The sequence below is a fragment of the Stutzerimonas xanthomarina DSM 18231 genome (genome assembly GCF_900129835.1).
Taxonomy (GTDB): Bacteria; Pseudomonadota; Gammaproteobacteria; order Pseudomonadales; family Pseudomonadaceae; genus Stutzerimonas; species Stutzerimonas xanthomarina.
The window spans coordinates 112,500-227,842 of sequence record NZ_FQXA01000007.1 but is presented as its reverse complement, the minus strand read 5'-3'; the positions used below and the strand labels follow the sequence as shown (position 1 = coordinate 227,842).

General features: G+C 61.2%; 102 protein-coding genes and 2 pseudogenes (2 of these 104 cut by a window edge). 48 read left to right on the top strand and 56 right to left on the bottom strand.

Annotation, left to right across the window (positions count from 1 at the left end; genetic code table 11):
- The 14 genes from BUE09_RS17955 to BUE09_RS17890 form a co-directional block, all read left to right on the top strand.
- A protein-coding gene (locus BUE09_RS17955) for a glycosyltransferase family 2 protein (protein WP_417781072.1) crosses the window boundary here: on the top strand, nt 1–725 show its 3' portion. The gene continues 100 nt to the left of window position 1, outside the view; 725 of the gene's 825 nt are visible here — the last part of the coding sequence; the start codon falls outside the window, past its left edge; its stop codon occupies nt 723–725.
- Complete coding sequence (locus BUE09_RS17950; protein ID WP_073303106.1) at nt 722–1,663, top strand: LpxL/LpxP family acyltransferase; 942 nt, start codon at nt 722–724, stop codon at nt 1,661–1,663. The genes BUE09_RS17955 and BUE09_RS17950 overlap by 4 nt, the downstream gene beginning before the upstream one ends.
- Nucleotides 1,650–3,188 (top strand): HAL/PAL/TAL family ammonia-lyase, encoded by a 1,539-nt coding sequence (locus BUE09_RS17945; protein WP_073303103.1) that lies wholly within the window; start codon nt 1,650–1,652, stop codon nt 3,186–3,188. The genes BUE09_RS17950 and BUE09_RS17945 overlap by 14 nt, the downstream gene beginning before the upstream one ends.
- Nucleotides 3,181–3,606, top strand: coding sequence for an acyl-CoA thioesterase (locus tag BUE09_RS17940; RefSeq protein ID WP_073303101.1), 426 nt, complete (start codon nt 3,181–3,183; stop codon nt 3,604–3,606). The genes BUE09_RS17945 and BUE09_RS17940 overlap by 8 nt, the downstream gene beginning before the upstream one ends.
- On the top strand, nt 3,606–4,223 hold the full coding sequence (locus tag BUE09_RS17935) for an outer membrane lipoprotein carrier protein LolA (protein ID WP_073303099.1): 618 nt from the start codon (nt 3,606–3,608) through the stop codon (nt 4,221–4,223). Before BUE09_RS17940 ends, BUE09_RS17935 begins: the two co-directional genes overlap by 1 nt.
- A complete protein-coding gene (locus BUE09_RS17930) occupies nt 4,207–6,546 on the top strand; it encodes an MMPL family transporter (RefSeq protein ID WP_073303096.1) in 2,340 nt (779 codons plus the stop codon). Before BUE09_RS17935 ends, BUE09_RS17930 begins: the two co-directional genes overlap by 17 nt.
- Nucleotides 6,547–6,693: 147 nt before the next feature.
- Nucleotides 6,694–7,947: an NAD(P)/FAD-dependent oxidoreductase gene (locus BUE09_RS17925; protein ID WP_073303094.1), complete on the top strand. Its 1,254-nt coding sequence runs from the start codon at nt 6,694–6,696 to the stop codon at nt 7,945–7,947.
- A complete protein-coding gene (locus tag BUE09_RS17920; protein ID WP_073303092.1) occupies nt 7,944–8,471 on the top strand; it encodes a hypothetical protein in 528 nt (175 codons plus the stop codon). Before BUE09_RS17925 ends, BUE09_RS17920 begins: the two co-directional genes overlap by 4 nt.
- On the top strand, nt 8,468–9,658 hold the full coding sequence (locus BUE09_RS17915) for a beta-ketoacyl-[acyl-carrier-protein] synthase family protein (RefSeq protein WP_073303090.1): 1,191 nt from the start codon (nt 8,468–8,470) through the stop codon (nt 9,656–9,658). The genes BUE09_RS17920 and BUE09_RS17915 overlap by 4 nt, the downstream gene beginning before the upstream one ends.
- On the top strand, nt 9,655–10,107 hold the full coding sequence (locus BUE09_RS17910) for a hotdog family protein (RefSeq protein WP_073303088.1): 453 nt from the start codon (nt 9,655–9,657) through the stop codon (nt 10,105–10,107). Before BUE09_RS17915 ends, BUE09_RS17910 begins: the two co-directional genes overlap by 4 nt.
- On the top strand, nt 10,104–10,832 hold the full coding sequence (gene fabG / locus BUE09_RS17905; protein WP_073303086.1) for a 3-oxoacyl-ACP reductase FabG: 729 nt from the start codon (nt 10,104–10,106) through the stop codon (nt 10,830–10,832). The genes BUE09_RS17910 and fabG overlap by 4 nt, the downstream gene beginning before the upstream one ends.
- The gene (locus tag BUE09_RS17900) at nt 10,832–12,058 is read left to right on the top strand and encodes a beta-ketoacyl-ACP synthase (protein ID WP_073303083.1); all 1,227 of its coding nucleotides are present in this window, start codon (nt 10,832–10,834) and stop codon (nt 12,056–12,058) included. The genes fabG and BUE09_RS17900 overlap by 1 nt, the downstream gene beginning before the upstream one ends.
- A gap of 34 nt (nt 12,059–12,092) precedes the next feature.
- Nucleotides 12,093–12,533 carry an excinuclease gene (locus BUE09_RS17895; RefSeq protein WP_073303081.1) on the top strand — a complete coding sequence of 147 codons (441 nt, stop codon included), beginning with the start codon at nt 12,093–12,095 and terminating at the stop codon, nt 12,531–12,533.
- A gap of 155 nt (nt 12,534–12,688) precedes the next feature.
- Entirely contained in the window at nt 12,689–12,982 is a 294-nt protein-coding gene (locus BUE09_RS17890; protein WP_073303079.1) for a hypothetical protein, read from the top strand.
- Between the two features lie 47 nt (nt 12,983–13,029).
- Here the strand turns inward: BUE09_RS17890 and hemE are convergent, their stop codons facing one another.
- From hemE to BUE09_RS17835, 11 genes are all read right to left on the bottom strand, one after another.
- Nucleotides 13,030–14,094, bottom strand: coding sequence for a uroporphyrinogen decarboxylase (hemE, locus tag BUE09_RS17885; RefSeq protein ID WP_073303077.1), 1,065 nt, complete (start codon nt 14,092–14,094; stop codon nt 13,030–13,032).
- 163 nt (nt 14,095–14,257) lie between these two features.
- On the bottom strand, nt 14,258–15,676 hold the full coding sequence (locus tag BUE09_RS17880; RefSeq protein WP_073303161.1) for an FAD-dependent oxidoreductase: 1,419 nt from the start codon (nt 15,674–15,676) through the stop codon (nt 14,258–14,260).
- A gap of 110 nt (nt 15,677–15,786) precedes the next feature.
- A complete protein-coding gene (gltB, locus tag BUE09_RS17875; protein WP_073303075.1) occupies nt 15,787–20,235 on the bottom strand; it encodes a glutamate synthase large subunit in 4,449 nt (1,482 codons plus the stop codon).
- A gap of 173 nt (nt 20,236–20,408) precedes the next feature.
- On the bottom strand, nt 20,409–21,896 hold the full coding sequence (locus BUE09_RS17870; protein WP_073303073.1) for an SPOR domain-containing protein: 1,488 nt from the start codon (nt 21,894–21,896) through the stop codon (nt 20,409–20,411).
- 20 nt (nt 21,897–21,916) lie between these two features.
- On the bottom strand, nt 21,917–23,008 hold the full coding sequence (aroB, locus tag BUE09_RS17865) for a 3-dehydroquinate synthase (RefSeq protein ID WP_073303071.1): 1,092 nt from the start codon (nt 23,006–23,008) through the stop codon (nt 21,917–21,919).
- A gap of 23 nt (nt 23,009–23,031) precedes the next feature.
- Entirely contained in the window at nt 23,032–23,577 is a 546-nt protein-coding gene (gene aroK, locus BUE09_RS17860; RefSeq protein ID WP_073303069.1) for a shikimate kinase AroK, read from the bottom strand.
- Between the two features lie 7 nt (nt 23,578–23,584).
- Nucleotides 23,585–25,690 (bottom strand): type IV pilus secretin PilQ, encoded by a 2,106-nt coding sequence (locus BUE09_RS17855; RefSeq protein ID WP_073303067.1) that lies wholly within the window; start codon nt 25,688–25,690, stop codon nt 23,585–23,587.
- Between the two features lie 51 nt (nt 25,691–25,741).
- Nucleotides 25,742–26,269 (bottom strand): type 4a pilus biogenesis lipoprotein PilP, encoded by a 528-nt coding sequence (gene pilP / locus BUE09_RS17850; protein ID WP_073303065.1) that lies wholly within the window; start codon nt 26,267–26,269, stop codon nt 25,742–25,744.
- Entirely contained in the window at nt 26,266–26,889 is a 624-nt protein-coding gene (gene pilO / locus BUE09_RS17845) for a type 4a pilus biogenesis protein PilO (RefSeq protein ID WP_073303063.1), read from the bottom strand. The genes pilP and pilO overlap by 4 nt, the downstream gene beginning before the upstream one ends.
- Nucleotides 26,886–27,458: a type 4a pilus biogenesis protein PilN gene (gene pilN, locus BUE09_RS17840; protein WP_073303061.1), complete on the bottom strand. Its 573-nt coding sequence runs from the start codon at nt 27,456–27,458 to the stop codon at nt 26,886–26,888. The genes pilO and pilN overlap by 4 nt, the downstream gene beginning before the upstream one ends.
- Nucleotides 27,458–28,522: a pilus assembly protein PilM gene (locus BUE09_RS17835; protein WP_073303059.1), complete on the bottom strand. Its 1,065-nt coding sequence runs from the start codon at nt 28,520–28,522 to the stop codon at nt 27,458–27,460. The genes pilN and BUE09_RS17835 overlap by 1 nt, the downstream gene beginning before the upstream one ends.
- Before the next feature lie 184 nt (nt 28,523–28,706).
- On the opposite strand from BUE09_RS17835, the gene BUE09_RS17830 reads away from it, so the two are divergent.
- Nucleotides 28,707–31,157, top strand: a complete 2,451-nt coding sequence (locus BUE09_RS17830; protein ID WP_073303057.1) for a penicillin-binding protein 1A — start codon at nt 28,707–28,709, stop codon at nt 31,155–31,157.
- A 127-nt stretch (nt 31,158–31,284) separates the two neighbouring features.
- Here BUE09_RS17830 and BUE09_RS17825 read toward each other — a convergent pair whose 3' ends face one another.
- The 3 genes from BUE09_RS17825 to rpmE all read right to left on the bottom strand — a co-directional run bounded on the left by BUE09_RS17825 (nt 31,285) and on the right by rpmE (nt 33,743).
- Nucleotides 31,285–32,553: a malic enzyme-like NAD(P)-binding protein gene (locus tag BUE09_RS17825; RefSeq protein WP_073303055.1), complete on the bottom strand. Its 1,269-nt coding sequence runs from the start codon at nt 32,551–32,553 to the stop codon at nt 31,285–31,287.
- 159 nt (nt 32,554–32,712) lie between these two features.
- On the bottom strand, nt 32,713–33,504 hold the full coding sequence (locus tag BUE09_RS17820) for a thermonuclease family protein (RefSeq protein WP_073303053.1): 792 nt from the start codon (nt 33,502–33,504) through the stop codon (nt 32,713–32,715).
- Nucleotides 33,505–33,530: 26 nt separating this feature from the next.
- The gene (gene rpmE, locus BUE09_RS17815) at nt 33,531–33,743 is read right to left on the bottom strand and encodes a 50S ribosomal protein L31 (protein ID WP_019341291.1); all 213 of its coding nucleotides are present in this window, start codon (nt 33,741–33,743) and stop codon (nt 33,531–33,533) included.
- A 216-nt stretch (nt 33,744–33,959) separates the two neighbouring features.
- Here rpmE and BUE09_RS17810 point away from each other — a divergent pair, with 216 nt between their 5' ends.
- The 3 genes from BUE09_RS17810 (at nt 33,960) to BUE09_RS17800 (ending at nt 38,708) form a co-directional block, all read left to right on the top strand.
- Nucleotides 33,960–36,182 carry a primosomal protein N' gene (locus BUE09_RS17810; RefSeq protein ID WP_073303051.1) on the top strand — a complete coding sequence of 741 codons (2,223 nt, stop codon included), beginning with the start codon at nt 33,960–33,962 and terminating at the stop codon, nt 36,180–36,182.
- 117 nt (nt 36,183–36,299) lie between these two features.
- Nucleotides 36,300–38,042, top strand: a complete 1,743-nt coding sequence (gene argS, locus BUE09_RS17805; RefSeq protein WP_073303048.1) for an arginine--tRNA ligase — start codon at nt 36,300–36,302, stop codon at nt 38,040–38,042.
- On the top strand, nt 38,043–38,708 hold the full coding sequence (locus BUE09_RS17800) for an SPOR domain-containing protein (RefSeq protein WP_073303046.1): 666 nt from the start codon (nt 38,043–38,045) through the stop codon (nt 38,706–38,708). It abuts the gene before it with no gap.
- Between the two features lie 85 nt (nt 38,709–38,793).
- On the opposite strand, the gene BUE09_RS17795 is transcribed toward BUE09_RS17800, so the two are convergent.
- The 4 genes from BUE09_RS17795 to trxA form a co-directional block, all read right to left on the bottom strand.
- Nucleotides 38,794–39,765, bottom strand: coding sequence for a CDP-6-deoxy-delta-3,4-glucoseen reductase (locus BUE09_RS17795; protein WP_073303044.1), 972 nt, complete (start codon nt 39,763–39,765; stop codon nt 38,794–38,796).
- Nucleotides 39,766–39,799: 34 nt separating this feature from the next.
- Nucleotides 39,800–41,266, bottom strand: a complete 1,467-nt coding sequence (gene ubiD, locus BUE09_RS17790; RefSeq protein WP_073303035.1) for a 4-hydroxy-3-polyprenylbenzoate decarboxylase — start codon at nt 41,264–41,266, stop codon at nt 39,800–39,802.
- A gap of 123 nt (nt 41,267–41,389) precedes the next feature.
- Nucleotides 41,390–42,649 (bottom strand): transcription termination factor Rho, encoded by a 1,260-nt coding sequence (gene rho / locus BUE09_RS17785; protein WP_073303033.1) that lies wholly within the window; start codon nt 42,647–42,649, stop codon nt 41,390–41,392.
- Nucleotides 42,650–42,878: 229 nt separating this feature from the next.
- Complete coding sequence (gene trxA, locus BUE09_RS17780; protein WP_019341284.1) at nt 42,879–43,205, bottom strand: thioredoxin TrxA; 327 nt, start codon at nt 43,203–43,205, stop codon at nt 42,879–42,881.
- A gap of 200 nt (nt 43,206–43,405) precedes the next feature.
- Between trxA and ppx the strand changes: the two genes are divergently transcribed.
- Entirely contained in the window at nt 43,406–44,908 is a 1,503-nt protein-coding gene (gene ppx, locus BUE09_RS17775) for an exopolyphosphatase (RefSeq protein ID WP_073303031.1), read from the top strand.
- Nucleotides 44,909–44,962: 54 nt separating this feature from the next.
- Here the strand turns inward: ppx and ppk1 are convergent, their stop codons facing one another.
- On the bottom strand, nt 44,963–47,167 hold the full coding sequence (gene ppk1 / locus BUE09_RS17770; protein WP_073303029.1) for a polyphosphate kinase 1: 2,205 nt from the start codon (nt 47,165–47,167) through the stop codon (nt 44,963–44,965).
- A gap of 19 nt (nt 47,168–47,186) precedes the next feature.
- A complete protein-coding gene (gene hemB / locus BUE09_RS17765) occupies nt 47,187–48,200 on the bottom strand; it encodes a porphobilinogen synthase (protein ID WP_073303026.1) in 1,014 nt (337 codons plus the stop codon).
- Nucleotides 48,201–48,515: 315 nt separating this feature from the next.
- On the opposite strand from hemB, the gene elbB reads away from it, so the two are divergent.
- Nucleotides 48,516–49,178, top strand: a complete 663-nt coding sequence (elbB, locus tag BUE09_RS17760; RefSeq protein WP_073303024.1) for an isoprenoid biosynthesis glyoxalase ElbB — start codon at nt 48,516–48,518, stop codon at nt 49,176–49,178.
- A gap of 152 nt (nt 49,179–49,330) precedes the next feature.
- Entirely contained in the window at nt 49,331–49,798 is a 468-nt protein-coding gene (locus tag BUE09_RS17755; RefSeq protein WP_073303022.1) for a thioesterase family protein, read from the top strand.
- Nucleotides 49,799–49,848: 50 nt separating this feature from the next.
- Here the strand turns inward: BUE09_RS17755 and BUE09_RS17750 are convergent, their stop codons facing one another.
- The 5 genes from BUE09_RS17750 to BUE09_RS17730 are packed head-to-tail and all read right to left on the bottom strand — an operon-like array spanning nt 49,849 to nt 54,259.
- The gene (locus tag BUE09_RS17750) at nt 49,849–50,310 is read right to left on the bottom strand and encodes a YaiI/YqxD family protein (RefSeq protein WP_073303159.1); all 462 of its coding nucleotides are present in this window, start codon (nt 50,308–50,310) and stop codon (nt 49,849–49,851) included.
- A 14-nt stretch (nt 50,311–50,324) separates the two neighbouring features.
- Nucleotides 50,325–50,957: a LysE family transporter gene (locus BUE09_RS17745; protein WP_073303020.1), complete on the bottom strand. Its 633-nt coding sequence runs from the start codon at nt 50,955–50,957 to the stop codon at nt 50,325–50,327.
- A 46-nt stretch (nt 50,958–51,003) separates the two neighbouring features.
- Nucleotides 51,004–51,765: a TerC family protein gene (locus tag BUE09_RS17740; protein WP_073303018.1), complete on the bottom strand. Its 762-nt coding sequence runs from the start codon at nt 51,763–51,765 to the stop codon at nt 51,004–51,006.
- Between the two features lie 5 nt (nt 51,766–51,770).
- Entirely contained in the window at nt 51,771–52,352 is a 582-nt protein-coding gene (locus BUE09_RS17735; protein WP_073303016.1) for a mechanosensitive ion channel family protein, read from the bottom strand.
- Nucleotides 52,349–54,259 carry an ATP-binding cassette domain-containing protein gene (locus BUE09_RS17730; protein WP_073303014.1) on the bottom strand — a complete coding sequence of 637 codons (1,911 nt, stop codon included), beginning with the start codon at nt 54,257–54,259 and terminating at the stop codon, nt 52,349–52,351. Before BUE09_RS17730 ends, BUE09_RS17735 begins: the two co-directional genes overlap by 4 nt.
- 68 nt (nt 54,260–54,327) lie before the next feature.
- Here BUE09_RS17730 and BUE09_RS17725 point away from each other — a divergent pair, with 68 nt between their 5' ends.
- On the top strand, nt 54,328–54,807 hold the full coding sequence (locus BUE09_RS17725) for a TIGR02444 family protein (protein ID WP_073303012.1): 480 nt from the start codon (nt 54,328–54,330) through the stop codon (nt 54,805–54,807).
- Here BUE09_RS17725 and BUE09_RS20525 read toward each other — a convergent pair.
- From BUE09_RS20525 to BUE09_RS17680, 9 genes are all read right to left on the bottom strand, one after another.
- The gene (locus BUE09_RS20525) at nt 54,780–55,589 is read right to left on the bottom strand and encodes an AlgP family protein (protein WP_073303010.1); all 810 of its coding nucleotides are present in this window, start codon (nt 55,587–55,589) and stop codon (nt 54,780–54,782) included. The two genes, BUE09_RS17725 and BUE09_RS20525, sit on opposite strands and share 28 nt — an antisense overlap.
- Before the next feature lie 115 nt (nt 55,590–55,704).
- Nucleotides 55,705–56,169 (bottom strand): Rsd/AlgQ family anti-sigma factor, encoded by a 465-nt coding sequence (locus BUE09_RS17715; protein ID WP_073303008.1) that lies wholly within the window; start codon nt 56,167–56,169, stop codon nt 55,705–55,707.
- Nucleotides 56,170–56,418: 249 nt separating this feature from the next.
- The gene (locus tag BUE09_RS17710; protein WP_073303006.1) at nt 56,419–56,910 is read right to left on the bottom strand and encodes a disulfide bond formation protein B; all 492 of its coding nucleotides are present in this window, start codon (nt 56,908–56,910) and stop codon (nt 56,419–56,421) included.
- Between the two features lie 122 nt (nt 56,911–57,032).
- Nucleotides 57,033–58,271 (bottom strand): heme biosynthesis HemY N-terminal domain-containing protein, encoded by a 1,239-nt coding sequence (locus BUE09_RS17705; protein WP_073303004.1) that lies wholly within the window; start codon nt 58,269–58,271, stop codon nt 57,033–57,035.
- A complete protein-coding gene (locus BUE09_RS17700) occupies nt 58,268–59,551 on the bottom strand; it encodes a uroporphyrinogen-III C-methyltransferase (RefSeq protein ID WP_073303002.1) in 1,284 nt (427 codons plus the stop codon). Before BUE09_RS17700 ends, BUE09_RS17705 begins: the two co-directional genes overlap by 4 nt.
- A 16-nt stretch (nt 59,552–59,567) precedes the next feature.
- The gene (locus tag BUE09_RS17695; RefSeq protein ID WP_073303000.1) at nt 59,568–60,338 is read right to left on the bottom strand and encodes a uroporphyrinogen-III synthase; all 771 of its coding nucleotides are present in this window, start codon (nt 60,336–60,338) and stop codon (nt 59,568–59,570) included.
- Nucleotides 60,335–61,273, bottom strand: coding sequence for a hydroxymethylbilane synthase (gene hemC, locus BUE09_RS17690; protein ID WP_073302998.1), 939 nt, complete (start codon nt 61,271–61,273; stop codon nt 60,335–60,337). Before hemC ends, BUE09_RS17695 begins: the two co-directional genes overlap by 4 nt.
- 137 nt (nt 61,274–61,410) lie before the next feature.
- Nucleotides 61,411–62,157, bottom strand: a complete 747-nt coding sequence (locus BUE09_RS17685; RefSeq protein ID WP_019341265.1) for a LytR/AlgR family response regulator transcription factor — start codon at nt 62,155–62,157, stop codon at nt 61,411–61,413.
- A complete protein-coding gene (locus BUE09_RS17680) occupies nt 62,154–63,236 on the bottom strand; it encodes a sensor histidine kinase (protein ID WP_073302996.1) in 1,083 nt (360 codons plus the stop codon). Before BUE09_RS17680 ends, BUE09_RS17685 begins: the two co-directional genes overlap by 4 nt.
- Before the next feature lie 267 nt (nt 63,237–63,503).
- Between BUE09_RS17680 and BUE09_RS17675 the strand changes: the two genes are divergently transcribed.
- The 4 genes from BUE09_RS17675 to BUE09_RS17660 all read left to right on the top strand — a co-directional run bounded on the left by BUE09_RS17675 (nt 63,504) and on the right by BUE09_RS17660 (nt 68,729).
- Complete coding sequence (locus tag BUE09_RS17675) at nt 63,504–65,435, top strand: methyl-accepting chemotaxis protein (RefSeq protein WP_073302994.1); 1,932 nt, start codon at nt 63,504–63,506, stop codon at nt 65,433–65,435.
- Between the two features lie 98 nt (nt 65,436–65,533).
- Entirely contained in the window at nt 65,534–66,928 is a 1,395-nt protein-coding gene (argH, locus tag BUE09_RS17670) for an argininosuccinate lyase (RefSeq protein ID WP_073302993.1), read from the top strand.
- Between the two features lie 53 nt (nt 66,929–66,981).
- A complete protein-coding gene (locus BUE09_RS17665) occupies nt 66,982–68,121 on the top strand; it encodes an NnrS family protein (protein WP_073302990.1) in 1,140 nt (379 codons plus the stop codon).
- A gap of 80 nt (nt 68,122–68,201) precedes the next feature.
- The gene (locus BUE09_RS17660) at nt 68,202–68,729 is read left to right on the top strand and encodes a hypothetical protein (RefSeq protein WP_073302988.1); all 528 of its coding nucleotides are present in this window, start codon (nt 68,202–68,204) and stop codon (nt 68,727–68,729) included.
- Here BUE09_RS17660 and BUE09_RS17655 read toward each other — a convergent pair whose 3' ends face one another.
- Nucleotides 68,730–69,695: a magnesium transporter CorA family protein gene (locus BUE09_RS17655; protein WP_073302986.1), complete on the bottom strand. Its 966-nt coding sequence runs from the start codon at nt 69,693–69,695 to the stop codon at nt 68,730–68,732.
- A 155-nt stretch (nt 69,696–69,850) separates the two neighbouring features.
- Here BUE09_RS17655 and BUE09_RS17650 point away from each other — a divergent pair.
- The 3 genes and pseudogenes from BUE09_RS17650 to BUE09_RS17640 all read left to right on the top strand — a co-directional run.
- A pseudogene (locus BUE09_RS17650) lies at nt 69,851–70,108 on the top strand (hypothetical protein); the annotation flags it as partial.
- Nucleotides 70,109–70,182: 74 nt separating this feature from the next.
- Entirely contained in the window at nt 70,183–70,428 is a 246-nt protein-coding gene (locus BUE09_RS17645) for a TIGR02647 family protein (RefSeq protein ID WP_073302982.1), read from the top strand.
- Nucleotides 70,429–70,598: 170 nt separating this feature from the next.
- The gene (locus tag BUE09_RS17640; RefSeq protein ID WP_073302980.1) at nt 70,599–73,430 is read left to right on the top strand and encodes a class I adenylate cyclase; all 2,832 of its coding nucleotides are present in this window, start codon (nt 70,599–70,601) and stop codon (nt 73,428–73,430) included.
- A gap of 34 nt (nt 73,431–73,464) precedes the next feature.
- On the opposite strand, the gene rnk is transcribed toward BUE09_RS17640, so the two are convergent.
- Nucleotides 73,465–73,872 (bottom strand): nucleoside diphosphate kinase regulator, encoded by a 408-nt coding sequence (rnk, locus tag BUE09_RS17635; RefSeq protein WP_073302978.1) that lies wholly within the window; start codon nt 73,870–73,872, stop codon nt 73,465–73,467.
- A 151-nt stretch (nt 73,873–74,023) separates the two neighbouring features.
- The gene (gene cyaY, locus BUE09_RS17630; protein WP_073302976.1) at nt 74,024–74,356 is read right to left on the bottom strand and encodes an iron donor protein CyaY; all 333 of its coding nucleotides are present in this window, start codon (nt 74,354–74,356) and stop codon (nt 74,024–74,026) included.
- A gap of 200 nt (nt 74,357–74,556) precedes the next feature.
- Here cyaY and lptM point away from each other — a divergent pair, with 200 nt between their 5' ends.
- The 6 genes from lptM to BUE09_RS17600 all read left to right on the top strand — a co-directional run bounded on the left by lptM (nt 74,557) and on the right by BUE09_RS17600 (nt 79,248).
- Complete coding sequence (lptM, locus tag BUE09_RS17625; protein ID WP_019341253.1) at nt 74,557–74,697, top strand: LPS translocon maturation chaperone LptM; 141 nt, start codon at nt 74,557–74,559, stop codon at nt 74,695–74,697.
- A gap of 10 nt (nt 74,698–74,707) precedes the next feature.
- Nucleotides 74,708–75,955, top strand: a complete 1,248-nt coding sequence (lysA, locus tag BUE09_RS17620; protein WP_073302974.1) for a diaminopimelate decarboxylase — start codon at nt 74,708–74,710, stop codon at nt 75,953–75,955.
- Nucleotides 75,956–75,965: 10 nt separating this feature from the next.
- A complete protein-coding gene (gene dapF / locus BUE09_RS17615) occupies nt 75,966–76,796 on the top strand; it encodes a diaminopimelate epimerase (RefSeq protein WP_073302972.1) in 831 nt (276 codons plus the stop codon).
- A complete protein-coding gene (locus BUE09_RS17610) occupies nt 76,793–77,488 on the top strand; it encodes a DUF484 family protein (RefSeq protein ID WP_073302970.1) in 696 nt (231 codons plus the stop codon). The genes dapF and BUE09_RS17610 overlap by 4 nt, the downstream gene beginning before the upstream one ends.
- 168 nt (nt 77,489–77,656) lie before the next feature.
- Nucleotides 77,657–78,556 (top strand): tyrosine recombinase XerC, encoded by a 900-nt coding sequence (gene xerC, locus BUE09_RS17605; protein WP_073302968.1) that lies wholly within the window; start codon nt 77,657–77,659, stop codon nt 78,554–78,556.
- On the top strand, nt 78,553–79,248 hold the full coding sequence (locus BUE09_RS17600) for an HAD family hydrolase (RefSeq protein ID WP_073302966.1): 696 nt from the start codon (nt 78,553–78,555) through the stop codon (nt 79,246–79,248). Before xerC ends, BUE09_RS17600 begins: the two co-directional genes overlap by 4 nt.
- Nucleotides 79,249–79,352: 104 nt before the next feature.
- On the opposite strand, the gene sutA is transcribed toward BUE09_RS17600, so the two are convergent.
- From sutA to glnK, 5 genes are all read right to left on the bottom strand, one after another.
- Nucleotides 79,353–79,688 (bottom strand): transcriptional regulator SutA, encoded by a 336-nt coding sequence (sutA, locus tag BUE09_RS17595; RefSeq protein WP_019341247.1) that lies wholly within the window; start codon nt 79,686–79,688, stop codon nt 79,353–79,355.
- Nucleotides 79,689–80,028: 340 nt separating this feature from the next.
- Complete coding sequence (locus tag BUE09_RS17590) at nt 80,029–80,454, bottom strand: secondary thiamine-phosphate synthase enzyme YjbQ (protein WP_073302964.1); 426 nt, start codon at nt 80,452–80,454, stop codon at nt 80,029–80,031.
- Nucleotides 80,455–80,550: 96 nt separating this feature from the next.
- The gene (locus BUE09_RS17585; RefSeq protein WP_073302962.1) at nt 80,551–81,804 is read right to left on the bottom strand and encodes an ammonium transporter; all 1,254 of its coding nucleotides are present in this window, start codon (nt 81,802–81,804) and stop codon (nt 80,551–80,553) included.
- Between the two features lie 80 nt (nt 81,805–81,884).
- Nucleotides 81,885–83,201 carry an ammonium transporter gene (locus BUE09_RS17580; RefSeq protein WP_073302960.1) on the bottom strand — a complete coding sequence of 439 codons (1,317 nt, stop codon included), beginning with the start codon at nt 83,199–83,201 and terminating at the stop codon, nt 81,885–81,887.
- A gap of 124 nt (nt 83,202–83,325) precedes the next feature.
- Nucleotides 83,326–83,664 carry a P-II family nitrogen regulator gene (gene glnK / locus BUE09_RS17575; RefSeq protein WP_003096476.1) on the bottom strand — a complete coding sequence of 113 codons (339 nt, stop codon included), beginning with the start codon at nt 83,662–83,664 and terminating at the stop codon, nt 83,326–83,328.
- Nucleotides 83,665–84,059: 395 nt separating this feature from the next.
- Here glnK and BUE09_RS17570 point away from each other — a divergent pair, with 395 nt between their 5' ends.
- The 3 genes and pseudogenes from BUE09_RS17570 to BUE09_RS17560 all read left to right on the top strand — a co-directional run bounded on the left by BUE09_RS17570 (nt 84,060) and on the right by BUE09_RS17560 (nt 88,051).
- On the top strand, nt 84,060–84,323 hold the full coding sequence (locus tag BUE09_RS17570) for an accessory factor UbiK family protein (RefSeq protein WP_073303157.1): 264 nt from the start codon (nt 84,060–84,062) through the stop codon (nt 84,321–84,323).
- Nucleotides 84,324–84,353: 30 nt separating this feature from the next.
- Nucleotides 84,354–85,856, top strand: a pseudogene (locus BUE09_RS17565) (YifB family Mg chelatase-like AAA ATPase); the annotation flags it as partial.
- 224 nt (nt 85,857–86,080) lie between these two features.
- Nucleotides 86,081–88,051, top strand: a complete 1,971-nt coding sequence (locus tag BUE09_RS17560; RefSeq protein WP_073302956.1) for a BCCT family transporter — start codon at nt 86,081–86,083, stop codon at nt 88,049–88,051.
- A gap of 68 nt (nt 88,052–88,119) precedes the next feature.
- On the opposite strand, the gene BUE09_RS17555 is transcribed toward BUE09_RS17560, so the two are convergent.
- Nucleotides 88,120–89,763, bottom strand: coding sequence for a putative bifunctional diguanylate cyclase/phosphodiesterase (locus BUE09_RS17555; protein ID WP_073302954.1), 1,644 nt, complete (start codon nt 89,761–89,763; stop codon nt 88,120–88,122).
- Nucleotides 89,764–90,028: 265 nt separating this feature from the next.
- Here BUE09_RS17555 and rep point away from each other — a divergent pair, with 265 nt between their 5' ends.
- Nucleotides 90,029–92,038: a DNA helicase Rep gene (rep, locus tag BUE09_RS17550; RefSeq protein WP_073302952.1), complete on the top strand. Its 2,010-nt coding sequence runs from the start codon at nt 90,029–90,031 to the stop codon at nt 92,036–92,038.
- A 571-nt stretch (nt 92,039–92,609) separates the two neighbouring features.
- Here rep and BUE09_RS17545 read toward each other — a convergent pair.
- The 5 genes from BUE09_RS17545 to gap all read right to left on the bottom strand — a co-directional run bounded on the left by BUE09_RS17545 (nt 92,610) and on the right by gap (nt 98,355).
- Nucleotides 92,610–93,374, bottom strand: a complete 765-nt coding sequence (locus BUE09_RS17545; RefSeq protein WP_073302950.1) for an IclR family transcriptional regulator — start codon at nt 93,372–93,374, stop codon at nt 92,610–92,612.
- A gap of 266 nt (nt 93,375–93,640) precedes the next feature.
- Nucleotides 93,641–95,143 (bottom strand): CoA-acylating methylmalonate-semialdehyde dehydrogenase, encoded by a 1,503-nt coding sequence (locus BUE09_RS17540; RefSeq protein ID WP_073302948.1) that lies wholly within the window; start codon nt 95,141–95,143, stop codon nt 93,641–93,643.
- 4 nt (nt 95,144–95,147) lie between these two features.
- Nucleotides 95,148–96,314 (bottom strand): iron-containing alcohol dehydrogenase, encoded by a 1,167-nt coding sequence (locus BUE09_RS17535; RefSeq protein ID WP_073302946.1) that lies wholly within the window; start codon nt 96,312–96,314, stop codon nt 95,148–95,150.
- Between the two features lie 417 nt (nt 96,315–96,731).
- Nucleotides 96,732–97,322, bottom strand: a complete 591-nt coding sequence (locus BUE09_RS17530) for a cyclodeaminase/cyclohydrolase family protein (RefSeq protein ID WP_073302944.1) — start codon at nt 97,320–97,322, stop codon at nt 96,732–96,734.
- A gap of 13 nt (nt 97,323–97,335) precedes the next feature.
- Complete coding sequence (gene gap, locus BUE09_RS17525; protein ID WP_073302942.1) at nt 97,336–98,355, bottom strand: type I glyceraldehyde-3-phosphate dehydrogenase; 1,020 nt, start codon at nt 98,353–98,355, stop codon at nt 97,336–97,338.
- Nucleotides 98,356–98,532: 177 nt separating this feature from the next.
- Between gap and BUE09_RS17520 the strand changes: the two genes are divergently transcribed.
- From BUE09_RS17520 to xpt, 4 genes are all read left to right on the top strand, one after another.
- Complete coding sequence (locus BUE09_RS17520; protein WP_073302940.1) at nt 98,533–100,068, top strand: alpha-amylase family glycosyl hydrolase; 1,536 nt, start codon at nt 98,533–98,535, stop codon at nt 100,066–100,068.
- A gap of 2 nt (nt 100,069–100,070) precedes the next feature.
- Nucleotides 100,071–101,690, top strand: a complete 1,620-nt coding sequence (locus tag BUE09_RS17515) for an alpha-amylase family protein (RefSeq protein WP_073302938.1) — start codon at nt 100,071–100,073, stop codon at nt 101,688–101,690.
- Nucleotides 101,691–101,697: 7 nt separating this feature from the next.
- The gene (locus tag BUE09_RS17510) at nt 101,698–102,288 is read left to right on the top strand and encodes a 3-keto-disaccharide hydrolase (protein WP_073302936.1); all 591 of its coding nucleotides are present in this window, start codon (nt 101,698–101,700) and stop codon (nt 102,286–102,288) included.
- Nucleotides 102,289–102,479: 191 nt separating this feature from the next.
- Complete coding sequence (xpt, locus tag BUE09_RS17505) at nt 102,480–103,052, top strand: xanthine phosphoribosyltransferase (protein ID WP_073302934.1); 573 nt, start codon at nt 102,480–102,482, stop codon at nt 103,050–103,052.
- Nucleotides 103,053–103,067: 15 nt separating this feature from the next.
- On the opposite strand, the gene BUE09_RS17500 is transcribed toward xpt, so the two are convergent.
- From BUE09_RS17500 to dadA, 5 genes are all read right to left on the bottom strand, one after another.
- Nucleotides 103,068–103,586, bottom strand: a complete 519-nt coding sequence (locus BUE09_RS17500) for a cupin domain-containing protein (RefSeq protein WP_073302932.1) — start codon at nt 103,584–103,586, stop codon at nt 103,068–103,070.
- A 136-nt stretch (nt 103,587–103,722) separates the two neighbouring features.
- A complete protein-coding gene (locus BUE09_RS17495) occupies nt 103,723–104,145 on the bottom strand; it encodes a c-type cytochrome (RefSeq protein ID WP_073302930.1) in 423 nt (140 codons plus the stop codon).
- A gap of 164 nt (nt 104,146–104,309) precedes the next feature.
- Entirely contained in the window at nt 104,310–104,858 is a 549-nt protein-coding gene (locus BUE09_RS17490; RefSeq protein WP_073302928.1) for a cupin domain-containing protein, read from the bottom strand.
- A gap of 110 nt (nt 104,859–104,968) precedes the next feature.
- The gene (locus BUE09_RS17485; protein WP_073302926.1) at nt 104,969–105,325 is read right to left on the bottom strand and encodes a RidA family protein; all 357 of its coding nucleotides are present in this window, start codon (nt 105,323–105,325) and stop codon (nt 104,969–104,971) included.
- Nucleotides 105,300–106,598, bottom strand: coding sequence for a D-amino acid dehydrogenase (dadA, locus tag BUE09_RS17480; protein ID WP_073302924.1), 1,299 nt, complete (start codon nt 106,596–106,598; stop codon nt 105,300–105,302). The genes BUE09_RS17485 and dadA overlap by 26 nt, the downstream gene beginning before the upstream one ends.
- A gap of 147 nt (nt 106,599–106,745) precedes the next feature.
- On the opposite strand from dadA, the gene BUE09_RS17475 reads away from it, so the two are divergent.
- The 4 genes from BUE09_RS17475 (at nt 106,746) to BUE09_RS17460 (ending at nt 111,169) form a co-directional block, all read left to right on the top strand.
- Nucleotides 106,746–107,234, top strand: a complete 489-nt coding sequence (locus BUE09_RS17475) for an AsnC family transcriptional regulator (protein WP_073302922.1) — start codon at nt 106,746–106,748, stop codon at nt 107,232–107,234.
- Nucleotides 107,235–107,311: 77 nt separating this feature from the next.
- Nucleotides 107,312–108,622, top strand: a complete 1,311-nt coding sequence (locus BUE09_RS17470; protein WP_073302920.1) for an NAD(P)/FAD-dependent oxidoreductase — start codon at nt 107,312–107,314, stop codon at nt 108,620–108,622.
- A 61-nt stretch (nt 108,623–108,683) separates the two neighbouring features.
- The gene (locus tag BUE09_RS17465) at nt 108,684–110,234 is read left to right on the top strand and encodes a phospholipase D family protein (protein ID WP_073302918.1); all 1,551 of its coding nucleotides are present in this window, start codon (nt 108,684–108,686) and stop codon (nt 110,232–110,234) included.
- Nucleotides 110,235–110,419: 185 nt separating this feature from the next.
- Nucleotides 110,420–111,169 (top strand): hypothetical protein, encoded by a 750-nt coding sequence (locus BUE09_RS17460; protein ID WP_073302916.1) that lies wholly within the window; start codon nt 110,420–110,422, stop codon nt 111,167–111,169.
- A gap of 11 nt (nt 111,170–111,180) precedes the next feature.
- Here BUE09_RS17460 and BUE09_RS17455 read toward each other — a convergent pair whose 3' ends face one another.
- From BUE09_RS17455 to BUE09_RS17445, 3 genes are all read right to left on the bottom strand, one after another.
- On the bottom strand, nt 111,181–111,705 hold the full coding sequence (locus BUE09_RS17455) for an Mpo1 family 2-hydroxy fatty acid dioxygenase (RefSeq protein WP_073302914.1): 525 nt from the start codon (nt 111,703–111,705) through the stop codon (nt 111,181–111,183).
- Between the two features lie 117 nt (nt 111,706–111,822).
- Nucleotides 111,823–113,391: a methyl-accepting chemotaxis protein gene (locus BUE09_RS17450; protein WP_073302912.1), complete on the bottom strand. Its 1,569-nt coding sequence runs from the start codon at nt 113,389–113,391 to the stop codon at nt 111,823–111,825.
- A 209-nt stretch (nt 113,392–113,600) separates the two neighbouring features.
- Entirely contained in the window at nt 113,601–115,118 is a 1,518-nt protein-coding gene (locus BUE09_RS17445; protein ID WP_073302910.1) for a 3-hydroxyacyl-CoA dehydrogenase, read from the bottom strand.
- A gap of 144 nt (nt 115,119–115,262) precedes the next feature.
- Here BUE09_RS17445 and BUE09_RS17440 point away from each other — a divergent pair, with 144 nt between their 5' ends.
- A protein-coding gene (locus BUE09_RS17440; RefSeq protein WP_073302908.1) for a PaaI family thioesterase crosses the window boundary here: on the top strand, nt 115,263–115,343 show its beginning. Its footprint extends 366 nt past the window's final position; only the first 81 of its 447 coding nucleotides appear in the window; its start codon is at nt 115,263–115,265; its stop codon lies beyond the right edge, outside the window.

Sequence of the window (115,343 nt, the reverse complement as noted above, 5' to 3'; positions counted from 1 at the left end):
CGTGCGCGGTGGTGCCGGTGTACAACCACGAAGCCAGCCTGCCCGGCGTCGTTCGTGCATTGCTCGCCGAAGACTTGCAGTGCGTGCTGGTTGATGATGGCTCCAGCCCGGCAGCGGCGGCGGTTATCGATGAGTTGGCAGAACAACCCTCAGTCCACCTGCTCCGCCACCGCCGCAATCAAGGCAAAGGCGCAGCGGTCGCATCCGGCCTGCGCGAGGCGTCGCGTCTGGGTTTCAGCCACGCGTTGCAAGTCGATGCCGACGGCCAACACGACCTGAGCGGCGTGCCGCTGTTCCTCGACCGCGCCAGCCAGGCGCCGGATGCGCTGATCTGTGGCTACCCGCAATACGATTCGAGTGTGCCCAAAGGGCGCCTCTATGCCCGCTACCTGACCCATGTCTGGGTCTGGATCAATACGCTGTCATTGTCTATCCGCGACTCCATGTGCGGCTTTCGTGTCTATCCGCTGCAGCCGGCTCTGGCCCTGCTCGACTCGACGAAGGTGGGTCAGCGCATGGACTTCGACACCGAAATCCTGGTGCGCCTGCACTGGCGACAGCAGCCGATGGTCTGGCTGCCGACGCGGGTGCACTACCCGGCCGATGGGGTTTCGCACTTCCGTCTGTGGCGCGACAACCTGCTGATCTCGTCGATGCACGCACGACTGTTCGGCGGCATGCTCATGCGGGCGCCAGCGCTGCTCTGGCGGAGGTGGAGGGGATGAGCGAACAGGCCGCAGCCGGTTCGCATTGGGCCGCGCACCGCGAGCGGGGCAGCTTTGCCTTGATGAAGCTAACGGCCTGGGCCGTGCGCCTGCTCGGCCGACGTGCCATGGCACCGCTGCTGTACCTGATCGTGCTGTATTTCTACCTGTTCAACCGCAGCGCGCGGCAGAGCGCCTGGCGGTACCAACAGAACCTCGCTGCGTACAGCGGCCGCGCCGATCTGGCGCCCAACTGGCACTCGGTCTATCGCCAGTTCATGGCCTTCGCCGATGCCTTGCTGGACAAGCTCGATGTCTGGGGTGGACGTCTGAGGCTAGATCGACTGGTGCTGCATGACAGCGCCAACCTGCACGCTGACCTCAAGGCGCCACGCGGCCAGCTGCTGGTCGGATCGCACCTGGGCAATCTGGAGATCTGCCGGGCCCTGGCGGAAATGGGCCGTAAGGTAAAGATGAACGTCCTGGTGCACACCCGTCACGCCGAACAGTTCAACCGGCTACTGGATGAATCCGGCGCGAACAACTTGCGGCTGATTCAGGTCAGCGAACTCGACCCGGCGATCATGATGGAGTTGTCCCATCGGCTGGATCAGGGCGAATGGCTCGCCATCGCCGGTGATCGGGTGCCGCTGCAGGGCGGGCGCATCGCCACGGCCGATTTTCTTGGCCAGCCGGCCGCGTTTCCGCAGGGGCCGTGGCTGCTGGCCGGCTTGCTGCAGTGCCCGGCGAATCTGCTGTTCTGCCTGAAACATGCGGGGCAATTCCATGTCCATCTGGAGCCCTTCGCTGATCGCGTCGAGTGGCGGCGTGGCCAGCGCGATGCCGTGGTGCAGGCCTGGGTTCAGCGCTACGCGGATCGACTGGCGGCACGCTGCCTGGAGGCACCCTTGCAATGGTTCAACTTCTACCCTTTCTGGAACACCCATGAACAACGCTGAGCCCGTGATCTTTGGTGAAAACCATCTGCGTATCGAAGACCTGCTGGCCGTCGCCCAGGGCCATGCGCCCGCCCGGCTGCAGTCCGACGCGGCGTTCCGCGAACGGATCGCCCGCGGCGCGCAGTTTCTCGACACCCTGCTCGACCGCGAAGGCGTGATCTACGGCGTGACCACCGGCTATGGCGATTCCTGCGTGGTGGCGGTGCCGCTGCATCAGGTCGAGGCATTGCCACAGCACCTGTTCACCTTCCACGGCTGCGGCCTGGGCAAGCTGCTCGACGCGGAAGCCACCCGAGCAGTGCTGGGCGCCCGCCTGCGTTCGCTGACGCACGGCATGTCTGGCGTACGCATCGAGTTGCTCGAGCGCATGCAGGCGTTCCTCGAGCATGACGTGCTGCCATTGATCCCCGAAGAAGGCTCGGTCGGTGCGAGCGGTGACCTCACGCCGCTGTCCTATGTCGCGGCGACCCTGGCTGGCGAGCGAGAGGTGATGTATCGGGGCGAACGCCGCAGCGCCGCCGAGGTACACCGCCAGCTTGGCTGGACGCCGCTGACTCTCCGTCCCAAAGAAGCCCTTGCGTTGATGAACGGCACCGCAGTGATGACCGGCCTGGCCTGCCTCGCCTACGCCCGCGCCGATTACCTGCTGAAACTGGCGACCCGAATCACCGCACTCAACGTGATCGCGCTGGAAGGCAACCCCGAGCATTTCGACGAACGCCTGTTCGCGGCCAAGCCGCACCCGGGGCAGACACAGGTGGCCGCCTGGATTCGTCAGGACCTTGCCATCGAGGCACCGACCGCGCCGCTGCATCGCTTGCAGGACCGTTACTCGCTGCGCTGCGCACCGCACGTACTCGGCGTACTGGCTGACAGCCTGGGCCTGCTGCGGCAGTTCATCGAAACCGAACTGAACAGCGCCAATGACAACCCGATCATCGACGCGGAAAACGAGCGGGTGCTGCATGGTGGGCATTTCTACGGCGGGCATATCGCCTTTGCCATGGACAGCCTGAAGAATCTTGTCGCCAACGTCGCCGACCTGCTCGACCGGCAGCTCGCGTTGCTGGTCGACACCCGCTACAACCACGGCTTGCCGAGCAACCTGTCCGGCGCCCCCAAAGCCACGGCGATGATCAACCATGGTTTCAAGGCCGTGCAGATCGGAGCCAGCGCCTGGACCGCCGAAGCCCTGAAAAACAGCATGCCCGCCAGCGTTTTTTCGCGCTCGACCGAGTGCCACAACCAGGACAAGGTCAGCATGGGCACTATTGCCGCGCGCGATGCATTGCGTAGTCTGGAGCTGACCGAACAGGTCGCCGCCGCCACTCTGATCGCCGCGAACCAGGGCGTCTGGCTGCGCCAGCGTCAGCCGGCGGCACGGGCGCTACCGGCCCCCCTCGCAGTGATGCACGAAGCGCTTGCCGAAGACTTCCCACCGCTGATCGAAGACCGTGCGCTGGAAAGCGAACTGCGCCTTTGCCTCGAGCGCATTCGTGCGCAGCACTGGGGACTGTATGCGTAAGGGCGGCGTACTGCAGGCAGAAGTCGAAGTGCTGGTGCCCTTCTTCGACGTCGATTCCATGGACATCGTCTGGCACGGCCATTACGTCAAGTATTTCGAGATGGCGCGCTGCGCCCTGCTCGACCGCATCGATCACAACTATATGCAGATGAGGGATGCCGGCTACGCCTGGCCGATCATCGACGTGCAGCTGCGCTACATCCGCGGCGCCCGTTTCAACCAACGCATCGTCGTGCGCGCCGATCTGGTCGAGTGGGAGAACCGCCTGAAGATCAACTACCTGATCAGCGACGCCGAGACCGGCGAGCGTATGACCCGAGGCAGCACCGTTCAGGTCGCTGTGGAGATCGCCAGCCGTGAAATGCTGCTGGCCTCGCCGAAGGTGCTGGTCGACGCCGTGGAGCGCGCGCTGCTGTGATGCGTCTATTCAATAGCCTCTTTTGCCGCACGCTGATTACGCTGGGCCTGTTGCTGGCGGTGACCGCCCGCGCCAACGCATTCGATCTGCTGCAGCTCAGCTTGCAATTGGGCGAACCGGCGGTTGTTCGCGGCACCTTCACCCAGGAGAAATACCTGCGCGCCCTGCCCCAGCCTCTGGTCAGCGTGGGCACCTTCGTCCTGGCGCGCGACAGCGGTCTGCTCTGGTTCCTGCAGGACCCGGTGCAACAGGATTACCGCATCAGCGCCGCCGGGATCGCCCGACGCACGCCCAGCGGCTGGCAGCAGACCCGTCAGCAAGGGCCCGCGGCGCGGCAGAACGAACTGTTTCTAGCCGTACTGCAGGGCGACACCGAAGCCTTGCAGCGCGATTTTGAATTGCAGCTGACTGGCACTGCGCAGGCATGGGCGTTGACACTAACCCCGCGCTCCCGGCTGCTCGCACAGATCTTCTCCAGCATTCTGATCCAGGGAGGGGCCACCGCCGAGCGTATCGAGCTGAGTGAAGCCCAGGGTGACAGCACACTGTTGCTGCTGACCGACGTCCAGATCGATGATCAGTTGAGCCCTAGCGAACGCCATGACCTCGCCGACTGATCACGCGCTCAGGCTGCCGGCCTGGCTCTCCTCACTGTTTTTTCTGGCCCTGCTTGGGCTGGTCGCGTTGACCGCATGGCAATGGCGCGATGGCGCGCCGGTCAGCGCTAATTTGCTGCAATTGTTGCCCAGCGGTGCGCCTGGGGAACTCGAGCAACTCGCCGAGCAGCGCGTGCAGGAACCGCTGAATCGCGATCTGATGCTGCTGGTTGGGCATGCCGACGAAGACACCGCAGTCGCGCTGGCTAAGGAGGTCGCCGGCAATCTCAAGGCCAGCGGCCTGTTTGCGCAGATTCGTCGCTCCGTGCAGGCCGATTTGCCGGCCGTACGCCAGCAATTACTGGATCAACGTCTGGTATTGCTCGACGGGGCCAGCCGCGAAGCCTTGATCGCCTCACCCGAAGCGTTCATTCAACAACGCCTGCAGCGCCTGTTCAGCCCGTTTGAAAGCACCAGCCTGGTGCCGGTTGAAGAAGACTGGTTCGGCCTGGCCGATCTGGCGCAGCGGCGACTGCCACAATCGGGCAATATCCACCCGCGCCTCGATGGCGCGCTGCTGGCCGAACATGACGGCCAGCGCTGGGCGGTTATCCATGCACAGATCGACGGCGATGCCTTCGATGACAAGCTGCCGCTGCAGGTTGACGATCAGGTTCGTGCCGCTCGCCGCTGGGTCGAATCCCAGCACGGCGAGTTGCTCGCGGCGGGCGGCGTGCTGCATGCCGCATATGGGCAGCGTCAGGCGCGTGAGGAAGCAGGCCTGATCGGTAGCGTCTCGCTCGTCGCCACCCTGGCTCTGCTGCATCTGCTGTTCCGTACGCCGCGCGTGCTGCTGGTCGCCCTGCCAGTGCTGGTCGGCGCGCTCAGTGGCGCCGCGGCCTGCGTTGCGCTGTTCGGTCAGATCCACGTACTGACGCTGGTGCTGGGAGCCAGCTTAGTCGGTGTCAGCATCGATTTTCCGCTGCACTACCTGTCCAAGAGCTGGACATTGCAGCCATGGCAGGCCTTTCGAGCCTTGCGCCTGACACTGCCCGGCCTTGCTCTGGCGCTGGCGACCAATGTCATCGGCTATCTGGCCATGGCGTTCACACCGTTTCCAGCATTGAGCCAGGTCGCGGTGTTTTCTGCGGCCGGACTGCTCGGGGCCTTCGCCTGCGCTACCTGCCTGCTGCCGGCGCTGGTGAACGTTCCGTTACAACCATGGGCCGCCCCGCTGAACTGGGCTGAACACGCCTTGATCCTGCGTCGGCGTCTGCTCGAACATCTTTCCTCGCGCTGGCTACTGGCCGGCTTCGTAGTGTTCTGCCTGGCCGGTATCAGCCAAGTGTCGTTCAAGGATGACCTGCGCCAGTGGGTCAGCCGCGCGCCGGCGCTGCAGCAGCAGGCCGAGCGCATTGGCCAGATCACCGGCTTCGAGCCGACCAGCCAGTATTTCCTGGTTCGCGCACAGACACCCGACGAGTTGCTGGAGCGTCAGGAAGCGCTTGGCACTCGCCTCGATGAGCTGGTCGCAGAGCAGAAGCTGCACGGCTATCTTGCCCTGAGCCAATTGGCTGCCCCAGCCGTTGCCCAGGAGAGCCTGCATCTCACGTTGCCGCGCCTGCTGCAATACAGCCAGCCGCTGCTGGCACTTGGCATCACCACAGAGGTGCTCGAAAAAGAACTCGCTGACCTCAAGGCGCTATCAGTCACCGGCCTCGATCAGGTGTTGGCCGGGCCGCTTGCCGAACCTTGGCGCCCGCTCTGGCTGGGTAGCCGACGCGACGGCACAGTTGCTGGCTTGATCAGCCTGCAGGGGCTTCGCGACAGTTCGGCGCTGCACGGCCTGGCCGACGGTATCGGCGGGGTCAGCCTCATCGACCGGCCCGCCGAGCTGAATCGTCTGTTTGCCGAGACCCAGCGCCAGGCAGCGCTGCTCAAACTGCTGGCCGCTGTCGTCATTCTGGCGCTGCTGTGCCTGCCATTCGGCTGGCGCGGTGCCCTGCGCTGTTTGGCTGTTCCGCTGCTGGCGGCGCTTGGCAGCCTTGCCTGCCTCGGCTGGCTGGGCCAGCCATTGACCCTGTTCGGCCTGTTCGGCCTGCTGTTGGTCACGGCGATCGGTGTGGATTACGCAATTCTCATGCGTGAGCAAATCGGTGGTGCCGCAGTGAGCCTGGTCGGCACCCTTCTCGCGGCCGTCACCACCTGGCTGTCGTTCGGCCTGCTAGCCTTGTCGAGCACGCCGGCTGTGAGCAACTTTGGCCTGGCGGTGGGCATCGGCCTGGTATTCGCATTTCTGCTCGCGCCCTGGGCTGCAGAAACCACCGGAAACCCAGCATCTTGACCCTCCAGCGTGGCGCCGTGTTATGGCCTCAGCGGGCCTTGGCTGAGTTTCGGGCGCGACCGGAATACGGTGCTCGCCTGAAAAACGACCTGTCTTACCCAACCCGCCGGCAGCGACCGGCTTCCGCCACCTTACCGAGTCGAACACATGAAGGCTTCATCGCATCCTGAAAACCGTAGCGTTGTCGTTATCGGCGCGGGGCCCTCCGGGGCTATCGCTGCTGCCCTGCTCAAGCGCCAGGGCCACGACGTGCTGGTCATCGAACGACAGCGGTTTCCACGCTTTTCGATTGGTGAAAGCCTGCTCTCCCATTGCCTGGATTTCATCGAGGAAGCGGGCATGCTCGAGGCGGTACAGGCCGCTGGCTTTCAGACCAAGCATGGCGCGGCCTTTGGCTGCGGTAAACGCTACACCGAGTTCGATTTTCGCGACAAATTCACCGAAGGCCACGGCAGCACCTATCAGGTTCAGCGGGCGGATTTCGACAAGCTGCTGGCCGATCAGGCCGCGCTGCAAGGCGTAGAGATTCGCTACGAAGAGGAGATTACTGCCGCAGATTTCGACGGCTCGCGCCCGAGTTTGCAGGTGCGCCGCCTCGACGGTAGCGAATATGCGCTCCAGGCCGACTTCGTCCTCGACGCCAGCGGCTACGGCCGAGTGCTGCCGCGCTTGCTCGATCTGGAAGCGCCGTCGAGCTTTCCACTGCGCCGTGCGGTGTTCACCCATATCAGGGACAACATTGACGACCCGCACTTTGACCGCGACAAGATTCTCATCACTACCCACCCGGAACTGCGCGACGTCTGGTTCTGGACCATCCCGTTCAGCGATGGCCGCTGCTCGCTGGGCGTGGTGGCCAGCGCCGAGCGCTACGAGGGCCGCCCGGTGGATCTGGACGCCTGCCTCAAGGAATTCGTCATGGAGGCCCCCAACCTCAAGCGCATCCTCAAGCATGCGGAATGGGACATCCCCGCACGCCCGATCAACGGCTATTCGGCAAGCGTCAAAGCACTGCACGGCCGCGGTTTTGCACTTCTAGGTAATGCCGCCGAGTTTCTCGACCCGGTGTTCTCATCCGGCGTCACCATCGCGATGCGCTCGGCGAGCATGGCGGCCGCCGTATTGCACCGACAGCTGAACGGCGAGGCAGTGGACTGGGAAAGCGAATTCGCAGCGCCGCTTAAGCGGGGCGTGGATACCTTCCGCACCTATGTCGAGGGCTGGTACGACGGCAGCTTCCAGGACGTCATTTACTACGAACGGGCCCAGCCGGAGATTCGCCGGATGATCTGCTCAATCCTCGCTGGTTACGCCTGGGACGACCGCAACCCCTACGTCGCCGAGCCCCAACGCCGCTTGCGCGTATTGGCCGAGCTCTGTGCCACTCCAACGCCCGCATGATCACGTTGAAACACTGCCTGTCACGCCTGACCTGGCTGCCGCTGCTGCTGTTGCTCGGTGCCTGCGCCCAGCAACAGCCTTTGCCGAGTCAAACGCCATTGCTGTCGTTGCCGATGCAGTTGCATGTCCAACGTCATGAGCACGGCACCACGGACGATTGGCTACTGGTGATTCAGCAAGAAGGGGCTGCCTTGCGCTGGTCGCTGTTCAACCCGCTGGGCGTACCGCTGGCGCGCCAGCTGCTGCTTGATGGGCATTGGCAAGTCGATGGGCTGCTGCCGCCCAATGCCGAAGCGCGTGCGCTGTTTGCCGCGCTGCTATTCGCACTCAGCCCCGCCGAGCAGCTAGGCGAACTCTATGCGGGCAAGCCCTGGACGCTGCACGGGAGCAGCCGCTCTCTGGCAGACGGCAGCTCGGCCTGGCACGTTCGCTATCAGGATAATGGCGGCTTCGAACTCGACGTCGGGCCGACGCTGACCTATGGTGTCGCGCCTATCGCGCCAGCCGGAGCCCGCCAACCATGACCGCCTACCTCAATGCACTCGGGCTGATTTGCGCCCTGGGGCGCGGCAAGGCTGAAGTTGCCCAGCGACTGCTGGCCGGCGACGGCTCAGGCATGCAGCCGCATCCCCAGAGGATTGCCGGGCGCAGCCTGCCGGTCGGCGCCGTCACCGGCAAGCTACCCTCGCTTGCCGATGCGCCGCTGCAGCACGCCACCCGCAACAACCAGCTGCTGTTGGCTGCCCTGGACGAAATCGAATGCGAAGTGCATGAAGCGATCTCGCGCTTCGGCCCAAGCCGTGTCGGCGTGGTCATGGGAACCAGCACCTCCGGCATTCAGGAGGCAACCCAGGGAATAGCCCGTCTGGTACGTGACGGCCAATTGCCGTCCAGCTATCACTACAGCCATCAAGAGCTTTGTGCGCCGGCCAGCTTCATCAGCGAGCGGCTGCAGCTCAGCGGCCCGAGCTACGCGATATCCACGGCCTGTACGTCCAGCGCGCGAGCACTGCTGAGCGCCAAACGGTTGCTGGATGCGGGCATTTGCGATGCAGTGATCTGTGGCGGCGTGGATACCCTGTGCGATCTGACACTGCGCGGCTTCAGCGCCCTCGAGGCGACCAGCATTCGCGTCTGCAATCCGTTCTCGGTCAACCGCGACGGCATCAATATCGGCGAAGCGGCAGCGGTCTTCCTGATGACGCGTGAGCGCGCGCCGATTGCCCTGCTCGGTGGCGGCGCCAGTTCCGATGCCCACCACATCTCCGCTCCTGACCCGCAGGGCCTGGGCGCGATAGCGTCGATGGGCAACGCAATGAGCAGCGCCGGAATCCTGCCCGAACAGATCGGTTATCTGAACCTGCACGGCACCGCCACTCGGCACAACGATGCGATGGAAAGCCTAGCTGTGGCCAGGGTATTTCCGGCTGGCGTGCCTTGCTCATCCACCAAGCCGCTCACCGGCCACACCCTCGGTGCCGCCGGCGCCTTGGAAACGGCGTTCTGCTGGCTGCTGTTGTCGGAACACAACCCCACACAGCTGCTACCGCCGCATCGATGGGACGGCGAGCAAGACGCCGAATTGCCGCGCCTTGACCTCGTCGTAGCCGGCACCGTGGCGGCTGCGACTGCCGCACCGCGACGCATGATGAGCAACTCCTTCGCCTTTGGCGGTAACAACATCAGCCTGATCCTGGGGGATGCACCATGATCGATTGGCCAGTCGCCGAACTGCTGCCTCATGCGGGAGACATGATCCTGCTCGATGCGGTCGAGTCATTCGACGCCGAAAGCATCACCGCCCAGCTGCAGGTCAAAAGCGCCGGCTTGCTCAACTTGCCCGACGGCAGCCTGCCAGCCTGGGCCGGCATCGAAATCATGGCGCAGACGGTCGCCGCCTTTGCCGGCTGTCAGGCGCGGCTGATCGGGCAGCCGGTGGAACTGGGCTTTCTGCTGGGAACGCGCAGCTTCCAATGCAACGTCGAGCACTTCCCAGCCGGCAGCCTGTTACGTATCCATGCGCTGCGTTCGCTGCAGGATGACAACGGCATGGGCGTGTTCGAATGCCATCTCGACGGGCCCGGCATCCATGCCGAGGCGCGCCTCAACGTGTTTCGCCCGCCCGAAGTGGCGAATTATCTGCAAGAGCCTTCACCATGAGTAAAAGCATCCTCGTCACCGGTTCCAGCCGTGGCATCGGCCGCGCCATTGCCTTGCGCCTGGCAAAAAGTGGCCACGACATCGTTCTGCATTGCCGCGCACGGCGAGACGAGGCGGAGACCGTCCAGGCGCAGATTCAGAAGATGGGCCGCACGGCGCGGATCCTGCAGTTCGATGTAGCGGATCGCGCGCAATGTCGTGAACAGCTGGAAGCGGATGTCGAAACCCAGGGCGCCTACTACGGGGTTGTCTGCAATGCCGGACTAACCCGCGACGGCGCTTTTCCGGCCTTGACCGAGGACGACTGGGATCTGGTCATGCGCACCAACCTGGACGGCTTCTACAATGTGTTGCAGCCGTTGACCATGCCGATGATCCGGCGTCGGCAGCCGGGGCGAATCGTTTGCATCACCTCGGTTTCGGGATTGATCGGCAACCGCGGCCAGGTCAACTACAGCGCCTCCAAAGCCGGCGTGATCGGTGCGGCCAAGGCCTTGGCTGTCGAACTTGGTAAACGGCGGATCACCGTCAACTGCGTAGCACCCGGACTGATCGACACCGACATGCTCGACGACAACCTGCCCATCGAGGAAATGCTCAAGATGATCCCGGCACAGCGCATGGGCACGCCGGAGGAAGTCGCCGGCGCGGTCAATTTCCTGATGTCGGAGGAAGCGAGCTACATCACCCGGCAGGTCCTCGCTGTCAATGGTGGGTTGTGCTGATGAAGCGTGTCGTCGTCACCGGCATGGCCGGCATTACCTCGCTGGGCAGCGACTGGGCCAGCATCGAGACTTACTTCAGCAGCAACCGCAGCGGCATTCGCTACATGCCGGAGTGGGACCGGTTCACCGAACTCAACACCCGTCTGGCGGGACCGGTGGATGACTTCGCTGTCCCCAAGCACTGGACGCGCAAGCAACTGCGAAGCATGGGCCGGGTATCACGGTTGTCGGTAAAGGCAGCAGAACAGGCCCTCGATCACGCGGGCCTGCTCGATGATCCGTCAATCCGCGACGGTCGCATGGGCGTCGCCTGCGGCTCGTCCACCGGCAGCACCGAGGAAATCAAAGCCTTCGGCAACATGCTGCTCAACTCGGTAGCTGATGGGCTGAACGCCAACTCCTACATCCGCATGATGCCGCACACCACGGCGGCCAATATCAGCATCTTCTTCGGCCTGACTGGCCGGGTCATTCCCACGTCAAGCGCCTGTACCAGCGGCAGTCAGGGCATTGGTTATGCGTATGAGGCGATCAAGTTCGGCCGCCTACCGATGATGCTCGCGGGCGGCGCCGAGGAACTCTGCGCCACCGAAGCCATGGTCTTCGATGCCCTGTACGCCACCAGCCTGAAGAATGACGCCCCGCAGACATCCCCACGACCCTACGACGCTGGCCGCGATGGCCTGGTGATTGGCGAAGGTGCCGGCATGCTGGTGCTCGAAGAGCTGGAGCATGCTCTGGCCCGTGGCGCCACCATCCACGCCGAACTGACCGGCTTTGGCAGCAATGCCGACGGCCAGCACGCCACCAAACCGGAACAGCTGACCATGCGCCGCGCCATGGAACTGGCGCTGGAAGACGCCGGCCTGCAAGCCGGCGCCATTGGCTACGTGAACGGACATGGCACTGCCACCGAGCAAGGCGATATCGCCGAAACCCAGGCGACCCAAGCGCTGTTTGGCAGCGGTATGCCGATCAGCTCGCAGAAGAGCTTCCTTGGCCACACGCTGGGCGCCTGCGGCGCGCTGGAGTCCTGGTTCAGCATCGAGATGATGAACCGCGACCGCTACATCCACACACTCAATCTGGACCGCATTGATCCGCGCTGTGGCGAACTGGACTACCTCGCCGGCGCGCCGCGCGCCATGCAGCACGAATATGTAATGAACAACAATTTTGCCTTTGGCGGCATCAACACGTCGCTGATCTTCCGCCGCTGGGCTTGACCCTTTCAACCAAAACACCGCAAGGAAAAAAGCAATGAAGAAAAACACATGGATCGGCGCAGCACTGGTGCTCTGCGCATTACCCGGAGTCAGCCAGGCCCGCGACACCACTCACTACCTGCCATTCAATCAGGTCGTGGCCGAGGCAACGGCCTCAGGCAAACTCGACGGCAGCGTCAAGTTCTACCTCGCGGGCACGACCCCCAAAGGCGCGCAGATCATTCGCAGCGGCGTAACCACCAGCAAGAAAACCAACGCCTTCAACAAGACCGACGAGGGCGCCTGCAGCTGGGCGTTGCAATCGGCGCTGATCGGCCTGCAGCAGGCCGCCAAGGCGGCCGGCGCCAACGCCGTGGTGGACATCGCCAGCAACTACAAGCACGTCGAATACAAAGACAGCCAGAAGTATGAGTGCCATGCCGGCGCGATCATGGCCGGGGTTGCGCTCAAGGGCAACCTGGCGAAGGTCAAGTAAATACGCGAGCGCCCGCATTCGTTAGGTTGGTTGTGGGCGCATCGTTTCGGCGCCGTGGCGCGCCCAATTGTCGCCTCGGCACCGAGCACTGCCGAACGAATAACTGGACCGGCGAGTCAACAGAAGCAGACCCTTCCACTTCAAGGAGCTGCCCCATGTTCGGCAAGTCAATGCACAAGTTCGAAGTCAACTACCTCTTCCAGAACGAACCCCGTAACCATCTCATCGATTCGCAAGAAGAGCGTATGTCGAAAGCCAGTGCCGCTCGGCATCTGATCGAGCTGCACAATGGCGATGCCGAAAACAGCCTGGTGATGCCAGAGGCAGGGGCTGACGAGGGCAAGATCCTGGAGCAGGCCGAGGTCATCGGTATCACCGATATCCGTGTAACCAAGCTGGTCCACGAACATAAACCGGGCACCACACCTGGGCATTATCAGCAGCCATAAACCAAAAGAGCCGCGTTAAGCGGCTCTTTCATTCCCGGCGGCTGATCTCAGCCGTGATACTTCGCCGAGAGTTCGTGCACCGACTCGATGAAGGCGCCAGCGTGAGCCGGATCGACTTCTGGCGTGACGCCGTGACCCAGGTTGAAGACGTGACCTTCGCCCTGACCGAAACTCGCGAGAATACGACCAACCTCGGCTCTGATCGCCTCAGGTTTGGCGAACAATACGCTTGGGTCCATGTTGCCCTGCAACGCTACCTTGTCACCGACCCGCGACCTTGCCACGCCAATGTCGCAGGTCCAGTCCAGCCCCAGCGCTTCGGCACCAGTCGCTGCCATCGACTCCAGCCACAGCCCGCCACCCTTGGTGAACAGGATCACCGGCACGCGACGCCCGTCATGCTCGCGAATCAGCCCATCGACGATCTTCTGCATGTAGGCCAGGGAGAACTCCTGATAGGCCGCGGCGGAAAGGCTGCCGCCCCAGGAATCGAAAATCTGTACGGCTTGCGCACCTGCCAGAATTTGCCCGTTGAGGTAGCTGGTCACCGACTGCGCCAGCTTGTCGAGCAGCGCATGCATGGCCTGCGGGTTTTCATAGAGCATCGCCTTGGATTTGCGGAAGTCCTTCGAAGAGCCGCCTTCGACCATATAGGTCGCCAAGGTCCAAGGGCTGCCAGAAAAGCCGATCAGCGGAACGCGGCCATTGAGCTCGCGGCGAATGGTGCGCACGGCATTCATCACGTAGCCAAGGTCTTTCTCGGGATCCGGGATCGGCAGCGCCTCGATATCGGCCATGTTGCTGACGACTTTCTTGAAACGCGGCCCTTCGCCAGTCTCGAAGTAGAGGCCAAGACCCATGGCGTCAGGCACGGTGAGAATGTCCGAGAACAGGATCGCGGCATCCAGCGGATAACGCTCCAGTGGCTGCAGCGTAACCTCGCAGGCCAGTTCAGGGTTCATGCACAGGCTCATGAAATCGCCCGCCTTGCTGCGGCTAGCCCGGTATTCCGGCAGGTAGCGGCCGGCCTGACGCATCATCCACACAGGGGTGACGTCGACAGGTTGCTTGAGCAGGGCGCGGAGAAAGCGATCGTTCTTCAAGGCAGTCATGTCTGGGTTCCAGCAAAAGAGTGGCGGCATTGTCGCAAAGCGGAAAACAAAAGGCACGGCGAGTGCCGTGCCTTTTATCTCTGGGCTTGATTCTGGTCAGACTTTCGCCGCGCCAGCGGCGAGCCCAATCGGTGAGTTGGGGAAACCTCACCTATCCCCGAAATCAGATCTCCAGGTAGTCCAGGATGCCTTCGGCGGCCTGACGACCTTCGAAGATCGCCGTCACGACCAGATCCGAACCACGCACCATGTCGCCACCTGCGAAAATCTTCGGGTTGCTGGTCTGGTGCTTGAACTGACCCATTTCCGGCGCCACGACGCGGCCCTGGTTGTCGGTCTGGATAGTCTGCCCTTCAAACCAGTCGGCTGGGCTCGGACGGAAACCGAACGCGATAATCACGGCATCGGCTGGCAGTACTTCTTCGGAACCGGGAATCGGCTCGGGGCTGCGACGGCCGCGGGCATCCGGTGCGCCAAGACGCGTCTCGACTACCTTGACGCCTTCGACTTTGCCTTCGCCGACGATCGCAATGGGCTGGCGGTTGAAGAGGAATTTGACGCCCTCTTCCTTGGCGTTCTTCACTTCCTTGCGCGAACCGGGCATGTTTGCCGCGTCACGCCGATAGGCGCAGCTCACGCTCTTGGCGCCCTGACGGATGGAGGTGCGATTGCAGTCCATCGCGGTGTCACCACCACCAAGCACCACGACCTTCTTGCCCTTCAAGTCGACGAAATCTTCGGCCGACTTCTCGAAACCGAGATTGCGGTTGACGTTGGCAATCAGGAAATCCAGTGCGTCGTGCACGCCCGGCAGATCTTCACCAGGAAAACCGCCTTTCATGTAAGTGTAGGTGCCCATGCCCATAAATACCGCGTCGTAATCGGCGAGCAGCTGGTCGATGGTCACGTCCTTGCCCACTTCGGTATTCAGGCGGAACTCGATGCCCATACCGGTGAAGACTTCGCGACGACGGCTGAGTACGCTTTTCTCCAGCTTGAACTCAGGAATACCGAAGGTCAGCAGTCCACCGATCTCGGGGTTCTTGTCGAAGACCACCGGCGCCACGCCGCTGCGCACCAACACGTCGGCGCAGCCGAGACCCGCTGGGCCGGCACCAATGATGGCGACCTTCTTGCCAGTCGGCTTGACCTTGGACATGTCAGGGCGCCAACCCATGGCGAAGGCGGTGTCCGCAATGTACTTCTCCACCGAACCGATGGTAACTGCGCCGAAGCCATCATTCAGGGTGCAGGCACCCTCGCACAGACGATCCTGTGGGCAAACACGTCCACAGACCTCTGGCAGGGTGTTGGTTTGGTGCGCCAGCTCGGCGGCAGCGAGAATATTGCCCTCGGACACCAGCTTGAGCCAGTTGGGAATGTAGTTATGAACCGGACACTTCCACTCGCAGTAAGGGTTGCCACAGCCCAGACAGCGGTGGGCCTGCTCACATGCCTGCTGTGGCTTGAAGGGTTCATAGATTTCGACGAACTCTTTCTTACGCTGGCGCAGCAGCTTTTTCTTCGGATCCTTGCGCCCGACTTCGATGAACTGGAAGTCGTTATTCAGACGTTCAGTCATTTCAAAACCTCTTAGCGGCAGCTGCACGCCCACGGCTGCAAGCTGCATGACAATCACGGAGCGGGGCGAGACTCGGCATCATGGCCGAAACTCACCGCTGAACCTGCTTTTTATTGGGGGTTGGCCCGAGTGGTCGACAGCAACGTTGCCAGGTTGGCCGCCTTTGGCTTGACCAGCCAGAAGCGACGCAGGTAGTCATCGAGGTTCTCAAAGAGGTTCTCGCCCCATGCGCTGCCGGTTTCGGCGACGTACTCACGCAACACGTCCTGTAGATGGCTACGGTGTGCTTCCATCGCCTCACCCGTGATGCGCTGCAGATTGACCAGCTCGTTATTCACCCGATCGATGAAGCTGTTGTCCATGTCGAGCACATAGGCGAAACCGCCGGTCATGCCGGAACCGAAGTTGTAGCCTGTCTTGCCAAGGACGCAGACAAAACCGCCCGTCATGTATTCGCAGCAATGATCGCCCGTGCCTTCCACGACCGCATGCGCGCCGGAGTTACGCACAGCGAATCGCTCACCCGCGGTACCACTGGCGAACAACTTTCCGCCGGTCGCGCCATACAAGCAGGTGTTGCCGACGATAGCCGAGTCCTGCGATTCGAAAACACTGCCTTTGGGTTGGGTGACAACCAGCTTGCCGCCAGTCATGCCTTTACCGACGTAGTCGTTGGCATCCCCTTCGAGATACAGATGGAGCCCACCGGCATTCCAGACGCCGAAGCTCTGCCCAGCGGTCCCCTTGAAGCGGAAGGTAACGGGGGCGTCCTTCATGCCCTGGTTGCCGTGCACTTGAGCGATTTCGCCGGATACGCGCGCCCCGATGGAGCGGTCGCAGTTGCAGATGTCCAGCTCGAATTCGCCGCCGCTCTTTGAGTCGATAGCCGAGCGTGCCAGCTTGACCATTTCTTCGGCCAGCAGGCCCTGATCGAAAGGCGGGTTCTTCTCGACTTCACAGAACTGCGGCTTGTCTGCCGGAATATGATCGCTGCCGAGTAGCGGCGACAGGTCGAGATGGTTCTGCTTGGCAGTCTCCCCCGGCAGCAACTCGAGCAGATCGGTACGACCGATCAGCTCTTGCAGGCTGCGTACACCCAGGCGAGCCAGCCACTCACGCGTTTCTTCGGCAATGAAGGTAAAGAAGTTCACCACCATGTCGACGGTGCCAATGAAATGGTCTTTACGCAGTTGATCGTTCTGCGTGGCGATACCAGTGGCGCAGTTGTTCAGGTGGCAGATGCGCAGGTATTTGCAGCCCAGCGCAATCATCGGTGCAGTGCCAAAGCCGAAGCTTTCGGCACCAAGGATGGCCGCCTTCACGACATCTAGGCCGGTTTTCAAGCCGCCATCGGTCTGCACACGGACTTTGCCCCGGAGATCGTTGCCACGCAGCGTCTGATGAGTTTCGGCCAGGCCAAGCTCCCATGGCGAGCCAGCGTAGCGAATCGAGCTAAGTGGCGACGCGCCGGTGCCGCCATCGTAGCCGGAAATGGTGATCAGATCCGCATAGGCCTTTGCTACGCCAGCCGCAATGGTGCCAACACCAGGCTCAGCCACCAGCTTGACCGACACCAGCGCCTTGGGATTGACCTGCTTGAGGTCAAAGATCAGCTGGGCCAGATCTTCGATTGAGTAGATGTCATGGTGCGGTGGCGGTGAAATCAGGGTGACGCCCGGCACTGCATAGCGCAGTTTGGCGATCAATCCATTGACCTTGCCGCCAGGCAACTGACCACCTTCGCCAGGCTTGGCGCCTTGGGCGACCTTGATCTGTAGCACTTCAGCGTTGACCAGGTACTCAGGCGTGACGCCGAAACGTCCGGTGGCCACCTGCTTGATCTTCGAGCTGCGCTCGGTGCGGTAGCGCGCCGGATCTTCACCGCCTTCACCGGAGTTGGAGCGCGCGCCGATACGGTTCATCGCCGCGGCGATAGCCTCATGTGCTTCCGGCGACAGCGCGCCGAGCGAAATGCCGGCCGAGTCAAAGCGCTTGAGAATCTTGTCCAGCGGCTCGACTTCTTCGAGCTCCAGTGGTTGTTCCGCCACCTTGAGTTTCAGCAGATCCCGTAGCATCGCCGCCGGGCGCTGGTCGACCAGTGCGGTGTATTCCTTGAAGCGCTGATAGTCGCCCTGCTGTACAGCAACCTGCAGCGCCGCCACCACATCGGGGTTATAGGCGTGGTATTCCCCACCGTAAACGAACTTCAACAGCCCACCCTGCTGGATCGGCTTGCGCGCGGTCCAGGCCTCTGCAGCAAGGGCCTTCTGTTCGGCTTCCAGATCAACGAACCGAGCGCCCTTGATGCGGCTGGCGACCCCGCGGAAACTGAAGTCGACAACCTCGTCAGCCAGACCCACGGCTTCGAACAGCTGCGCACCGCGGTACGACGTGATCGTCGAGATGCCCATCTTCGAGATGATTTTGAGCAAGCCTTTAGAGATGCCCTTCCGGTAGTGCTTGAACACTTCGTACAGGTCACCCAGCACCTCACCGGTACGAATCAGGTCACCGAGCACTTCGAAGGCGAGGAATGGGTATACCGCGGTAGCCCCGAAACCGATCAACACGGCGAAGTGGTGCGGATCGCGGGCGGTAGCGGTTTCTACGAGAATATTGCAATCGCAGCGCAGCCCAGTTTCGATCAGGCGGTGATGCACCGCACCTACGGCCAGGGAAGCGTGCACCGGCAGCTTGCCCGGCTGGATGTTGCGGTCGCTGAGGATCAGCATGACCTTGCCGCCGCGGACGGCTTCCTCTGCCTGGTCGGCAATGTTGCGTACCGCCGCTTCGAGGCCGATGGATTCGTCGTAGTTGAGGTCGATCAGCTGGCGATCGAAGCCTGGCCGATCGAGCTCCATAATGGTGCGCCACTTGGCCGGGGAGATAACCGGTGTGGTCAGAATCGCCCGGTTGGCATGATCGGCGGTTTCCTCGAAGACATTGCGCTCGGCACCCAGGCAGGTTTCCAGCGACATCACGATCGACTCACGCAGCGGATCGATCGGCGGGTTGGTTACCTGCGCGAATTGCTGGCGGAAATAGTCGAATGGAGAACGCACCCGCCGCGACAGCACGGCCATTGGCGTATCGTCGCCCATGGAGCCCACGGCCTCCTGCCCTTGCTCCGCGAGCGGCCGCAGGACCTGGTCACGCTCCTCGAAAGTGACCTGGAACATCTTCATGTATTGCTTGAGCTGGTCGGCATCGTAGAACGCCGAGCCATGGTCGTTATCGTTCAGGGTCGACTGGATGCGCAGCGCGTTCTGGCGCAACCATTTCTTGTAGGGGTGCTGGGACTTCAGACGGTTGTCGATGTCATCGGTATGCAGCACCTGTCCTGTCTCGGTATCCACGGCCAGGATCTGCCCCGGCCCCACGCGGCCCTTGGCGATGACGTCCTCGGGCTTGTAATCCCACACGCCAACTTCAGATGCCAGGGTGATGTAACCATTCGTGGTGGTCACCCAGCGCGCCGGACGCAGGCCGTTGCGGTCAAGCAGGCAGATCGCGTGGCGACCGTCGGTAAGCACCACTCCGGCAGGACCGTCCCACGGCTCCATATGCATGGAGTTGAACTCGTAGAAGGCCCGCAGATCGGGATCCATGGTCTCGACGTTCTGCCAGGCCGGCGGCATGATCATGCGCAAGCCACGGAACAAATCCATGCCGCCGGTGACGAGCAGCTCCAGCATATTGTCCATGCTTGAGGAGTCAGAACCCGTGCGGTTGACCAGCGGATCCAGACTTTCCAGATCGGGTAGCCGTTCGTTGGCAAACTTCAGGCGGCGCGCCTGTGCCCAGTTACGGTTGCCGGTGATGGTATTGATCTCGCCATTGTGGGCGAGAAAACGGAACGGCTGAGCAAGCGGCCATTGCGGCATGGTGTTGGTGGAGAAGCGCTGGTGAAATACGCAAATGGCAGTGGCCAGACGCTCGTCGCCGAGGTCGGGATAGAACTGCGCCAAATCCGCCGGCATCATCAGGCCTTTATAGATGATGTCCTTGTCGGAGAAACTGCAGACATAGAATTCTTTGTCCGAAGCCAGCGCGACTTCGGCGCGGCGGCGGGCGAAGAACAGCTTGATACCGAAATCCCGTTCGGAGAGGCATTCCGCCGAGACGAACACCTGTTCGATGCGCGGCAGGCGCTCCAAGGCGAGACGTCCCAGCACAGTGGTATCGACCGGAACCTCGCGCCAGCCGACCAGAGTTAGCCCCTGGGCCGCAATCTGCTCATTGAGGCTAGCGCGCGCCGCCTCAGCTTTGGACTCGTCCTGGCTGAGAAAGATCATGCCAACGGCATATAGCGCCGGTAGATCAGCGTTGAAGTGCTGTTTGGCCATGGCGCGCAGAAACCCATCGGGCTTCTGCATCAACAGCCCGCAACCATCGCCGGTTTTACCGTCGGCGTTGATCCCGCCTCGGTGAGTCATGCAGGTGAGGGATTGAATAGCGGTCTGAAGCAGGTGATGGCTTGCCTCGCCCTGCATGTGGGCGATCAGACCGAAGCCGCAGTTATCCTTGAACTCTTCAGGACGAAACAGACCTGCTCTCATAGGCACTCCACCAGCTAAATACGTTGTAAATCAACCCCTTATTGACGGCGCACGGAACCGCCCCGTCATACACGTGGGCAAAAGGGGGAGCAGTTTACAAAGCCAGGTAGAACGACACAATTTATTTTTGCAAGCCCCAAAACGGTGCGTATCGCACCTTTTTAGGGCAATTTTTAGCGCGCCTGAACAATTTCCTGCTGGACGCTAGCAAATGTACGCGGCCAAGGCTTGCCTGCCCGCAGCGACGCCGGCAGCTTCTGGATGGCTTCCAGTGCCGCATTACGGGTGGAAAAGCTGCCGTATGTCACGACATATAAGGGCTTGCCCTCATGTTGCTTGACGAAATAACGGAAATCTCCACCTTGCGCTTTCACCAGTGCCTCTGCGTTCGCCTGGGTCCGCGTACCCAGCACCTGCACCAGATAGTGGGTTTTCGGCTGGCCGGCGTACCAACTCGCTGGGGACGCAGGCGAATCTGCGACTCCTTGTCGCACCGGCTCACGCGGCACCTCGGCTACGCGATTGGGCTGAGCGGCCGGCGGTTGCACTACAACCGGGGCGGCGACCCCTTCAGGCGCTTGAATACTTTCGTCAGGCAATTCCTCAACAGACGCTTGCGCCTCGATAGCCTGCGTCGACGAACCATCCGATTCGGCACTTCCAGCAGCAGCAAGCGGCTCGCGGATAACCGGCTGAGCAGGCTGGACCGAGACGACCTCAGGCGCAGAATCGCCTTCGGCGGCCAGCGCCTCGGCCACGGGCTGCTCGCCCAGCGGCAAAGCGGTGGTGACAGGCGTCGTTGAGGAGTCGTCCGAGTCGCGCATAAGCAAGGTGATCAGGACAATGAACACGACGACAACCAGAGCCAACAAATGCTTCATCGGCAGTGGCAAATTCCATCCAGCCGATTTCCGACGCCCCTTGGACTGTTGCATCGTTTCAAGAAGCTCGTCTCTGGCCACCTGGTTTATGGCACCCGGCCAGCCGCCGGAATCGTCATGGATTCGCGCGACCTGCTCATCTTTTAAACAGTCAAGTCCAGACCCGGCACCTTCAAGACGCTGTGCCAGATACTCCCGGGTTTCATCTTGCTCGTAAGGTTGAAGCGCAATCACATGGAAGCGTTCTTCACCGTCTACCAACGCCTCCAGACGCGCGACCAGCGCATGCTCGCCGAAGAGAAAGACGTGCGGCCGCCCTTCAGGACTGCCCTGAGCCAATCGCAGCAACGTTTCGACGGCCGCCCCTGTAAGTCGCTCGGCATCGTCAACCAGCAGATACACTTCCTGACCGGTCAACGCTAGTTGAATGATCTGCGCCATGATCGACTCGAAGTCGGCGCGCTGGCAGCCGATCGATTGTGCGATCTGTTGCAAAAGAATATTCGAATCGAGCGTTTCTGATGGCGAGATGACCACGCTCTGAACAGCCTGCTTGTTGCTGCTGGCAACTAGTGCCTGACGCACCAGCGTTTTGCCGCTGCCTTCCGGCCCCGTCACCACCAGCAGTAACTGGCTGTAACGAGCAAGGTGATGCAACTGCCCAAGCACTGGCTTGCGCTGAGCCGGAAAGAACTTGAAGCCGGGTACGCGTGCAGCAAAGGGATCATGACTGAACCCATAATGGTTCAGGTACGAATCGTCGGCAGACAAACTGGACATGGAAATCTCTTAGGTTCTGACTATTGCGTAAGCGCGTCGTAATTGACGTTCAATGTGGCCTCAAGCACTTCCTGAGGGAAGTCACTGGTCACCACGGCCTCACCCAGGCGTTGGAGCAGCACCAATCGCAACTGGCCGTTCAGTACTTTTTTGTCGACTGCCATGTGTTTGAGAAAATCCTCGGCACGCATGTCGGCCGGCGGCACAACCGGTAGACCGGCACGCGACAGCAAGCGTACCGCGCGGCCTCGATCCGCGGTGCTGATCCAGCCGAGCTGGCTCGACATCTCTAGCGCCATGACAGTGCCCGCCGACACCGCCTCACCATGCAGCCACACCCCATAGCCCTGATGGGTCTCGATCGCGTGGCCGAACGTGTGACCGAGATTCAGCGTCGCGCGAATACCTGACTCGCGCTCATCCGCCCCTACCACCTTAGCCTTAGCCTCACAGGAGCGGTGTATCGCTTCGGTAAGCGCGGCCTGATCCAACGCACGAAGCCTGTCGATGTTGTCTTCGAGCCAGCCGAGGAACGGCTCGTCACAGATCAGGCCGTATTTGATGACTTCCGCCAGGCCTGCGGACAACTCGCGCGCCGGGAGCGTCGCCAACGTCGCTGTGTCGATCAGCACCGCCTGCGGCTGGTAGAACGCACCGATCATGTTCTTGCCGAGCGGGTGGTTGATACCCGTCTTGCCGCCAACGGAGGAATCGACCTGGGACAAGAGCGTTGTCGGAACCTGAATGAAATCGACGCCGCGCTGATAGCTCGCAGCTGCGAAACCAGCCATATCACCAATCACACCGCCACCCAGCGCAATGATAGTGGTATTGCGGTCATGCCTAGCCGCGAGCAACGCATCGAATATCAACTGCAGGGTCTGCCAGTTCTTGTGTGCTTCTCCATCGGGAAGCACGATCGGAGTTATCCTAAATTCGCTGAGGCTTTGCAACAGGCGCTCAAGGTAGAGTGGCGCGACGGTGTCATTGGTGACAATCGCAACCTGCTTACCGCGAACATGGCAGGCCAACAGCTCACCGCGATCGATGAGCTGCTCGCCAATGAGGATCGGATAGCTACGCTCACCGAGATCGACCTGTAGAGTCTGCATAGGGCCCCCACGATTAAAGGGAGCTAGGATAACGCAGATCGACCCAAGCTTTCACGGGGCCCAGAAGACTGAAGCTGACCGAGAATTTCCTGCACCACGAGGCGCGGCGGGCGCTCGTCCGTCTGGATGATGATGTGAGCAATTTCGCGATACAACGGATCGCGCACGGCCATCAAACCGGTCAGCACCTCACGGGGATTAGGCGCTTGCAGCAACGGCCGATTGCGATCACGAGAGGTACGGTCAAGCTGCTGATCGACCGAAGTGCACAGATAAATCACCTGCCCCCCTGTGCGCAACACCTCGCGATTGTCCTCCCTGAGCACCGCGCCACCGCCCGTTGCCAGCACGACGCCGCGCATTTGGCATAAATCCCGAATAGCGACGTGCTCCCTCTCGCGAAAACCCTGCTCGCCTTCGACATCGAATATCAGCGGAATGCTGGCACCGGTGCGCTGCTCGATCTCCTTATCAGAATCTCGAAAGGGGAGACGAAGCTCCTTGGCAAGCAGGCGTCCGATGGTGCTTTTACCAGCGCCCATCGGACCCACGAGAATGATGTTCGGCATCAACTATTTAACGGCTGGCTTGAATCGCCTGATTATTCATGATCCGCGGAGTTATGAATACCAGTAGCTCGGACTTTCTGTCCTGTACGAGATCACGACGAAACACCCGACCTACGAAAGGCAGATCCCCAAGAAACGGAACCTTATCAACCGACTTACTCTGAGTATTAGAGAATACACCGCCGATGACGATCGTCTCTCCGTCAGTAACCAATACCTTAGCATTGACCTCATTCTTGCGGATGGATGGAATACCGCCGGTGCTAGCGGCTTGAGAGAAATCCGGCTCGTCCTTGGTGACCTTGACTTCCATAATTATGCGGTTGTCAGGGGTAATCTGCGGCGTGACCTCCAAGGACAGCGCTGCTTCTTTGAATGAGGTGCTGGTGGCACCGCTGGAACTTGCTTCCTGATACGGAACCTCAGAACCCTTTAAGATTTTGGCAGTTTCCTTATCCGCGGTGACTACCTTCGGCTGGGAAACCACTTCACCGTTGCCGGTCTTTTCCATGGCAGAGAGCTGCAGGTCGAGGATGGCATTGTTCGTGACAAAGCCTAAACCAATCCCGGAGGTAGCACCGATTGCGCCCATATCAACGAACGGAGAGTTGAGCGGCGTTTCGCGTATGCCGGGGAAACGACCAACCTGCCCTTCGTCTCCATCTTCAACGCCTAAGTTGCCGCCTTTACCCCATGCGTTCCATTTGTCACCCGCCCAAAGATTCCCACCCCAACGAACACCGAGACTCTTGTCATAATCGACATTCGCTTCGACGATCCGAGCTTCGATCATCACTTGGCGGACCGGAATATCAAGCTGAGCAACAATACGGCGCAGTTCGTCAAGACGCTCCTGAGTTTGGTAGGCGATGATGTTGTTGGTACGGTCATCAACAGCAATCGAGCCACGATCCTCGCTCTCGCCACCTTTATCGGTGACAGACTGGAATAAACGCGCGATATCCGCTGCCTTAGCGTAGTTAACCTGTACAACCTCGCGACGAAGAGGCGCTAGCTCTGCGATCTGGCGCTGGGATTCCAGCTCCTGACGCTCGCGCGCCGCAATCTCGTCTGCTGGAGCCACCAGCAGGACATTCCCTACCTGGCGCTTGTCGAGGCCCTTGGTCTTCAGCACTAGATCCAGCGCCTGGTCCCAAGGCACGTTCTGCAAACGCAACGTGATGTTGCCCTGAACGGTGTCGCTGGCCACCAAGTTGAGGTCGGTAAAATCGGCAATAAGTTGCAGAACCGAGCGAACATCAATGTCTTGAAAGTTAAGCGACAGCTTTTCGCCGGAATAGGTGAAATGCTCAGCCTTGCGCTGCTCGGCATCCGCCTCGCTAAGTGGCTTGACGCTAATGGTCAGCTTGTCGTCGGTCTGGTACGCCAAGTAGTCGTATCGACCGCTCGGCTCGATCGCAATACTGGCACCATCGGCCTTGCTGCTCGAATCGACGAATTTGACTGGTGTGGCAAAATCCTGGACGTCCAGACGAACACGCAGAGATTCAGGCAATTGAGTTTTGGCAAAAGAGATACGGATTTTACCGCCTTGCTCTTCGATACTCGGGCTGATCGAAGGATCAGACAAGGTGATCACTACGTTGCCAGCCCCGTCTTCCCCGCGGCGAAAATCGATATTGCTGATCGACTTGTTAGCGGCCTTGGATATCTCTGGTGCGGCCGGTTTCTTCGAAGCCACGGGAGAGACTGATACAACACCTGAACCCGCAGCGCTCTCGCCGAGCACAACGAATAGGTTGTTACCGTCAACACGTGTCGAGTAAGGAACCAAGGACGTGAGGTTCACGATAAGCCGCGTGCGCCCTTGAGCCTCGACCACCGTAACACTTCGCGCATTACCGACACCGAGCTCATGGTTTTTCGATCCTAGCTTGCTGGACACGCCAGGCAGATCTAGAGCAATACGAGCTGGTTGATCAAGCGTGTAGCCACGCGGGGTCGGAACCGGCTCGTCGAAAGCCAGCTTCAGCTCAACGCGGTCGCCGGGCAACGATGCGACATCAAGCGAGTTCAGATTTGCCGCCAACAATGCTGGCGAGATGAATGCTGCCAGCAACGACAAACCGAGACGAGTGAGAGTGGTATTCATAAAAGGCTTCCGTTGTGCAGACCGGTATAGGTTTTCCATTTTTGCCATGACTCATGAACGCTCTTTCAAGGTCAGGCTACGCGGGCGCTCAAGCCACCCACCCTCTCCGTCCGGAACGATTTCGAGCACATCCACCTCGGCTTCGCTGATCTCAACGATACGGCCATGGTTGCGCCCCAGATAGTCACCGACCTTGACTCGGTGAACCCCATCACCACCTTTGATCAAGGCGTAGTTACCTTCACCGTTAGCCAGCGTCCCGACCATGACGAAGTTTTCAATGTTGAATTCCTCAAGGAACTGTCTGACGCGGGTTTCGTCGGGCCGTATGTCCTTGGTTCCTTTCTGCCGCTGAGTCAGATCGATCTTCATTGGCGGCTGGAAAGGATGGCGCAGCGACGCCGCGCTATAGGTAAAAGCCTCGTACGGCAGGAAGGCTGGAAGCGGCTCGATCGAACCTTTCGGCTTAGCTCGCACTTCATCCATGTAACTGCGCAGATCATCGAAATCTCCGCTAACACCGCACCCAGCCAACAGCACCATGCCCAGGCCCATTGCTATAACTCGGGCTCCTTTCATTTCTGCAGCCCCTTGTCGTTGTAGCGATAGGTCTTTGCCAGGATGCTCATGTGCAACTTGGAAGACGAATCCTTACTGTTCGGCTTGATCTCGAAATCGTGCAGGGTAACGATGCGTGGCAAGCTCGATACGCCACTGACGAAGGTCGCGAGGTCGTGATAACCGCCGACAACCTTGATCTGTATCGGCAACTCGATATAGAACTGCTGGGTCACTTCCGGCTGCAGCTTGATCTCTTCGAATTCGAGGCCACTGCCCAGGCCGGTACGGGTGATATCTTCAAGCAAACCCGGCACCTCGGTATCGCTGGGCAACTGCCGCAGCAAAGCACCGAAGGACGCCTCCATCTCGATCATCTGCGCCTTGTACGCGTCAAGATTCGCCGCCTGAAATGCCTTAGTCGAGAATTGCTGCTTGAGACTTTCTTCCTCTGCCACCTGTTGATCAAGGCTGGCCTGTAAGTCGCTGAGGTAAAAGTAGTACCCCCCTCCGAGCATCAAGGCCATCAGCAATATTGCAGCGATGACTTTGACCGCTGCGGGCCAGGACCCCAGGTTGTTCATGTCCAGATCAGACAGATCGACGCTACGGAGACTCTCCATCGAGCTAGCCAGACTCATGGCTTATCTCCTTCGACAGCGGCGGCCGGTTGTGTCTGTTGCACCGTTAGCTGAAACACGTTCTCCTGATCGACCGCCCCTGCGGTAACAGCCTTCACTTCGTTCAGGTTCGGTGCATCCAGCCAATCAGAACCATCCAAATTACGCATCAGGTTAGAGACCCGGTTGTTTGATTCAGCAGCGCCAACAATGGCGATGTTTTTCCCGGTCATCTTCAGCTCGGTGAAGTAAACACCGTCGGGAAGTGTGCGAACGAGCTGGTCGAATACTCGACCGATGATCGGCCGATTACCCTGCAGGTCCTGGATGATCTTCATCCGCTCAAGCAACTGTTGCCGGCGCTCTCGCAGCTCCTTGATTTCTGCGATTCGAGTATCCAGCGCGGCAATTTCCTTGCGGATGAAGTCATTCCGTGCGTTCTGTCGCTCGATGGCATGGGTGAAGTACTGGTCTGCAAGAAACAACAACCCCACGGCCACTACGGCAACTCCGGCGAGCGAGACCAGGAAGCGCTGTTTACGCTCTTCGCGTAGCTGTTCGCGCCAAGGTAGAAGGTTAATCCGGGCCATCAGTCGAAACTCCTCAAGGCCAACCCACAGGCGATCATCAGGGACGGCGCATCACTGGCGAGGGCGCCAGCGTTGACCTTGCTGCTCAAGGCCATATCGGCGAACGGGTTGGCGACTAGAGTTTGAGTTCCGATCTTCTGCTGGATCAGCCGATCCAAGCCCGGGATCGATGCCGTACCACCAGCCAGCAGAATGTAATCCACATCGTGGAACTGTCCGGCAGCAAAGAAGAACTGCAAAGAGCGCGACACCTGCTGTACGACCGCTTCTTTGAATGGCTGCAACACTTCGCTATCGAAGTCATCTGGCAGACCTCCCTGCTTCTTGGCCAGACCAGCCTCTTCCATTGACAGGCCATAACGTCGCTGAATCTCTTCTGTGAGCTGACGACCACCGAACAGTTGCTCACGCGTATAGATAGTACGGCCGTTGTGCAACACGCTGAGCGTGGTCATGGTCGCACCGATGTCAACGAGCGCGACGGTCAGCTCATCATGTCCAGCGCCCAACTGGGGTGCCAGCAAGCCATAAGAGCGCTCCAGCGCATAGGCTTCGACATCGACAACTTTCGCCGTCAGCCCTGCCAGGGCGAGCGCCGCTTCACGTATTTCCACGTTTTCCTTGCGACACGCCGCGAGCAACACCTCAACCCGGCCGGGTGAACGAGGCGCAGGGCCTTGCACCTCAAAGTCGATCGCGACCTCTTCGAGAGGGTAAGGAATGTACTGGTCCGCTTCAATTTTCAGCTGATTTTCCAGCTCGTCATCGCTGAGCCCCGCTTCCATCTCGATGCTCTTGGTGATGACAGCCGAACCGGATACCGCTACCGCAGCAGACTTGACGCCTGTTTTTGCCTTTGCCAGCAATCGGGAAAGCGCCTGCCCAACGCCCTCCAATTCAGCGATATTCTTTTCAACCACAGCGTTTGGCGGAAGTGGCTCGACCGCATAAGACTCAACCCGGTACCGGGAACCTGAGCGGCTTAATTCCAACAGCTTGACTGACGTCGAACTGATGTCGATCCCGAGCAGCGTATTCGCTTTCTTAGTGAAGAGCCCTAGCACGGCCGATTTCCTATCTTTATCCGCTACTTACGGATTAATTATGTTTGTCAGCATTAGATAACAGCCTTGACAGAAGCGCAAATGGCTCCCCTACAGAAAAACCGCTTATAATGTGAACGGTTTTTCCTTTCAGCACCGTCTGCGGCATACACCTCATTCCCCATCCTGGATTCAACGAACCCCGATGCGTTTTCTGAAGTTTTTCCTATGGTCGTGCTTGGCTGTTTTCTGTGGACTTTTGCTCAGTCTCAGCGGCGCATTTCTCTACCTCAGCCCCAACCTGCCGTCAGTCGACTCGCTACGCAGCATACAGCTCCAGATACCGCTGCGTGTTTATAGCCGCGACGACAAGCTGATCGCCGAATATGGCGAAATGCGTCGCTCCCCTATCAGCTTCGATCAGATTCCTAAGGATTTCATCGCCGCGTTGCTGTCTGCAGAAGACGATAACTTCGCGAATCATTATGGCGTCGATGTTTCCAGCTTGATGCGCGCTGCCACGCAATTATTGAAGACCGGCCATATTCAGACCGGTGGCAGCACCATCACCATGCAGGTTGCGAAGAATTACTTCCTGAGCAGCGAGCGCAGCTTTTCACGCAAGATCAACGAGATTCTCCTCGCTCTTCAGATTGAGCGAGAGCTCAGCAAGGATGAAATTCTCGAGCTATACGTCAACAAGATCTATCTGGGTAACCGCTCCTACGGGATAGAAGCGGCAGCGCAGGTTTACTATGGCAAACCCATCAACGAACTAAGCCTGGCGCAACTGGCCATGATCGCGGGTCTGCCCAAGGCGCCTTCAGCGTTTAATCCGCTCGCCAATAAGGAGCGCGCCAAGGAACGACGGGATTGGATCCTCGGCCGGATGTACCGACTCGGGAAGATAGACGAGACCCGTTATCAGCAAGCATTGGCTGAAGTTGTCGATGCGTCCTATCACGGCTCCTCGCCCGAGCTTAACGCACCCTATATCGCCGAAATGGCCCGTGCCGAAATGGTCGGCCGCTTCGGCAGCACTGCCTACACCGATGGTTTCCGCGTCTATACCACCACGAGCAGCGAGCGTCAGATCGCTGCCAACCAGGCCCTTGTTCAAGGACTGATTGAATATGACCAGCGCCACGGCTACCGGGGTCCGGAAGCCCATCTAACCGGCACGGATCCAGCAGACTGGCTACAACAGCTCGGCGACTATCATAGCCAGTCCGGGCTGCAGCCAGCGGTCGTCAGTCGCGTGTCAAAGGACTCCGCCCAAGCCCTACTACGGGATGGCAGTCAACACAGCATCAGCTGGGAAAGCATGAAGTGGGCCCGCCTATACATCAATACCAACAGTCTTGGACCCAAACCCAAGGCACCTTCCGACGTGGTCAAACTGGGAGATGTCATTCGGATTCGCTTTTCCGAAGATGAAGCGCTGTTCAGCCAGATACCCCAGGCGCAGGGCGCATTGGTATCGCTCGATCCGCTTGACGGATCCATTGAAGCACTGACCGGAGGTTTTTCCTTTGGCCAAAGCAATTACAACCGCGCCATCCAGGCCAAACGCCAACCCGGCTCAAGCTTCAAACCCTTTGTCTATAGCGCTGCGCTGGATGCAGGGTTTACTCCTGCCACGCTTGTCAACGACTCGCCCATCGTTTTTGTCGAGGAAGGTCTGGATCGCGTTTGGCGACCCAAGAACGATAACAACACCTTCCTCGGCCCAATCCGCCTGCGTGAAGCGCTTTACAAATCCCGGAACCTGGTGTCGATTCGCCTGCTGCAAACCCTGGGTATTCCGCAAACTATTAATTACATCGAGCGCTTTGGTTTCAAGCCCGAAGACCTGCCAGCGAACCTGTCGCTTGCGCTTGGTACGGCAACGCTGACTCCGATGGAAATCGCTACCGGCTGGACGGCATTCGCCAATGGCGGCTACAAGATAGAGCCCTATCTGATAGAACGAATTGAAGATCGAGACGGTAAGGTCATATTCAGCGCCGACCCGGTGCGCGTGCCGAAGCGCGACATTGCGCACCCGTCTCCTGCCGAAAATAACGAGGCGACAGCAATCTCTTACGCGCAGAACAGCTCTTTCATTGACGAGAATAGCTCTGAGCCAATCCAACCGCCCAAGCATGCCGAGCAGATCATTGATGAGCGGACTGCTTACATCATGACCAGCATGCTGCAGGATGTGATCAAGCGAGGCACGGGCAGACGAGCCCTGGCAATGGGCCGCGCCGATATCGCGGGAAAAACCGGAACCACCAACGAGTCGAAAGACAGCTGGTTCTCCGGCTATAACGCCGATATCGTCACCACCGTCTGGGCCGGATTCGATCAACCGCAGAGCCTAGGCCGCCGCGAGTACGGTGGCACTGTGGCCCTCCCCATCTGGATGAAATACATGAGCACGGTGCTGGACGGCGAACCAGAACATGCCCCGGCCGAACCCGAAGGTATTCTGACTTTACGCATCGATCCAGACAGTGGTCGCGCAGCGGCCCCTGGAACGCCAGATGCTTATTTCGAAATATTCCGCATCGAAGATTCACCACCAGACATGGACGACGAACTGATTCCAGGCACGACCATTCCCGGCAGTCCGCTACCGGCCAGCGAAACAGCACCCTTGGATCTGTTCTGAAGGTCGGTTGTTAATTGGAAAGAGGCAGCCAAGCTCCGCCAGGTTTTGCATTGCTCAATAAAAAACCGACCAGTGGCCGGTTTTTTTGACTGCGTTCCCCGCCAAGACGGGGCCACGCATATCCTAATCAGGCACCAAATACGTCGCTGACCGAGGTTAGCGGGTAGTGCGACGGATATGGCAGGGTCGCCACACCGCTTTCAATGGCAGCCTTGGCAACCGCGTCGGAAACCAGCGTAATCAGGCGCGGGTCCATGGGCTTCGGAATGATGTACTCACGACCGAACTCCAGGCTGTCAACGCCATAGGCAGCCGCCACTTCGGCCGGCACCGGTAGCTTGGCAAGCTCACGCAACGCAAGTGCGGCCGCTATCTTCATTTCCTCATTGATGCGCTTGGCCCGAACGTCTAGCGCGCCGCGGAAGATGAATGGGAAGCCCAGCACGTTGTTGACCTGATTCGGGTAGTCCGAACGACCAGTCGCCATGATCACATCGGAGCGGGTCGCGTGCGCGAGCTCGGGGCTGATCTCTGGGTCAGGGTTGGAGCAGGCAAATACTACCGGGTTGGCCGCCATACGCTTGAGGCCTTCGGCACTCAGCAAATTGGCACCCGACAGACCTACGAAGACGTCGGCGCCATCTAGCGCATCTTCCAGGGTGCGCTTGTCCGTCTCATGTGCAAAAACCGCCTTGTACTGATTCAGATCGTCACGACCCGCATGGATAACGCCCTTGCGATCGATCATGAAGATGTTCTCGATTTTCGCACCCATGCTAACCAGCAACTTCATGCAAGACGTTGCTGCGGCACCGGCACCGAGGCAGACGATCTTGGCCTGCTCCAACGTCTTGCCGGCGATTTCCAATGCATTGAGCATACCGGCTGCAGTGACGATGGCCGTGCCATGCTGGTCATCGTGAAACACCGGGATGTCGCATTGCTCGATCAAGGTCCGCTCGATTTCGAAGCACTCAGGGGCTTTGATATCTTCCAGATTGATCCCACCAAAGGTGATGGAGATACGCTTGACGGTATCAATAAAGGCCTGAGGACTCTCCGCATCGACTTCGATATCGAATACATCGATCCCGGCGAATCGCTTGAACAGCACGCCCTTGCCTTCCATGACCGGCTTGGATGCAAGTGGCCCAAGGTTTCCAAGACCAAGAATGGCGGTACCGTCGGAAATCACTGCGACCAGATTGCCTTTGCCGGTGTATCGATAGGCCAGTTCAGGATCTCGGGCGATCTCCCGGACCGGCTCCGCCACGCCAGGACTGTAGGCCAGCGAGAGATCGCGAGCAGTGGACGTGGGCTTGGTCAGCTCGACGCTCAGTTTTCCCGGACGAGGCTGGGAATGGTAGTCGAGAGCGGCAGTTTTCAGGTCAGTCATGGGGCATTTCCGCTTATTTTTACTGGGGACAGACAGGTGGTCGAGCATACGCCAAGACCGAGCGTCGTCACAAGGGAACGGAAAATCTGACTGTCAAGGCCTGGCCGTACGACTTTCAGCGCAGATAAGTTGATACGCTAGGCCGGCGCGGCTACGGCTTCAGAGCAGCGGTGCGAGCATCGATGGGTGACTTATTTTCAGCAACCAACGAGCCCGCCGCGACAAATCGCCCCGCCCCTTGCGGTCGATGATCCACCCGCGCACCTCGATATGCTTACCCGCCAGACCGACCAGCGCACCATCGAACGCTGCAACCGCCTCACGTGGGATTTGCACGGCAAGCGAGCCGCCCAGTTCCAACCAGACACCACCTCGGTTGGTGTCCACACGCTCGACACGCGCTCGGACAATCGCAAACCCACCGCGACGCACGCGCTCCGCAGCAATTATGGGAGGCCGCCGCCAAACACCTCTGCCAACCGAACGCGCCTGCCGTTCTGCAGCCCGCTGGCACTCCGCCAGGGAAAGGTTCGGCGCGATAGCGACAAAGAAGCCCAAGCCCTCGGCAAGCATTAGCGCTTCCAGGTTCTCGCCATGGTCGTCGAAGGCATGAGCAAGCACACGGCCGTAATGGTCTTTGGACTGCTGCCCTGGGCGTATAGCAACATAACCATCATTGACGCTCACCAATGACTGCAGCCGGTTCCTCGCAGCCTCGGCGAACGGCTCGGCGCTACGCCCATTGCGCCCCATCTCGGTCGCGTTCAGGCCAATGAGCCGCACGCTGCGCCCATCGACCAACCGCAACGTATCGCCGTCGATGACCGCAGCCACCTTGACGCGGGAAAGCGGTTCGCTCACCGAGCAAAGCGCTGCAGCCTGCAAACTGAAAAATACAGAAACGAAAAAGGCGCCCACCAGGGACGCCTTTTTCAGCTCGGAGAATCTCATCGGACTCCCGTAGCGGCGACAGCTTATTACTTGGCGCCAAACACACCGAAGCGCTGCTTGAAGCGGTCGATACGGCCGCCGGTATCCAGCACTTTCTGCTTGCCGGTGTAGAACGGGTGGCACTCAGAGCAAACGTCAATGCTCAGGTTCTTGGCCAGCGTGGAGCGAGTCTTGATGACGTTGCCGCAGCTGCAAGTGGCATCGATTTCTACGTAATTAGGATGGATATCGGCTTTCATGGAAAAATCCTCTAGGACTTGTGCCGCCACCCGACCCTATGTCGAGTACCGCACGGAAGGGCGCGAATGATACCAGAGCAAGGAGCTGATGCAAGGGCAGCTGATCGGACTAATACGCAGCTCTGGTCGCACGCAACCAGACAGCCCGAGACTACAGACGAGCCTGCCGCTCCGCCGGATCGTTTAAGATCGGAATTCGCCGCCAAGGACTTTCGCGTGCCGCTATACATACTCCGCCTCGCGCTGCCCTCACCATTGCGCAGACTCTTCGATTACCTCCCGCCAGCTGGCATTCCGCACGCCGGGCTGCAGCCTGGAATGCGCCTGCGCGTGCCCTTTGGCCGACGCGAGGTCATCGGGATACTGGTGGAAGTCGTCAGCCACAGCGAAGTTCCCGAGGCGAAGCTCAAACCGGCTTTGGAGCTGCTCGATGCGCGACCTCCTCTGCCGTCACCGCTGCTCAAGCTATGCCTATGGACCGCCCAGTATTACCAACACAGCCTTGGCGATACCTTCAGCTGGGCGCTGCCAGTCCTGCTGCGTCAGGGCGAACCCGCCGAGGCGAGGCAGAAGCGGTTCTGGCATGCCGCCAACGGCGCACGACCGGACGACCCTCGACTGAGCCGGGCCCCTCGCCAACGCGAAGCCCTCAAGACCATCGCTCAGCATCCACATGGTGTGGCGCATGCCTTGCTTTCCCAACTTCAGTTAAGCAAGGACAGCCTTGACCTACTGCTGCAGAAAGGTTTGCTGCGAGTCGAAACCCGGCGCAGCCACCCGAGTCAGCGACACCAGGGCAGCTGGCTGCTGCAACCGGAGCTACCGCTGAATCAGCAGCAACGAGCTGCCTTCGAAGCCATTCGCGCCGGCCTGGATGGCTTCCAGGCATACCTGCTCGCCGGTGTCACCGGAAGCGGCAAGACCGAAGTTTACCTGCAGTTGATCCATCAGGTGCTGGAGACAGGCAAGCAGGCGCTGGTATTGATCCCCGAGATTAACCTCGGGCCACAAACCCTGGCCCGCTTCGAGAAGCGCTTCAATGCCCGCATCGCTCTGCTCCATTCCAACATCAACGATCGCGAGCGGCTGGATGCCTGGCTCGCGGCACGAGACGGTGAGGCAGACATCATCATCGGCACCCGCTCTGCACTGTTCACCCCGATGAAAAACCCTGGACTGATCATTCTCGACGAAGAGCATGACGCCTCCTATAAGCAACAGGAAGGCCTGCGCTACCACGCGCGCGACCTGGCCGTAGTCAGGGCGCGCGAGGAAAACGTACCGATCCTGTTGGGGTCTGCAACGCCGTCGCTGGAAAGCCTGCATAACGCGCATAGCGGTCGCTACGGACTGCTGAGGCTGACCGAGCGTGCCGGCGGTGCACAGCCGCCACGCTTCCTCCGCCTGGACGTCAAGAGCCGCCCGCTCGATTCCGGCATTTCCGGCCCGTTGCAGCAGGCCATCGCGCAAACGCTTGCTGCCAGCCAGCAGGTACTGGTCTTCCTCAATCGGCGCGGCTTCGCGCCCTCGCTGCTGTGTCACGACTGCGGCTGGATCGGTCAGTGTCCTCGCTGCGACGCCAGAATGACCTTGCATCAACGCCATAATGAGCTGCGCTGCCACCACTGCGGCCATACAGAACGCCGACCGCACAGCTGCCCGGACTGCAATAAGCTAGACCTGAGACCCGTCGGTGCGGGCACCGAGCGCGCCGAAGAGCGCCTAATAACGCTCTTTCCTGACTATCCGGTGCTGCGCATCGATCGTGACAGCACTTCTCGAAAGGGTTCGATGGAGCAACTGCTGAGCACTATCAACCGCGGCGAGCCGTGCGTGCTGGTGGGCACCCAGATGCTTGCGAAGGGCCACCACTTCCCCCGTGTAACCCTGGTGGCCATCCTTGATGCCGACGGCGGATTGTTCTCGGCAGACTTCCGCGCCAGCGAACGCATGGCTCAACTGATTGTCCAGGTAGCCGGCCGCGCCGGGCGGGCCGAAGCGCCCGGCAAGGTGATCATCCAGACCCATTTGGCTGATCACCCGCTGCTGGTCCAACTGACGGAGCAGGGCTATTTTGCCTTCGCTGAACAGGCGCTAAGCGAGCGTCGCGCTGCCGGCTTGCCGCCTTTCAGCCATCTTGCGTTGCTGCGGGCCGAGGCGGCGAAACCCGGCCAAGCCGAAGACTTTCTCGACGAGGCCTGCAGCCAGGCCGAACAGCTGATGATGCAACTCGGCCTGACAGGGGTCGAATTGCTCGGGCCGGTGCCCGCTCCGATGGAACGACGTGCCGGACGCTTTCGCGCGCAGCTGCTGTTACAAGCCAACGCCCGCGCGCCTCTACATAATCTTATGAACACCTGGCTGCCGCGGGTGGAGACGCTGCCCGGCAGCCGCAGCGTCCGCTGGTCACTGGATGTTGACCCGATCGACCTGTTCTGACGTCGAGCTATCACACAGGCTCCCGCGCAACTAAGCACCTTAAGCCTTGAAGGTTCGCCCTCGGGGCACTGATAATGTCCAGTTTTCGACCAGAGCCCACGGCCGACCGAGCAAATAATGAAAGACAGCATCCGCCATCTGATCCAGCAAGCCCTGGCCCGTCTCACCGCTGAAGGCGTGCTGCCGGAGGGGGCGAACCCGACTATTCAGGTGGAGAACACCCGCGACAAGACCCACGGCGACTTTGCCAGCAACGTCGCGATGATGCTGGCCAAGCCCGCCGGGATGAAGCCGCGCGATCTGGCACAAAAGCTCATCGAAGCATTGCCAGCAGACCCCGGCGTCAGCAAAGTGGAAATTGCCGGCCCGGGCTTTCTCAATTTCTTCCAGAACAGCGCTGCGTTGGCGCAGCGGTTGGACGCCGCCCTTGCCGACACTCATCTCAGCGTCAGCAAAACGGGCTCTAAGCAACGCGTTGTGGTCGACCTCTCCTCACCGAACCTGGCGAAGGAAATGCACGTCGGCCACCTGCGCTCGACAATCATTGGCGATGCCGTCGCGCGCGTTCTTGAGTTCCTCGGTGACGAGGTAATCCGGCAGAACCACGTGGGCGATTGGGGCACCCAGTTCGGCATGCTGCTGGCTTACGTGAAGGAACAACCTAAGGGTTTCGACTCTCCCGAGCTGGCCGATCTGGAAGGCTTCTACCGAGCGGCAAAGCAACGGTTTGACGAATCGCCCGAGTTTGCCGAGCGCGCACGCCAGCTCGTCGTCGAGCTTCAGGCCGGCGACGCCGAATGCCTGCGGCTATGGAAGCAGTTCAACGAACTCTCACTCAGCCATGCGCAGCAAGTCTATGACCGCCTCAACGTCCGGCTTACCCCGGACGACGTCAAGGGCGAAAGCGCCTACAACGCCGAACTGGCCGACATAGTCGCATCGCTCAAGGCCAAAGGGCTGTTGAGCGAAAGCAACGGCGCCCAATGCGTCTTTCTCGATGAATTCAAGAACGCCGAAGGCAACCCGCTTCCAGTGATTGTGCAGAAAGCGGGCGGCGGCTATCTGTATGCGACCACCGACCTGGCCTCCATGCGCTACCGCAGCCAGCAGTTGAAGGCGGATCGCGCGCTGTACTTCGTCGATCAGCGCCAGGCGCTGCATTTCCAGATGACTTTCGAGGTGGCAAGACGCGCCGGCTTCGTCGGCAGCGACATGCAACTCGAACACATGGGTTTCGGCACCATGAACGGTGCGGACGGTCGGCCCTTCAAGACCCGTGATGGCGGCACCGTGAAGCTGGTCGACCTGCTCGACGAAGCCGAGCAACGTGCCTATAGCCTGGTCAAAGGCAAAAACCCGGATCTGGAAGAAGGGGAGCTGCGGCAGATCGCCCGAGCTGTCGGTATCGGCGCAGTGAAATATGCAGACCTGTCCAAGCACCGCACCAGCGATTACAGCTTCAACTTCGAGCACATGCTCAGCTTTGAAGGCAACACAGCGCCCTACCTGCTCTATGCCTATACCCGAGTAGCCAGCGTGTTTCGCAAGCTGGGTACCGGCATGGACGGACTCAATGGCGAGATCAATATGGAAGCCGAACAAGAGCAAGCGCTTGGCGCGAAGCTGGCTCAGTTCGCCGAAGTGCTTAACGGTGTGGCGGAAAAGGGCGTACCCCACCTGCTGTGCAGCTATCTATATGACCTGGCGGGGCTGTTCTCCAGCTTCTACGAGCACTGTCCGATACTCGGCGCCGAGAGCGAGACTGTAAAACAGAGCCGTCTGCGTCTGGCTGCCCTGACCGGCAAGACGCTGAAACAGGGCCTCTCCCTGCTTGGCCTGGAAACGCTGGAGCGGATGTAAGTGGCAGCCAGGAAAAAACCCGCCCCGAAACGTGGCGCGAGCCGCTACCAGGCACCCGCCAAGAAGCCCGTTCCCGGCTGGGTCTGGCTGGTTTGCGGCCTGGTTATCGGTGGCTTCATCGTGTTCCTGATGAACCTCGAACCTGGCGGCGATGAGATCAAGCGCGCCAAGGACACAGCCAAGCCCAAGGAGATGCCAAAGCGTTCGCCCTCCACTACGGGCCAGCCAGCGAAACCGAAGTACGACTTCTATACACTGCTGCCTGAGTCTGAGGTGATCCTGCCGCCTGAAGCGCCAAAGCCAGAGCCAGAGCCGGCCAAGCCGGTTACACCGGAGGACGCCGCCAAGATCGACGCAGCGCGCGCCGAAGCCGCTCTCAACGGCCAGGTCCCACCGCCTCCACCGACAGTGGCCAAGGCACCAGTGACTCAGTTCTTCCTGCAGGCCGGCTCGTTTCGCAAAAAGCCCGAAGCGGAAAAAGTCAGAGCGCAGATCATTCTGCTCGGCCAGGATGTACGGGTTGAGAACGTGACCGTGCGTGACGAGGAGTGGTATCGGGTGCTGGTCGGGCCATTTGCCGACCGGGCAAGACTCGATCAGGCCCAGAAGGCACTATCAGCGAGTGGCTACAAGAACCTGCTGCTACAGCAGCGCCAGAGTCGCTGAGCCGAGGCTTTAGCTAAGCCCGGAAGCAGCGCTGTAGTCAGCGCTGCTTCTCGACCGGTGCTCAGGACCTGCCCAGCGCCTGGCTCTACAGATCCCGTGGCGCATAGGCAAACACATCTGCACGCATCTGTTTCGCATCCATCCCCGCCTCCACCAAAGCATCCAGCGTGCCGTAGACCATGGCCGGAGAGCCACTGGCATAGACATGGACCGGTTCGAGATCGGTGAAGTCCTCACAGACCGCTTCGTGCAGCATGCCGCACCGCCCCGTCCACTCACAAATGTCGCTGACAACCTGATGCAGAAACAGATTGGGCATCTGCTGCCATTCCTGCCAATGCGGCAATTGATAGAAATCTTCAGGTCGACGCACGCCCCAGTACAGATGTACCGGATAGTCGAAGCCCTCGGCCCGGCAATGTTCGATCAGGCTGTGCATCTGGGCCATACCGGTACCTGCGGCGATCAGCACCAGCGGCCCTTTCGGCAGCTCGGCGAGATGGGTATCGCCGAACGGCATCTGCACGCGTGCTGTCCCGGTGCGCCTGATCAACTGCAACAGGTCGATGGCTGACGATTCGCGTGCCAGCACATGAAGTTCGAGCTCACGCCCGCGCCCTGGCGCGGACGCTAGCGAAAAGGCGCTGTATTCTCCATCCTCACGCTCGAGCAGCAAGTACTGCCCCGCGTGATAGCGCGGCGGTTTTCCGGCCGGCGCGCGGAGCAGCAGACGAAACACGTCGCCGCCCACCTCTTCACAGCTGACGAGCTGGCAACTGAGCGTACGCACCGGGAGCTCGCCCGGTGCGAGCACCCCATCCCACAGCAGGACGCAGTCTTCTTCGGGCTCAGCCAGGCAGGCGAAGACCTCGCCATGATCATGGCTTTCACCGCGCTGACGCACCCGGCCGTTCACCAACAGGGCGGCGCAGATCAGGCAGTTACCGTTGCGGCATGCCTGCGGGCAGTCGTAGCCCAACCGGCGCGCGGCGTCGAGGATCAACTCACCACGTTCGACGTCGAGCACTGCTCCGGAAGGTTGCAGGGTTACTTTCATCAATTCAAAACCTGAGTAAATGCGCGACTGGTCATCAGTCGATGCCCAGGTCGGCCCAGAGTTCGTCGACTCTCCGCTTGACGGCCTCATCCTGGACGATGACGCGCCCCCATTCACGGCTGGTCTCACCCGGCCACTTGTGGGTCGCATCGAGCCCCATCTTGCTGCCAAGACCGGATACCGGCGAGGCGAAGTCGAGATAATCGATCGGCGTATTCTCAATCAGCACCGTATCGCGCTTGGGATCCATACGTGTAGTGATCGCCCAGATAACGTCATTCCAGTCCCGAGCATTGATATCGTCGTCAGTAACGATGACGAACTTGGTGTACATGAACTGCCGCAAAAAGCTCCATACGCCCAGCATCACGCGCTTGGCGTGGCCAGGGTACTGCTTCTTCATGGTTACTACCGCCATGCGGTAGGAACAGCCTTCCGGTGGTAGATAGAAATCGGTGATTTCCGGGAACTGCTTCTGCAGGATCGGGACGAACACCTCATTGAGCGCAACGCCGAGAATTGCCGGCTCGTCCGGTGGCCTTCCGGTATAGGTGCTGTGATAAATCGCATCGCGGCGCTTGGTGATGCGCTCGACAGTGAATACCGGGAAGCGGTCGACTTCGTTGTAGTAGCCGGTGTGATCACCGTATGGCCCTTCATCGGCCATCTCGCCAGGCTGAATGTACCCTTCGAGAACGATTTCAGCCCCAGCTGGCACCTGCAAGTCGCTGCCCCGGCATTTGACCAGCTCGGTACGGCTGCCGCGCAGCAGGCCAGCAAACGCATATTCGGACAGCGAATCTGGAACAGGCGTGACGGCGCCGAGAATCGTGGCCGGATCGGCGCCGAGCGCCACCGCCACCGGATAGGGTCGGTCGGGATACTTCTCACACCATTCACGAAAGTCCAGCGCGCCGCCCCGATGACTGAGCCAACGCATGATCACTTTATTGCGGCCGATCACCTGTTGACGATAGATACCAAGGTTCTGCCGCTCCTTGTTAGGGCCCTTGGTAATCGTAAGCCCCCAAGTGATCAGTGGCCCAGCATCGCCTGGCCAGCAGGTCTGCACCGGTAACCGGGACAGATCGACATCATCACCTTCGATGACCACTTCCTGGCAGGGCGCGTCCTTGAGCACCTTGGGCGCCATGCTGATGACCTTCTTGTAGATCGGCAGCTTGTTCCAGGCGTCCTTCAGCCCTTTTGGCGGTTCCGGCTCTTTGAGAAAGGCCAAGAGTTTGCCGATCTCGCGCAGCTCGGACACCTCGTCAGCACCCATACCCAGGGCAACACGCTTGGGCGTGCCGAAGAGGTTTCCGAGTACCGGCATATCGAAGCCGGTCGGATTCTCGAACAGCAGCGCCGGGCCCTGCTTGCGCAGGGTTCGGTCGCAGATCTCGGTCATTTCCAGAACGGGCGATACGGCGGTTGAAACGCGCCTGAGTTCACCGCGCTGTTCCAGACCTCGAATAAAGTCGCGCAGATCGCGATACTGCATGCTTGAGCCTCGCAGGGGCCGGCAGGTGTCGGGGCGACGAGTTTAGCCTTGGCGCGGGCCGATTCAAAACCTGCAGACAGACAGAGGCCGGGTTTCCCCGGCCTCGGTGACATGACCAGACGCTTACTTGCGCTTCATTGACATGAAGAATTCTTCGTTGGTCTTGGTGTCCTTGAGCTTGTCGAGCAGGAACTCGATGGCTGCGCTTTCATCCATTGGATGCAGCAATTTGCGCAGAATCCAGATGCGCTGCAGCTCTTCCTCGCTGGTCAGCAACTCTTCGCGGCGGGTGCCGGACTTGTTGATGTTGATGGCAGGGAACACGCGCTTCTCGGCGATACGGCGATCAAGCTGCAACTCAAGGTTACCGGTGCCCTTGAATTCCTCGTAAATCACCTCGTCCATCTTCGAACCGGTTTCCACCAGCGCGGTGGCGAGAATGGTCAGACTGCCGCCTTCCTCGATATTCCGCGCAGCACCGAAGAAACGCTTGGGCTTCTCCAGAGCGTGAGCGTCAACACCACCGGTCAACACCTTCCCCGAGCTCGGAATCACGGTGTTATAGGCACGGGCCAGACGGGTGATGGAGTCCAGCAGGATCACCACGTCCTTCTTGTGTTCGACCAGCCGCTTGGCCTTCTCGATCACCATCTCGGCGACCTGCACGTGGCGGGTCGGCGGCTCGTCGAAGGTGGAGGCGACCACTTCGCCGCGCACAGTGCGCTGCATTTCGGTCACTTCTTCCGGGCGCTCGTCGATCAGCAGGACGATCAGGTGGCACTCAGGGTTGTTACGGGTGATGTTGCTGGCAATGTTCTGCAGCATGATGGTCTTGCCCGCTTTCGGCGGGGCGACGATCAGGCCACGCTGGCCCTTGCCGATTGGCGCACAGAGATCGATCACCCGGCCGGTCAGGTCTTCGGTGGAGCCATTACCGGCTTCCATCGTCAGTCGCTTGTTGGCGAAAAGCGGCGTCAGGTTTTCGAACAGAATCTTGTTCTTGGCGTTCTCTGGACGATCGAAGTTGATCGTGTCGACCTTGAGCAACGCGAAGTAACGCTCGCCTTCTTTCGGCGGGCGAATTTTGCCGACGATGGTGTCGCCGGTGCGTAGGTTAAAGCGGCGAATCTGGCTCGGCGAGACATAAATGTCGTCAGGCCCGGCGAGATAGGAAGAATCCGCGGAGCGCAGGAAGCCGAAGCCATCCTGGAGAATCTCCAGCACGCCATCACCGGAAATTTCCTCACCGCTTTTCGCGTGCTTTTTCAGCAGAGAGAAAATCACGTCCTGCTTGCGCGAACGGGCCATGTTGTCGATGCCCATCTGTTCGGCCATTTCCAGCAGTTCGGTGATGGGCTTTTGCTTAAGTTCGGTCAGATTCATAGAAAGAGTCAGAAGGGGTGAAGAAAGCGATTAGCTTGAGAAGCCGCGCAGCAAGAGACGAACAGGTTCGTTGTGCTTTATGAGGCTGAAGTGCGTCGGCGACGGCATGCAGAGGGCGACGGAGAAGCGTCGCAGGGCCGAATTTAGCACCGTGCAGGCGAAGCGTCCACCCTGCAGTTATAAAAAAGCCCCCGCGTTTGCGAGGGCTTTTGAAAGCAGCAACCGTGAATCAGATATTGCTATCCAGAAACGCTGCCAGCTGCGACTTCGACAGCGCACCTACCTTGGTCGCCTCGACGTTGCCGTTCTTGAACAGCATCAGGGTCGGAATACCGCGTACGCCATACTTTGGCGGGGTTTCCTGGTTCTCGTCGATGTTCAATTTGCAGACTTTGAGCTTGCCTTCGTATTCCTTGGCGATCTCATCGAGTACCGGAGCAATCATCTTGCACGGGCCACACCACTCGGCCCAGTAATCGACCAGAACAGGGCCATCGGCCTGGAGCACGTCCTGCTCGAAGCTGCTGTCGCTGACGTTGTTGATGTATTCGCTCATGGAGTTTCTCCAGGGTCAAAATCAGAAGTGACGCCATCATAGCCCGGCTTGGTGCGGATCGAAAGTCGCAGCCTGTCGCTTGGGCAATAGACCATGGAAGGCACAATGGATCGATCACGGAGCGCTATGGCGCAGCGCTGCGCGTTGGCGGATGACGGCGATCATGTCAGGATGTCGGGGTTTTGCACAGAGACTGCCCCATGCGCCCAACAGCCGCCGAACCCTTTCCGATGATCGCCGCCCTTGATCTCGGCTCGAACAGCTTCCACATGGTGCTGGCCCGCACCAGCAACGGCGAGATGCGCATCCTCGAGCGGCTCGGCGAAAAGGTCCAGCTGGCCGCCGGCATTGATGAGAACAGACAGCTCGACGATGCTGCCATGCAGCGTGGCCTGGACTGCCTTCGCCGCTTCGCTCAGCTGGTCAATCATCTCCCCCAGGGGGCGGTGCGGGTGGTCGGCACCAACGCCCTGCGCGAAGCGCGCAACCGCGCGCAATTCATTCGACAGGCTGAGACGATCATCCAGCATCAGGTCGAGGTGATTTCCGGCCGAGAAGAAGCACGGCTCATCTACCTGGGCGTTTCGCATACTTTTCCTGCCTCTAGCGGCAAGCGCCTGGTTGTCGACATTGGCGGCGGCAGCACCGAATTCATCATCGGCGAGGGTTTCGATTCGCTGTTGCGTGAGAGCCTGCAGATGGGCTGCGTGAGCTTCACGCAGCGGTTTTTTCAGGACGGCAAGATTACGCCGGCCCGCTACGCGCAGGCCTATACCGCCGCGAGGCTGGAGCTAATGAGCGTCGAGCACGGCCTGCACCGGCTCGGCTGGCAGGATGCGGTGGGTGCGTCCGGCACCATTCGCGCCGTCGGTCTCGCGATCAAGAGCGCCGGGCTTGGCAATGGTGAAGTCACGGCTGATGGCATCGGCTGGCTCAAGCGCAAACTGTTCAAGCTGGGCGAAGTGGAAAAGCTCGATCTGGACGGCATCAAACCGGACCGCAAAGGCATCTTCCCCGCAGGCCTGGCCATTCTCGAAGCGATCTTCGACGCCCTGGCACTGACCAGCATGGCGCACTCTGAAGGCGCATTGCGCGAAGGCGTGCTCTACGACCTGATCGGCCGGCATCATCAGGAAGATATCCGCGACCGTACGCTGAGCTTCCTGATGGAGCGCTACCACGTCGATACCGAGCAGGCCGCACGGGTTGAAAGCAAGGCGCTGGAGGCGTTCGATCAGGTGTCATCGGCCTGGGGGCTGGATGAGGAATGGCTGCGGGAACTGCTCGGCTGGGCCGCCCGCGTGCATGAGGTCGGCCTGGATATCGCCCACTACCACTACCACAAACATGGTGCTTACCTGATCGAGCACTCCGACTTGCCCGGCTTCTCGCGTCAGGATCAGCAGATGCTGGCGCTGCTGGTTCGCGGCCATCGGCGCAACATACCCAGGCAGAAATTCGAAGAAATGAGCGAAGACGGCGTGAAGCTGACTAGGCTCTGTGTGCTGCTGCGCTTCGCGATCCTTTTTCACCACATCCGCGGCCCGCAACAAGCGCCAGCGTTTCAGCTCAACGCTGGCGACAACAGCCTGGACGTAGCCTTTCCTGATGGCTGGCTAGCCAACAATCCGCTGACGCAGGCGGATTTCGCGCTGGAAGCGGACTGGCTCAAGCGAATCGATTTCACCCTCAGCGTACGCTGAATCCAGCGGGCGGCGGGCCAACTCGCCAGTCACCACCCTTGAGAAGCCGGCTGCTTATCGCGCAGTCGGGCTACCCAGACGTTCCAGCAAAGCGTTCTGTACGTTTCGCGGATTCTGGTTACCACTCGGGCTGTTACGCAGGTAACTGCCGTCCGGCTGCAGCACCCAACTCTGGGTGTTGTCGGTCAGGAAGCCCTCGAGCTCCTTCTTCACCCGCGTCACCAGCTTCTTGCCTTCGACCGGGAAGCAGGTCTCGACCCGGCGATCCAGGTTGCGCTCCATCCAATCGGCGCTGGACAGGTACAGCTTCTCATCGCCCCCGTTGAGGAAATAGAACACGCGGCTGTGCTCGAGGAAGCGCCCGATGATCGAGCGCACCTGGATATTGTGCGAGACCCCGAGAATCCCCGGGCGCAGACAGCACATGCCGCGCACGATCAGATCGATGCGCACGCCGGTCTGACTGGCTTTGTACAACGCTCGGATCATCTTCGCGTCGGTCAGCGAATTGATCTTGAGGATGATATGCGCCGGCTTACCTTCGCTGGCATGCTGCGTCTCCTGAGCGATCATGTCGAGCAGCGCTTTCTTCAGGGTGAACGGCGCATGCAGCAGTTTCTTCATGCGCATGGTCTTGCCCATGCCGATCAACTGACTGAACAGCTTGGACACGTCTTCGCAGAGCGCGTCATCCGAGGTCAGCAGGCTGTAGTCGGTGTACAGCCGCGCGTTACCGGCGTGGTAGTTACCCGTCCCGAGATGGGCGTAGCGCCGCAGCTCACCATTCTCCCGGCGCAGTATCAGCATCATCTTGGCGTGAGTCTTGTAGCCCACCACGCCGTAGATCACCACGGCCCCGGCCTGCTGCAACCGACTGGCCAATTGCAGGTTGGATTCCTCATCGAAGCGCGCACGCAGTTCGATGACCGCAGTGACTTCCTTGCCATTGCGCGCGGCTTCAACCAGCGCGTCGACGATTTCGGAATTGGCACCGGAGCGATAAAGCGTCTGCTTGACCGCCAGGACGCAAGGGTCCTTCGCCGCCTCGCGCAGCAGGTCGACCACCGGCGTAAAGGATTCGTAGGGGTGCAGCAACAGAATGTCCTGCTTGCCGACCACGCTGAATATGTTTTCGCTGTTCTGCAACAGCTTCGGGATCGCCGGCGTGAAAGGCATGTACTGCAATTCCGGGTGGCTATCCAGTCCGGTGATACCGAACAGCCGAGTCAAATTGACCGGGCCGTTGACCCGATACAGTTCGCTCTCGCTCAGGCTGAACTGCTTGAGCAGGAAATCCGCGAGGTGCTTCGGACAGGTATCCGCCACTTCCAGCCGCACTGCGTCGCCATAGCGCCGGGAAATCAGCTCTCCGCGCAATGCTCTCGCCAGGTCCTCGACGTCTTCGGTATCGACCGACAGGTCGGCATTGCGTGTCAGGCGGAACTGGTAGCAGCCATTGACCTTCATGCCATGGAACAGGTCGTCGGCATGGGCGTGAATCATCGAAGAGAGGAACACGTAGTTGGCACCCGGCCCACCTACGTCCTCCGGCACCCGGATAACCCGCGGCAACAACCGCGGGGCAGGAATGATCGCCAGCCCGGAATCGCGGCCGAAGGCATCGATACCTTCAAGCTCGACAATGAAATTCAGACTCTTATTGACCAGCAACGGGAACGGGTGGGTGGGGTCCAGACCGATGGGCGTGATGATCGGCGCGATCTCGTCGCGGAAAAAGCGGCGTACCCAGGCCTTGATCTTGGTTGTCCAGTTGCGCCGCCGGATGAAGCGCACCTGATGCTTGGCCAGCTCTGGTAGCAGGACCTCGTTGAGAATCGAATACTGGCGGTTGACCTGCTCATGGACCAGTTCGGAAATACGCGCCAGCGCCTGGTGCGGCTGCAGACCGTCGGCACCGGCCTGCTCACGCGCGAAGGTGACTTGCTTCTTCAGCCCGGCGACACGAATCTCGAAAAACTCATCCAGATTGCTGGAAAAGATCAGCAAGAACTTGAGCCGCTCCAGCAGCGGATAGGACTCGTCCAGCGCCTGTTCCAGCACGCGGATATTGAATTGCAGCTGTGACAGCTCACGGTGGATATAGAGGCTGTTGTCATCCAGATTCGGCGGCGGCGCCGGTGGCGCTGGTACCTCCTCTGTTTTCTCCACCTCAGGCGCTGGCGGCGCCAACTCCTCGAGGGGCTGCGCCTCGACGGCAGCAGCCTGCAATTCGCGTTCGCTGAGTCCCTGGTTCGTCATCGCTTTGCCTCGGCAGGGCTCATTGCCCCTGTTTTAATTGTTGTGCCGCCTGTTTGGCGAAATAGGTGAGGATGCCATCAGCACCTGCGCGCTTGAAGGCGGTCAGCGACTCGAGGATGACCGCCTCGCTCAGCCAGCCATTCTGAATCGCCGCCATGTGCATCGCATACTCGCCGCTGACCTGATAGACGAAGGTCGGCACACGAAAGGCATCTTTAACTCGCCAAAGAATGTCCAGATAAGGCATGCCCGGCTTGACCATGACCATATCGGCGCCTTCGGAAAGGTCCGCGCCGACTTCGTGCAGCGCCTCATCACCGTTGGCAGGGTCCATCTGATAGGTATTCTTGCTGCCTTTGCCCAGATTCGCCGCCGAACCCACCGCATCGCGGAACGGCCCGTAGTAGGCACTGGCATATTTGGCCGAATAGGCCATGATCCGCACGTTGTGCTGATCGGCCACTTCCAGCGCTTCGCGAATGGCCTGGATGCGCCCGTCCATCATGTCCGATGGCGCGACCACCTGTGCGCCCGCTTCTGCGTGGGACAGGGCCTGGCGGACCAGTGCGTCGACCGTGACGTCGTTTTGCACGTAGCCCTGCTCGTCAAGAATGCCGTCTTGCCCGTGCGTGGTGAAGGGGTCCAGCGCAACGTCGGTGATAATGCCGAGTTCCGGGAAGCGCTCACGCAACGCACGGGTGGCACGCTGGGCGATACCGTCGGGATTCCAGGCCTCTGCCGCATCGAGCGATTTCTTCTCCAGCGGGGTTACCGGGAACAGCGCCAGTGCCGGAATGCCCAGCGCGACCAGCTCTGCGGCCTCTTCCAGCAACAGATCGATGGAAAGACGCTCTACGCCAGGCATCGACGGCACCTGCTCGCGACGATTTTCACCATCGAGCACAAACACGGGAAGGATCAGGTCATCCACGCTCAGCCGGTTCTCGCGCACCAGGCGGCGCGAAAAATCATCACGACGATTACGACGCAGCCGGGTAGCGGGGAACAAGCGATTGGCGGGAACGAAACTCACGGTGAACTCCTGGCCCGCAGGGCGGGCGAATATGACGTTTATAAGCCGACAGCGTGACAGATTGATGACAGGCCATCAGCTCGACCGACGATTGCCCTCATTGTCGCCACCATGGGCAGGCTCTGCCAGTGCTTTGAACAGTCAATATCCGTAGCTCAGCGCCTGAGCCAGACGCACCGACGTTGGAACGCCCGCCGCGATGCGCAATCCAATCATCATCTCGATGGACTTACTTTGAGCCGCGCCGACGGCTAGCATCGAAGGCATTCGCCTGGTCTAGTTGCCAGGCTGCTGAACCTGACCAGGAGTACCTCAATGAATAAAAAAGTCGCCGTAATTCTTTCCGGCTGTGGTGTGTACGACGGCTCGGAAATCTACGAGAGCGTTATCACGCTGTTGCGCCTGGACCAGCGTGGCGCCAAGGTTCAATGCTTTGCTCCGGACATCGAGCAAATGCACGTAATCAACCACCTAACCGGCGAGGAGATGCAGGAAAGCCGCAACGTGCTAATCGAGTCCGCACGCCTGGCCCGCGGGGAAATCAAGGCATTGCGCGAAGCCAATGTCGAAGAGTTCGATGCGTTGATCATGCCGGGCGGGTTCGGCGCGGCAAAAAACCTGTCCGACTTTGCCACCCAGGGCGCCGGCTGTACCGTTCTCCCCGAGGTACTGTCACTGGCCAAGGCGTTTGCCGAGGCCGGCAAACCGGTCGGCATGATGTGCATCGCACCGACCATGGCGTCGCAGATCTTCGGCCGCGGCGTGGTCTGCACGCTGGGCAACGATGACGATCCCGCGGCAGCCGCAGCGCGGGAGATGGGCATCGAACATGAGGCGTGCGAAGTCACCGAGATCGTCGAGGATTCCAGGCATAACCTGGTGACAACCCCCGCCTACATGCTGGCGCAATCCATCAGCGACGCGGCATCGGGGATCTACAAGCTGGTCGACCGGGTACTCGAACTGACCGGCAAGTAGCGCCTCGCCTACGCGCAATTCCCGCCCAACGGCGGGAATTGTGGTGCTCGTGCCGTGGCGATACAGCCAATCTCACCGGCGCACCCGCCGCGCCACTGTTCAATCCCGTCGCCCTCCGGCAGCTTAGCTCGACCTGCCCGAGAGCCTGACGCATGAATCTCCCGATCGACACCATCGAAGAACAACAACGCGCCGTGCGTCAGCTGTTCGAGCGCATTCCGTTCAACGAATACCTGGGCATCGAACTGGACGAAGTGACCCGCCAGCGCGTAGTGATGCACCTGCCGATGAAGCACGAGCTGGTCGGTAATTTCTTTCACGGCATTTTGCATGGAGGGGTGATCGCGTCGCTGCTCGACGTCGTGGGCGGCGCCATGGCGATGATCGGCGCCTTCGAAAAGCATCAGCACCTGACGACCGAAGAGCGCGCCCTGCGCCTGTCGCGCCTTGGCACTATCGATCTGCGAATCGACTACCTGCGCCCAGGGCGTGGCGAACGTTTCAGCGCCGCCGCAACGCTGTTACGTTCCGGCAACAAGGTGGCAGTGGTGCGCTCAGAACTTCACAACGAAGAAGGCGTGTTGATCGCAGTAGGCACCGGCACCTATCTCTGCGGTTGATCACAAAGCGCGACCTGAAAGGAAACAGACCCTGCTACAGCGGCCGTCGGCTAGCGAACGCCGGTGCGAGCGAGCTGCGTCAATAGACGATCCAGCGCGTTAGCGAATGCCTGGCGATCACGGTCGCCGTAAGCCGCCTGGCCACCGCCCACCTGGCCCTGCTCACGCAGATCAGTGAACAGATTGCGCACCGCCAGACGATCACCCATGTTGCGCTCATCGAATTCACGCCCGCGCGGATCGAGCGCGGCTACACCTTTCTTCACCAGGCGATCCGCCAGCGGCACATCGCTGCAAATCACCAGCTCGCCAGGCTGCGCTTGCTCGACCAGGTAATCGTCCGCAGCATCCGGGCCACTCGGCACGACAATCAGGCGAACACAGGCGAAGGCCGGCTTGACCTGACTCTGACCCGCGACCAGCAAGACCTCGAATTTGCGCTTGAGCGCAAACTTGATCAGCTGTTCTTTTGCGGCCTTGGGACAGGCATCGGCGTCAACCCATACCCGCAACGGCACGGCTGCCGTCATGTTACCGCCCGCTGTACCGTGGCCAGCAAGGCGGCAGCACCGGCGAACATGGCGGCGAAACTGCGGTTGACCAGCCGCTGCTGACGCGGCGTGCGCAGCAGCCGCAACACCTTGGCTGCCAGACCGGTATAGCCCGCCATGACGATCAGGTCGACGACCACCATCGTGGCGCCCATATGCAGGTACTGCACTACCAAGTCTCGCTGCGGATCGAGGAACTGCGGCAACACGGCAAGAATGAACACGATGGCTTTCGGGTTGCTGGCATTGACCAGAAAACCGCGCAACACCAGTGCCTGCGGTCGGCCGATTGGTCGAGGCGCGGAACTGTCATCGAGCATTTCCGGCAACGCGCGCCATTGCTTCAGTGCCAGCCACAGCAGGTAGGCGACGCCGAACCACTTGATCACACTGAAGGCCAGCGAAGAGGTTGCCAGTACTGCTCCTACCCCGGCTGCCACCACCGCGATCTGCAGCGCCAGCGCGATTTGCAGGCCGATGGCGTTCCAGTAGCCACGCCAGAAGCCGTACTGCAAGCCACAGGACATCGAGGCGATCGCGCCCGCGCCGGGCGACAGGCTGATGACCCAACAGGCAATAAAGAAGGCAAGCCAGGTTTCGAACGTCATGGTTGATCCTCACTCCACCGGCTGCACCGCGCAGCCGCTATGGTTCTCAGTCCGGCATGTCCTTGCCGAGTTTCACCGGCTCTTTCAGCTTGCGCTTCATCGCCTTGCGCATGCGGATGTTGAGCGCTTCGACCCCCAGCGAGAACGCCATGGCGAAGTACACGTACCCCTTGGGCACATGCGCGCCAAAGGCTTCAGCCACCAGCAGGGTGCCGACCACGATCAGGAACGACAGCGCGAGAATCTTCAGCGTCGGATGCTTCTCGATGAAGTCGCTGATGGTGCCGGCCGCCAACATCATGACCCCGACCGCGATGATGATTGCGGCGACCATCACCTGTACGTTGTCCACCAGACCCACCGCGGTAATCACCGAGTCCAGCGAGAAGACGATATCAATTACCGCAATCTGCAGGATGATGCCGACGAATCCAGCCTTGACCGCTCCGCCAGTGCTGCCGTCCTGCTCCTCTTCGCCTTCGACGCTGTGCCAGATTTCCATGGTGCTCTTGAACAAGAGGAACAAGCCACCAAAGAAAAGGATCAGGTCGCGCCCGGATACGCCTTGCTCGAATACCGTAAACAGATCATTGGTCAGGCGCATTACCCATGCAATCGACAACAGCAACAGAATCCGCGTAACCATCGCCAGTGCCAGCCCAAAGAAGCGCGCCTTGGGCTGCTGTTCCTTGGGCAAACGTCCGACCAGAATGGAAATGAAGATGATGTTGTCGATGCCGAGGACGATTTCCAGGGCGGTCAGGGTCAGAAACGCGACCCAGATTTCCGGGTTGCTAAGCCATTCCATGAGAGTTACTCGTGTGTGTTGTGATTGGTGGTTTGGATGTCTGTCCCACGCCAGCGGCGCACGACTTTCTGAAAGAACAAGCTGTTTGGTACCTGAACGATGGCACCAGTTCCGCTCTCGGAGATTTCCTCCAATGTGGTGTAGAGCAGGTTGATGTCGATGACTCGACCCTTGACGATCGGCTTGTCGAAGCTCTCCACCAGCTCCACGAGATCGCCCAACCGGAAGGGCCCCACCGTCATGATGAGCACGGCGCAGAGCAGGTTGGACAACACGCTCCAGATTGCAAAGAAGGCTATCGCTGCGACTGCGACGAACCCGGAGAAGGCGGTCCAGATCACCGTTGCGGATACACCGAAGCGCTCAAGCACCATGATCAGTGCGCCACCGATGATGAACCAGCGAATACCGCCCCGCAGCGGCAGCAGCAGCTCGGGTGGCAGCGGATAACGCCTGCCCAGTCGTTCCAGCCCCCGCACCACCAACCGTTGCAACAGGTAGGCGATCAACAGGATAAACATGACCTGCAGCCCAAGCAGTAGCGGGTCGCGCCACTGCTGGAGCAGCAACAGCAGCGACTCGTTCACGCGCTACCCTCGAGCTGTCCTTGCAGGTTCTCCAGGGCTTCGAGCGCCTCCAGCCAGGCCTCTTCCAGCTCGCCTTCGCGCACCTTCAGCTCAGCCTGTTTGGCCAGCAGCTCGCGAAGCTCATCCTTGCGCGCCACCTCGTAGAGCGCGGCATCGCCGAGTCGCTGCTCCAGCACGGCCAGCTTGTCATGCACACCGGCAAGATCCTTTTCGAGCTTGTCCGCCTGGCGCTTGAGCGGCGCCAGCTGCTGCCGCAAAGCAGCAGCCGCCTGACGCAAGGCACGCTTGTCGGTTTTGTCACCGGATGGCTCGGTTGCACTCACCGGCTGCTGACGGGCACGAAACTCCACCAGCCATCGCGCGTAATCCTCGAGATCTCCATCGAAGGTGACGACTCTCCCTTCAGCCACCAGAAGAAATTCGTCAGTCGTGCTCTTGAGTAGATGGCGATCGTGGGACACCACCAAAACCGCACCCTCGAAATCCTGTAGCGCCAGCGTCAGAGCCAAGCGCATTTCCAGATCCAGGTGGTTGGTCGGCTCATCAAGCAGTAGTAGGTTGGGCTTACCCCAAGCGATCAGCGCCAATGCCAACCGCGCTTTTTCACCACCCGAGAAATTGAGGACCGGCTCGTCACAGCGATTGCCACGAAAATCGAAACCACCCAGGAAATCGCGAAGCACCTGCTCACGCTCGCCCGGTGCAATGCGCTGCAGGTGCAACAGCGGGCTGGCATTGGCGTCCAGCGCATCCAGCTGATGCTGAGCGAAATAGCCGATGACAAGGTTTTCGCCACGCTGCAACCGACCGCCCAAGGGCTGCAGCTCATCAGCCAGCGTCTTGATCAGCGTCGACTTGCCCGCACCGTTGGGGCCGAGCAGACCTATCCGCGCGCCAGGTACCAATTGCAGCTTGACCTTGTCCAGCACCACTTTTTCGCCGTAGCCAAGACTTCCCTGTTCAAGATCCAGCAGCGGGCTGGAGACCTTATCCGCTTCGCGAAACACGAAGTCGAACGGCGAATCGATGTGAGCCGGCGCCAGCTCTTCTAGCCGTTCCAGTGCCTTGATTCGACTCTGCGCCTGACGCGCCTTGCTCGCCTTGGCTTTGAAGCGGCGGATGAAATCCTCCATGTGCTCGCGCTGCGCCTGCTGCTTTTCGAAGGCTTGCTGCTGCTGAGCCAGACGCTCGGCGCGCGCCCGTTCGAATGCTGAGTAGCCACCTCGATAGAGCGTCAGTTTGCGCTGTTCGACATGCACCACGTTACCAACCACCTCGTCGAGGAAGTCGCGGTCGTGAGAGATCAGCATCAGCGTGCCGGGATAGCTCTTGAGCCAGGCTTCCAGCCAGAGAATCGCGTCCAGATCGAGGTGGTTGGTCGGCTCATCGAGCAACAGCAAGTCAGACGGGCACATCAGCGCTTGTGCGAGGTTCAGGCGCATTCGCCAGCCACCGGAAAAACTGCTGACCGGTCGATCCATCTGCTCGTTGGCAAAGCCCAGGCCTGCCAACAGCTTGCGCGCCCGCGCGTCAGCGGTATAGCCGTCGGCGTTATCGAGCTCGGTATGCAAACGAGCCAGCGCGCTGCCATCGTGGACAGCTTCAGCCGCGATCAGATCGCCCTGGATACGGCGCAGCTCGGTATCGCCGTCCAGCACGTAATCAACCGCCAACCGGTCGAGCGCGTCGACCTCCTGGCGCATGTGCGCGATGCGCCAGTCCGGCGGAATCTGGCAGTCGCCGCCATCTGCGGCAAATTCGCCACGCAGCAAGGCGAACAGGCTGGATTTACCGGCGCCGTTGGCACCGACCAACCCGGCCTTCTGGCCAGGGTGAAGAGTCAGATCGGCGCCGTCGAGCAAACGCTGCGGGCCGCGCTGTAGAGTGAGGTTCTGGAGTCGGATCATAATGGCGGCGGAGTTTATCAGGTCGCCCGGAAATCCATCCGGCTGCCCACAAAAAAAAGCCATTACAGATGAAGAGCGACGACCTCTGGAATTTTGCCCTCGCCTGCTATGCAACGCCTGGTGTGGAAAAGGCGTGCCTTGAATTACAGGCGCTGGAGATGGACGTCTGCCTGCTCCTTGCCTGCAGTTGGTTGGAAGCCCGCGGCGTTCGCCGAGATGCGCAGCGATTGGAAGCGCTGAAACAACTCAGCAAGGATTGGCAGAGCGCAGTCGTATTGCCCCTGCGAAACCTGCGCCAGGCGTGGCGTGAGCAGGCAGCCGGCGACACAGAACTTGCCGACCTGCGCAGGCGCGTTAAAACGCTGGAACTGGAAGCCGAAAGGATTCAGCTCGATCGCCTTCAGCGAGTAACACAGCATTGGTTGCCAGAGGACGGATCGGACGACTGGCTGAACCCGCTATGCGCAGGGGTCGAGGGCGACCCGCGCGCATGGCTGAACGTGCTGCGCCGTGCAGCTTCTCAGCTGGGCGCTGGCGGTGCGGGCTGATCTGCGCTGACGGTCTTGGTTGATGCCGGCTTGCGCGTTGCAGCAGGCTTGGCAGCACCGGATGGATTGGTTGTAGCCGGTTTGGGTTTTGCACGGCCACTGGCAGGTCGGGCGGTGCGTTTCGCGGCACTACTAGCTGCTGCCGCTGGGCCGCCGGAAGCGTTAGCGGTGGTTGATTTGTCATCTTTGGAAGCCACCGACCGCGTGCGGGTTGTGGCTGCTGGCTTGCTCGCCGCCGGGCTCGAACTGCTGGAGGACTGCCTGGTCGGAGCTGGCTTGGTTGTTGCCGGCTTGGTGGCGCTTGGCCTGGTGACACCTGGTTTGGTTGTAGCGGGCGCAGCCTTGCGTTGCGCTGAGGCCGAACGTGACGGTGTGGCCTTGCCGCGTGATGCCAGTGCTTGTGCCGCAGCCTTTTCAACCTGTGTGACACCTTGCGCCAGGTTCAGGCTCTGCTCGGCATCGCGTTTAAGATCGGCCAGATAGCTCAAGGTTTCGCTCTGCCGTGTCTGCAGCAAGGCGAGCATGTCATCCAGTTCGGTCAGTTTTGAACGCGCCTTGCTTTGGGCCTTCGACTTGCCCGCATTGCCGGCCTCGTCGAGCTTGGCTCGGGTTTTGACCAGTTTTTCCTGGGTCTTGCCGCGCTGCTTTTCGAGCTTGGCCAGGAGAAGCTCTGCGTCCTTCTGTGCATCCGTGCAGGCTTTTTCCAGGTGCTCCACCAAACTCTTCGACAACTGCTGAAGCAAGTGCAGCGGAGTCGTGACCGCATTCTTCGTTGCTGGCATGAAAGTGCCTCCTGGCGGGGTTGGTGCAGCCATACTAGACGGGCTGCAGTGATCCGCCAATCAATCAGCGAAGCACGCTACAAGCGATCCTTCGCTCGCAGCTGAGCGGCGCGGATCAGGCGGTAGCAGCAGGCTGCTTGTGCGCCGTGTGCAGCACTTCGATCAGGCAGTCTTCTAACTCGAAGCGCTCGTGTAGCAACCGGCCCAGATGCTTCAGCTCGTCCGGAAGGCCTGGGCTTTCGAGGCAGTCGCCGTTGTCACAACGATCATTGAAAGCAACCGCCACCTGGGTAATCGCCTCGATACGAGGATAAATCTGACGCGCCAGATCCAGGCCGCGCTCGTCACCAAAGGCTTCAGCTTCATTGAGCAATTGCTCATAGATCTCGAAATGACCAGCCGACACGTAGTCCAGCAGTATTTCGCAGAATTTTTGCAAGGCCGGGCGAGTAGCCGCTTCGGCCCCCCCATGCAGCCCATCGAATGCGTTGATCAATGCATGGCGTTCTTGCAGCCAGCGGTCGATCAGCAGGTGCACACCTCCCCAGCGTTCCTGGGCGTTCCGACAGCTCTCGAGCATGATGACCTCACTTCCCTAATCGATGTTTCTTGTTGCGCCTTCCGAGACGGTTTTTTGTCTTGGGATATCGGCCTTGGGTGAGTGACAGCGAAATTGGCAGAAAACCGACGCCGCCTGGGCAGACTAAGCCGCAGAGAAGGAAGCATCAAGCAGCAGCATCATTTTCACCTGCCTCTCTCGACAACCCCGCTTCGCCTTGCTCATTGACCGCCAAGCACAGGGATCATTCGCTCGCTCGAACAAAAAGCCTCAATCACGCCGTAACAGCTGCCAGAAACAAAAGACGACCATAGCGATGAAGGCAAGCAAGGTCCACTCCGAAATACTCATGCCGAGCAGGGTCCAGCTGACTTCAGCGCACTCGGCCGTACCGTGAAGTACCAGTCTGGCGATTTCCTGGAACGGCAGGGCATCCATCATGTATTCGAGACTGGGCAGACAGCTCGGAAGCTGGTCGGCGGGCATGTTCTGCAGCCAGATCTGGCGTATCGCCGTGCCGCCGCCGGCAACAGCGCAAAGCAACGCCAAAACCGAATAAACCCGTCGGCCGGCCTTATGCGGTCCGTGCAACGCTGCGACCAGACAGACCAGGCCGAAGCCGATGACGCATATACGCTGAACGATGCACAACGGGCATGGCGCCAGCCCGACAACATGCTCGAGATACAGCGCAGCGACCATCATCAACGCGCAGGCGATAAAGGCCAGAAGAAACAGCGAACGTGGGCTGGCCAGGTTCATAGCGACTCCGCAGACAGGAAAAGTTCGCTACGGTAGTGCGGCACGCAGCGAGCTGCAAGCCATAAGCAAACCGCCACAGCGGCGCGGGACGGGTGTCACGTCCCGAGCGGCCGCGTCATTTGCTAACTGCTGCTGGTTGTCTGTATTCGGTTGGAGCTGGATTGATCAAGAAGCCCCAGGCCTTCCTGGAACAGCCGGTTGCTGCGCTCGTTGTCGCCCAGCTGGGCCAGCAATCGCGCCAGCTCGGCGCAGGTTCCGGGACGGTGCTCGAAGCGCAGGCTGGCTTCGAGATAATCGCGCGCCTTGCCCCATAGGGCGTTGCGCATGCTCAGCCGACCAAGTGCGAGCAGAAGCTCGGCATTCTCCGGATTAGCCTTGAGCCAGTTTTCTGCATTCGCCAGCTGACGCGCAGGGTCCTGGCCGCGAACGCGACCGTAGCGCTCCACCAGTCGATCATCGAATTGGCGTTTGAGCGCTGCGTAGAGTACATCTTCGGCCTTCGCATCGGCGCCTAGGCGGGACAGACCGTCAGCGTAGGCGCGCACCAGCAGAGGCTCAGTGCGCAACCCGGACGGGACGGTTTGCCACTTCTGATTCAGCGCCTGCAGCGCATCCTCGTTACTGGGCGCTGAGGCCTGACCGGTTTGCTCAAGCGCCGCAGTCCAGGCCAGAAGCTCAAGCTCACTCAAGCGAGCCGGCGGTAACACCCGATGCTTGCGCAGTTCGGGCAACAAGCGGCACAACGCAGACCAATCTTGCAGCTGAACGTAGAGCTGCTGCAGCAGGGTCAGCACATAGGCATGACGAGGGTGATCGCTGTGCAGCGCATTAAGCGTTTCCCGCGCCTCGCCATACTGGCCTCTCGCGATCTGCAGCTGCGCCTGGGTCAGGCCAACCGCAAGACCCGACTCGGGCTCGCGCTCCCTTGCCTTGCGCAGCAGCTCGTCGCTCTGCTCATGCTCGCCCAGTTCATTGGCGGCACGGGCGGCACCAAGGTAATGCACCAGCGGCTGGTGGTCGTGCTCGGCAGCGGAGCGCAAATGGCCCAGCGCGTGACTCCACTGGCCCTCGGCCAACTCTCGCAAACCGCTGCGTGATGCCTTGCTGACACGCCGCTCGCGATGGCGGCGCGACCACGGATTGACCAGGGCCCCGGAGGTATGCAGCAGGCCGAGCACCCAGTGCACGACCATCGCCAGTAGCCACAGGCACGCGATCAGGCCAAGGAAAATCCAGAAGCTCGACTCGTAGCGAAAGCGGTCATAGCTGATCAGGACGTAGCCCGCGTCCTGTGCGATGGCCCAGCCGAAGAACCCAACGATCGCTATAAGCAGGATCAGGACAAAGGCGAATCGCTTCATGCGCGCTGCCCCTCTTCGGTCGCAGCGCCGTCAGTAGCCGGCTGCTCCGGTTGTGGGCTCGACTCTTCTGCAGGCCGTTCTGCGGGCTGCTCCGCGGGTTGCTCTGAACGGCTGTCAGCAGGCGACACTGCACTTTCGGACGATTCACGCTGCTGCACATAGGTCTGCAGTGCACGGAGCGCCGGTGCAAGATCGGGCAGACTGACCGAGACCTGGCGCGTTTTCAGCTCCTCGATGCGATCCCGAAGGCCGCGGCTCTGCCCGTTCTCTTCGCTGAAGTGATCTTTGATGAGCTGGGCCGCCTGCTCCAGCGATTGCTGGTAGACCTTTTCGTTACTGTTCAGCACGGCCCACTGCGCTTGCTCAATGGCGAGAGACAAGGCCAAGCGCACCTGCGCCAGGCTTTGTCCCGCAAGCAGCGGTTTGACGCTATTGCCGGCGTCGAAATCGATACGCACATAACGGGTCAGCTCATTCAGCCAACGCTGCCAGCGGCTATCAGCCTGCTCACTTCCTGCCTGGCCCGCCTCGAATTCCGGAGCCAGACCGTTGAGTTGGTTGGCTTGGCCACGCAACGCACCCAGCTGAAGAAACAACCCGGTGCGGTCCAGCTCCGGCAGGCTGCGCAACGCTTCTAGCCCTTCGAGCAATTTCTGCCGTGCCGCGTAGGCACCGGGATCGTCCTGTTTGCGCAAGATCAAATCCGACTCGGCGAGCAGCGATTCGGCGCTGTTCACGTCCTGCATCGCCGACAGACGCAACATCGCCATGCGCAGCAGATGCTCGGCTTCGGCGAGCCGCCATTGCTCGCGGCTGGATCCGAGAACCTGCTCAACACGCCCCGCCAACCGTTGCTGGTCGCTTTGCAGCTCGGAAAGCAAACGGCGACGATCCTCCAGCTGTTCGGCTGAGGGCAGTTGTTCCAGTTTGCCTAGACGACTGGCCAGTTGTTGGCTGCGCTCACTCAACTGGCGGGTCTGTTCGCTCGTAGCCTGTGCCGACTGCTGCTGTTGCTGCTTCTGATCGGCCAGTTGCTGAGTCTGCCAGACGCTGTAGCCCCCTGCGGCCAGACCTGCCAGACCGACCAGCAGCGCCAGACCGGCCAGCCCTTTGCCGCCGCCACGCGCATCAGGGTTGGCACTGGCAGGCGTTTTCGGTGGCGGCGCCTTCGGGGCTTCTTTCGAAGCCCTTGGGGCGTCTTTATTGATCGGATTCTGATTGGCCACAGAATCGTTGCCCTTCGGTTGCTGCGGTGCCTTGTCGGGGTCTACTTCGCTCACGTTTCCATCCTTTGCATTAGGAAGCGGGCCCGGGACTTTCCCGTAGCGCCGCCAGCAAAGCCGCGGCTCCAGCACCACGGCAGTCCACTATTCTATTGGCGCCCAACGCCTTGGCCATCTCGGCCACACGAGGGCTGGGTACGAACAAGGGTAGCTCAAGCATGCCACCCCAATCGGCGCCTGCCAGCTCGCGTAATGACTGCAAACCCTGTCCACTGCTGACCACCACCGCGTTCAGCCGTTCCGAGCGAAGGGTTTTGAGTAGCGTGCCTGGCAGGTAATCCGGCAGGTGACGGCGATACAATTCGAGGCTGTCGACCTGCGCGCCACGGGCACGTAGCGTGTCGGCGATAAGCTCGCGTCCGCCTTCGCCTCGAAGAATCAAGACCCTTGGATGGGGCGCGCTTAGGGCCTGAGCCAATCCTGGCAAGGCGAGCAGCGCTTCGCTGTCGTCACCAGCGACCGGCCAGCTGGCGTCCAGACCGTAATCGGCGAGTATCGCGCCAGTCGCTCCACCGACACTGAACCATGCTTGCCCAGCAGGCGCCTGCGGCCAGTAGCGGCGCAGAAGCGTCAAACCCAACCTGGCAGCCGGCTTACTGACGACCACCACCGCAGCGTAGCGGTCCAGTTCCAGCATGGTCGCGCGCTGCTGAGGTGTTTCTGCAAGGGCTTCGATGGTCAGCAGTGGCAGGCTAGCGCTGTGAATTCCCTGCACTGCCAGCGTGGCGGCTAGCGCCGCACACTCCTCAGCCGGCCGCGTCAGCAACAGACGCCAGCCGTTCACGCCTTACCGGTCTCGCCATAGATATCCTGGAGGATCTTCCCAGCGCCTTGCTGCAGCAATTCTTCAGCGATGCGCACGCCAAGCACTTCGGCTTCGGCATTGGGCGCACGCCCCTCAGCGCGCAGAAGCACGGCACCATCGGGCTGTCCTACCAGCCCACGCAACCACAGCTGATCGCCTTCGAGTACCGCGTAACAGGCGATCGGCACCTGACAGCCTCCATTGAGGTGGCGGTTCAGCGCCCGCTCGGCACTGACGCGAATCGCGGTATCGGGATCGTTCATGCATTGAAGCAGCTGATGCAGCTCGGTATCGCCGGTCCTGCACTCAATCCCGACCGCGCCCTGCCCGCCCGCAGGCAAGCTGTCTTCAACACTGATGCTGGCGCGGATGCGGTCACCGAAACCAAGACGGATCAAGCCGGCCGCTGCGAGGATAATCGCGTCGTACTCGCCGGCATCGAGCTTGGCCAGGCGAGTGTTGACGTTGCCGCGCAGGAACTGGATCTTGAGGTCGGGGCGACGCGCCAGTAGCTGCGCCTGACGCCGCAGGCTGGAGGTGCCGACGACCGCTCCGGCAGGCAACGCATCGAAATCCTCGTAGTGATTGGAGACGAACGCATCGCGCGGGTCTTCCCGCTCACAGATGCAATACAGGCCGAGTCCCTCGGGAAATTCCATGGGTACGTCCTTCATGGAGTGCACGGCGATGTCCGCTTCGTTCTCCATCAGGGCTGTTTCCAGCTCTTTGACGAAAAGGCCTTTGCCGCCAATCTTCGCCAGCGGAGCATCGAGCAACTTGTCACCCCGACTGACCATCGGCACCAGGCTCACCGTTACATGCGGATGGGCGGCTTCCAGGCGCGCCTTGACGTATTCGGCCTGCCACAGGGCCAGGGCACTCTTGCGGGTAGCGATGCGAATTTCGCGGGACATGAGCAATTCCAGACAGATGAACTGCCGGCGATGATAACAGGCCAGGAACAGCGATCGGGTTGGCAGGGATCAAGGAAAGCCGTCCGGGGGGACGGTTGAGCTGGAGCGGGGCGCCTATCCTTAGCGCCAGCTCCGTATCAAAGGTTCTGCATCAACTTGCGAACACCGGCGACATGGCGGCGGCTTACGGTCAGCGGCTCACCCTCAAGCCCTTTGAGAAACAGCTGAAAATGTCCCAGGGGGGTGCGCTGCAAGCGTTCGATGCGGTCGCGATAGACCAGCGCATTGCGGTGAATGCGGACGAACCGCTCGCCGAACTCATCTTCGAGCGCCTTCAAGGGCTCATCTAGCAGAACCTCGCCGCCCTCATGGCGCAGGGTGACGTATTTGTGGTCAGCGATGAAATAGATCACCTGAGGCAATGGGATCAGTTCAATGCCCTTGCGGGTCCGTGCGCTGATATGGCTGCGCGGGCCGGTGCCGCTCACCGCCGCCGGACGCGTCAGCGCCGCGAGTTGCACACGATTGGGTCGCTCGGCTTTCTTCAATGCTTCAGCGAGGTGTTCGGGCCGTACCGGCTTGACCAGATAACCGACCGCGCTCACCTGGAAGGCATCCAGCGCAAACTCGTCGTGGGCGGTGCAGAAGATCACCGCGGGAGGTGCGTCGCGCTCGCACAACTTGGCTGCAACCTGGAGGCCATCAAGCCCCGGCATACGGATATCCAGCAACACAACATCGGGCCGCAGGTCCTCGATCAGGGACAGCGCCTCTTCGCCATTGGAGGCGGAAGGTTCCAGGACACGATAGCCGTCAAGGTCACCTACCAGTCGGCCGAGGCGCTCGCGGGCTAGAGGTTCGTCATCGACAATCAGCACATTCATACAGTTCTGGCTTCCTGCTTTTGTGTCGCACACGGATAGCGTAGACAGGTGTAGTAACGGGCATTACGCCGCTCCACGCTGAGACTCGCCGCGGGACCGAAAAGTGCCGTTAGTCGTGCGTCTATATTATGCAGCGCTTGCTGAGTCCCTCTAGATGGCAGCTTTGCAGCCGTTTCGTCAAAGGGGTTGCTGACCTGCAAATGGAACACGCCATCAGCATAGTAGGCCGCCACGCTGACCACCCCGCCCTCGATTCTTGGCTGGATTCCATGAATCAGCGCGTTCTCCAGAAGCGGCTGCAAGGTCAGTTGGGGAATCGGCAGATCGTCCGGCACGGCATCGACCTGCCATTCGACTTTCAGCCGTTCGCCGAGGCGATACTGCTCGATGGAAAGGTAGCGGCGTGATAACTCCAGTTCTTCGCGCCATGGCACCAGCGTGCCGGGGCGCGCCAGGCTGGCGCGGAACAAATCAGACAGATCGAGCACCGCTTGCTCGGCCTTGGCCGGATCGGTGACCACCAGGCTGGCGATACTGTTCAGGCTGTTGAACAGAAAATGCGGCCGGATGCGCGCCTGCAACGACTCGATGCGCGCGCGCAGCTCGGCCTGCTCCTGCCGCCGCCATTGGCTCTGCAGGTAGAAGTAGCGCAGCAACAGGCCCGACATGATCAGACTGATCAGTGCATGACGCAGATACAGGTTCACCTCGCCGACGCGCGTCAGCGGACCGCCAAGCTGGTAGATATCGGCGACCGCCGTACACGCCAGTGTGAGCCCGACCACCATGGCGCAGCAGGCAAGCCCTGCCAACCAGGCCGGCAACCGCGCCAGCAGCGGCCGCAGCTGACAGGTCAGACCGGCCGACAGCAGCATCACCCACTGCACGAACAGCGACGCCAGCGCCAGACGCATCCAGTTGAACCCAGGCTGCATCGGCTCGGCGAGCACCAGTACCAGCACCAGCAGCTCTGCGAGCAACACCAGGCCAAGTAGGGCATCGGGCTGGCATAGCTCAGGCACGAAGAAGTCATCGACCGGAGCCGTGGGCCGCGTTCGATCAAGTTTTTTTGTTCGCATGAATCGAGTTTCCGCGCCGAGAGGGTGCAAAGCAAGGCGAGCCCGGCAAGGCGGGCATCTGCCGTCGCGCAGCAAAGGCAAGTCTATCGGCCCGGCGCGATCCGAGGCTGACGAACGGTCGCCAGTTTTACGTTTCGACAATCAAGCATATGGCCGTTTTCGCCGATAAAAGAGGTCTATGGGCGACTCGTAATAGCGCATGATGGCTCAATGCCTGCATCACAACTCTCGCCGCTAATCGCTACCGCTGCTCAGGAGTATTGACCCATGCTGCTATTTTCCTCTCTGCGTAGCCGCTTGCTACGCCCGGTATTCCTGACGCTATGCGCCGCCGTTGTGGTGCAAATGCTGGTTGCTCTCGCATTGACCCGCGGCACGATCGATGGGCTCGAGCAGGATATCGAGCAAAGTCTGGGCGCAGATTCGGCACGCCTGCTGCTGGCGCTGCGCACCGCAGATACCGAGGTCAGTCGCGGGCTTTCCAGCCTGGCCGAACGCATGACCGGTGATCTATCCCGAGGATTGACGCAGCAATTGACCGAAGAGCAGAAACAGCTGAAAGACGTGCTCGAGCGTCACCTCAAACAATCCGGAGACGACCTCGCCACGCTGCTCGCCGGCGTTGCGCCAGCGGCGATCTGGGACAACGACGTACCGGCGCTGACCGAGTTCGTCAGAATGGCTCACCGCAACCCGGCAGTCGTGTTCGTCGTCTATTTCGATGCCGATGGCAACCAACTCACCCGCCATTTGAACCGCCAGGATCCGCGCGTCAAGACGTTGCTGGACAAGGGCACCGGGCGCACCTCATTCGACAAGGTGCTGTCAGCAGGCGAGAACGATCCCACGCTGTATCTCGCCAAGACCTCGATCAACCCCAAGGGCGCGGACATCGGCCAGGTTGTCCTCGGTTTCTCCACCTCAGCGGTAAGCACCGAACTGGCCGCCTTCGACAGCCGCTTCCAGACGCTGGTCACCAGCGGCGCTAAGCTGGTAGAGGCCGGCCTCGCGACCACTGCCAGCGACAGCGCGAAGATCATGGCGTCAGGCCTGGCCGCTGCTACGGAGGTGGCCCAAAGCATCGAGTCCAATAGCCAGAAGGCAGTGGAGCGCTCGGCTTCGGCACTGCTTTGGAAAATCAGCTCCGGCCTCGCCATCACCGGGATACTGCTCCTATTCGCCGTTACCTTGGTGCTTGGGCGCCAGGTACTACGCCGACTGAGCCTGCTCAACGGCGCGCTGCGCGGTCTCTCGGCCGGCCACGGCGACCTCGCTCAGCGCGTCAAGATCCACAGCGCAGACGAGGTGGGCGAGATGGCGGACGCGGTCAATCTGTTCCTGGCCAAGCTCCAGCCGATCGTCCAGGAAGCACGCGCCATCGCCGTACAGACAGGGGCGGAAATCGACACCTTGGGCAACCGCAGTCGCGCTGCCGCAGCCGCTGCCGAACGTCAACGCGACGAAGTCGCCGGCAGCTTGCAGGCGTTGGCCGACATGACCCAACGCGCGCAGGATGAAAGCCGGGCCATGCAGACTGCTCTCGATCAGGTCGCTTCGATTCGCAAGGCCGCGGTGGATAACGAGGCGATTTCCGAACAGGTCGGCCGGACGATCGAGGCACTTGGCAGTGGCGTACAGACAAGCGCCTCGGTCATCGAGAAACTTGCCACGCAAAGCGAACAGATCGAAGTAGTCCTGACCGTGATCCGAGGTATCGCCGAGCAAACGAATCTGCTGGCATTGAATGCAGCCATCGAAGCCGCCCGCGCCGGTGAAAGTGGTCGTGGATTCGCCGTGGTGGCCGATGAAGTGCGAGCACTCGCCAGCAAGACCCAGCAATCTACCGGCGATATCCAGGTGCATATCGAAAGCCTGCAACGGGGTGCTCGCGACGCCGTCTCGGCAATCAACGCGGCCGGTAAACAAGCCGACAGCGGCCTGGCCTCCCTGGGCAGCAGTCGCGATCTGCAGCGCGCTTTGCAGACTGCCGTCGAGCAAGTGCATCAGGTCGTTCGCGAGGCCACCAAAGGCGCAGAACAACAAGCCAGCACGGCAACGACGGTACGCGAGCGGGTCGAAGTCATTCTCACCGAAGCTGAACGATCCGCCGAAGCGGTGACTGCAACCGCGGCCAGTGGCAAGGAACTGGGCGTGCTCGCGCAAAGGCTCGAAGCCAGCCTCGGGCAGTTCAAAGCCTGATAACGCCGCTCACTGGATAGCGCCAGCGCGGAAGCCGCGCGTAACCCTGCTATTATTCGGGGCCTCCAATTTGCCATCCGATTTCTGCGAGCGCATTCATGAGCACCGACAAGACCAACCAGTCCTGGGGCGGCCGCTTCAGCGAGCCCGTCGACGCCTTCGTCGCCCGATTCACCGCCTCCGTCGAGTTCGACAAGCGCCTCTACCGCCATGACATCATGGGTTCGATCGCCCACGCCACCATGCTGGAAAAGGCCGGCGTGCTGAGCGCCGATGAGCGTGACCAGATCATCGCCAATTTGAAAGACATTCAGGGCGAAATCGAGGCCGGCACGTTCGACTGGCGCGTCGATCTGGAAGACGTGCACATGAATATCGAAGCACGGTTGACCGACCGCATCGGCGTAACTGGCAAGAAGCTGCACACCGGACGCAGCCGCAACGACCAGGTTGCGACCGACATCCGCCTGTGGCTGCGCGATGAGATCGACCTGATACTTGGCGAAATCACCCGCCTGCAGCAGGGTCTGCTGGGTGTCGCCGAAGCCGAAGCCGACACCATCATGCCCGGTTTCACCCACCTGCAGACCGCGCAGCCGGTGACCTTCGGCCACCATCTGCTGGCCTGGTTCGAGATGCTCAGCCGCGACTACGAACGTCTGGTCGATTGCCGCAAACGCACCAACCGCATGCCGCTGGGGTCGGCCGCGCTGGCCGGCACCACCTATCCGATCCAGCGGGAGATCACCTGCGAACTGCTGGGTTTCGAAGCGATCTCCGGCAACTCGCTGGATGGCGTATCTGATCGCGATTTCGCCATCGAATTCTGTGCCGCCGCCTCGGTGGCGATGATGCACCTGTCGCGTTTCTCCGAAGAGCTGGTGCTCTGGACCAGCGCTCAGTTCCAGTTCATCGACCTGCCCGACCGCTTTTGCACCGGAAGCTCGATCATGCCGCAGAAGAAGAACCCGGACGTACCCGAGCTGGTGCGCGGCAAGACTGGCCGCGTGTTCGGCGCGCTGACCGGCCTGCTGGTGCTGATGAAAGGCCAGCCGCTGGCCTATAACAAGGACAATCAGGAAGACAAGGAACCGCTGTTCGACGCTGCCGACACCCTGCGCGACAGCCTGCGCGCCTTCGCCGACATGGTCCCGGCGATCAAGCCCAAGCGCGAAATCATGCGCGAGGCGGCGTTGCGCGGCTTCTCCACCGCCACTGATCTGGCCGACTATCTGGTACGCAAGGGCCTGCCCTTCCGCGACTGCCACGAGATCGTCGGTCACGCGGTGAAGTACGGCGTCAACAGCGGCAAGGATCTAGCCGAAATGAGCCTCGACGAACTGCGCCAGTTCAGCGACCAGATCACCGATGACGTGTTCGCCGTGCTGACCCTGGAAGGCTCGGTGAACGCCCGTGATCACATCGGCGGTACGGCACCCGCGCAGGTTCGCGCAGCGGTTCAGCGCGGCCGCGAACTCCTCGCCAGCCGCTGATGTTTCCATCCGGTAACGGGGCGTCCGCGCGCCCCGTTACATCGGAGTTGCAGATGGCCCCACGTAAACCGCGCCTCCCTTTCGCCAACGCCTGGTTCTTCCCCGCTGCTGCGCTCTACGCGGCACTTATCCTGCCGTGGTCCGTGCTAACCATGCTTGGCCTTGCACCGGCTCTGCCTGGGCTGGCAACGCCGGCCGGCCACGCTCACGAGATGCTGTTCGGATACGCGCTTGCAGTTGTCGCCGGCTACCTGCTTGGGCCCCAACCTCAGCGGATCACCCTGGCGCTACTTGGCTGCTGGCTGGCCGCACGTGCCGGCTTCCTTCTTGCACCGGGCGCCTGGTATGCCGTTGGCGCCGATCTGCTATTCGTCGCCGGGCTGCTATGGAAGGTGGTACCGCGCTTTCTCGGAGCGGCCAAGAAATGGCGCAATCAGACGGTGGCGCCTGTGGTAATCGGTCTTGGCGTAACCAGTCTCCTGGCCAACGCCGGCGCTGGCTCCTCACTGCGGCTGCGGGAGCCGGCGCTGATGCTTTTCGCCGCACTGATGTTCTTCATGGGCGGACGCATCATCGCCCCGGCGTTGGCCGGACATGCTCAAAGCGAAGGTCGCCGTCTCGATGCACGGGTGCAGCCGCAGCTTGAAGGTGGCGTGCTGATCCTGCTGGGCATTGCGTTTGGATTGAGCCTGCTGCCCTGGACGTTACTCGGACACGTGGCCGGCGCCGTGCTGGTTGCAGCCGGAGTGCTCGGCGCAATTCGCCTGCTGCGCTGGCAACCCTGGCACTACCGCAGCCGCCCCGATTTGCTGGTGCTGCTGGTTGGCTACAGCTGGCTTTCACTGGGCCTGGTGCTGCTTGGCGTCGCCATGAGCGGCCCTTGGCTGCCGGTCAGCGCCACCCTGCACGTATTAACCATCGGTGCGCTGGGCAGCCTGACGTTTGGCGTGATGGTGCGCACGCGTCTGCTGTACCGCTTCCGCGATGCCAATGCGCAGCCGTGGATTCATCCCTTCGCCTTGCTGATCAGCGCTGCGACGTTGGCGCGCGTCTTACCGCCCTTGCTGGGCATTGAATCCGGGCTCTGGCTATTGATCGCTGCCGCCTGTTGGTCATCCGCATTCATCGCGCTGGTGGTATCACTCTGGCGGACCCGGATGCCGCCGCGCCCAAGATCACCATCCGCTGTCTAGAACGCCTGGAACTCTTACGGCGTAATCGGGACTTTAGTAAAGCGCCACTTTCCTATCGTTCCATATTATTCGAGACACCCATGACCGATCTGCGCAGGCTGCTGCTGAACCAGGACACGCAGGCCGCTGAGGTCTTCGACTCGCCCAAGGAGCGGCTGCAATTTTACCGTTCGGAAATCCATTTCGAGTCCACTCTACTGGCCAGCCGCACCAGCGGCTATCTGTCTTCACAGTCGTTTCTAATCATCGCCTTCGCGTCATCGATGGCCAACACCAACCCTGATTGGGGGAGTTTATTTCGGTTGGTCGTACCCTCCGTGCTGGCGCTCCTCGGGCTCATCACTTCGCTGCATGCGATACCGGGCATCCGGGCGAGCTACAACGTGATAGAGCGCTGGCATCACAAGCAAAGTGAACTGCTCCAGGTTGAAGGCAGTGTCGGCCTGTTACCCAATAACGACTCAGCACTCTTTGGAGAAGGCAACACCCCGGCAGGCGGCGAGCGCTACAAGCGCACCCTGATGTTCTCTCTGCGCACGCCGATCATCTTCGGCAGTGTCTGGGCGTTGCTCGGCGTGTTTTGCGTCGTCCTGTACTTCTTCGGGTGATCAGAGCCAGTCACGGAATTTGAACCAGGCATAGGGAATGATCGCTGACACGATCATCATCCCAAGTGCCATGGGATAGCCAAACGACCAATTCAGCTCGGGCATGCGTTCGAAGTTCATGCCGTATACCGTCCCCACCAGCGTTGGTGGCAGGAACAGCACCGCAGCAATGGAAAACACCTTGATGATGGCGTTCTGCTCGATATTGATCAGCCCCAGCGTCGCGTCAAGCAGGAAGGCGATATCGCCCAGCAGCCGTGCCTGATGCTCACCCAGCGACCGCACGTCCCGCTCCAGCGCCTTCAATAATCCCTTGGCCACGCCTAGCTTGGGCTCGTTGGCATGCAGGCGGTAAAACGCGATCAGTCGGCTAGAGCTGAACAGGCTTTCGCCCAGCTGCGACAGGAGCGAGCGGTGCTGCCCAAGCTGCTGGATGATCTGCTGCAGATCGGTGCGCTGTTCCTTTCGTTCGTCGAAGATGCACCTCGACAAGGTCTGAAGCTGGACCTGAACGCTTTCCAGCACATCGGCGATGCGATCGACCACAGCGTCGGCCAGGGCGAGAAAAATCTGATCGCTGGAGGAAAAGGTCGACGGCTGCCGAGAACTCTTCCCCTCGAACTGCCGGAACGCACTGAGCTCGGAATAGCGAACGGTGACCAGGCAGCGCTTGGTCAGGACAAAGGTCACTTCGGCATTTTCCGGGCGCCGGTCAGCGATTCCCATCACCACTGTCGTGGTCATGAAGATGGCGCCGTCCTCATCGTAGAAGCGCGACGAATCCTCGATTTCGGCAAGTTCTTCGCGGGTTGGAATGTCCAGCCCCAAGGACGATTCGATAAAACGCTCTTCCTGCAAGTCAGGCGACAGCAGATCGACCCACAGCACATTATCGGGGAGTGTCTGCAGATTTTCAGCAACGCGCCGCATCAGCGTGCCGTTTTCAAGACAGTGAAAAATGATCATTGCTGTAGTCGCGCTCTCGATAAGTCATAGTAAGAATAGAAACCGACCCAAGCGAAGCGTTCAGCCGGCCTTTCCGACTGAAGTAAGCTTGCCGGTACTCACCTCGACACGCCATCGAGATCTTCCCTGACGAGAGTTGCGACATGAACGATGCCACGCCCGAAGATGATGAAACCTTTGCCGAGGAAACCCTGATTCAGGCAATCGAGAACCAGCTTGAAGCCGGTGAACCCGCCGCCACCCAAGCTACGCTGAACAAACTGACGCTGGTCGGCTATGAGCGCGACGAGATCCTCAAGCTGATGACACTCGTGCTGGCGCGAGAGATCCGGCAGATGCTCGAGCAAGACCGCCCCTTCGATGTCGAAGGGTACGAAACGCAGCTGCGGAATCTGCCGGACCTAGCCGAATAGTCTTAGAGGCAGGTGCGCGCGCAGCATCTACACTTCCGCAAACAGGGCCAACGCCCACCATCCGAGGAGCAGACATGTCCTACACCCCAGAAGTGGTAGCCGAGCTGGAAATTCTTCGCCTGTTCAACCTCGACAACTCACTTGAAGGCCTGAAGGTTCACCACGACGCTGGCAACACAGCGATCGCCGCTGCACAGCGCCTGCATAGCAAAGGCCTGACAACCCTGCCTGACGGCGGTTACTTGACGAGCCTTGGGCGCGATGCCGCAGAGCACGCCCAAGTATTGCTGACCATTCTTTCGGAGCCCGTTCCGGCTTGAGCCTGGGGCGACCCAATCCTAGCCGAGTACGCCATTTGCCGGTTTGAGCAGCGAACCGGCATCGGCTATCGCGCGCTGCCGCAGCTGCGGCTTTCGCTGCGCCATGCTAGTTTCACCGTTCGCCTCGATCAACATGTCGGACAACGTCGCTTGCCTGTACGAATCACCCCATGACGCGCCATCAGGAACTCCGGCCCATCCTTGAGGACGGAATCGACCGCAAGGTGCTTGCCGCGCTTCGTGCTCGCTTTCTGTCGTTGAATGCTGCACGCCTGGAACGCACTCGGCTGGTCATGTCATCCCGCCAACAGAGCGTGCTCAGCCTGTTGCCGCTGCTATTCCATGTAAACCATCCGATTCTGCCGGGTTACGTTTCCAGCACCACGCCAGCCGGACTGGCGGGGTTCGAGCCTGACGCCGATACTTTAGCCGAAGCCCAGCGCTTGAGCCGTTCGTTCAGCTACAGGCCACTGCGCGGTAAGCCGCCGCAACCGATTCTCGGCCTGTTTCTCATGGGCAGCCTTGGCACTGTTGCGCAGGATGATCAAAGCGATCTGGATGTCTGGGTTTGCCATGATCCGCATCTGTCTGCACAACAACTCGGCGAACTGCAACGCAAATGCGAGCTGCTGCAGAGTTGGGCGGCGACTCAAGGCAGCGAGGCCCACTTCTTTCTGGTCGACCCGGTCCGCTTCACCCAGGGCGCGCGCGAAGCCAAGCTCACCTCCGATGATTGCGGTACCACTCAGCACTACCTGCTGCTCGACGAGTTCTACCGCACCGCGATCTGGCTGGGCGGGCGTACGCCCCTCTGGTGGCTGGTGCCGGACTACGAAGAGCACCGCTACCACGACTACGTGCGCACCCTGCTGGACAAGCGTTTCGTGCGCAGCGACGAGGTACTGGACCTGGGCAGCCTCGCCAGCATCCCTCCCGGTGAATACCTCGGTGCGGGCCTCTGGCAGCTGTACAAGGCCATCGAGTCGCCCTACAAGTCACTTTTCAAGCTGTTGCTGGTCGAGGTCTACGCCAGCGAGCATCCGCAGGTTCGCTGCCTGAGCCTCGATTTCAAACAGGCCGTGTACGCCAATCGCCTCGATCTGGACGAACTTGATCCCTACATCGTCGCCTACCGCCGAATCGAACATTACCTCGCCAAGCGAGGCGACCAGGAGCGCCTCGCGTTATTGCGTCGCTGTCTCTACCTGAAGGTCAACAAGCCCCTCAGCCAGCCTCCCAGCGGCCGTAGCAAAAGCTGGAAACGGCGTTTGCTCGAGCGACTGGCGGCCGAGTGGCAATGGGATGATCGACAATTTGCCCAACTCGACGCACGCAGCCAGTGGAAGGTGCGGCGGGTCGTCGAAGAACGCCGCGCACTGGTCAACGAACTGACTTACGGCTACCGATTCCTCAGTGAGTTCGCGCGACGCCTGCAGATCATCAGCAGCATCAACGGACGGGATTTTGGTGTGCTTGGCAGGCGCCTGCATGCCGCGATCGAGCGCAAGGCCGGCAAGGTCGAAGCCATCAACCTGGGCATCGCGCCTGACCTGGCAGAACACAGCCTGACGCTCATGCAGGGCTACGATGCCGCAGATGATGTGTACTGGGCGCTTTACGAAGGCAACCTGAATACCCGACAGCTCAGCAATTTTTCCCCGCTCAAGCGTTCCCGAGAGCTGGTGCCATTGTTGGCCTGGTGCCATCGCAACAGCATTATCGATACGGCTACGCATGTCGCCCTGCATCCTGGCGACAGCGGCCTGAGTGAAGCCGAGCTGTTCGCATTGCTCACCGATATCCGCCAGGCATTCCCAATGCCGCCCGCGGCTCTGGCTGACGAAGCGCTGTTGATCGCGGCCAGTCCCGTCAAGGTCCTGCTACTGATCAATGTCGGGCTTGATCCGCTGAATCCGCAGCAGCCTCTGTCGTTCGACGAGCTCACCGAATCGCTGCGGCATGCCGTTACGCGAGACAATCTGGTGCTGAGCATCGATCAGCTGACACTGAACAGCTGGAGCGAGCTGATCGCAACGCGCTATGAAGGCACCTCTCCGTTGCCGGACTGCCTGCGTGATTTCCTGCAGGAACTGCCCACTCGTGGCGAGCGACCCAACCTGCAAATACGCTGTTTCAGCCGAAACGCCGGCATGGCACTCGCACGGCGTATCGACACCATCTTCACCGATGCCCAGACCTTGCTCGACGAGCCCGGTGAGAACCGCTACCTGCTGCAGGTCCGCCAGCACTACCATTTGCTCGATCTGGTGAGCGGCAATGTTCGGCACACCACCTTGAGCGACATACCCGCATTGCTGGAACATCTCGGCGAGGCTCATCGCAGCGTGCGGCCCATCCGCGTGGAGCGACACGCACTTGAAGGAACCGACCTGCCGTTAATCCTTGGTCAGGCCAGGGCGCACTGCCTTCAAGTGTTCTACCGCGTTCAGGGAGACCTGGCGGAAATTACCGTCCTCGATGAGTTCAATGCGCTCTGGCGTCAGCAACAGCCCTATACCGACGAGCAGAGCCTGCTGACACCTTTGCTGCGCTTTTTACAATCGGTGAGTTACCGCCGCAACACGCAGCTGCCGTTCGAGGAAAGCCGGCTGGCAGCGATGGACATCCTGTTCTACCGACTCATGGTACCGGCAGGCCGCCAGGCACCGGAGATCGAGCGCAGACCTTCGCCACGGGAAAATGTCGGCGCCTCTTTCTATGACGTACAGGCCATCGTCGAACACAGCGAACGAGGCCGCTCACGGGTGACCCTGTACTGCAACCATCAGGAGTTTTCGAGCCTGGAATACGGCACCGAGCTGTTCGCCGCCGTTGCACAGTTCATACTCGCGCAACGACACGGTGCCGAGCGCTATCCCTGTTACATAACCGATCTCGACATGTCCGGCCTGCACGGCACCGGTCGCGCCCAAACGGTTCAGTACCTGCGCTACAAAGCGCACCTGGAAGCGGCACTCAACCAGGCGCTGACCTCTCTCTGAGGCATTGTGCGAGAACGGGCGTCGTCAGACACCCTCAAAGATTGATATCACCCGCCGCTTCCGGCTGATATTCGACAGCCAGCAGGGTCAGCTTGAGCACCTTGCCGCCGGGCGTCGGCCAATCGATGTGCTGCCCCACCGTCATGCCCAACAGCGCTGTGCCTACCGGTGCCAGGACCGAAACGGTACCTTCCTTGCCGGCATCCTGAGGAAACACCAATGTCAGATGATAATCCTTGCCGACACCCTCCTCGCGGCAATGAACCCGGGAGTTCATAGACACCACACCGGCGGGCAACTCGCTGCGCTCGACCACCTGGGCGCGGGACAGCTCCTCTTCGAGCGCCTCGGCGGCCGGACCGTAGTCAGCCAGACCGTCGAGCAAGCGCTCGAGCCGCTGGAGATCGGGTTGAGTGATGATGATTGGCGGTGCGCTGGTCATGGGTGCGGGTAAGCTCCTGGGAAAAGTAAACAGACAAAAAAACAAAACCCCGCCCAAAGGCGGGGTCATTTAACCTGCGACTGACCCTATCACAGCCCATTAAATAAGCAAGCGTGCCTGATTCCTGGCTTGGGTCAGTTGGGCGCGACTTTCACAGCTCTTCAAATTCCAACGCCTCGCCACCCTGCTGCTCTGTAACCCGCGACAGGAGTTCGCCTAGACGTTCATCGTTGGCATCGCAGATCCACAGCGCCGCGGACTCGTCATAATCGAAATGAAAACCACCGGACCGCGCCGCCACCCACAGCTGGCGCAGCGGCGGCTGACGGCTGAAGATCAGCTGTGTGCCATTCTCGAAACGCACGGTCAGTACGCCACCGGAATTCTCCAGGTCGACGTCCATTCCGCTGTGATCGAACACGTCCTCGATTTCTTCCTGCGCAGCGTCGACGAGATCGTGAAAGCGGGCTTCGCTCAGGCTCATGAATCCATTTCCTCGGTACGGGTTGCTCGGCGGCAACGCGGCCACCGACGATGCTGGCGAGCTTAGCAGGCCACCGCGGCGTCTAGCGAGCGGCTGTCCGGGCTGGCGTCAGATGCGGGACCGACGAGCGCGGCCACATAGGCAATCCGACGGGTGCTGGGTATACTCCGGCCCATCGATTTTTCTAGGATTACACCCCAATGAAGCGTCTGCTGCTTCCACTCATTGCACTCGCGGTTCTCGCTTCCGCGCTTACCGGCTGCGGCCAGAAAGGCCCGCTCTACCTTCCGGACGACGAGGCAACTGCCAAAGAACGTTCCAAAGACCGATTCGAACTGTAAGGAGGCATTCATGGAGGCCTTCTCGTACCGCGACGGTCAGCTCTTCGCGGAGGGCGTGGCGTTGCCCGCTCTCGCGCAACGCTTCGGCACCCCCACATATGTCTACTCGCGCGCCCACATCGAGGCACAGTACCGCGCCTATGCCGATGCCCTGGCGGGCATGCCGCATCTGGTCTGTTTTGCGGTCAAGGCGAACTCTAACCTTGGTGTGCTCAACGTGCTGGCCCGCCTTGGCGCCGGCTTCGATATCGTTTCGCGTGGCGAACTGGAGCGCGTACTAACGGCCGGCGGCCAACCAGATCGCATCGTATTCTCCGGCGTCGGCAAGACCCGCGACGACATGCGTCGCGCGCTGGAAGTCGGCGTGCACTGCTTCAACGTCGAGTCCACTGAGGAGCTAGAACGGCTGCAGCAGGTTGCCGCCGAACTGGGCGCAGTGGCACCGGTCTCGCTACGGGTCAATCCGGACGTCGATGCTGGAACCCACCCGTACATCTCCACCGGCCTCAAGGAAAACAAGTTCGGTATCGCCATCGCCGACGCCGAAGAGGTCTATGCCCGCGCGCATGAGCTGAGCAACCTGGAAGTCGTGGGCGTCGATTGCCACATCGGCTCGCAGCTCACCACGTTGCCGCCGTTCCTCGATGCACTCGATCGGCTGCTGGCCTTGATCGACCGCCTCGCCGTACGCGGCATCCGAATCAAACATCTGGATCTGGGCGGCGGCCTGGGCGTGCGCTATCGCGAGGAACAGCCACCGCTGGCGGGCGATTACATCCAGGCCGTGCGCAAGCGTATCGACGGTCGCGACCTGGCGCTGGTATTCGAGCCGGGTCGATCGATCGTGGCCAACGCGGGACTGCTACTGACCCGCGTGGAATACCTCAAGCACACCGAGCACAAGGACTTCGCCATTGTCGACGCGGCGATGAACGACCTCATCCGCCCGGCTCTTTATCAGGCCTGGATGGATGTCGTACCGGTGCAGCCACGTGAAGGCGAGGCGCATCACTACGACATCGTCGGCCCGATCTGCGAGACCGGTGACTTCCTTGCCAAGGAGCGTCCGCTGGTGCTCGCCGAGGGCGATCTGCTGGCCGTTCGTTCCGCGGGCGCCTATGGTTTCGTCATGAGTTCAAACTACAACACCCGCGGCCGCGCTGCCGAGGTGCTGGTGGATGGCGACGAAGCCTACGAAGTGCGCCGCCGCGAAAGCGTGCAGGAGCTATACGCTGGCGAAAGCCTGCTGCCTGCCTGAGGCCACGACGATGCTTTTGCGTTTTACCAAGATGCACGGCCTGGGCAACGATTTCATGGTCATCGACCTGATCAGTCAGCACGCGCATATCCAGCCCAAGCACGCCAAGCAGTGGGGCGACCGCCACACGGGAATCGGCTTCGATCAGCTACTGCTGGTCGAGCCGCCGCACAACCCCGACGTGGATTTCCGTTATCGCATCTTCAACTCCGATGGCTCGGAGGTGGAGCAGTGCGGTAACGGTGCGCGCTGCTTCGCCCGCTTCGTCCTGGACAAGCGCCTGACCGTGAAACGGCAGATCCGCGTCGAGACCAAAGGCGGCATCATCGAGCTGATCGTGCGACCCGATGGGCAGATCACTGTCGACATGGGCCCGCCTCGCCTGACTCCGGCGGAGATACCTTTCCTGGCTGACCAACAAGCCCTGAGTTATCCGCTAGAGGTCGATGGCCAGCAGCTGGGCATCGCCGCCATATCCATGGGCAACCCCCACGCCGTGCTGCGTGTGGAGGATGCCGACAACGCTCCGGTGCATGAACTTGGGCCGAAGATCGAGCACCATTCGCGCTTTCCCCAGCGGGTCAACGCCGGCTTCATCCAGGTGATCGACCGTCAGCATGCCAAGCTGCGAGTCTGGGAACGCGGCGCAGGCGAAACCCAGGCGTGCGGCACCGGCGCCTGCGCAGCGGCAGTCGCCGCGATTCAGCAAGGCTGGATGGATTCTCCGGTGCAACTCGATCTTCCAGGCGGCCGTCTGTCCATTGAATGGGCAGGCGCTGGACAGCCCGTTATGATGACCGGCCCCGCCGTTCGCGTATTCGAAGGACAGGTTCGCCTATGACCGAGCAAAACCAGGACAAGCCACAGCTGCCGGACGCAGAAGCCGTCGCGGCCTATCTGCGGGCCCACCCGGAGTTCTTTGTCGATCACGACGAGCTGATTTTAGAGCTGCGTATTCCCCATCAGCCCGGCACCGCCGTGTCGCTGGTCGAGCGGCAGGTCAAACTGCTGCGTGAGCGCAACATCGAGGTGCGCCATCGCTTGTCGCACCTGATGGATGTGGCGCGCGATAACGATCGGTTGTTCGACAAGACCCGCCGACTGGTACTGGATCTGCTGGATGCCAACAGCCTGGAAGAAGTCATCGGCGCGGTGGACGAAAGCCTGCGTCACGAGTTCCAGGTGCCGTTCGTGAGCCTGATCCTGTTCAGCGAAACGCCGCTGCCGGTGGGGCGCAGCGTCACCAGCGCGGAAGCCCAGCAAGCGGTCGGCGGGCTGCTTGGCAGCGGCAAGACCGTCTGCGGCGTGCTTCGTCCGCACGAACTCGCGTTTCTTTTCGGCGATGAAGAGAGCGGCAGCATCGGGTCGGCGGCGGTTGTCGCACTGAACCAGCAGCAGGGAATTCTCGCGATCGGCAGCGAGGACCCACAGCACTACAAGAGCTCACTGGGCACCTTGTTCCTTGGCTACATCGCCGAAGTGCTGACTCGCGTACTGCCGTCCTACTCCACACCGCTGCGCTCGGTGCGCTGACACGCTGGACGCTGGACGCTGGACGCTGGACGCTGGACGCTGGACGCTGGACGCTGGACGCTGGACAGGGTCAAGGCTTTCTCTAAAAGTCAGTCAAGCTCGCTTCAAGTGTTTTACCCCGTCCAGCTTTCCAGCCCCAGCGCGTCTATCGGCTCTTGAGGCTTCCCCATGCAAACCGACCTCGACGCCTACTTCGAACATCTTCGCAGCGAACGGCAAATATCGCCGCATACGCTCGACGGCTATCGGCGCGACCTGATCAAGGTGTCGAACTTCTGCCAGAAACACGGGCTTGCGCACTGGGCCGATCTGAAAGGTTCACATGTTCGCCAGTTGATCGCCGAGCAGCACCGCCAGGGTCAATCGAGCCGAAGCCTGGCCCGGCTGCTGTCGTCGCTGCGCGGACTGTATCGCTACCTTAATAAGGAGGGCCGCTGCGCCCACGATCCGGCTGCTGGAATTTCCGCTCCCAAGGGCGAACAGCGCCTGCCGCGGCTGCTCGACACCGACCGAGCCATGCAACTGCTGGATGGCGGCGTCGAAGACGACTTCATTGGCCATCGTGACCAAGCGATGCTGGAGCTGTTCTATTCATCGGGGTTACGCCTGGCCGAGCTGGTAGGGCTGAACCTCGATCAACTGGATCTGCCCGCCGGGCTGGTTCAGGTTCAAGGCAAGGGCAACAACGCACGGGTGCTACCCGTCGGCCGCAAAGCACGTGAAGCGCTCGAAGCCTGGCTGCCACTGCGTGCGCTGAGCAACCCGCCGGATGGCGCGATGTTCGTCAGCCAGCAGGGGCGCCGTCTGGGTGCACGAGCGGTACAGCTACGGGTGCGCCAGGCGGGCGTGCGTGAACTGGGTCAGCACCTGCACCCGCATATGCTCAGGCACAGCTTTGCCAGCCACATGCTGGAATCCTCCCAGGATTTGCGCTCCGTGCAGGAGCTGCTCGGCCATGCAGACATCGGCACCACCCAGATCTATACCCACCTGGACTTCCAGCATCTGGCCAAGGTCTATGACCAGGCGCACCCACGCGCCAAACGCAAGCAAGGCAGTGAACCATGAGTATTCAACTGATCACCTTTGACCTTGACGACACACTGTGGGACGTCGGCCCGGTCATTCACAGCGCGGAGAACAGCCTGCGCGACTGGCTGGGTCAGCATGCACCGCGGCTTGGCGGATTTCCGGTGGAATCGCTCGCCGCGATCCGCCGCATCTTGGTCGAGGCCGAACCTGGTCTCAAGCACCGTATCAGCGAGCTGCGCCGCCGCATCCTGTTCCACGCCTTGCATGACGCCGGCTACTTGGAAGGCGAGGCAGGCACCCTCGCCGATCAGGCATTCGAAGTCTTTCTCGAGGCGCGCCACGCCATCGACCTCTTTCCTGATGTACACCCTACGCTTGAGCATCTGGCCAATCACTACATGCTTGGCGTGCTAACCAACGGCAACGCGGACATCCGGCGGCTGGGCTTGGCCGACTATTTCCAGTTTGCCTTGTGCGCGGAGGAGCTGGGGATTGGCAAGCCGGACCCTCGACCGTTCCAAGAAGCGCTCGCGCGAGCGGGCGTAGCCGCCGAGCACGCCGTCCATATCGGCGACCATCCTGACGATGACATCGGCGGAGCGCAGCGCGCTGGCGTTCGTGCCATCTGGTTCAACCCAGGCGGAAAAGCGTGGCAGCACGAAGGCCAGCCCGACGCCGAGGTTCGCAGCCTGGCAGAGTTGCCTGCGCTGCTCGCCCGGTGGCGATAGTCTGACGCTCCCGCAGATACGACAAAGCCCAACACAACCGTGCTGGGCTTCTTAGCGGTCCCGCCTGGCGACGTGACCTATCGTCCAATCAGAACCTCTCGACGTTAGATAGGACGGCTGCCGTATTTGCTGTCGGGCTTCTTCGGCGGATCAGCAACGACGTTGGGTTCGACTTCCTGTACGCGCCCCCCGCGTTTCAGAAACTCTTCCATCGCACGGGCCAACTCGTCACGTTCCTTCTGCTTGGCTTCCAGGCTCGGCAGCTCTTCAACCACAACCGCCTTGGCCTTCTTCTTACTGGTAGGCGTCGCACGGTCGCTGTCGGTGCTTTCGTCGTCGGCGCTGTTATCGGCTTCGCCGTCATCGGCAGCCGCCAGCTCCTCGCCCTCATCCTCGTCGTTTGTGTCCAGATCGTCTTGTTCTAATTCTTCGTCGCTCATGTTCAACCTCGTACCTTGCCAAAGCGGAAGTTTAAGGGTCTGTTCCCGTTTCGCTGCGAGCCGCGTCGCTGCGCCAAATCTGGACAGGCAAGGCGCGGGACGCAGGTAATGGTCGTTCCCTTACCAAGTCCCGCAGCGCCGCCTGGCGAGATTTGCCGCGCAACCCATAGGGACGGGCCGATTTTTGCGCGAGACGGCGTTTCTCGTCGCTTATTTGGAACGACCAAACTGCGCGACTCGTGCCGTGCCTCGCGCAAAAATCAGCTCCGTCGCGGCCGCGACGAAACGGCAACAGACCCTAACCCAGCGATGTGCTTTGTTCGCCATCGCCAAAAAAAATTCAACTCGCCATTCCATGCAACGTGGCCAGTACTTGCCTGGCGCCACCTTGATCCCGGTGTTCCCCCAGATAGACGCCCTGCCAGGTTCCCAGCGCCAACTGCCCCTCGCTGACGGGCAAACTCACTTGGCAACCCAGCAGGCTCGCCTTGAAATGCGCCGGTAGATCGTCCGGTCCTTCGTAATCGTGTTCGTAGCCAGCTTGGCCCTGCGGTACCAGACGGTTGAAAAACCGTTCGAAATCGCGCCGGACTGCGCCATCGGCATTCTCATTGATCGTCAATGAAGCCGAGGTATGACGCAGCCACAGGTGTAACAGACCGGTCTCGCATTGCTGCAGTTCCGGCAGTTGTGCAAGCAGCTCGTCGGTTATCAGATGGAAGCCTCGCGGCTTCGGGCGCAGCGTGATGAGTGTCTGTCGCCACATTCTCAACGCCCCTTCGGCTCCTGAACGCGCGCATTCTAGCGCGGCGCCAGAAAAAACAAAGGGCGCCCTGAGGCGCCCTTGTCGTTGCGTTTAAAATCAACGCTTGCTGGTGAACTCCGGATAGGCCTCAAGGCCGCACTCAACGACGTCAACACCCTCGTATTCTTCCTCTTCGCTGACCCGCAGCCCCATGACCGCTTTGAGGACGCCCCATACGACCAAGCTGGCAATGAACACCCAGGCGAAGATCGAGACCAGACCCAGCAGCTGCGCACCGAAGGTCGCCTCGGCATTGGTCAGCGGCACCGCGAGCAACCCCCACATGCCGACGACACCGTGCACCGAGATGGCGCCGACCGGGTCATCGAGCTTGAGTTTATCCAGGGCCAGGATGCTGAACACCACCAGTACGCCGCCCACACCGCCGATCAATACGGACTGCAGCGCGCTCGGGGTCAATGGTTCAGCGGTAATGGCAACCAGACCGGCCAGTGCACCGTTGAGGACCATGGTCAGGTCGGACTTGCCGAACAGCAGACGGGCCGTGATCAGCGCCGCAACCAGGCCACCCGCCGCCGCCATATTGGTATTGGTGAACACCTGAGCCACCGCGTTGGCGTCTTCGATGGTGCTCATCTTCAACTGCGAACCGCCGTTGAAGCCGAACCAGCCCATCCACAGGATGAAGGCACCCAGGGTCGCCAGCGGCAGGTTGGCGCCGGGGATCGCATTGATCTGTCCGTTAGGGCCGTATTTGCCTTTGCGCGGCCCCAGCAGCAGCACACCCGCCAGGGCAGCGGATGCACCGGCCATGTGCACCAGACCGGAACCGGCGAAATCGAGGAAGCCAGCGGCGTCAAGGAAGCCGCCGCCCCACTTCCAGAAACCCTGTACCGGGTAGATGACGCCCGTCATCACTACCGCGAAGGCGATGAAGGCCCAGAGTTTCATCCGCTCGGCCACCGCACCCGACACCACCGACATGCAGGTTGCGGCGAAGACCACCTGGAAGAAGAAGTCGGCACGGGTCGAGTAGTACGGCGCGTCCTCGCCACCGGCAGCGACCACGTCCACGGCGTTCTCGTCACCGATCAGGAAGCCCAGGCTCGGCAGGATGCCGCCGTCCGGGCTGGAGTACATGATGTAGTAGCCGATCAGCAGATACATGATCGACGCCACGGCGTAGAGCACGATGTTCTTGGTGAGGATTTCAGCGGTGTTTTTCGCCCGGACCAGGCCGGCTTCGAGCATCGAGAAACCGGCCGCCATCCACATCACCAGCGCACCGCAGATGAGGAAGTAGAAGGTATCGAGTCCGTACTGAACGGGTATTAATGCTGTGCTATCCATTGTTCATCACCTTTTCCGTCGCGCCTCGCAGCGCTGTTCGGGTAAGGCGTCCGGGTTGGCTCCGGACGCACTCCGTGTGCTTACAGGTTGTAGCCGCGCTCGTTGTGCAGGCTGAGATCCAGGCCAATGGTTTCTTCTTCCTCGCTGACACGCAGGCCCATTACCACGTCGATCACCTTGAGGATCACGAAGGTGACAATGGCTGTGTAGACGACGGTAAAGAGCACACCCTTGAACTGAATCCACAGTTGCAGTGCGATGTTCTCCACCTCACCGAAGCCGCCTAGAGCAGGTGCTGCGAACACGCCAGTGAGCAAAGCGCCGACGATGCCCCCGACGCCATGCACACCGAACGCATCCAGGGAATCGTCGTAGCCGAGCTTGCGTTTCAGGCTGGTGGCACAGAAGAAGCAGATGACGCCCGAGGCCAGACCGATAATCAGCGCACCCATCGGGCCTACCGTGCCGGCAGCAGGGGTGATAGCGACCAGGCCGGCTACCACGCCCGAGGCGATGCCCAAGGCGCTGGGTTTGCCGTGAGTCAGCCACTCGGCGAACATCCAGCTCAGCGCGGCCGCCGCGGTGGCGATCTGGGTCACCAGCATCGCCATCCCAGCGGTGCCGTTTGCACCTAGGGAGGAGCCGGCGTTGAAACCAAACCAGCCTATCCAGAGCATCGCTGCGCCGATCAGGGTCAGCCCGAGGTTATGCGGTGCCATCGGCGTGGTCGGGAAGCCCTTGCGCTTACCCAACACGATGCACGCCACCAGGCCAGCGATACCGGCATTGATGTGCACCACGGTGCCGCCGGCAAAATCGAGCACGCCCCAGTCCCACAGCAAGCCGCCATCACCACCCCAGACCATGTGGGCAATCGGTGCATAGACCAGGGTGAACCAGACGCCCATGAATACCAGCATCGCTGAGAACTTCATGCGCTCGGCAAAAGCACCGACGATCAGCGCCGGGGTGATGATGGCGAAGGTCATCTGGAAGGTGATGAACACGCTTTCCGGCACGGTGCCGGTGAGGCTGTCGGGCGTCAGACCGCTGAGGAAAGCACGCCCGAGACCACCGACGAAGGAGTTGAGGTTGGTGACGCCTGCTTCCATGCCCGTCGTGTCGAATGCCAGGCTGTAGCCGTAGACCATCCAGAGGATGCTCATCAGGCTGGTGATGGCAAAGCACTGCATCATGACCGACAGGATGTTCTTGGAACGGACCATGCCGCCGTAGAACAGCGCCAGGCCTGGAATCGTCATGAACAGCACCAGCGCAGTGGCTGTGAGCATCCATGCCGTATCGCCGGAATCAAGCGTTGCCTCCTGCGCCATGGCGATGCCGGGGCTTATCAGAGACAAAAGGGCTCCTAGCCCTGCGAATTTTCGCAGAGTCATGGTTTTACTCCTGGGGCGTGGGGGTTCGTAGGCCTGCTAGGCAGGCAGTCGCAAAAGCTTGAGCGGTGCGTGGCGACGTGTCGGGCGTTACCGCCCGCTCAAACGCGCGCTACGCGCCGGGTCGTCAGATTGCGTCTGTATCGGTTTCGCCGGTGCGGATGCGGATGGCCTGTTCCAGATTGACGACGAAGATCTTGCCGTCACCGATCTTGCCGGTGTTGGCGGCCTTGGTGATGGCTTCGATCACCCGATCGAGCTGATCGTCGGCAATCGCGACATCGATCTTCACCTTCGGCAGGAAATCGACCACGTATTCAGCCCCGCGATACAGCTCGGTATGGCCTTTTTGGCGGCCGAAACCCTTGACCTCAGTGACCGTAATGCCCTGAACGCCGATTTCGGACAGCGACTCGCGTACGTCGTCCAGCTTGAACGGCTTGATGATGGCAGTGACTAATTTCATGAAACTTCTCCCGTTTAGGTGGACTTGCCCCAGAAGTACGAACCCGGCTCAAGTCTAAGCGCAGTGTCTGGCTCTTGTAACGCGCCGGCTTTACCCAGCGACCATCCGACACCATCAACCGATCCGACGAAACGTCCAGAATCGCCTATGCACCGCAACCTCCCAGTGCATGCTTCACGAGCTTCCAAGCAGAATCGATGCCAGCTTTTAGCAATGCCCGGCGTAAGGCGCTCCGCAACAGGCTTGCGCGGCCACATCACAACTCGCCCGTGCGACTAGCGCACCATGCCGGTGCACGACACCGCAACGGCATGCCCGCAAACGTGCACGCGGGTCGACAGGACGGTCGAATACCCCGTGTTACACTGCGCGTCGCTCAGAACCAGGTAATGCTCATGTTCCCACCCAAAGCTTTTCTCGACGCCGTCGGCTCTCAGGCCTCCCGCCTGTTCGGCGGTGAAAACCCCCTGCCCCGTGCGGAAATCGAAGCCCAGTTCAAAGGCATCGTGCAAGGTGCGCTGAGCAAGCTCGATGTGGTCAGCCGCGAAGAATTCGATAGCCAGATGATCGTGCTTGCACGCACCCGGGCGAGGCTTGAAGCCCTCGAAGCCAAGGTCGCCGAGCTGGAAGAGAAAATCGCGCCACCCGCGTCCGAATAGACCGGCTGGCGTTACGATCAAAGGAGTGATCGGATGTCCCTTGCAATTGTCCACAGCCGCGCCCAGGTCGGCGTGGAAGCGCCCACCGTCACGGTGGAAGCGCACCTCGCCAACGGCCTGCCTTCTCTGGCCTTGGTCGGCTTACCGGAAACGGCCGTCAAGGAAAGTAAGGATCGCGTGCGCAGCGCGATCCTGACGTCCGGCTTTGACTTCCCGGCCCGCCGCATCACCCTCAATCTCGCCCCGGCTGATCTGCCGAAAGATGGCGGTCGCTTTGATCTGGCCATCGCTTTGGGCATCTTGGCAGCGAGCGCGCAGATTCCCGCGGATCGCCTCGACACGCTTGAATGCCTGGGCGAACTGGCGCTTTCCGGCACATTGCGGCCGGTCCAGGGCGTGCTGCCTGCTGCGTTGGCGGCCCGGCAGGCCGGGCGCGCCTTGCTGGTGCCACGAGCCAATGCCGAGGAAGCCAGCCTGGCATCGGGATTGGTCGTCTATGCCGCCGATCATCTGTTAGAAGTCGCTGCGCACTTCAACGGCGTGACGCCAATCGAACCTTTTCAGGCCCAAGGCCTGTTGCGCCAGGTGCTGCCCTACCCTGATCTTGCGGATGTGCAGGGCCAGGCTGCAGCCAAACGTGGGCTGCTGGTGGCCGCAGCGGGTGGCCACAATCTGTTGCTGTCCGGCCCGCCAGGCACCGGCAAGACGCTGCTGGCCAGCCGGCTACCCGGCCTGCTTCCCCCTCTCGACGAACAGGAAGCGCTGGAAGTCGCAGCGATTCAGTCTGTCGCCAGCCAGTCACCCTTGGCGCATTGGCCGCAGCGCCCTTTCCGCCAGCCCCATCACAGTGCATCGGGTCCAGCGCTGGTGGGAGGGGGCAGTAGGCCGAGGCCGGGCGAAATCACCCTGGCGCATCAGGGCGTGCTGTTTCTCGATGAGCTGCCGGAATTCGACCGCAAAGTCCTTGAGGTTCTACGCGAGCCTCTGGAGTCAGGCTGCATCGTCATTGCGCGAGCACGTGACAAGGTACGCTTCCCAGCACGCTTCCAATTGGTTGCGGCGATGAACCCCTGCCCCTGCGGCTACCTGGGCGACTCCAGCGGTCGCTGCCGCTGTTCGCCAGACCAGATTCAACGCTACCGCGGCAAGCTCTCCGGTCCGCTGCTGGATCGCATCGACCTGCACCTGACCGTCGCGCGCGAAGCCACTGCGCTGAATGCCCCACTGGCAGGCAACGAAACCACACAGCGGGTCGCCGCCCAGGTAGCCGAAGCGCGGCGCATTCAGATCAAGCGGCAGGGCTGCGCCAATGCGTTCCTAGATCTCGCCGGTCTGCGCAGCCATTGCGCATTGCAGCCCGAGGATCAGCAATGGCTCGAACGCGCCTGCGAACGCCTAGGCCTGTCGCTACGCGCTGCTCACCGGATTCTCAAGGTTGCACGCACGCTGGCGGATCTTCAGCCGGCCAACGCCATTGGACGCGCCCACCTGGCCGAGGCGCTGCAGTACCGACCCGGCCACCAGGCCGGTTGAAAACAGGTTCAGATTTCTGCCTTCTCAAGGGTCATCGGCGTAGCCCGGATAAGCTGCCGATAGGGCACAGAAAAAATATGCTGCAATCTGCTGGTTGGCGCGGTCACACCCAAGCGGGCAAGCCATCGCCGCGGAGCGCGCCGGTCTAAAGCTGACCGATATGTTAGATTACGTCCCCTTCGCCACAGGCGGCCACTCCCCAATCGGTAATCAAGGAGCGCAGCATGGAGGCCAACACGTCTTCCTCTTCCACTCTCAATCCCCCGGTGTTCTACGGCTCTGCCGTACTCATCCTGTTGCTGGTGATCTATAGCGTCGCCGCCCCGGAACACGCTCAAGGCATGTTCAGCGACGTCCAGGCGTGGATCATCGCCAATGTCAGCTGGCTTTACATTCTTGCCGTCGCGGTCATTCTGCTGATGGTCGTATTGCTGGCGCTCAGCCGTTATGGCGAGATCAAGCTGGGCCCCGACCACAGCGAGCCGGACTACAGCTACCTGACCTGGTTCTCGATGCTGTTCTCTGCCGGCATGGGCATCGGTTTGATGTTTTTCGGCGTCGCCGAGCCGGTCATGCACTTTCTCTCGCCCCCGGTTGGTGAAGGCGGCACCGTCGCCGCCGCGCGCGAAGCCATGAAGATCACTTTCTTCCATTGGGGCCTGCATGCCTGGGCCATCTACGCCATCGTGGCGATGATCCTGGCCTATTTCAGCTTTCGCCAGGGACTGCCACTGACGCTGCGCTCGGCCCTGTATCCGCTGATCGGCGAGCGCATCCACGGCCCGATCGGGCATGCGGTGGACATCTTCGCCATCATCGGCACCGTGCTGGGGGTCGCCACCTCGCTGGGGTTGGGCGTCACGCAGATCAATACCGGGCTGAATCACCTCTATGGCGTGCCGATTTCGGTACCGGTGCAGATCGCGCTGATTGCCGGAACTACCGTTCTGGCCACCATCTCGGTGGTCACCGGCCTGGACAAGGGCGTACGGCGTTTGTCCGAGCTGAACCTGACGCTGGCCGTTCTGTTGCTGTTGCTGGTGCTGGTCGCCGGCCCAACCGTGTTCATCCTGCAGACCTTCGTGCAGAACACCGGCAACTATTTCTCGCAGATCGTCACCGCCACCTTCAACCTCTATGCCTACGAGCCGAATGACTGGATCGGCGGCTGGACGCTGTTCTACTGGGGCTGGTGGCTGGCCTGGTCGCCCTTTGTCGGCCTGTTCATTGCGCGCATTTCGCGCGGCCGCACCATTCGTGAGTTCGTCACCGGCGTCCTGCTGGTCCCGACGGCCTTCACCCTGCTGTGGATGACGGTGTTCGGCGACACGGCCATTCACATGATTCTGTGGGAACACGTCACCAGCCTGGGTGAGGCCATCGAGCGCGACAGCTCCCTTGCGCTGTTCGCCTTCCTCGAGCATTTCCCCTTCGCCTCGGTGCTTTCACTGATCGCGATCATCATGGTGGTGGTGTTCTTCGTCACGTCGGCGGACTCCGGTGCGCTGGTGGTGGACATGCTCGCCTCCGGAGGCCATGGCCAGACGCCGGTCTGGCAGCGGGTCTTCTGGGCCAGCGCCATGGGAGTTGTTGCGATAGCGCTACTGCTCGCCGATGGCCTGACAGCATTGCAAACCGCCACCATCGCCAGTGCGCTGCCCTTCACCATCGTGCTGCTCTGCGCCATGTGGGGGCTGCTCAAGGCGCTGCGCGTCGATGCCACCAAACAGGGCTTGCGCTACCAGACGGTCAGCACCATGCCGACCGCTCCGCAGTCAGAGGGAGGCTGGCGTCGCCGAGTGCAGAACATGACCCGTTATCCCCGCCGTCGTGACGTGGAGCGCTTCATCAACGACATCGCGGCGCCTGCCTGCGCTGCCGTGGCCGAAGAGTTGCGCGCGCAGGGTTACGGCGTCGAGCTAACCACCGGCGACGACAACCGTACCGGGCTGCAGATCACCCATGAAGGCGCACCTGATTTCATCTATCAGGTGCGCCCGCGCGGCTATCCGATGCCGAGTTTCGTCGCGACCGAGGAGGGGGACGGCGATGAGCCCACCTACTTCCGCGCCGAGGTGCATCTCAAGGAAGGCGGGCAGAACTACGACATCATGGGCTGGAGCCGTGACGGCGTGATTGGCGACATCCTCGACCAGTACGAAAAGCACATGCACTTCCTGCACATGGTCCGATAGCCGCTTAGACAAAGGCGTGGGCCGACGGGTGATGTTTCGCTGCCAACACGGCGAAACATCAACCGGCCCTAGGCGCTGACGACGCTTTCCGCCTTGTTCTGCTGACTCAGGTATTTCTCCAGCTCTGCCAACGGCAGCGGTTTGCTGATCAGATAGCCCTGCACCTGATTGGCACCGAATCCTTCCAGCAGCTTCAGCTGAGCCGCCTGCTCCACGCCCTCCGCCACCACCTCCAGCCCCAGCTCATGGGCCAGGCTGATCATGGCTTGCACCAATCCGTTGTCCCCTCCGGCCGTCACCCCATCGACAAAGCTCTTGTCGATCTTCAGCAGGCTGATGGGCAGGCGACTCAGATGCACAAACGACGAGAACCCGGTGCCGAAATCATCCAGCGAAAAGCGCACGCCGAGCTTCGCCAGCGCGCTCATGGTGCCGCTCACCTGATCGCTGCGGCGCATCACGGCGGTTTCGGTGAGTTCGAACTCCAGCCAGTGCGGGTCCACCCCGCGCTCTTCGATAAGCCGCTGCAGCGTGGCCAGCAGCTGACTGTCCTGAAACTGTCGAAACGACAAGTTGACCGCCATGTGCAGCTCGCCAGCCCCCTTCTCGCGCAAGCTCTGCATGTCACGCAGCGCGCGTGAAATCACCCAATAACCCAGCGGCACGATCAGCCCGCTCTCCTCTGCCATGGGGATGAACTCGTTCGGCGCCAGCAGGCCGCGAGAGGCGTGCCGCCAGCGCACCAGGGCTTCCAGCCCAACGATGCGGCCGGTCTCCATGCACAGCCGCGGCTGGTAATGCAGCTCCAGATCATCGCGTCGCAGCGCGCGGCGCAGCTCGCCTTCCAAATCCGCCAGGCTGCTGGCGCTGCGGTTGACCCGCTCGTTATAGAGGTACCAGGTACAGCCTTGCCGCGCCTTGGCCTGCCGCATCGCGACCTGCGCCAGCCACAACAGCTGGTCGGGATCGGTATCCGCCTTGGCATGAGCGAGCCCCAGGCTACAGCCCAGCATCAGGCTCTCACCGTCAAGCCAGTACGGCTCGGCCAGTGCCTCAACCACCCGATCGGCAACCTTTTCGGCGCGACCAGCGCGCTGCGCGGTATCGATCAGCAAGGCGAACTCATCGCCCCCCAGTCGGGCGACTCGATCACCCACTTCAAGCTGCGCCTTCAACCGCGCCACCACTTGCAGGATCAACCGGTCCCCGGCCTGGTGACCAAGCGTGTCGTTGACGCGGCGAAAGTTGTCCAGATCCAGAAGTCCCAGCGCCAGACCTTCGCCGTCATGCTCCGCCAGCTCTGCCTCAAGCAGCGTCTGGAACCCTTGTCGATTGGCAATGCCGGTCAGAGGGTCTTGCTGCGCCAACCGCTGCAGCGTGGCATGCAAGGCGCACCGTTCCCGTGCGTAGCGCAGGCATCGGCGCAACACCTCGGGGCTGAAATGCGCGCCGTTCAGCCAATCGACCACGCCTTCAGGCGCCTCGTCGGGTTCGGTGTCGAGCAGGAGAATCGTCGGCCAAGGGAAACGACCGGACGCAGGACGATGGCGAGGTGTAGCGAGCAGCAAGGTGTGGCCCGCTTCGGCCAGGTAGGCGGTAGCGGTCGGCCAGTCCTTCGCGAACAGCAGCACGTGCTGGCTGCGTAGCGAGGCCAGCGCGGCCTGCAGGCGTTCTCGCCACTCGGGCTCATCGGCCAGAAGGACCAAACGCATGGGTTGTATGGAAGATGTCACGGTGTTTCCCCGGTTCGTACGGAGCAGAAGGCGGTATTGCCACCTCGACGGTTACACCTCCTTGTGTGAAGCGGGGCGGCAAGCTGAGCAGCCTAAAGCGGGCGCCGCGGCGCATAGCCTAGAGCATTGCGACCGATAACCCAGCCCTGCGGGCGACGACCGGTAGTTGCAGCCGGTCAACAACCTCAAGTGCCGGGGCCAGCCCTGCTAAACTCTCGCCCCCATTTCGACAGACCACACGACGATGTCCCGACTCAATCCCCGGCAGCAGGAAGCCGTGAACTACGTCGGCGGCCCCATGCTGGTGCTCGCCGGCGCCGGTTCCGGTAAGACCAGCGTGATCACCCGCAAGATCGCCTACCTCATCCAGCAGTGCGGCATCCGCGCCCAGTACATCGTCGCCGTGACCTTCACCAACAAGGCCGCCCGCGAGATGAAGGAGCGCGTCAGCAGCCTGCTGCGCGGCGGTGAAGGCCGCGGCCTGACCGTCTCGACCTTCCACAACCTCGGCCTGAACATCATCCGCAAGGAATACGCCAAGCTCGGTTACAAGCCCGGCTTTTCAATCTTCGATGAGAGCGACATCAAGGCGCTGCTGACCGACATCATGCAGAAGGAATACGCCGGTGATGACGGTGTCGACGAGATCAAGAACTACATCGGCAATTGGAAGAACGATCTGGTCACGCCCGAGGAGGCGCTGGAAAACGCGCGCAACCCGAAGGAGCAGACCGCCGCCATCGTCTACACCCACTACCAGCGCACGCTTAAAGCCTACAACGCGGTGGACTTCGACGACCTCATCATGCAGCCGGTCAAGCTGTTCCAGAACCACCCCGAGGTGCTGGAGAAGTGGCGCAACAAAGTCCGCTACATGCTGGTGGACGAGTATCAGGACACCAACGCCAGCCAGTACCTGCTGGTGAAATTGCTGGTGCAGGAGCGCGCGCACTTCACCGTGGTCGGTGACGACGACCAGTCGATCTACGCCTGGCGCGGCGCGCGGCCGGAAAACCTGATGCAGCTGAAGGACGATTTTCCTTCGCTGAAAGTGGTGATGCTCGAGCAGAACTATCGCTCTACTAGTCGCATCCTCAAATGCGCCAACGTGCTGATCGCCAACAATCCGCACGCCTTCGAGAAGCAATTGTGGTCCGAAATGGGGCATGGCGACGCGATACGGGTCATTCGCTGCCGCAACGAGGAAGCCGAGGCCGAGCGCGTGGCCATGGAAATCCTCACGCTGCATCTGAAGACGCAGCGGCCCTACAGCGATTTCGCCATCCTTTACCGCGGCAACTACCAGGCCAAGCTGATCGAGCTGAAGCTGCAGCATCATCAGATCCCTTATCGCCTCTCCGGTGGCACCAGCTTCTTCGCCCGCCAGGAAGTAAAAGACCTGATGAGCTACTTCCGCTTGCTGGTCAACCCGGACGATGACAACGCCTTCCTGCGCGTGATCAACGTGCCGCGTCGGGAAATCGGCTCGACGACCCTGGAAAAACTCGGCAACTACGCCACCGCGCGCAAGATTTCCATGTACACGGCCTGCGACGAAATCGGCCTGGGCGAACAGCTGGACAGCCGCTTCACCGATCGCCTGTCGCGCTTCAAACGCTACATGGACAACCTGCGCCAGCAATGCGCGCAGAACGATCCGATCGCCGCCCTGCGCAGCATGGTCATGGATATCGACTACGAGACTTGGGTGCGCCAGCAGACCTCCAGCGACAAGGCGGCGGACTTCCGCATGGGTAACGTCTGGTTTCTCATCGACGCGCTGAAGAACACCCTGGAGAAAGACGAAGAAGGCGAGATGACCATCGAGGAAGCCATCGCCAAACTGGTGCTGCGCGACATGCTCGAACGTCAGCAGGAAGAGGAAGAAGGCGCAGACGGCGTGCAGATGATGACCCTGCATGCGTCCAAAGGGCTGGAATTTCCTTACGTCTTCATCCTCGGCATGGAGGAGGAAATTCTCCCGCACCGCTCCAGCATCGAGGCCGACACCATCGAAGAGGAGCGCCGTCTGGCCTATGTGGGCATCACCCGGGCACGGCAGAACCTGGCGATGACCTTTGCCGCCAAACGCAAGCAGTACGGCGAGATCATCGAATGCATGCCCAGCCGCTTCCTCGACGAACTACCGCAGGAAGACCTGGAGTGGGAAGGCCAGGAAGATGCGCCGGTAGAAGTCAAAGCCGCGCGCGGCAACGATGCGCTGGCCGCGATGCGGGCCATGTTGAAGAAGTAGCGGCGCGTCCGCGGTTAAGGCAGACGTAGGGTGGATCACGCTTTATCGATCCACCGCGTGGCGCTACACCTTGCGGCGTAAATCGATTCTTGGATGGCGATTCACCGAGCGAAATCACGGTGGATGAAAAGAGCGTCATCACCCTACCTACTAGAGTGGGAAGGCCAGGGAAGACGCAAAACTGCCCGCGGTAACGATGCATTGGCCGCCATGTGGGCAATATTGAAGAAGCAGCGGCGCGTCCGCGGCTAAAGTATACGTAGGGTGATCACGCCTCACCGACCCACCGGGTGGCGACTCATCGTGCGGCGCTACCCCGAGCGGCGATACTCCGGGTGGCGCGCCATCGTTTCGTTTGGTGGCTATTCCATCGAGTTGAATCACGGTGGATGAAAAGAGCGTCATCCACCCTTCCTGCTGACGACACCCGCAACATCGAACGGCGCTGCTGCGCTTCATGTAGGAGCGAGCTTGCTCGCGATCATGGCGTTCGCGGAGAAGCGGATCGCCAGCAAGCTGGCTCCTACAGAACAGGTCGGGCGTCGTGTCGTTTGGCATACCGCGCGGGCTATCAGCCGCTCACGATCGCCTCCAACTCTTTCGCCGCCGCACGCAGGCGCGGCACGAAGCTGAGGAGTTGCGCCATGGTGCAACGGATCACCGGCGCATGAGTGAACAAGCAGGCGCTCAGCTCGCCACGGCCGTCGCGCACCGGCACGGCGCAGGCCACCATGCCGTCGATGAACTCCTCTGAATCGGTGGCCAGGTCTTCTTCACGGATGCGGGCCAGATCATCACGCAGGGCACTGAGATCGGTAACGGTGTTGCGCGCCATCTGCCGGACCGGCAGGCGCGGCAGGATACGCTCAAGCTGATCATCTGGAAGCGACGCAAGATAGAGCTTGCCGCTGGCCGTGCACCAGAGCGGCGTATGGCTACCGATCGGTAGATTGATCTGCAAGGGCCAATTGGTCTGCACGCGATCGAAATAGAGCATGTCCAGGCCATCTGGCACTGACAGGCCGCAGGTTTCGCCGATCTCGTCTGACAGCTGACGGAGGATCGCCTGACGCAGCGCCTTGTGCCGACCGCTGCCAAGGATATTCACCGCCGTCGCGTGCAGCCGATCGCCCGGCAGCAGGCCGCCCTTCAGGCCGAACTGTAGAAACCCTTCCTTCTCCAGCGTTTGCACCAGGCGGTGGGCGCTGGGCTTGGGAATGTCCAGCTTGTCCGCTAATGCACTGGGCGTTAGCGGCTCCGTGGCGCCCGCTACGGCTTCGATGATTTCCAACACGCGGGTAATGGAGGAGCCTTTTCCACGGGGGGTACTGCGCATCGCCTGCCCTGTTGTTAAAAACTTGAGCGCCATAGCGCGGAATGAGTGTATCGACGGATGTGGCTGAACACACTGGTGGGCTGAAGCCCACCCTACGCGCGTCTATTCACGATCCGCATAGAGAAATCCGCACCGAGCGCGGGTTACCTCTGCTCGCACCAATGACGATCTTCATCGCGTCAAGAGCCGCATTTCCGGCGCCCGTGCATACTCGTTCTGTAGGGTGGGCTTCAGCCCACCAAGACGAGCACAGCCCCCTGCGAATGCTACTTCATGGTCGGCATCGAGAAATCCGCCCCGGCACGGATGCCGGTCGGCCAGCGCCGGGTCACGGTCTTCATCCGCGTGAAGAAACGCACGCCGTCCGGGCCATGCATGTTCAGCGGGCCGAAGATCGAGCGCTTCCAGCCGCCGAAGCAGTGGAACGCCATCGGCACCGGGATCGGCACGTTGACGCCAACCATGCCGACCTTGACCTCTTCCTCGTACTGCCGCGCGGTGTCGCCGTCACGGGTGAAGATCGACGTGCCGTTGCCGAACTCGTGGTCGTTGACCAGCTTCAACGCGTCGTCGAAGGATTGGACGCGTACGACTGCCAAGACCGGACCAAAGATTTCCTCTTTGTAGATGCGCATCTCGGGCGTCACCCGATCGAACAGCGTCGGGCCGACGTAGAAGCCATTTTCGTAGCCATCAACTTTTAATCCACGACCATCGCAGACCAGGAACGCGCCCTCTTTCACGCCCAGGTCGATGTAGCTGACGACTTTCTGCTGATGCTCGCGAGTCACCAGCGGACCCATATGCGGTTCGGGTTCGACACCCGTGCCAGGGCCGGTGCGCATCTTCCCGATCTCGCCCTTGAGCATCTCGACCAGGTTGTCGGCCACCTCATCACCCACGCACACGGCCACCGAGATCGCCATGCAGCGCTCGCCGGCCGAACCATAAGCCGCGCCCATCAACGACCCAACCACTTGCTGCGGATCGGCGTCAGGCATGATCACCATATGGTTCTTGGCGCCGCCCAAGGCCTGGCAGCGCTTACCGTGAGCCGACGCGGTGCTGTAGATGTACTCGGCGATAGGCGTTGAGCCGACGAAGCTCACCGACTGCACGCGCTCGTCGGTGAGCAGCACGTCCACCGCTTCCTTGTCGCCGTTGACGATGTTCAACACGCCTGCCGGCAGCCCGGCTTCGGCCAGCAATTCACCGAGCAGCATGGTCGCGCTCGGGTCCTTCTCCGAGGGCTTGAGAACGAAGGTATTCCCGCAGGCGATAGCGACCGGCAGCATCCACAGCGGCACCATGGCCGGGAAGTTGAACGGCGTGATACCGACGCAGACGCCCAGCGGCTGCATCAGCGAGTTTGAATCGATATCGCGACCGACGTTAGGCGAGAACTCGCCCTTGAGCAGGTGCGGGATGCCGCAGGCAAACTCCACGACTTCAAGCCCGCGGGTCACTTCGCCCTGGGCATCGGAGAAAACCTTGCCGTGCTCCAGCGAGATCAGCCGGGCGACGTCGTCGCGACGCGCTTCGAGCAAGGCCTTGAAGCGGAACATAACGCGCGCCCGAACCAGCGGCGGCGTCTTGGACCAGCCTTCGAACGCGGCCTGGGCGGCTGCAATGGCCTCACGGGTTTCGTCCGCCGAAGACAGCGAAACGTAGAGTCGCGGCTCGCCAGTTGCCGGGTTATAGACGGTGGAGTGGCGTTCGGAGCGGCCAGCGACGGCCTCGTTGTTGATCAGGTTGCCGAGGGTCTGCATGGGGTCACTCCTGGTTCCAGACGGTTTCGTAAAGGTCGATGATTTCAGCTTCAGTAGGCACGCGCGGGTTGTTGCCGGGCGAACCCGAGGCCAGCGCCTGCTTGGCCATGGTTTCGCGCAGTTCGAAGAAGCGCTCGCGGGTGATGCCGAACTGCTCGGGGCTCGGCACCTGCAGCTCTTTATTGATGGCACGAAGCTCGGTCAGCAGCTTGTCGTTGGCCACCTCGGCGCTGTCACCCTCACCCGCGACGCCCATCGCCCGCGCGCAGTCGGCATAACGCTCCGGCGCAGCGGGAATCGAAAACGCGGTGATCGCCGGCAGCAACATGGCATTAGACAGGCCGTGCGGCACATGGAAGAAGGCGCCGATCGGCCGGCTCATGCCGTGCACCAGCGCCACCGAGGCATTGGAGAAGGCGATACCGGCAAGCGTCGCACCCAGCATCATCGCCTCGCGGGCGTCGCGATTGCCGGGCTCGTGGTAGGCCGCGCGCAGGTTGGGCGCCAGCAAGCGCATGGCTTCAAGGGCCTGCGAATCGCTGTAGAGGCTGGCCTTGCGGCTGACGTAGGCCTCGATGGCGTGAGTCAGCGCATCGATGCCGGTGTCGGCGGTCACCCGCGGCGGCAGCGAGAGGGTCAGTTCATAGTCGATCAGCGCAGCCACCGGCATGAAGCCGAGGCCCGCGCAGAGCATTTTCTCGTCGCTGGTTTCATCGGTGATGATGGTAAAGCGCGTCGCTTCCGAGCCGGTCCCCGCCGTGGTGGGAATCGCGATCAGCGGCAGGCCGGCTTCGCTGACATCGCGCGGGAAGCGATAGTCGCGCATCTCACCGCCGAACTTGCCGAGGATACCGATGGCCTTGGCCGAGTCGATCGGGCTGCCGCCGCCCAGGGCGATGATCGAGTCATAGTTGCCCTGACGGACCATCTCGACGCCAGCACGAATCGATGCCGCAGTCGGCTCCGGCAGCGTGTCGGCAAAGCAGTCGCTGGGAATGTCGGCCTTGGCCAGCGTCTCGCTGATGCGCGCTACATAGCCGAGCTCGACCATCATCCGGTCGGTGACGATCAGCGGCCGTTTGCAGCCCAGGTTGTGTAAAACAGAGACGATCTGCTGGCTGGCGCCGGCGCCGACTTCCATCAGGCGCGGCAAGACGATGCGATGACTCATGGTGCTCTCCGGTGGCGGTCGCGACATCGTTAAAAGCCCGGCAGCTGGCTGCCAGACAAGCACATGCGCGAACGGCTTGCGTGAGGAGACTGTCGGGTCTCGATTGTTATTGGAAAGTGCCTCAGCTGACCTTGAGACTAGAAACAACCCGCGCAGCCGTCAAACTAAAACGAGACGTTTTTTCTCGTTATAGACGAACGGATATGCCAATGCTATCGCCAAGGTCCGTCATTGATTCGCGAGCGGGATCGGTTCGCCAGCAAGCTGGCTCCTACAAAGCGAGTCGTAGCGGCCGCCCGCTAGCCGAGTCGATCATCGGTCTCGTAGGAGCGAGCTTGCTCGCGAATCTCGGCGCAGACCCAACATATGGCGTGACGGGCAAACACAACCAGCTGAGTTTGATCGCTTACCGAACCGCTACTTGCCTGAATCGACCAGCCGCCGCAGCAACGCGTCGCCTTCGCTTTGCAGGCGTCGGCGTGTTCTCCCGGCCTGATCCTGCGCAGACGGGTCTTCCAGACTGGTCATATCCGCGTCGACGTTGATCAGCGCCGCGCTGAGCCCCGCATGGATGAGCACAGCGCCGGCGTGGACATCGCTTTGCACGATCGGGTCGGTACGTGGCCAGGCATCCACCGCGAGTTCGAGCGCCTCCAGACAGCAATGCGCCAGGGCCAGCGGCACCGCACAGGCCTGACGCGCTGCCGCCTGCTTATTCTCGACTTCACCATGGCGGGCTGCACTCAGGTAATCGTCGAACGCTTGCATGTCATCATCGGCAAAAGCGCCTGGCCGACCCAGCAACGCCTCGGCGGCTTGCAGCAATTCGTGGCGAACCGGATCTGAACCGTGGGCCTCGCTGATGCGCAGCCCCTTGAGTACCAGCGCGAGGCCGATATCCGCCGTGACAGCGCCCGCCGCGCCACAACCGGGCGTCGGCTGGCGAGCAGCTGTAGCCGCCCTGAACTCTGCCAGCCGTTGCGTCCAGACGCTCGCGCTATCGCTCATCGAGCTGTTCCGCTCAGCTCGCTTGCGCGGTGTCGTCGCCCCAGTGCAGCAGCACATCGAGCATACGGTTGGAGAAGGCCCATTCGTTGTCGTACCAGGCCAGCACCTTGACCAGGTCGCCCTGCACGCGCGTATGGCTGAGGTCGGCCACGCACGAGGTCGGATGGCCAAAGAAGTCGCGGGAAACCAGTGGCAAGTCGTTGCACTCCATCACCCCAAGCGGCATCTTCTGCGCGCCTTCCCGGAGGATCTGGTTGATCGCCTCGACGCTGCCCGGTGCTCGCTCGGCGGTGAAGGTGAGGTCGACCAGCGACACGTTCGGCGTCGGCACCCGCACCGCCAGCCCGTCCAGACGCCCGGCCAGCTCGGGCATCACCAGACCGATGGCCTTGGCCGCACCGGTGGTCGACGGAATCATCGATTCCGCTGCCGCACGGGCGCGATAAAGATCCTTGTGCGCCTTGTCTAGTAGGCTCTGATCATTGGTATAGGAATGCACCGTGTTGAGCAGGCCCTGACGGATGCCCACCGCCTCATGCAGCACCTTGGCCAGCGGTGCCAGGCAATTGGTGGTGCAGGAGGCGTTGGAGATCACACGATGGCTGCTGTCGAGCAGCTCATGGTTGACGCCGTAGACGACCGTCAGATCAGCGCCGTCCAGTGGGTGCGAGGCGAACACCCGCTGGGCACCGGCCTGCAGGTGCTGATCGATCAGGTCGCGCTTCTTGAATTTCCCCGAGCACTCCAGCACCACGTCGACACCTAGCTGTTTCCAGGGCAGCTGCGTCGGGTCGCGTTCCTGCAGCAGGCGGATCGACTGGCCGCGGATCTGCATCACGTCATCGTGCAGATCCACCTGGCCGTGGAAACGGCCGAAGGTGGTATCGAAGCGCGTCAGATGCGCCATGGCCGAGCGCTCGCTGAGGTCGTTGATCGCTTCAATATGAATCTGGTTTTCCAGGTTTCGCTCGAACAGGGCTCGCAGTACCGCTCGGCCAATACGGCCATAACCATTGATAGCAACTCGCAACATGGCGCTCTCCTGGGTCGTTGAGGCTGGTCCAAAGTTAGTCGGAGTATCCGCTGTCGCGTTCAGTACCGTCCGACGGAGATCAATGAACCCGGGAAACCCAGGCACCGCTCGTCAGTCGTACACCTCACAGGCCCGTTGCGCTGGGTCTGCCGCACACCGGAAAAAAGGGGCACGAGCATGAGCGAGTCAACCCAGGCACCCTGGTGGAAAGGCGCCACGATTTATCAGATTTACCCGCGATCTTTCGCCGACAGCAATGGCGACGGCATTGGTGACCTTAACGGCGTGCTGCGCCATCTCGATCATTTGCAGCAGCTGGGCGTCGACGCGCTGTGGCTGTCGCCGATATTCCGCTCACCGATGGCCGACGCCGGCTACGACATCAGCGACTACTGCGACATTGACCCGCTGTTCGGTTCGCTGGCCGACATCGACCGGCTGATCGCCGAGGCGCATGCTCGCGGCATTCGCGTGCTGCTGGATTTCGTGCCCAATCACACCTCGGACGAACACCCCTGGTTCGTCGAGTCGCGCCGCTCGCGAGACAACCCCAAGCGCGATTGGTACATCTGGCGTGACCAGCCGAACAACTGGCGCGCCGCGCTGGGTGCTGGCAGCGCCTGGACCTGGGACGAGCACACCCAGCAGTATTACTTGCACCTGTTCCTCGCCAAGCAGCCGGACCTGAACTGGCGCAACCCCGAGGTGGTCGAGGCGATGCACGACGTGCTGCGCTTCTGGCTCGATCGCGGCGTCGACGGCTTTCGCATCGACGTCATCCACTGCACCGGCAAGGACCCGAGCTTCGCCGACGACCCCCGCTGCCAGGCCGGTCAGCCGCTCTCCGACTTCAATGACCAGCCCTACAGCCACGAAGTGCTGCGCGGCCTGCGCAAACTGGTGGACAGCTATCCCGGCGACCGCATGCTGGTGGGCGAGGTGAACATCCGCTCGACCGAGCGTGTGCTGCAGTACTACGGCGCGGGCGACGAGCTGCACCTGGCCTTCAATTTCAACCCGCTCGACGCGCCCTGGGACCCGGTGCTGTTTCGCTCCTGCATCCGCGAGGTCGAGCACTGGCTGCAACCGGCCGGCGCCTGGCCGACCTGGGTGCTGTCCAACCACGACAATGTGCGCCAGCGCAGTCGCTATCAAGGCTCCGAGAGAGCCTCACGGGCGGCTGCGGTAATGCTGCTCACACTGCGCGGTACGCCGTTCATCTACCAGGGCGAAGAGCTGGGGCTGGAGGATGCCATGATTACCGCCGAAACCCGTGTCGACCCGGGCGGCCGCGATGGCTGCCGGGCACCGATGCCCTGGCAGGCCGAGCCGCCGCATGGCTGGGACGGCACAGCGCCGTGGCTGCCCTTTCCACCCGAGGCGGACGAACGGGCAGCCGAACGCCAGACCGGCGCAGCAAACTCGATGTTCGCGCTTTACCAGCGCCTGCTCGCCGCGCGCAAGGTCAGCCCGGCGCTGCATCACGGGGATTTCGAGGAGTTGCCGTCGCATCCGGAGGTGCTGGCCTACCGCAGACGGTCCGGCGACGACTGCCGGCTGGTCTGCATCAACTTCGCCAATCACCCACACGCCTTCCCACAAAGCGGTCAGTGGCAGGTCGAAATCGCCAGCGATGGCGACGGTGAGGGGCAACCCTTCAACGGCAATCTAACGGCCGGGCAGGCATTGATCCTGCGCCCGGCGGAGGGCTGAGCATGCGTCCACTCTGGTATCGCAACGCGGTGATCTATCAAGTCGATCCCGCACTGTTCCGTGACAGCAATGGCGACGGCTGTGGCGATTTGCGCGGCATCACCGAGCGACTCGATTACATTCGCGGGCTGGGCGCCACCGCGGTGTGGATCATGCCGTTCTACGAATCGCCCTTCTGCGACGCCGGCTACGACGTCACCGACCACCTGCAGGTCGCGCCGCGCTTCGGTGACCTGGCCGACATGGTTGCCCTGCTGGAAAAGGCCGAGGAGCTGGGGCTACACGTGATTGTGGAGTTGCTAGTGCAGCACACCTCCATCGAACACAAGTGGTTTCAGGAGGCGCGCCGCGACCGAAACTCGCCTTACCGCGACTACTACATCTGGGCCGATGAACCCGACGACTCAATGGAGCCGATCTTTCCGACTGTCGAGGACAGCATCTGGACTTGGGATGAGGAAGCCGGTCAGTACTACCGCCACCTGTTCTATAAGCACGAGCCGGACCTGGACCTGACCAACCCGCGGGTGATTCATGAAATCGAGCGGATCATGTCGTTCTGGTTGCGCCTGGGCGTATCAGGGTTCCGTATCGATGCCGCGGTGCATATGGTCCGTCAGGCTGGCGGCGGGGATCTCAAAAAAGGCTACTGGCTGCTCGAACACATGCGCGACTTCGTCACCATGCGCCGCCCCGAGACCGTGCTACTCGGCGAAATCGACACCGACCCGGAGAAGTACGTCGAATATTTCGGGGACGAAGCCGACCGCGTCACCCTGCTGCTGGATTTCTGGACCAACAACCACTTTTTCCTGGCACTGGCGCGGCAGCAGGCCGAGCCCCTGTGTCGCGCGTTGAACAGCCAGCCGCTGCCGCCCAGTCATTCGCAGTACGCGCTGTGGATTCGCAACCATGACGAGCTGAGTCTGGATCGTCTGGAAGAAAGCGAACGCAACGAGGTGATGGATACCTTTGCACCCGACCCGAAGATGCGTGCGTACAACCGCGGCATTCGCCGGCGTCTCGCGCCCATGCTCGATGGCGATGAACGTCGGATTGCCGCTACGCACGCACTGCTGTTTTCGCTTCCGGGCACCCCGATCATCCGCTACGGCGAAGAAATTGGCATGGGCGACGACATGGAACGTCCCGAGCGCCAGGCGGTGCGCACGCCAATGCAGTGGTCCAACGAGCCCAACGCCGGTTTTTCCTGCACTGCCGGTGAACTGGCGGCACCGCTGATCGATGAGGGCCCGTTCGGGTACGAGAAAATCAATGTATTCGCCCAGACCCTGCGCAGCGATTCCCTGATGGCGCGGACCGGCAACATGATCCGCACGCGGATCGGCCTGCGTGAGATCGGCATTGGCAAGCGCACGACTGTCGAGGTGGACGACCCCGCGGTGTTTGCCATTCGTCACGACAACGGCTCTACCGTGCTGATGCTGGTCAACCTTGCTGACAAGGAGACGACCGTGACGATTCAGGCCGACGACCTGCAGGACATGGTCGATGTGCTTGCCGACTGCGATTACGGTCAGCCGGAGGGTTCGCCGTTGGCGCTTAAGCTCGGGCCATACGGTTACCGCTGGCTGCGGCGCAAACAGCAATTGTTCGGGTGACAGGCTAATGATTCGAAAGCTCGATGCCTCTCAATGGCGTGCCTGGCACGGCGATGGGTTTCCTGACGATTGCTGGCGCGTGAACGGCGACGAGCTCCACGCCCTCGCCGGTAGCCGGCGAATCGACCTGATTTCGTGTGAGCCTTACCGGAACTTCACGCTGCGGTTCGAATTTGCCCTGCCCACGGGTGGCAACTCCGGCGTGTTCTGCCGCGTCGAGGAAAGCGCCGAACTGAGCTGGCACAGCGGCCCCGAAATGCAACTGCTCGATGACCGAGGGCACCCCGATGGCCGAGAGCCCACGACGCGCAACGGCGCGCTATACGGATTGCTGAGACCGGAGGTGGAAATACAGATTGAGCCCGAACAGTTCGTTGAAGCCGCGCTAACGGTTCACGATGACGAGGTCGAGCACTGGCTCGGCGGCCGCCAGGTGCTGCGCTATCGGCTGGATGATCCAGCCCTGCGTGAGCGCATCGCCCGCAGCAAATTCAGCGGCTATCCCAGATTTACTCAGGCCCATCGCGGGCACATCGTGTTGCAACATCATGGCGAAGCAGCACGCTTTCGCCGCTTGTCGATCGACACATCAGACTGAAAGGTCCGCTTGGACCCAGGCACGGAATTGAGCGAGAATGCGCGGCTTTCCAGGCTGCGGAACGCAGTGACGAACGGATGCTGAAACGAAACGAGCTGGGCGCTCGCCACCATGGCGAAGCGCCCAATTGGTTTTCTGGCACCGTGATTCGTCAGGCAATCCCGGCCGCTCACGCTTGAGGTAGCGCGTTCGTGGAACAGCTGAAACAGAAGATCCGTAATGAAGGCATCGTACTCTCCGACCGCGTGCTCAAGGTCGATGCCTTTCTGAACCACCAGATCGACCCCGTGCTGATGCAGCAGATCGGCCAGGAATTCGCCCGGTTGTTCCGCGACGAAGGCATTACCAAGATCGTCACGATCGAGGCGTCCGGCATTGCGCCAGCAATCATGGCGGGGCTGGAACTGGGCGTGCCGGTGATCTTTGCGCGCAAGCATCAGTCTCTGACGCTGACTGACCACCTGCTGACCGCTTCGGTGTATTCCTTCACCAAGCAGGTCGAAAGCACTATCGCGATCTCCACCAATCACCTGTCTGATGCCGACCGCGTGCTGATCATCGACGACTTCCTGGCCAACGGCAAAGCCGCCAAGGGCCTGATCTCGATCATCCAGCAGGCCGGTGCCAGCATCGCCGGGCTCGGTATCGTGATCGAGAAATCCTTTCAGGCCGGTCGCCAGGAACTGGAAGAAGCGGGCTTCCGCGTCGAATCGCTGGCACGGGTGGCCGCCCTCAGTGACGGCCAGGTGGTGTTCGTCGAATAAGCGCCTCGCGCTGCCTCACGCTTCACGCCAGAGACTGACCAGCACGCCTTGGGTGCCGGCGACCGGATCGCTCACCGGCACGCCTACCCGCTGGGCGCGGGCTCGCGCTTCATCGTGGCTGCCTTCGTCCGGTCGCAGCAGATCGTACTGCTGGTCCACCGGATAGCCACCGACCACTTCGAAGTCGTCGCTGGCACTGAGCTGGCAATGGCCTGTACCGGCCGGCAGCACCAGCGCATCGCCAGCCTTCACCTCCACTTCCTGCCCCTGCTCGCCGCCGAGCATCAGCCGTGCCGAGCCTCGAGAAACGCCGAGAACTTCATGGGCCGTGGAGTGGTAGTGGTGATAGTCATAGACACCGGCGCGCCATTGCGCGGGCCACAGGTGACTGTTGAACAGGTTTTCGAACGCGCTGGCGTAATCGTTATCGGCCAACGGCAACTGACGGTACACGAGCACCGGATGGGAACTGTTCGGAGTGCGTCCGTCGCTGGAAAAATGCAGCTGTTCGGGTTGCGGGGCTGAACTGGGCATGAACACCTCATCGCTATGCCAGGACCACACCGGGCCTTGGGATCGGATTTGAAGTTTCGACCCGACACGGCCCAGCTTTTATCCCCAGAAACGACAAAGCCGCCCGAAGGCGGCTTTGTCTACCCAGCGCGAACGCTTACAGGCCGGACATGTGCTTGATGGCGGCCATCAGCTCGTCATCCGAGCAATCGCCACAGGTGCCTTTCGGTGGCATGGCATTGATGCCGCTGATTGCGGTAGCCAGCAAGCCATCGAGGCCGCCTTGTTTGTCAGCACGGGCTTGCCACGCTGCCGTATCGCCAACTTTCGGCGAGTTCAGCAGACCGGTGCCGTGGCAGGCGTTGCAGAACTTGCCAACCACGTCCTCCCCGCTGCGGGCAGCGCCGCCAGCGGCAGCAGTAGCAGCGCCAGCTGCTGCGCATTCCTCGCCTTGAATACATACTTCGCCTACCGGCTTAAGCCGCTCGGCAATCTCTTCATTGGTCGCAGCCTGAGCGCTCACTGCCCACAGGGCCATTACGGCAGTCTGTGCTACCAGGATCTTCTTAATCAGGTTCACCTTATACCCTCATGTGGCTAGACACGCCCGCGGCCACGGTATCGCGAGCGGCGGACAGTATAACGGCAAGCCATGCCCGCCGAAACAATACGAATGATCCTGCCATCCCCAGCGACGCTTTGTCGCAGCGGGCATCGTACATTGGTCTGGATCGGTGCCGCGGGTTAAAAGTTGGCCGGCGTGGTAGCACTGATCAGCTTCGCCGGCGTATCAAACGGGTTACGAAAACGATGCGGCTTGCTGCTCTCGAAGTAGTAGCTGTCACCTGTTTCCAATAGATAGGTCTGGCCGCTCACCGTCAGTTCCAGGCGCCCCTCGACCAGCATGCCAGCCTCTTCGCCCTGGTGCGCCAGCATGTCCGTGCCGGTATCGGCGCCAGGCGGATAGGTTTCGGCAAGAAAGGCGATGGCGCGGCCCGGATGTGCCTTGCCAACAAGTTTCATGCTCACCGCGCCGTCGGAAATATCGATCAGCTCACCGGCCTTGTAGACCACCTGGGTATCGCTGTCCTGCTCGAAATCGGGGGAGAAGAACTCGACCAGTGACATCGGGATGCCACCCAGCACCTTCTTCAGCGAGCTGATCGACGGGCTGACGCTGTTCTTCTCGATCATGGAAATCGTGCTGTTGGTGACGCCTGCACGTTTGGCGAGTTCGCGCTGGGACAGGCCCTTGAGTTTGCGGATGGTTTGCAGTCGAACGCCAACGTCCAATACGGGAGCCCCCAATAAGAGCGATTGCTGAGGGCACTATGATGGCGAGGGCGTTCAGTATTTTCAACACAACGGGACGAAATGACAGGTCGTGCCGCGCAGCGACCCGGTTACGCTGGCAGTGCGGCCACGACCGACAGCTCGACCAGAATTTCCGGCTCGCAAAGCCTGGCCTCTACCGTGGCGCGGGCCGGGGCGACGCCCTCTGGCAACCACTGATCCCAAACCGCATTCATGCCGGCGAAATCGGCATCGATGTCTTTCAAGTAGATGGTCACCGAAAGAATGTGCTGCTTATCGGTACCGGCCTGACGCAGCAGGCGTTCTATGTTGTCGAGAGTTTCGCGGGTCTGTTGTTCGATCCCCGCACTCATGTCCTCGCCCACCTGGCCGGCCAGATAGACCGTATTGCCGTGAATGACGACCTGGCTCATGCGAGCGTTAGTGTGCAGGCGCTGTATGGGCATGCTTGTTCGATTCCTTGTGGGTGCCGTAGCGGGAAATATCGAAACCATTGGTACTGATCTGCGTGCGCTTGTTCGCCAGCATGTCGGCGAGCAAGCGGCCCGAACCACAGGCCATGGTCCAGCCAAGAGTACCGTGTCCGGTGTTCAGGTACAGGTTGCGATAGCCTGTGCCACCGATGATTGGCGTGCCGTCCGGCGTGGCTGGGCGCAAGCCGGTCCAAAGTTCGGCGCAAGCCGGATCGCCGCCCTGTGGAAAGAGGTCGCCGACGACCATTTCCAGGGTCTCGCGACGCCGCGGATTAAGTGAAAGATCGTGGCCAGCAATTTCGGCCATGCCGCCAACCCGTATGCGCTGATCAAAGCGGGTGATGGCGACTTTGTAGGTCTCGTCGAGCACGGTGGAAACCGGCGCCATCGCAGGGTCGCTGATCGGCACGGTCAATGAGTAACCCTTGAGCGGATACACCGGCGCGCGAATACCGAGCGGTTTAAGCATCTGCGGGCTGTAGCTGCCCAGCGCCAGCACGTAGCGATCGGCCGTTTCCAATTTTCCGTCGATCCAGACGCCTTCGAGCCGATCACCTGCGAACTGCAGCCGCTGAATGTCCTGATTGAAGCGGAACTCGACGCCCAGCTCGCAGGCCATGTCGGCCAGTTTGGTGGTGAACATCTGACAATCGCCGGTCTGATCGTTGGGCAGGCGAAGCGCGCCACTGAGCTTGTCCGAAACACTGGCCAGCGCCGGTTCGGCGCGCGCAATGCCGGCACGATCGAGCAGTTCATAGGGCACGCCGGACGCTTCCAGAACGGCAATGTCCTTGGCCGCGTTGTCCAGCTGTGCCTGAGTGCGGAAGAGTTGGGTCGTGCCGCATTGCCGACCTTCGTAGTCGATACCGGTTTCAGCGCGCAGCTCGTCAAGGCAGTCGCGGCTGTATTCGGACAGTCGCACCATGCGCTCCTTGTTCACGGCATAGCGCGCCGCCGTGCAGTTGCGCAGCATCTGCGCCATCCACAGGTATTGCTGGATATCGCCGGTGAACTTGATGGCGAGCGGGGCGTGGCGCTGCATCAGCCACTTCATGGCTTTCAGAGGTACACCGGGTGCGGCCCAGGGCGATGCGTAGCCGGGGGACACCTGGCCGGCGTTGGCAAAGCTGGTCTCCATCGCCACGGCTGGTTGACGGTCGACCACCACAACCTCGAAGCCGGCTCGCGCCAGATAATAGGCACTGGTGGTGCCGATCACGCCGCTACCCATCACCAGAACACGCATCGCCGCCTCCTACCCGTGCTACCGGGCTTTTTCTAATCACTGTTAATGCGGAGTATAGAAAGCAGTAAGCAGTGGATTTCTCTATATAAATGGCTATATTTGCGATTTATTCACGCCTGAAACAGCAAACGGAGAGGCGATACGCCTATGCGCACCAAACATCAGACCCGCCGCGAGCTGGACAAGATCGACCGGCAAATCCTTCGCCTGCTGCAGGCTGACGGGCGCATGCCCTTCACCGAGCTGGGCGAGCGTATCGGTCTGTCGACCACGCCATGTACCGAGCGCGTCAGACGTCTGGAGCGCGAGGGCATCATCATGGGTTACACGGCGAGGCTGAATCCGCAGCATCTAAAAGGCGGCTTGCTGGTGTTCGTCGAGATCAGCCTGGCCTACAAGTCGGGCGACATCTTCGAGGAGTTCCGCCGCGCCGTGCTAAAACTGCCCCACGTGCTGGAATGTCATCTGGTATCAGGCGACTTCGACTACCTGATCAAGGCCCGAATCTCTGAAATGGCGTCGTATCGCAAACTGCTTGGCGACATCCTGCTCAAACTGCCGCATGTCCGTGAATCCAAGAGCTACATCGTCATGGAAGAGGTAAAGGAGTCCCTGGAACTGCCCGTTCCAGATTGACCCAAAGCGCTGCGTTTTTGCCGAGCGGCACCTGTCCGGTCTACCCTTCGGCCAGGCAAACCGTCCAAGGCTCAACCATGACTAACCGCCACCCGGCCTCCAATTACCACGATCACGCCGCGTCCTACTACGCCGCCACTGCCAATCAGCCGCTTGAGTTCGCGCCCCTGCAAGGCGAACAGAGCGCCGACGTCTGTATCGTTGGCGGTGGTTTCAGCGGCCTCAACACGGCCATCGACCTGGCCGAACGCGGGTTGTCCGTGGTGTTGCTCGAAGCCCACCGCATCGGCTGGGGGGCCAGCGGCCGCAACGGCGGGCAGCTGATTCGGGGTGTCGGACACGACGTCGAGCAGTTTCAGCCGGTGCTGGGTGACGAGGGCGTGAACAGCCTCAAACGCATGGGGTTCGAAGCGGTAGACATCGTGCGTGAGCGCATCGAGCGTTACGCCATTCAATGCGACCTGACCTGGGGCTACTGCGATCTTGCAACCAAACAGCGTCACCTTGACGGCTTCGAAGCGGACTACGCCGATCTTCAGCGCCTGGGCTACCCACATCCACTAAGGCGGGTGCCGAAGGAGGCCATGCGCGAGGTGATCGGTTCCGATCGCTATGTGGGCGGCCTGATCGATATGGGCTCGGGCCATCTTCACCCGCTCAATCTGGCGCTGGGCGAAGCCGCTGCGGCGCAGTCGCTTGGCGTCCGGCTGTACGAGCGATCCGCGGTTGAACGGATCGACTATGGTCAGCAGGTCCGCGTGCACACAGCGCAGGGCAGCGTGCGCGCCGACCAGCTCGTACTGGCCGGCAATGCCTACCTCGGCTCGCTGAACAAATCGTTAGCCGGCAAGGTGCTACCCGCCGGCAGTTACATCATCGCCACCGAGCCGCTGCCTGCGGCGGTCAGACAGGAATTGCTGCCGCAGAATATGGCCGTCTGTGATCAGCGCGTCGCGCTGGACTACTTTCGCCTGTCGGCCGATGGTCGGCTGCTGTTTGGCGGCGCCTGTCACTACTCCGGACGCGACCCGAAAGACATCGCCGCCTACATGCAACCGAAGATGCTCGAGGTATTCCCCCGCCTGCGCAATACCCGCATCGATTTTCAGTGGGGCGGCATGATCGGAATCGGCGCCAACCGCTTGCCACAGATTGGGCGACTGTCAGACCAACCAAACGTGTACTACGCCCAGGCCTATGCCGGGCACGGCCTGAACGCCACGCATCTGGCCGGGCGCCTGCTGGCCGAAGCCATCAGCGGACAACTCGAGGGGCGCTTCGACCTGTTCGCCCGCGTGCCGCACCCGACCTTCCCTGGCGGTCAGCGGCTGCGTTCACCGCTCCTTGCCTTGGGGATGCTCTGGCACCGGCTTAAAGACGAGTTCTGAATTTCACCGTTGCGCTGGCGTCCAATCTGTCGAGGAAACATAACAATCGACAGGAGTGAACTTGCGCATGCGCCTGCTACTTGTGGCAGTGCTGTTGCTGGCGGGCTGTGCCGGCCAGATTACGCCCACCTCTAGGTCTTACGCGCTGCCCGCTCAGGATTCCGCTCTGACCCAGCAAATCGGTGCGCTGGCGGCCGCACAACCTGCGGGCACCTCGGGGTTTCGACTGTTGTCCGACAGCGCCGAAGCCTTTGCAGCGCGCATGCAGATGATTCGCAAGGCCCGGACCAGCCTCGACGTGCAGTATTACATCGTCCACGACGGCCTCAGCACCCGCGCGCTTATACAGGAGGTGCTGCGCGCCGCAGACCGTGGCGTCAGGGTACGCCTGCTGCTCGATGACACCACCAGCGATGGCAGCGATTACCAGATCGCCACTCTGGCAGCACACCCGAATATCCTGATTCGCGTGTTCAATCCGCTGCATATCGGCCGCAGCACCTTGATTACCCGTTCGCTGGGTCGGCTGCTCAACCTCTCCCAGCAACATCGGCGCATGCACAACAAGCTGATGCTTGCCGACGGCAGCCTGGCCATTGTCGGCGGGCGCAACCTGGGCGACGAATACTTCGATGTCGACCAGAGCTTCAACTTCACCGATATCGATCTGCTCGCCGCCGGCCCGGTCGCCGAGCAGCTAATGGTCAGCTTCGACCAGTACTGGAACCATTCGCTGAGCGTGCCGATCCAGCAGTTCTTGCGCCATCCCCCTAGCGAAGATGACCTGGAGCTGGCGCGCCGCGATATCAATGATTATCTGCAGGCTGAACGACGCAAGAACGAGCGCCGCTATCAGCATCTGATGAGTGAGCTGCAGACTCCGCTTCCAAGTCACTGGCTGAGCGATCTCATCTGGGCACCCGGTGAAGCGCTTTGGGATCACCCTGACAAGATCGAAGCGTCCGGAATCCCTGATGAAAGCCTGCTGCTGACCACCCAACTGCAGCCCAGCATGGATGGGGTACGACGATCCCTGACGTTGATCTCGGCCTACTTCGTACCTACCGAGCAAGGCGCCGACTACCTGGCAGAACACGCCAGCAACGGCGTTGCAGTACGGATCCTGACAAATTCTCTGGAAGCCACCGATGTGCCCGCCGTGCATGGCGGTTATGCCCCCTATCGCGCCGAGCTGCTGAAAGCTGGGGTTAGATTGTTTGAGTTACGCCGTCAACCGGATCAGGAAACGACTTACAGCCTCACCGGCGATTCCGAGTCCAGCCTGCACAGCAAAGCTGCTGTTTTCGATAAGGAGAAGGTGTTCCTCGGCTCGTTGAACTTCGATCCTCGCTCAGTCCTGTGGAACACCGAGGTCGGCATCCTTATCGACAGTCCGGAACTGGCCAGCGAAGTGCACAAGCTCACGCAGGAAGGTACTTCGCCCGCCGTCAGCTACGAAGTGCGGCTGATCGAGCGCAACGGCAAGCCGCGATTGATCTGGATCGCTGAAGACGACGGGCAGCGAAAGGTCTTCCTGCACGAACCGGGCGGTGCGTGGCGACGGTTCAATGCCTGGTTCAGCCGAGTGATCGGACTGGAGCGGATGCTCTGATACCGTAATAAGCGCAAGGGGTTTCGTGTCACTTCCGCCAAACTTGCCGCGCAAACGGCCGCCCCAGCAGAATTAATTCCTTTGCCTGATACCACAGCGCCACCCCTTAGCTAGGCTACCGAGCCTATACCGTGCTGGCTCCACGCCTGGCACCTGCTTCTATAAAAATAAAAAGGGAGCGCAACATGACTCATCGCAAGTGGCTATGGATGTTGATTTTGCTGGCGTGCTGGTTTCCAGCGCTGCTCAATCCTGCCCACGCCCAGACCTTCACCTCGCTGGAAAGCATGCAAATCCATGCCAACCGCGCCACCAGCAGCCTGTTGCTCTATCGAGGCGAAGGCTTTCAGAAAGCGCACCTGGCGCGAATGGAAAGCGACCTCAAGGCGCTAGCCGACACGGTCGGCGACTTCCCCAGCGCCCGCAACGATCTGCACCCATTACATGAGGTCCTGCAGACAACGCTACGCGAAGGCGCACGCTTCGGCCGTGAGGAAGACGACATGCCGTGGGGCTGGCCGCTGCAGATGAGCAAGGCGCTGCGCGATTTCCTCACGGCGGTGCGCAGCCAGCAAGGCGCCGACGTGCGTGCCGAGCTTCCGGCCAAGGTGGAATACCTCACCGTTCAGTACTTGAGCCGCGCCTATGTCGGCTCATTCGAAACCGCACGCGAACAACCGGACACCTACCTCGGTCAGGACGAGCGCCGCCTCGTACCGTCGATCGACGAGCAACTGGCGGCGCTGGATGGCAAATCGAATGTGGCGATCGCCAAGCTGAAGACACGTTGGGCGTTTCTCAAGGTCGCGCTCGAAGACATGAACAGCGGTAACAACAGCTTCAATACCGCCTCAGGGCGCGCTTTCGCGCCGATCATGGTTGATCGCCACGCTCGCAGCCTCAGCAAACAATGGATGGCGCTCGCGCCCGAATGAACGCGCACCTTTCAGGCATTGGCTGACTGCTGTCGCAGCTGAACCGGGCCAACCCGCGCCTCGATAGCGTGGCGCAAGGGTTCTCGCAGACCGAAGATGAAGCCCAACTCGGCAGCGACAAACAGCGGCCCGATGATCAGACCGGTCATGTCGTCAACGAATGCGGGCTTGCGCCCTTCGAAGTAGTGACCAACGAACTGGATGATCCAGCCGACCACGAACAAACCGGCCCCAGCAGTCAGCCATAACGTCGTCGACTGTTGCCCAAGCGCTGCACCGACCCAAACGCAGAACAGCAGCACCGCTCCCATCAGCACGCCGAAGCGCAGATCCAGCCGCAAGTAGAACAGTGTCGAGACCAAGGCGACCAGCGCAACCGGACTCAACCACAAGCCGAACACTTCCACACCGGGACGTGACAGCAGCACCGCGACGGCCAGCACGATCATTGGAATGCCGATGAAGTGGCTGAGCAGATTGCGCGGGTCTCGGTGATAGGCCGCGTACTGGGCAAGACAGTCGGTCAAGGTTTTCATGCACGAAGTCCGGATAGTCTGACCGGCAAGCTTAGTCAGCTTGAGGAAGCGCTGCGCGGCATCGATTGGTGTGGGGCGCCAAAGGTGATGGCACTTGTGCCAGCGCATGCACAGCCACTATTGCTCTGGACGGTAGCCCAACCGCAGACCACCCCAATGGCGCCCGCCCACCATGATCGGCACCGAGAGGTCATGCATCAACTCGCCTGTGTCCCGACTGTAGGTCTGCAACAGCACCCTGCGTTCGTGGCTGCCACAGCGTGCACCGGTGCGGTCATTGAACAGACGCTTGCTGCGGCTCTTGACCTTATCGATTTCTGGATTGCCGATCGGCGGCTGGCTGAAGGCATGGTTGTGGGTCGGCACGTAGCCGTCCGGCGTGGTCGCGATCGCGTAGATCAACGCCTCGTTGCGCGCGAGCAAAGGTTCCTGGATTGCCGGGAGGACCTCGTCAGCGTAACGATCGAAACGAGTGCTGTAGCGGATCGGATCGGTTCCCGGCTGCGCCCGGTAGTTGCGATCAAACAGATCGTCAATGCTCAAGCGCCCGGCTAGCAGGTCCGCCTCGAAACGCGCGCCAATGGCAGCCGCAGCTTCGCGTGCGAGATCGTAAATATCCTGATGGTAGGCATCGAGCTGCACCTCGGCGAGCTGTTCGCTGACGGTTTCCGCCTGCTCTACCAGCTTTTCTGCGGCCTGCTCCAATTGGAGCGTCTGGGTCTCACTCTCCAGAGCGTCGCCACGCAATTGCTCTACCGCGACGAACAACTGCGCCAGTCGCTCATGATTGCTTGCCGTGCCGGCAGCGATTTCTGCCACCTGGGTTTCGACATTGCCAGCCAGGTCGGCGATACCACTCAGTTGAGTGCCTGTTCCTGCGATCTGTGCGGCGGCGTCATCGAGTTCGCTGGCCTGTTTCTGGATATGGCTGACCACCGCGCCACTTTGCTCGCGGATATCGCTGACCATCCGGCCCACCTCTTCGGTGGCGCTGCTGGTGCGACCGGCCAGGTTGCGTACTTCATCGGCAACCACGGCAAAGCCGCGTCCGGCTTCACCGGCGCGCGCCGCCTCGATTGCTGCATTGAGCGCGAGCAAGTTGGTCTGGCTGGCGATGGATTGAATCACATCAGTGATCTGGCGAATCTCTTCCGTGCGGGTCGAGAGTCCATCAAGCAATTCGCGGCTGGCTTCGGTCTGTGCGCTGAGCTGCTGCATGCGCTCGATGGCGTGCTGAAGCTCGATACGCCCGCTGTCGCTGCTGCGTCGCACGGCTTCGGCCGCTTCCAAGGTGTGCCGCGCGCGGGCAGCGCTGTCCTGCTCCGTCGCGGTCATCGCCTCGGCGCCATTGGCAATCTCGCTGACCGCGACCAGCTGCGACTGCAGCCGTGCCGCCAGCTGTTCGGCACTGAAGGACACCTGAGCGGCAGACAAGGCGTTGTGGCAGGTGTGGCGGGAGAGACTCTTGCTCAGCGCAGCGGAGCTCAGCTCGCTGGCGTCTTCAGCAACCGGGGCTTTCGCCGCTGTGCGCCACGGACCCAGCCAGGGCCAAAGGGCCAACAGCAGAACTGAAATCGCAGTCAGATAGAACGGCAGTTCCATCCAGCCATGAAACAGCAGCAACCCCAGCAGGGCAGCCGCGTGAAGCAGACAGGCCTTGGGGTGAAGGCGGAGGGTTGGGCGCATCGGTGGCCTCTTGTTTTCATCCGGTAAATAGGCGTTGTACCACCTCTGCCAGCAAAGAACATCGTTCGTTAGTGGCACATGGCCTTCCGGGCCAGGGACGATTACGCAAACGCTGCAGATCGTCCGGCGCGGCCGACTTACCGGTTTAGCGGCTGGATGCGCCCAACCTTAAGCGGTGCTAAAGCCTGAGCGTGCGCTAAGCGTTCAACCTAGCGAGCCTGATCCGGCGCCGTCAATGGCAGACCGAGCTGTACCCGGCGCCGTAACCAGGGGCTCGGACGATAACGCGGCTCATGACCGTAACAGCGCTGCATGCCTTCGAGGATGCTCAGGATTCGCGCCGGGTTGTAGTGCGCGGCAAAGCCCAGCGGTCCCTTCGGGTAGCCGAGGGCAACCGTCACGGCACGGTCGAGCGTCTCCGGCGAGGCGATACCCTTTTGGGCGATCTCGCAACCCAGGTTGACGATGCTGGCGACGATGCGCTGACTGACGAAACCCGGTGAGTCGTTGATCACCTCCACCGGCACACCATCGGCCGCCAACGCCTGACGGGCCTGCGCCTCCAGCGCCGGATCAAGCGCCGGCTGACGCATCAGCACGCGGCGTTTGTCGAGGTCGCTGAACAGGTCCAGCGCGACGGTGCGCACCGCAGGCAGCGCCAGCCGCTCGATGTAGCTACTTGCATCCTCTCCCAGCGGTGTGATCAGGCAGATCGCCTGGTCCGAAGGCTCGGCACCATCTTCGAGGACGGCCCCAGCCTGCTGCAGGACCGATCCAATCTGGCTGCGCAGCTCGGGCTCGATACTGTCGAGCCAGAACGGTCGATCGAGGTTCACCGGCTCGAAGCGGGGCTCCGGTGTACGGATCTGCTGACCGTCCTCATAGCGGTAGAACCCCTGGCCGGTCTTGCGTCCGAGCAACCCCGCCGCCACCCGCTGTGCGGCGAGATACGATGGCGTGTAGCGCGGGTCGTAATAGAACTGGTCATGCACCGACTCCATCACCGCATGGGAAATGTCCAGACCGGTCAGGTCGAACAACTCGAACGGGCCCATTCGAAACCCCGGGCCGTCACGCAGGATGCGGTCGATCTGTTCCGGCGTGGCGATGCCCTCGCTGAGAATCCGCTGGGCCTCGGTGCCATAAGCGCGACCGGCGTGGTTGACCAGGAAACCGGGAGTATCCGGCGTAATCGCCGGGAAATGTCCGGCATGCTCGGCCAGTGCTACCAAGCGCTCGATCACGGACGCATCGGTGCGCTCGCCGCGAACCACCTCGACCAGCTTCATCAGCGTCACCGGATTGAAGAAGTGGTAGCCCGCGACCCGCTCTGGCCGCTTGCAGGCACTGGCGATGCGGGTTACCGACAATGACGAGGTGTTGGTGGCAAGGACGGCCTCGGGGGCGATCAAGCTTTCCAGTTCGACGAACAGGCTCTGCTTGGCTTCGAGATTTTCGACGATGGCCTCGATCAGCAAATCGCAGCCGGACAGCTCGGCCAACTGATGGGCGGGCTGCATGCGCTCAAGAATCGCTGTCAGCGCATCAGGCGTTAGACGCCCCTTGGCTACGCTGCGCTCGAGCAACTCGCGGTTGAACTGCAGGGCTTGTTCGATGGTTTCAGGGCGGCTGTCATACAACCAGACCTGCTGGCCGGCGCTGGCGAACAGCTGCGCGATACCGCGCCCCATGGCGCCGGCGCCGATAATGCCGATTCGGGAAAACATGAGGACCTCCTTAACAGGGATGGCGTTGCAATTCGACAACTTACACTCAATGCTGGTTTCGCACTGCGAAACTTCATTCCATATAATTGACCACGAGCCTAAAGACTGCCAGTCTCCTTAGCAAGCCATCCGTGATCGAGCGCCATGTCTAGCACCGACTACTCTCGCGACCAACTACAACAGGTTCACGCCTCCGTTACCGGCTTCTTTCAGGACGTCGGCTGC

What these genes read in the sequence shown, in the direction of transcription:
- elbB (WP_073303024.1), top strand. Translation starts at nt 48,516, where the DNA reads ATGAATAAAAAAGTCGCCGTAATTCTTTCCGGCTGTGGTGTGTACGAC.
- BUE09_RS17685 (WP_019341265.1), bottom strand. Translation starts at nt 62,157, where the DNA reads ATGAATGTGCTGATTGTCGATGACGAACCTCTAGCCCGCGAGCGCCTC.
- BUE09_RS17710 (WP_073303006.1), bottom strand. Translation starts at nt 56,910, where the DNA reads ATGAACCTGGCCAGCCCACGTTCGCTGTTTCTTCTGGCCTTTATCGCC.
- BUE09_RS17910 (WP_073303088.1), top strand. Translation starts at nt 9,655, where the DNA reads ATGATCGATTGGCCAGTCGCCGAACTGCTGCCTCATGCGGGAGACATG.
- BUE09_RS17640 (WP_073302980.1), top strand. Translation starts at nt 70,599, where the DNA reads ATGACGCGCCATCAGGAACTCCGGCCCATCCTTGAGGACGGAATCGAC.
- BUE09_RS17645 (WP_073302982.1), top strand. Translation starts at nt 70,183, where the DNA reads ATGTCCTACACCCCAGAAGTGGTAGCCGAGCTGGAAATTCTTCGCCTG.
- pilO (WP_073303063.1), bottom strand. Translation starts at nt 26,889, where the DNA reads ATGAGTCTGGCTAGCTCGATGGAGAGTCTCCGTAGCGTCGATCTGTCT.
- hemC (WP_073302998.1), bottom strand. Translation starts at nt 61,273, where the DNA reads ATGTCCCGCGAAATTCGCATCGCTACCCGCAAGAGTGCCCTGGCCCTG.
- BUE09_RS17940 (WP_073303101.1), top strand. Translation starts at nt 3,181, where the DNA reads ATGCGTAAGGGCGGCGTACTGCAGGCAGAAGTCGAAGTGCTGGTGCCC.
- BUE09_RS17660 (WP_073302988.1), top strand. Translation starts at nt 68,202, where the DNA reads ATGACCGATCTGCGCAGGCTGCTGCTGAACCAGGACACGCAGGCCGCT.
- BUE09_RS17890 (WP_073303079.1), top strand. Translation starts at nt 12,689, where the DNA reads ATGTTCGGCAAGTCAATGCACAAGTTCGAAGTCAACTACCTCTTCCAG.
- BUE09_RS17935 (WP_073303099.1), top strand. Translation starts at nt 3,606, where the DNA reads ATGCGTCTATTCAATAGCCTCTTTTGCCGCACGCTGATTACGCTGGGC.
- fabG (WP_073303086.1), top strand. Translation starts at nt 10,104, where the DNA reads ATGAGTAAAAGCATCCTCGTCACCGGTTCCAGCCGTGGCATCGGCCGC.
- ubiD (WP_073303035.1), bottom strand. Translation starts at nt 41,266, where the DNA reads ATGCAGTATCGCGATCTGCGCGACTTTATTCGAGGTCTGGAACAGCGC.
- BUE09_RS17665 (WP_073302990.1), top strand. Translation starts at nt 66,982, where the DNA reads ATGGCCCCACGTAAACCGCGCCTCCCTTTCGCCAACGCCTGGTTCTTC.
- BUE09_RS17680 (WP_073302996.1), bottom strand. Translation starts at nt 63,236, where the DNA reads ATGCGAACAAAAAAACTTGATCGAACGCGGCCCACGGCTCCGGTCGAT.
- BUE09_RS17920 (WP_073303092.1), top strand. Translation starts at nt 7,944, where the DNA reads ATGATCACGTTGAAACACTGCCTGTCACGCCTGACCTGGCTGCCGCTG.
- BUE09_RS17450 (WP_073302912.1), bottom strand. Translation starts at nt 113,391, where the DNA reads ATGCGCCCAACCCTCCGCCTTCACCCCAAGGCCTGTCTGCTTCACGCG.
- BUE09_RS17830 (WP_073303057.1), top strand. Translation starts at nt 28,707, where the DNA reads ATGCGTTTTCTGAAGTTTTTCCTATGGTCGTGCTTGGCTGTTTTCTGT.
- pilP (WP_073303065.1), bottom strand. Translation starts at nt 26,269, where the DNA reads ATGAAAGGAGCCCGAGTTATAGCAATGGGCCTGGGCATGGTGCTGTTG.
- ppx (WP_073303031.1), top strand. Translation starts at nt 43,406, where the DNA reads ATGCGCCCAACAGCCGCCGAACCCTTTCCGATGATCGCCGCCCTTGAT.
- BUE09_RS17950 (WP_073303106.1), top strand. Translation starts at nt 722, where the DNA reads ATGAGCGAACAGGCCGCAGCCGGTTCGCATTGGGCCGCGCACCGCGAG.
- BUE09_RS17655 (WP_073302986.1), bottom strand. Translation starts at nt 69,695, where the DNA reads ATGATCATTTTTCACTGTCTTGAAAACGGCACGCTGATGCGGCGCGTT.
- BUE09_RS17870 (WP_073303073.1), bottom strand. Translation starts at nt 21,896, where the DNA reads ATGTCCAGTTTGTCTGCCGACGATTCGTACCTGAACCATTATGGGTTC.
- BUE09_RS17930 (WP_073303096.1), top strand. Translation starts at nt 4,207, where the DNA reads ATGACCTCGCCGACTGATCACGCGCTCAGGCTGCCGGCCTGGCTCTCC.
- rho (WP_073303033.1), bottom strand. Translation starts at nt 42,649, where the DNA reads ATGAATCTGACCGAACTTAAGCAAAAGCCCATCACCGAACTGCTGGAA.
- BUE09_RS17705 (WP_073303004.1), bottom strand. Translation starts at nt 58,271, where the DNA reads ATGAAGCGATTCGCCTTTGTCCTGATCCTGCTTATAGCGATCGTTGGG.
- BUE09_RS17510 (WP_073302936.1), top strand. Translation starts at nt 101,698, where the DNA reads ATGATTCGAAAGCTCGATGCCTCTCAATGGCGTGCCTGGCACGGCGAT.
- BUE09_RS17825 (WP_073303055.1), bottom strand. Translation starts at nt 32,553, where the DNA reads ATGACTGACCTGAAAACTGCCGCTCTCGACTACCATTCCCAGCCTCGT.
- BUE09_RS17570 (WP_073303157.1), top strand. Translation starts at nt 84,060, where the DNA reads ATGTTCCCACCCAAAGCTTTTCTCGACGCCGTCGGCTCTCAGGCCTCC.
- rpmE (WP_019341291.1), bottom strand. Translation starts at nt 33,743, where the DNA reads ATGAAAGCCGATATCCATCCTAATTACGTAGAAATCGATGCCACTTGC.
- BUE09_RS17475 (WP_073302922.1), top strand. Translation starts at nt 106,746, where the DNA reads ATGCGCACCAAACATCAGACCCGCCGCGAGCTGGACAAGATCGACCGG.
- BUE09_RS17500 (WP_073302932.1), bottom strand. Translation starts at nt 103,586, where the DNA reads ATGCCCAGTTCAGCCCCGCAACCCGAACAGCTGCATTTTTCCAGCGAC.
- BUE09_RS17540 (WP_073302948.1), bottom strand. Translation starts at nt 95,143, where the DNA reads ATGCAGACCCTCGGCAACCTGATCAACAACGAGGCCGTCGCTGGCCGC.
- BUE09_RS20525 (WP_073303010.1), bottom strand. Translation starts at nt 55,589, where the DNA reads ATGCCAGCAACGAAGAATGCGGTCACGACTCCGCTGCACTTGCTTCAG.
- BUE09_RS17795 (WP_073303044.1), bottom strand. Translation starts at nt 39,765, where the DNA reads ATGAAAGTAACCCTGCAACCTTCCGGAGCAGTGCTCGACGTCGAACGT.
- BUE09_RS17445 (WP_073302910.1), bottom strand. Translation starts at nt 115,118, where the DNA reads ATGTTTTCCCGAATCGGCATTATCGGCGCCGGCGCCATGGGGCGCGGT.
- BUE09_RS17715 (WP_073303008.1), bottom strand. Translation starts at nt 56,169, where the DNA reads ATGCTCGAGAGCTGTCGGAACGCCCAGGAACGCTGGGGAGGTGTGCAC.
- argS (WP_073303048.1), top strand. Translation starts at nt 36,300, where the DNA reads ATGAAAGACAGCATCCGCCATCTGATCCAGCAAGCCCTGGCCCGTCTC.
- BUE09_RS17580 (WP_073302960.1), bottom strand. Translation starts at nt 83,201, where the DNA reads ATGACTCTGCGAAAATTCGCAGGGCTAGGAGCCCTTTTGTCTCTGATA.
- lptM (WP_019341253.1), top strand. Translation starts at nt 74,557, where the DNA reads ATGAAGCGTCTGCTGCTTCCACTCATTGCACTCGCGGTTCTCGCTTCC.
- rep (WP_073302952.1), top strand. Translation starts at nt 90,029, where the DNA reads ATGTCCCGACTCAATCCCCGGCAGCAGGAAGCCGTGAACTACGTCGGC.
- BUE09_RS17535 (WP_073302946.1), bottom strand. Translation starts at nt 96,314, where the DNA reads ATGAGTCATCGCATCGTCTTGCCGCGCCTGATGGAAGTCGGCGCCGGC.
- pilN (WP_073303061.1), bottom strand. Translation starts at nt 27,458, where the DNA reads ATGGCCCGGATTAACCTTCTACCTTGGCGCGAACAGCTACGCGAAGAG.
- trxA (WP_019341284.1), bottom strand. Translation starts at nt 43,205, where the DNA reads ATGAGCGAATACATCAACAACGTCAGCGACAGCAGCTTCGAGCAGGAC.
- BUE09_RS17740 (WP_073303018.1), bottom strand. Translation starts at nt 51,765, where the DNA reads ATGGAATGGCTTAGCAACCCGGAAATCTGGGTCGCGTTTCTGACCCTG.
- BUE09_RS17455 (WP_073302914.1), bottom strand. Translation starts at nt 111,705, where the DNA reads ATGAAAACCTTGACCGACTGTCTTGCCCAGTACGCGGCCTATCACCGA.
- BUE09_RS17600 (WP_073302966.1), top strand. Translation starts at nt 78,553, where the DNA reads ATGAGTATTCAACTGATCACCTTTGACCTTGACGACACACTGTGGGAC.
- cyaY (WP_073302976.1), bottom strand. Translation starts at nt 74,356, where the DNA reads ATGAGCCTGAGCGAAGCCCGCTTTCACGATCTCGTCGACGCTGCGCAG.
- BUE09_RS17485 (WP_073302926.1), bottom strand. Translation starts at nt 105,325, where the DNA reads ATGCCCATACAGCGCCTGCACACTAACGCTCGCATGAGCCAGGTCGTC.
- glnK (WP_003096476.1), bottom strand. Translation starts at nt 83,664, where the DNA reads ATGAAATTAGTCACTGCCATCATCAAGCCGTTCAAGCTGGACGACGTA.
- BUE09_RS17900 (WP_073303083.1), top strand. Translation starts at nt 10,832, where the DNA reads ATGAAGCGTGTCGTCGTCACCGGCATGGCCGGCATTACCTCGCTGGGC.
- BUE09_RS17520 (WP_073302940.1), top strand. Translation starts at nt 98,533, where the DNA reads ATGAGCGAGTCAACCCAGGCACCCTGGTGGAAAGGCGCCACGATTTAT.
- aroB (WP_073303071.1), bottom strand. Translation starts at nt 23,008, where the DNA reads ATGCAGACTCTACAGGTCGATCTCGGTGAGCGTAGCTATCCGATCCTC.
- sutA (WP_019341247.1), bottom strand. Translation starts at nt 79,688, where the DNA reads ATGAGCGACGAAGAATTAGAACAAGACGATCTGGACACAAACGACGAG.
- dadA (WP_073302924.1), bottom strand. Translation starts at nt 106,598, where the DNA reads ATGCGTGTTCTGGTGATGGGTAGCGGCGTGATCGGCACCACCAGTGCC.
- BUE09_RS17545 (WP_073302950.1), bottom strand. Translation starts at nt 93,374, where the DNA reads ATGCGCAGTACCCCCCGTGGAAAAGGCTCCTCCATTACCCGCGTGTTG.
- BUE09_RS17560 (WP_073302956.1), top strand. Translation starts at nt 86,081, where the DNA reads ATGGAGGCCAACACGTCTTCCTCTTCCACTCTCAATCCCCCGGTGTTC.
- BUE09_RS17590 (WP_073302964.1), bottom strand. Translation starts at nt 80,454, where the DNA reads ATGTGGCGACAGACACTCATCACGCTGCGCCCGAAGCCGCGAGGCTTC.
- BUE09_RS17530 (WP_073302944.1), bottom strand. Translation starts at nt 97,322, where the DNA reads ATGAGCGATAGCGCGAGCGTCTGGACGCAACGGCTGGCAGAGTTCAGG.
- aroK (WP_073303069.1), bottom strand. Translation starts at nt 23,577, where the DNA reads ATGCCGAACATCATTCTCGTGGGTCCGATGGGCGCTGGTAAAAGCACC.
- argH (WP_073302993.1), top strand. Translation starts at nt 65,534, where the DNA reads ATGAGCACCGACAAGACCAACCAGTCCTGGGGCGGCCGCTTCAGCGAG.
- BUE09_RS17675 (WP_073302994.1), top strand. Translation starts at nt 63,504, where the DNA reads ATGCTGCTATTTTCCTCTCTGCGTAGCCGCTTGCTACGCCCGGTATTC.
- BUE09_RS17945 (WP_073303103.1), top strand. Translation starts at nt 1,650, where the DNA reads ATGAACAACGCTGAGCCCGTGATCTTTGGTGAAAACCATCTGCGTATC.
- BUE09_RS17745 (WP_073303020.1), bottom strand. Translation starts at nt 50,957, where the DNA reads ATGACGTTCGAAACCTGGCTTGCCTTCTTTATTGCCTGTTGGGTCATC.
- gap (WP_073302942.1), bottom strand. Translation starts at nt 98,355, where the DNA reads ATGTTGCGAGTTGCTATCAATGGTTATGGCCGTATTGGCCGAGCGGTA.
- gltB (WP_073303075.1), bottom strand. Translation starts at nt 20,235, where the DNA reads ATGAGAGCAGGTCTGTTTCGTCCTGAAGAGTTCAAGGATAACTGCGGC.
- BUE09_RS17925 (WP_073303094.1), top strand. Translation starts at nt 6,694, where the DNA reads ATGAAGGCTTCATCGCATCCTGAAAACCGTAGCGTTGTCGTTATCGGC.
- ppk1 (WP_073303029.1), bottom strand. Translation starts at nt 47,167, where the DNA reads ATGACGAACCAGGGACTCAGCGAACGCGAATTGCAGGCTGCTGCCGTC.
- BUE09_RS17880 (WP_073303161.1), bottom strand. Translation starts at nt 15,676, where the DNA reads ATGACTGAACGTCTGAATAACGACTTCCAGTTCATCGAAGTCGGGCGC.
- hemE (WP_073303077.1), bottom strand. Translation starts at nt 14,094, where the DNA reads ATGACTGCCTTGAAGAACGATCGCTTTCTCCGCGCCCTGCTCAAGCAA.
- BUE09_RS17725 (WP_073303012.1), top strand. Translation starts at nt 54,328, where the DNA reads ATGAAGAGCGACGACCTCTGGAATTTTGCCCTCGCCTGCTATGCAACG.
- BUE09_RS17895 (WP_073303081.1), top strand. Translation starts at nt 12,093, where the DNA reads ATGAAGAAAAACACATGGATCGGCGCAGCACTGGTGCTCTGCGCATTA.
- xerC (WP_073302968.1), top strand. Translation starts at nt 77,657, where the DNA reads ATGCAAACCGACCTCGACGCCTACTTCGAACATCTTCGCAGCGAACGG.
- BUE09_RS17820 (WP_073303053.1), bottom strand. Translation starts at nt 33,504, where the DNA reads ATGAGATTCTCCGAGCTGAAAAAGGCGTCCCTGGTGGGCGCCTTTTTC.
- BUE09_RS17460 (WP_073302916.1), top strand. Translation starts at nt 110,420, where the DNA reads ATGACTCATCGCAAGTGGCTATGGATGTTGATTTTGCTGGCGTGCTGG.
- rnk (WP_073302978.1), bottom strand. Translation starts at nt 73,872, where the DNA reads ATGACCAGCGCACCGCCAATCATCATCACTCAACCCGATCTCCAGCGG.
- BUE09_RS17915 (WP_073303090.1), top strand. Translation starts at nt 8,468, where the DNA reads ATGACCGCCTACCTCAATGCACTCGGGCTGATTTGCGCCCTGGGGCGC.
- BUE09_RS17610 (WP_073302970.1), top strand. Translation starts at nt 76,793, where the DNA reads ATGACCGAGCAAAACCAGGACAAGCCACAGCTGCCGGACGCAGAAGCC.
- BUE09_RS17470 (WP_073302920.1), top strand. Translation starts at nt 107,312, where the DNA reads ATGACTAACCGCCACCCGGCCTCCAATTACCACGATCACGCCGCGTCC.
- dapF (WP_073302972.1), top strand. Translation starts at nt 75,966, where the DNA reads ATGCTTTTGCGTTTTACCAAGATGCACGGCCTGGGCAACGATTTCATG.
- BUE09_RS17730 (WP_073303014.1), bottom strand. Translation starts at nt 54,259, where the DNA reads ATGATCCGACTCCAGAACCTCACTCTACAGCGCGGCCCGCAGCGTTTG.
- BUE09_RS17755 (WP_073303022.1), top strand. Translation starts at nt 49,331, where the DNA reads ATGAATCTCCCGATCGACACCATCGAAGAACAACAACGCGCCGTGCGT.
- BUE09_RS17585 (WP_073302962.1), bottom strand. Translation starts at nt 81,804, where the DNA reads ATGGATAGCACAGCATTAATACCCGTTCAGTACGGACTCGATACCTTC.
- BUE09_RS17555 (WP_073302954.1), bottom strand. Translation starts at nt 89,763, where the DNA reads ATGCGTTTGGTCCTTCTGGCCGATGAGCCCGAGTGGCGAGAACGCCTG.
- lysA (WP_073302974.1), top strand. Translation starts at nt 74,708, where the DNA reads ATGGAGGCCTTCTCGTACCGCGACGGTCAGCTCTTCGCGGAGGGCGTG.
- BUE09_RS17515 (WP_073302938.1), top strand. Translation starts at nt 100,071, where the DNA reads ATGCGTCCACTCTGGTATCGCAACGCGGTGATCTATCAAGTCGATCCC.
- BUE09_RS17855 (WP_073303067.1), bottom strand. Translation starts at nt 25,690, where the DNA reads ATGAATACCACTCTCACTCGTCTCGGTTTGTCGTTGCTGGCAGCATTC.